Origin of the sequence: Acinetobacter terrestris (genome assembly GCF_004331155.1) — a bacterium.
Taxonomy (GTDB): Bacteria; Pseudomonadota; Gammaproteobacteria; order Pseudomonadales; family Moraxellaceae; genus Acinetobacter; species Acinetobacter terrestris.
Genome location: NZ_SJNZ01000004.1, coordinates 57,672 through 155,889, shown reverse-complemented (window position 1 = coordinate 155,889; position 98,218 = coordinate 57,672). Strand labels below are relative to the sequence as shown.

General features: G+C 42.7%; 88 protein-coding genes, 4 tRNA genes, 2 pseudogenes and 1 riboswitch (1 of these 95 running past the window's edge). Of the genes and pseudogenes, 48 read left to right on the top strand and 46 right to left on the bottom strand.

All coding sequences use genetic code 11. The annotated features are described in order from the left end of the window. Window positions 1-133, top strand: a pseudogene (locus E0H81_RS16385) (IS4 family transposase); the annotation flags it as partial. Between the two features lie 65 nt (window positions 134-198). Here E0H81_RS16385 and E0H81_RS04085 read toward each other — a convergent pair. Further along, window positions 199-819, bottom strand: a complete 621-nt coding sequence (locus E0H81_RS04085) for an LOG family protein (protein ID WP_131316740.1) — start codon at window positions 817-819, stop codon at window positions 199-201. A 336-nt stretch (window positions 820-1,155) separates the two neighbouring features. Here E0H81_RS04085 and E0H81_RS04080 point away from each other — a divergent pair, with 336 nt between their 5' ends. The 4 genes from E0H81_RS04080 to niaP all read left to right on the top strand — a co-directional run bounded on the left by E0H81_RS04080 (window position 1,156) and on the right by niaP (window position 5,446). Continuing rightward, a complete protein-coding gene (locus tag E0H81_RS04080) occupies window positions 1,156-2,733 on the top strand; it encodes a TerC family protein (protein WP_131316734.1) in 1,578 nt (525 codons plus the stop codon). Window positions 2,734-2,818: 85 nt separating this feature from the next. Then, on the top strand, window positions 2,819-3,286 hold the full coding sequence (locus E0H81_RS04075; protein ID WP_131316731.1) for a YchJ family protein: 468 nt from the start codon (window positions 2,819-2,821) through the stop codon (window positions 3,284-3,286). Between the two features lie 60 nt (window positions 3,287-3,346). Continuing rightward, on the top strand, window positions 3,347-3,991 hold the full coding sequence (locus tag E0H81_RS04070) for a trimeric intracellular cation channel family protein (RefSeq protein WP_131316729.1): 645 nt from the start codon (window positions 3,347-3,349) through the stop codon (window positions 3,989-3,991). 135 nt (window positions 3,992-4,126) lie between these two features. Continuing rightward, complete coding sequence (niaP, locus tag E0H81_RS04065) at window positions 4,127-5,446, top strand: niacin transporter NiaP (protein ID WP_131316727.1); 1,320 nt, start codon at window positions 4,127-4,129, stop codon at window positions 5,444-5,446. 44 nt (window positions 5,447-5,490) lie between these two features. Here niaP and E0H81_RS04060 read toward each other — a convergent pair whose 3' ends face one another. Continuing rightward, entirely contained in the window at window positions 5,491-7,242 is a 1,752-nt protein-coding gene (locus E0H81_RS04060; protein WP_244926494.1) for a hypothetical protein, read from the bottom strand. A gap of 290 nt (window positions 7,243-7,532) precedes the next feature. On the opposite strand from E0H81_RS04060, the gene parC reads away from it, so the two are divergent. Next, complete coding sequence (gene parC / locus E0H81_RS04055) at window positions 7,533-9,752, top strand: DNA topoisomerase IV subunit A (protein ID WP_131316726.1); 2,220 nt, start codon at window positions 7,533-7,535, stop codon at window positions 9,750-9,752. A gap of 146 nt (window positions 9,753-9,898) precedes the next feature. Next, window positions 9,899-11,575 (top strand): AMP-binding protein, encoded by a 1,677-nt coding sequence (locus E0H81_RS04050; RefSeq protein WP_131316724.1) that lies wholly within the window; start codon window positions 9,899-9,901, stop codon window positions 11,573-11,575. Between the two features lie 52 nt (window positions 11,576-11,627). On the opposite strand, the gene E0H81_RS04045 is transcribed toward E0H81_RS04050, so the two are convergent. After that, window positions 11,628-12,008: a hypothetical protein gene (locus E0H81_RS04045; protein WP_131316722.1), complete on the bottom strand. Its 381-nt coding sequence runs from the start codon at window positions 12,006-12,008 to the stop codon at window positions 11,628-11,630. Window positions 12,009-12,114: 106 nt separating this feature from the next. On the opposite strand from E0H81_RS04045, the gene E0H81_RS04040 reads away from it, so the two are divergent. Both E0H81_RS04040 and ppa read left to right on the top strand, forming a co-directional pair. Further along, entirely contained in the window at window positions 12,115-12,513 is a 399-nt protein-coding gene (locus tag E0H81_RS04040; protein ID WP_131316720.1) for an MAPEG family protein, read from the top strand. 128 nt (window positions 12,514-12,641) lie between these two features. After that, the gene (gene ppa, locus E0H81_RS04035) at window positions 12,642-13,172 is read left to right on the top strand and encodes an inorganic diphosphatase (RefSeq protein WP_131267988.1); all 531 of its coding nucleotides are present in this window, start codon (window positions 12,642-12,644) and stop codon (window positions 13,170-13,172) included. A gap of 95 nt (window positions 13,173-13,267) precedes the next feature. On the opposite strand, the gene E0H81_RS04030 is transcribed toward ppa, so the two are convergent. After that, window positions 13,268-14,566 carry an OprD family outer membrane porin gene (locus tag E0H81_RS04030; protein ID WP_131316718.1) on the bottom strand — a complete coding sequence of 433 codons (1,299 nt, stop codon included), beginning with the start codon at window positions 14,564-14,566 and terminating at the stop codon, window positions 13,268-13,270. 593 nt (window positions 14,567-15,159) lie between these two features. On the opposite strand from E0H81_RS04030, the gene E0H81_RS04025 reads away from it, so the two are divergent. Continuing rightward, window positions 15,160-15,930, top strand: a complete 771-nt coding sequence (locus E0H81_RS04025; protein ID WP_131316716.1) for a TorF family putative porin — start codon at window positions 15,160-15,162, stop codon at window positions 15,928-15,930. A gap of 380 nt (window positions 15,931-16,310) precedes the next feature. Continuing rightward, on the top strand, window positions 16,311-17,060 hold the full coding sequence (locus E0H81_RS04020) for a TorF family putative porin (protein ID WP_131316714.1): 750 nt from the start codon (window positions 16,311-16,313) through the stop codon (window positions 17,058-17,060). 60 nt (window positions 17,061-17,120) lie between these two features. Here the strand turns inward: E0H81_RS04020 and E0H81_RS04015 are convergent. The 3 genes and pseudogenes from E0H81_RS04015 to E0H81_RS04005 all read right to left on the bottom strand — a co-directional run bounded on the left by E0H81_RS04015 (window position 17,121) and on the right by E0H81_RS04005 (window position 19,420). After that, window positions 17,121-17,631, bottom strand: a pseudogene (locus tag E0H81_RS04015) (GNAT family N-acetyltransferase). Between the two features lie 6 nt (window positions 17,632-17,637). Beyond that, window positions 17,638-19,125 carry a YifB family Mg chelatase-like AAA ATPase gene (locus E0H81_RS04010; protein ID WP_131316712.1) on the bottom strand — a complete coding sequence of 496 codons (1,488 nt, stop codon included), beginning with the start codon at window positions 19,123-19,125 and terminating at the stop codon, window positions 17,638-17,640. Window positions 19,126-19,192: 67 nt separating this feature from the next. Continuing rightward, on the bottom strand, window positions 19,193-19,420 hold the full coding sequence (locus E0H81_RS04005; protein WP_131267982.1) for an accessory factor UbiK family protein: 228 nt from the start codon (window positions 19,418-19,420) through the stop codon (window positions 19,193-19,195). A gap of 278 nt (window positions 19,421-19,698) precedes the next feature. Here E0H81_RS04005 and glnK point away from each other — a divergent pair, with 278 nt between their 5' ends. The 7 genes from glnK (at window position 19,699) to E0H81_RS03970 (ending at window position 25,847) form a co-directional block, all read left to right on the top strand. Continuing rightward, complete coding sequence (gene glnK / locus E0H81_RS04000) at window positions 19,699-20,037, top strand: P-II family nitrogen regulator (RefSeq protein ID WP_067722465.1); 339 nt, start codon at window positions 19,699-19,701, stop codon at window positions 20,035-20,037. Between the two features lie 60 nt (window positions 20,038-20,097). Further along, the gene (locus tag E0H81_RS03995) at window positions 20,098-21,501 is read left to right on the top strand and encodes an ammonium transporter (protein ID WP_131316710.1); all 1,404 of its coding nucleotides are present in this window, start codon (window positions 20,098-20,100) and stop codon (window positions 21,499-21,501) included. A 138-nt stretch (window positions 21,502-21,639) separates the two neighbouring features. Then, window positions 21,640-22,098 carry a transcriptional regulator NrdR gene (gene nrdR, locus E0H81_RS03990; RefSeq protein ID WP_067722460.1) on the top strand — a complete coding sequence of 153 codons (459 nt, stop codon included), beginning with the start codon at window positions 21,640-21,642 and terminating at the stop codon, window positions 22,096-22,098. A 12-nt stretch (window positions 22,099-22,110) separates the two neighbouring features. Next, complete coding sequence (gene ribD / locus E0H81_RS03985) at window positions 22,111-23,214, top strand: bifunctional diaminohydroxyphosphoribosylaminopyrimidine deaminase/5-amino-6-(5-phosphoribosylamino)uracil reductase RibD (protein ID WP_131316708.1); 1,104 nt, start codon at window positions 22,111-22,113, stop codon at window positions 23,212-23,214. Then, window positions 23,211-24,503: a DNA adenine methylase gene (locus E0H81_RS03980; protein ID WP_131267978.1), complete on the top strand. Its 1,293-nt coding sequence runs from the start codon at window positions 23,211-23,213 to the stop codon at window positions 24,501-24,503. Before ribD ends, E0H81_RS03980 begins: the two co-directional genes overlap by 4 nt. Window positions 24,504-24,530: 27 nt before the next feature. Then, entirely contained in the window at window positions 24,531-25,190 is a 660-nt protein-coding gene (locus E0H81_RS03975) for a riboflavin synthase (RefSeq protein ID WP_131316706.1), read from the top strand. Between the two features lie 111 nt (window positions 25,191-25,301). Further along, window positions 25,302-25,847: a VTT domain-containing protein gene (locus E0H81_RS03970; RefSeq protein WP_131316704.1), complete on the top strand. Its 546-nt coding sequence runs from the start codon at window positions 25,302-25,304 to the stop codon at window positions 25,845-25,847. 111 nt (window positions 25,848-25,958) lie between these two features. On the opposite strand, the gene E0H81_RS03965 is transcribed toward E0H81_RS03970, so the two are convergent. The 4 genes from E0H81_RS03965 to E0H81_RS03950 form a co-directional block, all read right to left on the bottom strand. Continuing rightward, complete coding sequence (locus tag E0H81_RS03965; protein WP_378235532.1) at window positions 25,959-26,210, bottom strand: hypothetical protein; 252 nt, start codon at window positions 26,208-26,210, stop codon at window positions 25,959-25,961. Window positions 26,211-26,318: 108 nt separating this feature from the next. After that, on the bottom strand, window positions 26,319-26,951 hold the full coding sequence (blhA, locus tag E0H81_RS03960) for a cell division protein BlhA (RefSeq protein ID WP_131267974.1): 633 nt from the start codon (window positions 26,949-26,951) through the stop codon (window positions 26,319-26,321). A gap of 28 nt (window positions 26,952-26,979) precedes the next feature. After that, window positions 26,980-27,387, bottom strand: a complete 408-nt coding sequence (locus E0H81_RS03955; RefSeq protein ID WP_131267973.1) for a DNA polymerase III subunit chi — start codon at window positions 27,385-27,387, stop codon at window positions 26,980-26,982. Beyond that, window positions 27,380-28,828, bottom strand: coding sequence for a leucyl aminopeptidase (locus E0H81_RS03950; RefSeq protein WP_131316702.1), 1,449 nt, complete (start codon window positions 28,826-28,828; stop codon window positions 27,380-27,382). The genes E0H81_RS03955 and E0H81_RS03950 overlap by 8 nt, the downstream gene beginning before the upstream one ends. A gap of 159 nt (window positions 28,829-28,987) precedes the next feature. Between E0H81_RS03950 and lptF the strand changes: the two genes are divergently transcribed. The 4 genes from lptF to E0H81_RS03930 all read left to right on the top strand — a co-directional run bounded on the left by lptF (window position 28,988) and on the right by E0H81_RS03930 (window position 34,034). Continuing rightward, on the top strand, window positions 28,988-30,088 hold the full coding sequence (gene lptF, locus E0H81_RS03945) for an LPS export ABC transporter permease LptF (RefSeq protein WP_131316700.1): 1,101 nt from the start codon (window positions 28,988-28,990) through the stop codon (window positions 30,086-30,088). A 1-nt stretch (window position 30,089) separates the two neighbouring features. Beyond that, window positions 30,090-31,160, top strand: a complete 1,071-nt coding sequence (gene lptG / locus E0H81_RS03940; RefSeq protein WP_131316698.1) for an LPS export ABC transporter permease LptG — start codon at window positions 30,090-30,092, stop codon at window positions 31,158-31,160. Window positions 31,161-31,284: 124 nt separating this feature from the next. Continuing rightward, window positions 31,285-32,832, top strand: a complete 1,548-nt coding sequence (gene gpmI, locus E0H81_RS03935; RefSeq protein ID WP_131316696.1) for a 2,3-bisphosphoglycerate-independent phosphoglycerate mutase — start codon at window positions 31,285-31,287, stop codon at window positions 32,830-32,832. Between the two features lie 26 nt (window positions 32,833-32,858). Continuing rightward, on the top strand, window positions 32,859-34,034 hold the full coding sequence (locus E0H81_RS03930) for a S41 family peptidase (RefSeq protein WP_131316694.1): 1,176 nt from the start codon (window positions 32,859-32,861) through the stop codon (window positions 34,032-34,034). Window positions 34,035-34,038: 4 nt separating this feature from the next. On the opposite strand, the gene E0H81_RS03925 is transcribed toward E0H81_RS03930, so the two are convergent. Genes E0H81_RS03925 through gacA form a run of 3 tightly spaced genes read right to left on the bottom strand, consistent with a single transcriptional unit; the run spans window position 34,039 to window position 37,718 of the window. Continuing rightward, on the bottom strand, window positions 34,039-35,454 hold the full coding sequence (locus E0H81_RS03925; protein WP_378235535.1) for a sigma-54-dependent transcriptional regulator: 1,416 nt from the start codon (window positions 35,452-35,454) through the stop codon (window positions 34,039-34,041). A 21-nt stretch (window positions 35,455-35,475) separates the two neighbouring features. Then, entirely contained in the window at window positions 35,476-37,038 is a 1,563-nt protein-coding gene (locus tag E0H81_RS03920; protein WP_131316690.1) for a sensor histidine kinase, read from the bottom strand. A 44-nt stretch (window positions 37,039-37,082) separates the two neighbouring features. Beyond that, entirely contained in the window at window positions 37,083-37,718 is a 636-nt protein-coding gene (gene gacA / locus E0H81_RS03915; RefSeq protein ID WP_131267965.1) for a response regulator transcription factor GacA, read from the bottom strand. 220 nt (window positions 37,719-37,938) lie between these two features. Between gacA and E0H81_RS03910 the strand changes: the two genes are divergently transcribed. Then, window positions 37,939-38,991, top strand: coding sequence for a serine hydrolase (locus E0H81_RS03910; protein WP_131316688.1), 1,053 nt, complete (start codon window positions 37,939-37,941; stop codon window positions 38,989-38,991). Window positions 38,992-39,079: 88 nt separating this feature from the next. Here the strand turns inward: E0H81_RS03910 and thrC are convergent, their stop codons facing one another. The 4 genes from thrC to xerD form a co-directional block, all read right to left on the bottom strand. Next, window positions 39,080-40,219, bottom strand: a complete 1,140-nt coding sequence (gene thrC, locus E0H81_RS03905; protein WP_131316686.1) for a threonine synthase — start codon at window positions 40,217-40,219, stop codon at window positions 39,080-39,082. Window positions 40,220-40,275: 56 nt separating this feature from the next. Beyond that, a complete protein-coding gene (locus E0H81_RS03900) occupies window positions 40,276-41,580 on the bottom strand; it encodes a homoserine dehydrogenase (protein ID WP_131316684.1) in 1,305 nt (434 codons plus the stop codon). A gap of 123 nt (window positions 41,581-41,703) precedes the next feature. Beyond that, on the bottom strand, window positions 41,704-42,519 hold the full coding sequence (locus E0H81_RS03895; RefSeq protein ID WP_131316683.1) for a DsbC family protein: 816 nt from the start codon (window positions 42,517-42,519) through the stop codon (window positions 41,704-41,706). A 108-nt stretch (window positions 42,520-42,627) separates the two neighbouring features. After that, window positions 42,628-43,545 (bottom strand): site-specific tyrosine recombinase XerD, encoded by a 918-nt coding sequence (gene xerD / locus E0H81_RS03890; RefSeq protein ID WP_131316682.1) that lies wholly within the window; start codon window positions 43,543-43,545, stop codon window positions 42,628-42,630. 171 nt (window positions 43,546-43,716) lie between these two features. Here xerD and E0H81_RS03885 point away from each other — a divergent pair, with 171 nt between their 5' ends. The 5 genes from E0H81_RS03885 to ftsW all read left to right on the top strand — a co-directional run bounded on the left by E0H81_RS03885 (window position 43,717) and on the right by ftsW (window position 48,861). Next, window positions 43,717-43,980: a FeoA family protein gene (locus E0H81_RS03885; RefSeq protein WP_205677715.1), complete on the top strand. Its 264-nt coding sequence runs from the start codon at window positions 43,717-43,719 to the stop codon at window positions 43,978-43,980. Next, window positions 43,977-45,833 carry a ferrous iron transporter B gene (gene feoB, locus E0H81_RS03880; RefSeq protein ID WP_131316678.1) on the top strand — a complete coding sequence of 619 codons (1,857 nt, stop codon included), beginning with the start codon at window positions 43,977-43,979 and terminating at the stop codon, window positions 45,831-45,833. Before E0H81_RS03885 ends, feoB begins: the two co-directional genes overlap by 4 nt. Window positions 45,834-45,881: 48 nt before the next feature. Next, the gene (locus E0H81_RS03875) at window positions 45,882-46,133 is read left to right on the top strand and encodes a DUF6587 family protein (protein ID WP_131316676.1); all 252 of its coding nucleotides are present in this window, start codon (window positions 45,882-45,884) and stop codon (window positions 46,131-46,133) included. Between the two features lie 163 nt (window positions 46,134-46,296). Continuing rightward, the gene (gene murD / locus E0H81_RS03870; RefSeq protein ID WP_131316674.1) at window positions 46,297-47,643 is read left to right on the top strand and encodes a UDP-N-acetylmuramoyl-L-alanine--D-glutamate ligase; all 1,347 of its coding nucleotides are present in this window, start codon (window positions 46,297-46,299) and stop codon (window positions 47,641-47,643) included. A 21-nt stretch (window positions 47,644-47,664) separates the two neighbouring features. Beyond that, complete coding sequence (gene ftsW, locus E0H81_RS03865; protein WP_131316672.1) at window positions 47,665-48,861, top strand: putative lipid II flippase FtsW; 1,197 nt, start codon at window positions 47,665-47,667, stop codon at window positions 48,859-48,861. Window positions 48,862-48,876: 15 nt separating this feature from the next. On the opposite strand, the gene E0H81_RS03860 is transcribed toward ftsW, so the two are convergent. From E0H81_RS03860 to E0H81_RS03830, 7 genes are all read right to left on the bottom strand, one after another. Then, the gene (locus E0H81_RS03860; RefSeq protein WP_131316670.1) at window positions 48,877-49,110 is read right to left on the bottom strand and encodes a zinc-ribbon domain-containing protein; all 234 of its coding nucleotides are present in this window, start codon (window positions 49,108-49,110) and stop codon (window positions 48,877-48,879) included. A gap of 53 nt (window positions 49,111-49,163) precedes the next feature. Further along, window positions 49,164-50,081 (bottom strand): tRNA glutamyl-Q(34) synthetase GluQRS, encoded by a 918-nt coding sequence (gene gluQRS / locus E0H81_RS03855; protein ID WP_171458567.1) that lies wholly within the window; start codon window positions 50,079-50,081, stop codon window positions 49,164-49,166. Window positions 50,082-50,090: 9 nt separating this feature from the next. Further along, a complete protein-coding gene (gene dksA, locus E0H81_RS03850; RefSeq protein WP_067866069.1) occupies window positions 50,091-50,618 on the bottom strand; it encodes an RNA polymerase-binding protein DksA in 528 nt (175 codons plus the stop codon). A gap of 209 nt (window positions 50,619-50,827) precedes the next feature. Beyond that, window positions 50,828-51,637, bottom strand: a complete 810-nt coding sequence (cpdA, locus tag E0H81_RS03845) for a 3',5'-cyclic-AMP phosphodiesterase (RefSeq protein WP_131316666.1) — start codon at window positions 51,635-51,637, stop codon at window positions 50,828-50,830. Window positions 51,638-51,647: 10 nt separating this feature from the next. Further along, complete coding sequence (locus E0H81_RS03840; RefSeq protein WP_131316664.1) at window positions 51,648-52,268, bottom strand: NUDIX domain-containing protein; 621 nt, start codon at window positions 52,266-52,268, stop codon at window positions 51,648-51,650. Window positions 52,269-52,344: 76 nt separating this feature from the next. Then, window positions 52,345-54,240: a phosphomethylpyrimidine synthase ThiC gene (thiC, locus tag E0H81_RS03835; RefSeq protein ID WP_131316662.1), complete on the bottom strand. Its 1,896-nt coding sequence runs from the start codon at window positions 54,238-54,240 to the stop codon at window positions 52,345-52,347. Window positions 54,241-54,351: 111 nt separating this feature from the next. Continuing rightward, window positions 54,352-54,480, bottom strand: a riboswitch (TPP riboswitch). 90 nt (window positions 54,481-54,570) lie between these two features. After that, window positions 54,571-55,638, bottom strand: coding sequence for a hypothetical protein (locus E0H81_RS03830; protein ID WP_378235529.1), 1,068 nt, complete (start codon window positions 55,636-55,638; stop codon window positions 54,571-54,573). A 275-nt stretch (window positions 55,639-55,913) separates the two neighbouring features. Between E0H81_RS03830 and abuO the strand changes: the two genes are divergently transcribed. Continuing rightward, window positions 55,914-57,266, top strand: coding sequence for a multidrug efflux outer membrane protein AbuO (gene abuO, locus E0H81_RS03825; protein WP_131316657.1), 1,353 nt, complete (start codon window positions 55,914-55,916; stop codon window positions 57,264-57,266). A 95-nt stretch (window positions 57,267-57,361) separates the two neighbouring features. Then, on the top strand, window positions 57,362-58,078 hold the full coding sequence (gene phoU, locus E0H81_RS03820) for a phosphate signaling complex protein PhoU (RefSeq protein WP_131316655.1): 717 nt from the start codon (window positions 57,362-57,364) through the stop codon (window positions 58,076-58,078). A gap of 91 nt (window positions 58,079-58,169) precedes the next feature. Here phoU and E0H81_RS03815 read toward each other — a convergent pair whose 3' ends face one another. Beyond that, window positions 58,170-59,972: an ABC transporter ATP-binding protein gene (locus tag E0H81_RS03815; RefSeq protein ID WP_131316653.1), complete on the bottom strand. Its 1,803-nt coding sequence runs from the start codon at window positions 59,970-59,972 to the stop codon at window positions 58,170-58,172. A 149-nt stretch (window positions 59,973-60,121) separates the two neighbouring features. Here E0H81_RS03815 and E0H81_RS03810 point away from each other — a divergent pair, with 149 nt between their 5' ends. Then, complete coding sequence (locus E0H81_RS03810; RefSeq protein ID WP_131316651.1) at window positions 60,122-60,739, top strand: alpha-ketoglutarate-dependent dioxygenase AlkB family protein; 618 nt, start codon at window positions 60,122-60,124, stop codon at window positions 60,737-60,739. 210 nt (window positions 60,740-60,949) lie between these two features. Here the strand turns inward: E0H81_RS03810 and E0H81_RS03805 are convergent, their stop codons facing one another. Continuing rightward, the gene (locus E0H81_RS03805) at window positions 60,950-61,723 is read right to left on the bottom strand and encodes an IclR family transcriptional regulator (RefSeq protein WP_131316649.1); all 774 of its coding nucleotides are present in this window, start codon (window positions 61,721-61,723) and stop codon (window positions 60,950-60,952) included. Between the two features lie 482 nt (window positions 61,724-62,205). Here E0H81_RS03805 and E0H81_RS03800 point away from each other — a divergent pair, with 482 nt between their 5' ends. From E0H81_RS03800 to E0H81_RS03790, 3 genes are read left to right on the top strand one after another with little or no spacing between them, the layout of a single operon-like run. Then, complete coding sequence (locus tag E0H81_RS03800; RefSeq protein ID WP_131316647.1) at window positions 62,206-64,293, top strand: FUSC family protein; 2,088 nt, start codon at window positions 62,206-62,208, stop codon at window positions 64,291-64,293. 2 nt (window positions 64,294-64,295) lie between these two features. Next, window positions 64,296-64,502 (top strand): DUF1656 domain-containing protein, encoded by a 207-nt coding sequence (locus E0H81_RS03795; protein WP_131316644.1) that lies wholly within the window; start codon window positions 64,296-64,298, stop codon window positions 64,500-64,502. 46 nt (window positions 64,503-64,548) lie between these two features. Then, on the top strand, window positions 64,549-65,556 hold the full coding sequence (locus tag E0H81_RS03790; RefSeq protein ID WP_131316642.1) for an HlyD family secretion protein: 1,008 nt from the start codon (window positions 64,549-64,551) through the stop codon (window positions 65,554-65,556). A gap of 96 nt (window positions 65,557-65,652) precedes the next feature. Here the strand turns inward: E0H81_RS03790 and ruvX are convergent, their stop codons facing one another. From ruvX to recN, 3 genes are all read right to left on the bottom strand, one after another. Beyond that, window positions 65,653-66,096: a Holliday junction resolvase RuvX gene (gene ruvX, locus E0H81_RS03785; protein ID WP_131316640.1), complete on the bottom strand. Its 444-nt coding sequence runs from the start codon at window positions 66,094-66,096 to the stop codon at window positions 65,653-65,655. Then, window positions 66,089-66,643 carry a YqgE/AlgH family protein gene (locus E0H81_RS03780; protein ID WP_131316638.1) on the bottom strand — a complete coding sequence of 185 codons (555 nt, stop codon included), beginning with the start codon at window positions 66,641-66,643 and terminating at the stop codon, window positions 66,089-66,091. Before E0H81_RS03780 ends, ruvX begins: the two co-directional genes overlap by 8 nt. A gap of 119 nt (window positions 66,644-66,762) precedes the next feature. Continuing rightward, window positions 66,763-68,424 (bottom strand): DNA repair protein RecN, encoded by a 1,662-nt coding sequence (gene recN, locus E0H81_RS03775; RefSeq protein WP_131316636.1) that lies wholly within the window; start codon window positions 68,422-68,424, stop codon window positions 66,763-66,765. A gap of 758 nt (window positions 68,425-69,182) precedes the next feature. Here recN and ppnP point away from each other — a divergent pair. The 3 genes from ppnP to E0H81_RS03760 all read left to right on the top strand — a co-directional run bounded on the left by ppnP (window position 69,183) and on the right by E0H81_RS03760 (window position 71,336). Continuing rightward, complete coding sequence (gene ppnP / locus E0H81_RS03770) at window positions 69,183-69,506, top strand: pyrimidine/purine nucleoside phosphorylase (RefSeq protein ID WP_067866108.1); 324 nt, start codon at window positions 69,183-69,185, stop codon at window positions 69,504-69,506. A gap of 131 nt (window positions 69,507-69,637) precedes the next feature. Then, window positions 69,638-70,387 carry a 23S rRNA (guanosine(2251)-2'-O)-methyltransferase RlmB gene (gene rlmB / locus E0H81_RS03765; protein ID WP_131316634.1) on the top strand — a complete coding sequence of 250 codons (750 nt, stop codon included), beginning with the start codon at window positions 69,638-69,640 and terminating at the stop codon, window positions 70,385-70,387. Window positions 70,388-70,418: 31 nt separating this feature from the next. Next, the gene (locus E0H81_RS03760; RefSeq protein WP_131316632.1) at window positions 70,419-71,336 is read left to right on the top strand and encodes a DMT family transporter; all 918 of its coding nucleotides are present in this window, start codon (window positions 70,419-70,421) and stop codon (window positions 71,334-71,336) included. Here E0H81_RS03760 and coaE read toward each other — a convergent pair. The 4 genes from coaE to pilB are packed head-to-tail and all read right to left on the bottom strand — an operon-like array spanning window position 71,333 to window position 75,791. Next, window positions 71,333-71,947, bottom strand: coding sequence for a dephospho-CoA kinase (coaE, locus tag E0H81_RS03755; RefSeq protein WP_131316630.1), 615 nt, complete (start codon window positions 71,945-71,947; stop codon window positions 71,333-71,335). The two genes, E0H81_RS03760 and coaE, sit on opposite strands and share 4 nt — an antisense overlap. A 15-nt stretch (window positions 71,948-71,962) precedes the next feature. After that, window positions 71,963-72,823: a prepilin peptidase gene (locus E0H81_RS16310; protein ID WP_131316628.1), complete on the bottom strand. Its 861-nt coding sequence runs from the start codon at window positions 72,821-72,823 to the stop codon at window positions 71,963-71,965. Continuing rightward, entirely contained in the window at window positions 72,823-74,049 is a 1,227-nt protein-coding gene (locus E0H81_RS03745; RefSeq protein ID WP_131316626.1) for a type II secretion system F family protein, read from the bottom strand. The genes E0H81_RS16310 and E0H81_RS03745 overlap by 1 nt, the downstream gene beginning before the upstream one ends. Before the next feature lie 29 nt (window positions 74,050-74,078). Beyond that, window positions 74,079-75,791: a type IV-A pilus assembly ATPase PilB gene (pilB, locus tag E0H81_RS03740; protein WP_131316624.1), complete on the bottom strand. Its 1,713-nt coding sequence runs from the start codon at window positions 75,789-75,791 to the stop codon at window positions 74,079-74,081. Window positions 75,792-76,072: 281 nt separating this feature from the next. On the opposite strand from pilB, the gene tpiA reads away from it, so the two are divergent. The 11 genes from tpiA to E0H81_RS03685 all read left to right on the top strand — a co-directional run bounded on the left by tpiA (window position 76,073) and on the right by E0H81_RS03685 (window position 83,815). Beyond that, on the top strand, window positions 76,073-76,864 hold the full coding sequence (tpiA, locus tag E0H81_RS03735; protein WP_131316622.1) for a triose-phosphate isomerase: 792 nt from the start codon (window positions 76,073-76,075) through the stop codon (window positions 76,862-76,864). A gap of 13 nt (window positions 76,865-76,877) precedes the next feature. Beyond that, entirely contained in the window at window positions 76,878-77,207 is a 330-nt protein-coding gene (gene secG, locus E0H81_RS03730; protein ID WP_131316620.1) for a preprotein translocase subunit SecG, read from the top strand. Window positions 77,208-77,260: 53 nt separating this feature from the next. Next, window positions 77,261-77,345: transfer RNA gene (locus E0H81_RS03725), tRNA-Leu, on the top strand. A 46-nt stretch (window positions 77,346-77,391) separates the two neighbouring features. Then, a tRNA-Met gene (locus E0H81_RS03720) sits at window positions 77,392-77,468 on the top strand. A 71-nt stretch (window positions 77,469-77,539) separates the two neighbouring features. Further along, window positions 77,540-77,616: transfer RNA gene (locus E0H81_RS03715), tRNA-Met, on the top strand. Window positions 77,617-77,708: 92 nt separating this feature from the next. Beyond that, window positions 77,709-77,785, top strand: a tRNA-Met gene (locus E0H81_RS03710). Window positions 77,786-77,996: 211 nt separating this feature from the next. Next, on the top strand, window positions 77,997-78,521 hold the full coding sequence (gene rimP / locus E0H81_RS03705; RefSeq protein ID WP_131316618.1) for a ribosome maturation factor RimP: 525 nt from the start codon (window positions 77,997-77,999) through the stop codon (window positions 78,519-78,521). A 39-nt stretch (window positions 78,522-78,560) separates the two neighbouring features. After that, window positions 78,561-80,045 carry a transcription termination factor NusA gene (gene nusA, locus E0H81_RS03700; protein ID WP_131316616.1) on the top strand — a complete coding sequence of 495 codons (1,485 nt, stop codon included), beginning with the start codon at window positions 78,561-78,563 and terminating at the stop codon, window positions 80,043-80,045. 10 nt (window positions 80,046-80,055) lie between these two features. Then, window positions 80,056-82,755, top strand: a complete 2,700-nt coding sequence (gene infB, locus E0H81_RS03695; RefSeq protein ID WP_131316614.1) for a translation initiation factor IF-2 — start codon at window positions 80,056-80,058, stop codon at window positions 82,753-82,755. Beyond that, window positions 82,755-83,159, top strand: a complete 405-nt coding sequence (locus E0H81_RS03690; protein ID WP_131267933.1) for a ribosome-binding factor A — start codon at window positions 82,755-82,757, stop codon at window positions 83,157-83,159. Before infB ends, E0H81_RS03690 begins: the two co-directional genes overlap by 1 nt. A gap of 164 nt (window positions 83,160-83,323) precedes the next feature. Next, a complete protein-coding gene (locus tag E0H81_RS03685) occupies window positions 83,324-83,815 on the top strand; it encodes a hypothetical protein (protein WP_131316612.1) in 492 nt (163 codons plus the stop codon). Window positions 83,816-83,895: 80 nt separating this feature from the next. On the opposite strand, the gene E0H81_RS03680 is transcribed toward E0H81_RS03685, so the two are convergent. The 12 genes from E0H81_RS03680 to E0H81_RS03625 all read right to left on the bottom strand — a co-directional run. Next, a complete protein-coding gene (locus tag E0H81_RS03680; protein WP_131267931.1) occupies window positions 83,896-84,297 on the bottom strand; it encodes a Na+/H+ antiporter subunit G in 402 nt (133 codons plus the stop codon). 11 nt (window positions 84,298-84,308) lie between these two features. Next, entirely contained in the window at window positions 84,309-84,584 is a 276-nt protein-coding gene (locus tag E0H81_RS03675; protein ID WP_131267930.1) for a monovalent cation/H+ antiporter subunit F, read from the bottom strand. Further along, window positions 84,581-85,102: a Na+/H+ antiporter subunit E gene (locus E0H81_RS03670; protein ID WP_131316610.1), complete on the bottom strand. Its 522-nt coding sequence runs from the start codon at window positions 85,100-85,102 to the stop codon at window positions 84,581-84,583. The genes E0H81_RS03675 and E0H81_RS03670 overlap by 4 nt, the downstream gene beginning before the upstream one ends. A 2-nt stretch (window positions 85,103-85,104) precedes the next feature. Beyond that, the gene (locus E0H81_RS03665) at window positions 85,105-86,913 is read right to left on the bottom strand and encodes a monovalent cation/H+ antiporter subunit D (RefSeq protein WP_131316609.1); all 1,809 of its coding nucleotides are present in this window, start codon (window positions 86,911-86,913) and stop codon (window positions 85,105-85,107) included. After that, window positions 86,913-87,278 (bottom strand): Na+/H+ antiporter subunit C, encoded by a 366-nt coding sequence (locus E0H81_RS03660; protein WP_131316607.1) that lies wholly within the window; start codon window positions 87,276-87,278, stop codon window positions 86,913-86,915. The genes E0H81_RS03665 and E0H81_RS03660 overlap by 1 nt, the downstream gene beginning before the upstream one ends. Before the next feature lies 1 nt (window position 87,279). Continuing rightward, entirely contained in the window at window positions 87,280-90,120 is a 2,841-nt protein-coding gene (locus tag E0H81_RS03655; RefSeq protein ID WP_131316605.1) for a monovalent cation/H+ antiporter subunit A, read from the bottom strand. A gap of 365 nt (window positions 90,121-90,485) precedes the next feature. Next, window positions 90,486-91,853, bottom strand: coding sequence for an ATP-binding protein (locus E0H81_RS03650; RefSeq protein ID WP_131316603.1), 1,368 nt, complete (start codon window positions 91,851-91,853; stop codon window positions 90,486-90,488). 30 nt (window positions 91,854-91,883) lie between these two features. Further along, window positions 91,884-93,389 carry an AAA family ATPase gene (locus tag E0H81_RS03645; protein WP_131316736.1) on the bottom strand — a complete coding sequence of 502 codons (1,506 nt, stop codon included), beginning with the start codon at window positions 93,387-93,389 and terminating at the stop codon, window positions 91,884-91,886. Between the two features lie 10 nt (window positions 93,390-93,399). After that, window positions 93,400-94,191: a bifunctional phosphoribosyl-AMP cyclohydrolase/phosphoribosyl-ATP diphosphatase HisIE gene (gene hisIE, locus E0H81_RS03640; RefSeq protein WP_131316601.1), complete on the bottom strand. Its 792-nt coding sequence runs from the start codon at window positions 94,189-94,191 to the stop codon at window positions 93,400-93,402. Between the two features lie 256 nt (window positions 94,192-94,447). Continuing rightward, window positions 94,448-95,527 (bottom strand): patatin-like phospholipase family protein, encoded by a 1,080-nt coding sequence (locus tag E0H81_RS03635; protein ID WP_131316599.1) that lies wholly within the window; start codon window positions 95,525-95,527, stop codon window positions 94,448-94,450. A 318-nt stretch (window positions 95,528-95,845) separates the two neighbouring features. After that, window positions 95,846-97,333 carry a hypothetical protein gene (locus E0H81_RS03630; RefSeq protein ID WP_131316597.1) on the bottom strand — a complete coding sequence of 496 codons (1,488 nt, stop codon included), beginning with the start codon at window positions 97,331-97,333 and terminating at the stop codon, window positions 95,846-95,848. Window positions 97,334-97,657: 324 nt separating this feature from the next. Beyond that, on the bottom strand, window positions 97,658-98,218 hold the 3' portion of the coding sequence (locus tag E0H81_RS03625) for an IS982 family transposase (RefSeq protein WP_131316595.1). The gene runs 309 nt beyond the window's last position; only the last 561 of its 870 coding nucleotides appear in the window; the start codon falls outside the window, past its right edge; the stop codon is at window positions 97,658-97,660.

Here is a 98,218-nt window from a genome sequence, read left to right as displayed (position 1 = left end):
AAGGCTGGACAGTTCAGCGCTTACTCAGAATAATTCAAGTGAATTTATTTGAAATAAAAACCTTAAAAGCGTTATTTTCACCCGATAAAGTCCCCATCAAACAAGAGAAGCTTAAATGAGCTTCCTCTTGTAAAAATTGTGGGACAGCAGTGGCCATGAGCTCGCTTTTTTATGGTTTTTTAATGTGATGACATCAATTTAAATGGCAAAATGCTTTGGAGCGCCAAGATTTTTAACTGCATTCACAATCTGATCTGCATGATTGCAAATAATCAGTTTTGCCCGATGCTGGGGCGGTAGAAAGCCTTCACTGACCGCATGATCAAGCTGGGCAATTAAGGCATCATAAAAGCCATTGACGTTATACAGCATCATCGGTTTTTGGTGCTGATTCAGCTGGCCCCAAGTGGCAATTTCCAGAATTTCTTCAAAAGTACCCAAGCCACCAGGCAGTGCAACAAAAGCACTGGCACGCTCCGCCATCATGGCTTTGCGTTCATGCATGCTCTCTACAATATGCAATTCGGTGAGCTGGTTATGCGCAATTTCATAATCCAGCATAAATTCTGGAATCACCCCGACCGTTTGACCGCCACGCTGTCTGAACGCATCAGCGACTTGGCCCATCAAGCCAATACTTGCACCGCCATAGACCAGTCCAAAACCCAAGTCCGAAAGACTCTGAGCCAGAGCAATGGCTTTTTCCTGGTAAATGGGCTTGTTGCCTGAACGCGAGCCGCAATACAGGGCAATTAAAGGCTGATTGGTTTTGGGAGTTGGATTTTTATGTTTTGCAGTCATTTTTAATACACTGTCCATCATTATATTTTTACCATAGCACTTTATTTTTTCATGCTCTAGCTTAGTCTGAAAATATGATACGGCATGTGATGTCATGCACAGCCTTTGCAAAGATTTGTTAAAACCGGGGAAGAGAAAAGGTTGAGGACTGAAAAAAAGATGAATTTCCAGTTCATCTTGCTATACTAAAAATCTGTTTTCCAATAAATGAATCAACATGGGTAGTGGTTGTCCTCGCTCTGAACATCTCAATTCTTCCGCAAAAATTATACAGAATGCTGTTCATAGAATATTCGCCGATTTTAATATGAACCCTCTAAAATCAGACCTCAATCCCCTGCAGGAGAACATCCAATGATCTTTGAATGGATGTCAGATCCATCTGCATGGATTGGGCTGGCCACTTTGGTGGTTTTAGAAATTGTTCTCGGGATCGACAATCTGGTCTTTATTGCCATTTTGGCGGAAAAACTTCCACCACACCAGCGCAACACAGGGCGTATTGTCGGGTTGCTCCTGGCTTTGGCTATGCGCCTGGTTCTGCTGGCTTCCATTGCCTGGGTCGTGACCTTAACCGAACCCCTGTTCCATATTCTGGAGCATCCTTTCTCCGGTCGAGACCTGATTCTGTTGTTTGGTGGTGTGTTCCTTTTATTTAAAGGCACCATGGAACTGCATGAACGCATTGAAGGAACGCAACCGCAGAAAGAAGAAAATCCGGTGCATGCTGCTTTCTGGATGGTGATTGTTCAAATTGTGGTGCTGGATGCAGTTTTCTCTCTAGACAGTGTGATTACTGCAGTCGGAATGGTGAAAGACCTTTCTGTGATGATGATTGCAGTGATTATTGCAGTCGGCATTATGCTTTGGGCCTCGAAACCGCTGATGGATTTCGTCAACAAGCATCCAACCGTAGTGATTCTATGTTTAGGCTTCTTGATGATGATTGGTTTCTCACTCATTGTTGAAGGTTTTGGTTTCCATATTCCAAAAGGCTATTTATATGCTGCAATTGGTTTCTCTGTGGTGGTTGAGTTTATTAACCAGACCATGCGCCGTAATCAGGAGAAAATGGTGACCACCACAGACTTACGTTACCGTACAGCTTCTGCAGTAATGCGTATGCTCGGTGGCAAGTCAGAATCACAAAATAATGATAACGAGGATGTACTTGCAACCCGTGCATTTGCCGATGAAGTCTTTAATGAACAAAATGGCGCTTATCATAGTGTGATGGTGCAAGGGGTGCTTGGACTGTCTGAACGGCCGGTGAAATCGGTGATGACCCCGCGTCCTGAACTGGAATGGATTGATTTAGACGAAGACGATGCTGCCATTAAGGAACAGTTGTTGAGCATGACCCATTCGCGTTTAATTGTTGCGCATGGTGAGCTGGACAATATTGCCGGTGTAGTCCTGACCCATAAAGTGATGAATGAATACATTGAAACCGGTGTACTCAATTTTGAACGTCACTTACGTGAACCGGTGATTGTGCATGAAAATGCCCAAGTGTTGATGGTGATGGAGCAGTTACGCCAAGCACCGTTACAATTGGCGATTGTCCTGAATGAATATGGTTCGATTGAAGGGATTGCAACCCCGATTGATGTGCTTGAAGCGATTGCAGGTGAATTCCCCGATGAAGACGAATTTGAAACTGCAGCAGAAAGTTTGGAAGACGGTACTTTAATTCTAGAAGGTTCCACCGATATTCGTCACGTCTCCTTACTTTTAGGATGTGACTTGGTGGATGAGTCTGAACAGTATTCAACCTTGTCGGGATATATCTTGCATCACCTAGGTCATTTACCGGAAAGTGGCGCAAAACTCGAAGCCGACGGTTATATTTTTGAAGTGGTGACGATGGACGGTCATAAGATTGATAAAGTCCATATCATTCCGCAAATTGAAAACGATGCCGATGATTAACTAAATTACGGTAAATGATTTTTAAACCCAGATAATTGATTAAAATAGCTCGCATCGTCGGGCTATTTTTTATTGGGAAAATTTGATGTCAGAAAGCAATTGTCCATGTGGTCTAGGAATGTATGCCAGCTGTTGCCAACCGCTACATTTGGGGCAGATGAAAGCACAAAGCGCAGAACAGCTGATGCGTTCACGTTATAGTGCATTTTCCAAGCATGAGATTGATTATATTGTTAAAACCACCACCCTCGGACAGCAGCAGGCCTTGGATGTGGCTGCCATTGCTGACTGGAGTAAATCCAACCAATGGCTCAAGCTGGAAATTGTGCAAGTTAAAGAAAAAATAGATAAAAATCATGCACAAGTTGAATTTAAGGCACATTACCATGATGGTAAACAGGCACAGGTTCATCATGAATTTTCACATTTTGTATTGCATGATGGAGCGTGGTATTTCCTTGATCCGACCACTGATATGCAAATCACCATGAAGCAACCCTGCATTTGTGGATCAGGGAAAAAATTTAAACAATGTTGTGCACAATATCTGTAAATTTCATCTGAATTTGCCTTAGAATAACGCGCATCGATTACCCTCAGTGGAAGAAGGGCAATGTTGCTATTAGTGATTTATATTATTGCGATTACGGCCGAAGCCATGACCGGGGCTCTGTCGGCTGGTCGGCGTAGTATGGATTGGTTTGGGGTGACGCTGATTGCTTGTGTGACTGCACTTGGTGGCGGTTCAGTTCGAGATGTCTTGCTCGGACATTATCCACTGACTTGGGTCAAACATCCTGAATATCTTGTGCTGACCTGCGCGGCTGCCTTTGTCACTATCCTGATTGCCAAATGGATGCGTCATTTGCGCTCCATCTTCCTGATTCTGGATGCCATGGGCCTGATTGGCTTTACCGTGATTGGTTGCCAGATTGCACTTCAGATGGGGCATGGTTTTGTGGTTTCTGCCGTGGCTGGTGTTCTTACTGGTGTTTCTGGCGGTATTCTGCGTGATATCCTGTGTAATGATGTACCCTTGGTGTTCCGCCGTGAACTGTATGCCAGTATTTCCTTTGTTTCAGTCATCTGTTACTGGGTTTGCCAGGAGATTGGCTTCTCGTTAGAAGTGACCGTGATTTCGACCCTGATTTTCGGTTTCTCTTTACGCTGTATCGCCATCTACTTTGGGCTGGAAATGCCGAAATTTATCTATAAAGATGATGATGATCAATCGGCATCGTCCAAAGATGCTTCATAATAATTTGTATAAAACACCTGAGATGAACGGTGAAAAAGCCGTCATCATTTTTAAATTAAGCTATAAAAATCAGCAAAATTATAAATCCTGTTGGGAAAGCAGTATGCATCCTTTCAACAAATCAGAGATCTTGTTATGGATTTAGTCTCACGTGTACAACGCTTACCCATCGGTAAGTTTCACTATACCTTGCTATGGGTGATCGGACTGGGCTGGATGTTCGATGCGATGGATACCGGTCTGATTGCTTTTATTTTGACCACCATGGCCGAAGAATGGAACATGACTCCGACTGAAAAAGGCTGGGTGGTGTCGATCGGCTTTGTCGGGATGGCTATTGGGGCGGTTTTCTCTGGCGGATTAGCTGACCGAATTGGGCGTCGTACCGTATTTGCGATTACTTTGGTGACCTATAGTATTGCCACCGCTTTATGTGCCTTTGCACCCAATTTAACCTGGTTGTTGGTGTTTCGTTTTATTGTGGGTTTAGGTCTAGGCGGACAGCTTCCTGTTGCGGTAACTTTGGTCAGTGAATATATTCCTGCCCAAGTGCGTGGACGTTTTATTGTTTTACTGGAAAGTTTTTGGGGCTTGGGCTGGCTGGTTGCAGCCTTGGTGTCTTATTTCGTGATTCCGAGTTATGGCTGGCATATCGCATTTTTAATTGGCGGTTTACCTGCCATTTATGTGTTTATGATTCTGAAAAAAGTGCCAGAATCAGTGCCGTATTTGATTAATCGTGGACGGATTGAAGAAGCGCATGCGTTGGTTCAGAAACTGGAACGTCAATGTGGCGTGGAGGTGATTCAGCACATTGAAGTCAAACCGGTTGCGGAAAAACAGAATACCTCTTTCCGCCAACTCTGGTCAGGTGCATTTGCCCGTCGTACCCTAATGCTCTGGCTGATCTGGTTCGGTATCGTTTATTCGTATTATGGGATTTTTACCTGGTTGCCAAGTTTGCTGGTCAAACAGGGTTATACCATCGTGCAGTCTTTTGAATATGTGCTAATTATGATTTTGGCGCAGCTTCCGGGTTATGTCGCGGCCGCATGGCTGGTGGAAAAACTCGGGCGTAAAGCGACATTGGCGGGCTTTATTGGCATGTGCGCCGTTTCGGCTTATTTCTTTGGTCAAGCCAATAGCGTGAACATGATTATGTTCTGGGGTTGCCTGATGTCGTTCTTTAACTTGGGTGCATGGGGCGTGCTTTATACCTATACGCCGGAACAGTATCCAACCAATATCCGTGCCTTTGGTTCGGGCTGGGCATCTGCAGTTGGGCGTATGGGCGGTATTGTGGCACCGATGGTGGTCACGCATATGATGGTGATGAACAATGGTTTCAGTCACGTCTTTACAATGTTTACCGCGGTATTGCTGGCTGTGGCTTTGGTAATTTTAGTCTTGGGCGAAGAAACCAAAGGCAAGACTTTAGAATCGATGGGGTTATAAGCCGTTATAAGTTAATCAAAGTGCAGAATACCAAATATGGGGAATCAGTCGATAACCCAATGTTTGGCCGAATGCACCACATCCTGATTTAAAATCAACGCGATACTTTGCAAGTTAAAGCTGTCTCGGTTCTCAGGCAATTGCAGTAAAAGCGGCAAGCGCGTTACGCCATTTTCCCCATCTGCAAAGGCATAATGGCGTACTTTGGGATCAACCGCAGAGATCAGGTTTTTCGACTCTAAATAAAGGCTGTGCTGAGAGTATTGTTTTTGAATACGAATGATCTCTAAATAACAGCGATGCTGGATCTCCTTAAGTGATGTTTTTAATTCATTTATTTGATTATAGTCATTTTCCGATTTACTGATTAGCCGTTTGAAAAAACTGGTTTTGGGCGATTGTTTGGTATCGCGTTCCAATTGACGCAGCTGCTGTTGCACGAGACGACTTTGTTCAATGGCACCATTTACCTGATCTTGCAGTTGCTCCAAGGGAGTCGTCACTAAATTGAGATGCTGTCGATAGTGAGCTTGGTCTTCAAACTGAACAAAAATATAAGCACGACGCTGTTTTAATAAATTTAGATAAGCAATCAGTCGGTACTTGAATTGACGTGCATGCGGATTAAATTGAATAGCGGGTTCCTGAGAGAACATTTCAAAACTGTGCAACAATTCGGTCATTAAACGTCGAATATTTAAAAAGCAAAATTCCAACTCATCGGGTTGCTGAATACTGTTTTTGAGACCGTTTTGAAAGGGTTCAAGAATGTTGACACATAAGTCTTTTTCAATTTCAGTTAAATGCTCATTGATCAGGTGATCAATTGAAAAACCTTTAATTTCAATAACTTGAGTTATTTTTTCCCGAAGTTGATGTTGATTGTAATGATGTAATGACTCCATCAGCTCGACAATGTGAGGGTTCATTTGGCATTGTAAGCCAATCATTTTTCCCATCTGTTGTTTAAAGTTTTCAAGGTAGTCTGCAACATCAAGCTGTTTAGGATCAAGAATCAAGCCACTGATATAAAACTTATTCGCCACGCCAAAATTTTCTTCGGTTAAAAAGCGTCGAATAGAATAAGAAGATACTCGGCTGTCGCCAGAACTGCCAATAATAAAGTAATAATCTGAGGTTGGAATAATTTCAAAGTCACGTACACGTTGTTCATGACTAAAATAATCTTGAAAAATAGGCAGTTCCTGCTGCGCATATTCACTGGGCAAAATATGGGCAAACCAGCTTCCCAAAATTTCACTTTTCATGAAAACTTCAAAGATAAAACAGCGTACTTGATGCTGGGTTAAGCCACGAGAATTCTGGGTGACTGAAAAATTGATCTGCTGAATACTCAGCGCAGCATCATATAAAAATGCACTTTTTAATAGCTGTTGGGCCTGAATATCTTTTTGGTCCTGTAGCTCTAGACTATTAATTTCATAAGTAATGGTTTCTAAATAATCAGCAATCTGGACATCAGTTTGATATTTTTCTAAATACTGAAAGGTAGCACGAATTTTTTGCGCAAGCTGTAACAGTCCTGAATGCTGGATATAACTATGAAGTTCATGTAGACCAATATGGCCTTTAAATTCAAAAATTTGTGATAAGTAATTCCAATGAATATTTTTGGGCTTTAAATAATCATCTTCTATCTTGCAATGCAGATGTTCAGCTGTGGACGCCAGCAGGAGATTAAGACGCTGTTGCCATTGCTGATCTAAAATAGGATCAATCTGTTTTAATTTTACCCGAAGCTGATAGGGAATATACATTTGCACAGGATGATTCATACGCTTCCAAAGAATGTTCTATGGTTAATTAAAATGCATATTAATGTGATTTATATCACGGTGTGAGCCATTATAGCCAATTAAGGTCTTATTTATACTTAAAATTTATAGAATTTTACTTTTATGCGGTTAATGCTTTTTAGTTGCTTTGTAAACATAAAATGAATATTTTTACTTCATAAGACACAATTTGTCGTGCAGTATCATTGACTGCTCTTGTGTAGTCGGCACTCGCGACTTAGCATAGCCACATAGATACAAAAACGAATTATTTAGGATTTCACGCTTTTATGACCAGCCTTGTGCATCAAGCCACAGAAAATCGTTCCGTAGCAGAATTTACTGAGCAAGCTTATCTTAATTATGCCATGTACGTGATTATGGACCGGGCATTGCCGCATATCAGTGACGGCTTAAAACCCGTGCAGCGCCGAATTGTATATGCAATGAGTGAGCTGGGTTTAAAGCATAGTGGCAAGCCAAAAAAATCTGCCCGTACGGTAGGTGATGTACTTGGTAAGTACCATCCACATGGTGACTCTGCCTGTTATGAAGCGATGGTGCTGATGGCACAGCCGTTTAGTTATCGCTATCCGTTTATTGAAGGTCAGGGCAACTGGGGTTCGCCAGATGATCCGAAATCCTTCGCGGCAATGCGTTATACCGAAGCCAAACTTTCACTTTATAGTGAAGTGCTGTTGTCTGAACTTGGTCAAGGCACATGTGATTGGCAGGACAACTTTGATGGCTCCATGAAAGAACCTGTCAATTTACCTGCCCGTGTTCCGAATATTTTGTTGAATGGTACAACCGGTATTGCCGTAGGTATGGCAACTGATATTCCGCCACACAACCTGCGTGAAGTGATCAAAGGCACCATCGCCCTGATTCGTAATCCGAACCTAACGGATGAAAAAGTTGCAGAATATATTCCGGCACCAGACCTACCGACCAGAGCGGAAATTATTACCTCAGCTGAGGATTTGTTAAAAATTCAAACTACAGGTCGTGGCAGTTATCGCATGCGTGCGGTGTACACGATAGAAAAAAATGAAATCGTGATTACAGAGCTGCCGTATCAGGTTTCAGGCTCAAAACTGATCAGTCAAATTGCCGACCAGATGCAGGCGAAAAAGCTGCCTTTGGTGAGTGATGTTCGAGATGAATCGGATCATAAAAATCCAACCCGTTTGGTGATTGTGCTGCGTTCAAATCGTATTGATGCCGAAGCGGTGATGAGTCACTTGTTCGCAACGACCGATTTAGAGTCGAGCTATCGTGTCAATATGAACATGATTGGTGCCGATGGCCGTCCACAAGTGAAATCGATTCGTCGTATTTTGCTGGAATGGATTGAGATTCGTAAGAGTACGGTCACCCGTCGTCTGCAATACCATTTAAATAAAATTGAAAAACGCCTGCATATCTTGGCCGGTCTTTTGATTGCATATCTGGATCTGGATACCGTCATTCGCATTATTCGTGAGGAAGATCATCCCAAAGCCGAACTGATTGCGCATTTTGGTATTGATGAAATTCAGGCCGAAGCCATTCTGGAACTCAAGTTACGTCATTTGGCAAAACTTGAAGAAATGGAAATTCGCCGTGAACAGGAAGAGCTAGAAGCTAAAGCTAAGATTATTCGTGAACAATTGGCAAATCCGGAATCATTAAAGAATCTGATCATTACTGAACTCAAAGACGATGCCAAGAAATTTGGTGATGACCGTCGTTCGCCAATCGTGCAACGCGCAGAAGCCGCTGCAATTAGTGAACAAGACCTGATGCCCGCTGACCCTGTCACCGTGGTGTTGTCAGAAGCGGGCTGGATTCGCTGTGCCAAAGGGCATGAGGTGGATGCAGAAAACCTGAATTTCCGGGCAGGCGACCAGTACTTAAGTCATGCAACCGGTAAGTCGAATCAACGTGCCTATGTGCTGGATGAAACCGGACGCAGTTATGCACTTGCGATTAACAGTTTGCCATCGGCACGTGGTTTGGGTGAGCCCTTAAGCTCCAAACTTACTCCTGCAAATGGGATTGGCTTTATTCAGGTCATGATTGCAGAAGATGAGCAGGAAGTTATTGCGGTAAGCTCTCAAGGCTACGGCTTTAAATCAAATGCAAAACAGCTGGATACCAATGCCAAAGCCGGTAAATCCTTCTTGACCGTATCAGACGCTGCCAAAGCATTGCCATTGCAAATGGTGGATGCCAATACGCATTTAGCGATTTTGAGTACCGCTGGTCGTTTATTGGTGGTTGATTTGTCAGAATTACCAGTCCTGAATAAAGGTAAAGGAAACAAGTTGATACAACTTGAAGCCAAAGAACAAATTTTGTCCATGACATTGCTTTGTTTAAATGAAATAATTCAAGTGGTTGCAGGACAGCAACAATTAAAACTAAAAGGTGATGATCTTCAGAAATATATAGGTAAAAGAGCGACTAAAGGTCAACTCTTACCACGAGGATATCAAAAAGCAAATAGACTGTTCATTCAAAGATAAAACTAGCATCCATTGATCAAAATACGTTATATATAATTCGTATGCGCGTAAATGGATGCGATGTTATGCATAAATAAGTTCAATAATGACGCATAACATTGAAAACAGTTGAAAACTAAAGATTACAGATTGGAGATAAAGGCATTATGGAAAAGATTTGGTTTGCTGAATACCAAAAAACGGGGATTCCTGAAACTGTAGAATTACCACCAGAAAATACTTCACTCAATGATATTTTTGAACGTAATTTTCAAAAATTTGGTTCACGTGATGCCTTTATCTTTATGGATAAAGTCTTAACATTTAATGAACTAGAAGAAGCAAGCCGTAAATTTGCCACCTATTTACAAAGCTTAGGTTTAGCAAAAGGTTCTCGCGTCGCAGTCATGATGCCAAACGTGCTGCAATATCCAGTGGTTGCATTGGGTGTATTCCGTGCAGGCTTGGTTCTGGTCAACGTGAATCCACTTTATACCTCGCGTGAACTTGAACACCAATTAAACGATTCGGGTGCGGAAGCATTGGTAATCGTTGAAAACTTTGCCAGTGTTTATCAAGCCATTATTGGTAAAACCCCGGTGAAACATGTGGTTGTGGCTTCTGTTGGCGATATGTTAGGTGCATTAAAAGGCACATTAGTGAACTTTGTGTTGCGTTCAGTGCGTAAGCAAATTCCCGCTTGGGACATTCCAGGTCATATCAAGTTCAATGCTGCAATGTCGAAAGTCAGTGCCAGCAATTATAAACGTCCTAACCTGACCTTAAGTGATACTGCTGTACTGCAATACACAGGCGGTACTACAGGCGTTTCTAAAGGTGCAGAGCTGACTCATCGCAATCTTGTTGCGAACATGTTGCAGTGTGATGGCATATTCCAAAGTAAATTTGGTGCACAAGACGGTGCCAAAGATGACCGTATTTTCTGTGCATTGCCGCTTTATCACATTTTTGCGTTCATGGTATGTGCCATGTACGGCATGTATAAAGGCCAAGCCAATATTTTGATTCCAAACCCGCGTGACTTACCAGCGGTTATCAAAGAATTGCACAAATACCGTCCGTCATTCTTCCCGGCAGTAAACACCTTGTTTAATGCATTGGTGAACAATGAAGAGTTTAAGCAACTCGACCATAGCAACCTTAAAATGGCGATGGGTGGTGGTATGGCAGTTCTGGCTTCTACAGCTGAAGCATGGAAGAAAGTTACCGGTACGAACATTATTGAAGGTTATGGCTTATCAGAAACCTCACCTGTTGCGACTGCGAACCCACCTTCATCTATGGAATTCAGCGGCACAATTGGTATTCCGTTGCCACTGACTGAAGTGGCGATTCTGGATGATGATGGCAATGAAGTTGCCTTAGGCGAGCAGGGCGAAATCTCGATTCGTGGTCCACAAGTCATGAAAGGCTATTGGAACCGTCCGGATGAAACAGAAAAAGTCATGACCAATGGTTTCTTCCGTACTGGCGATATTGGTGTGATGGATTCTCGTGGTTATATCAAGATTGTTGACCGTAAGAAAGACATGATCCTGGTTTCTGGCTTCAACGTTTATCCTTCTGAAATTGAAGATGTAGTTTCTAAACATCCAAAAGTATTGGAAGTTGCAGTGATTGGTGTACCGGATGAAAAATCAGGTGAAGTGCCTAAATTATTCGTGGTGAAAAAAGATCAGTCTTTAACCACTGAAGAAGTACTGGCTTTTGCTAAAGAAAACTTAACCGGTTATAAACGCCCGCGTTATGTTGAATTTATGGATGAATTGCCAAAATCAAACGTAGGTAAAATCTTGCGTAAAGATTTACGTAAAACAGCATAAACCCTGCAATTTAAAAAGCGCCGTTTTCGGCGCTTTTTTTATATCTGAACTTTTAATCTTTCATCAGCCAGCGATCAATATAAGGGCGGCCTATACCCATAATCCATATAAAGGTCGTGATGCTACCGACCTGATAAAGGTATCGCTTTAAATCAAATGAACCAAAGCTATAGAAATTATCAAGCACACAATAGAGTGCAACGACTGTCGTCCAGATCCACAGGGCTTGACGTTTAATTCCGACCATCCAAAGTGCGGTAATTGAAATCACAATGGTAAAAATCAGAGAGAGTCTATTTAAATTGGCACACATGACCGAAAGTAAAAATCCCACAATCGGCAACACGATTTTGAGTACACGATCTACTCTAAGTTGATGCAGGCGCTGTTTCTCAAGGACATCCAACATTTTTTGCTGATCTGGGCTGACCATACGGGATCCTTATTGCTCATTAATAAAAACATTATAATTTAACAAAAATTATTATTGAACCGTCATGCTATGATATCGGGCAGAAAATCTTAATGAGAAAAATGAGATGCAAAACATAAGCGGAATAATCTATCTCATCTTAATTGCATGTTTATTGCCTTACGTTTTTACAATGATTGCAAAAAAAACCTCTGGCTTTAAAGGACGAGATAACCAAAATCCGCGCGATTTTTTGGCCAAAACCACTGGCTTGGCCGCACGTGCCAATGCAGCACAGCAAAACAGTTTTGAAAGTTTACCCTTGTTTATTGCTGCCATTTTAATGGCGGAATATATGGTGGTTCCTCAAGCCGTGATCATGACCTTCGGTATTGCCTATATCGTGCTCCGTATTGTTTACGGCATTTGCTATTTGGCCAATTGGGCAACTTTACGTAGTATTGTTTGGACCTTGTCTTTGCTTTGTCCAATTTGCCTATTACTTCTGGTGATTAAATTAACTTAAGAGTGCATCAATCTGTGGAAATACATATTTTGCTGTGGCGGATGTATAATCACAAAGTTATTTAATTCTCAAAAACCGTTATAATCGTGCCGGTTTAAATAAGATTTAACTTGTTAAAGAGTGATGCTATGAGCTACAGCAATATCCCAGCGGGTAAAGATGCACCAAACGACATCTATGTCATTATTGAAATTCCTGCAAATGCAGCACCAATCAAATACGAAATCGACAAAGATTCTGATGCGTTATTTGTAGACCGTTTCATGGGTACAGCAATGTTCTACCCAGCAAACTACGGTTATGTACCAAATACCTTGTCTTTAGATGGCGACCCATTAGACGTATTGGTTGTAACACCACACCCAGTTGAACCAGGTTCAGTGATTCGTTGCCGTCCTGTCGGTAAATTGAACATGGAAGATGACGGTGGGATCGATGCTAAGTTGGTCGCAGTTCCACATGATAAATTGACTCCAATTTACAAAGACGTGAAAGAATATACAGATCTTCCTCCGTTATTGATCAGCCAAATTGAACATTTCTTCCAGCACTACAAAGACTTAGAGCCAGGAAAATGGGTTAAGTTAAGTGGTTGGGAAGGTGCTGATGTTGCGAAACAAGAAGTGCTTAGCTCAATTGAAGCTTACAAAAATGCATAATTGATTTTTGATATTCAGCATTTATTGTTAAATATTAAAAACAAAAAAAACCTGCACATGGTGCAGGTTTTTTTATGACTTGAACTTACTGTGAATTAAAATAATTTCACAGGAATATCCAAGAATAAACGCCATTCGTTGGTATCGCCAATGTACGCATTTTCGTATGCATCATTAGCACGGTAAATTGAGTTACGAACGCGTAGGCTGGCATCTTTGGCAAAACCGCTTTGAACCGTGTATTTCACTTGGTTAAAGAACTCATTTTCTTTGCCTTCTTGAGCAGGATCTGCAACCTTAATGTCCCAACCGTATACATAAGCAGTGGTCCAGTTCAAGCCTGGAATGCCGTAGTCAGCAAAGTTCAAGTTGTATTGAACTTGTGCCGATTTTTCATGGTTGCCGACGAAGTCAGACAGGTATGAGTTCGCGACATAAATTGACTGTGCACCATCAGCATTTTCGCCGTAGTCATAGCCTGTGTTGCCAGTATTTTGCTGGTAAGCAAGCATGACAGAATGAGCGCCCTGATTCAAAGTACCGGATAAAGACCAAATGTTGTTGCTGCGGCCTTCAACATCTGAATCACCTAATGGTGAAGAATAAGTCCCTGCTTCTTTATCCCATTCTGTGTGATAACCGTTAAAGTCTAAAGTTAAAGAGCGTTTTTCTGCTAACGGAAGGGTGTAGTTCGCATTTACATAATGACGTTCTAAAGCATTCTTGCTATCTAGGCCATAGTAAGATGCATTTAAAGCATCATTAAATTTATATTTTGCACCCCAAACCACAGCACGGTCTAATTCGTTGCCATCTGAATTGATTTGATCAGAGTATTGATTTTTAGTAAATTTACCTGCGATTACTTCCAAATTTTCAATTTCATGGCTTGTTGCAAGTACGCCAGTGAAATATTCAGGAACCATACGGGCAGTGTTGCTTGCAAGAACAGGGATATCTAATACTTGAGTACCATATTCAACCGTCGTATTTGAAACACGCGCTTTAACACTTGCACCACCACGAGCCCAATGGTCATAAGCATCACCATTTGGGTTTTCTGCAGTCGGTGCATGCTTAGGAATCATGCCATTATTCGCATTTTTGTTTTCGCCCAATTTAAACGAAGCATCACCTACAGCGTTTACACCAAAACCTACTACACCTTGGGTAAAACCAGACTCAAGTTTAACAATCGCAGATTGTGCAGCAGAACTTTGGTCTTTCTTGCCAGGTGCTTTTTTATCACGATTGATAAAACCGGTACGGAATAAAACAGATCCTTCAGCATCTTCAACAAAGCCTTTCGCTTCACTTTGTTCACTGGCATATGCTGTTGAGATTAAGGCAGCTTGAATTAAAACTGCTAAAGTTAATTTTTGTGTTTTTTGCATTGGGAATAAGCCTTATACAAAATAGGAAGAAGAATTTGGAGGAATTGTATACGTAATGTAGAGTAAATAAATCTTTTTTTTATTCATTTTATTTCATTAAAGTTATACGTTTCTTATATAAGAATTCATAAATTAAATTTAACAAATGTTCAAAAAAGTCGATTTTTTTAAAATATTATTTAAAACAATAATATATTTAAACAAAAGATGATTATTTATGTAATTTTTTATTAAGACTAAATCAACAGCATTCGATTTTTTATTTCTGCTTTATCGAATTTCATCTCTTAATACTTTGGTCTAATAAGAATTATGAATAGCGTTAAGCGTATTGATAACGGATTTTTATCAAATATAGACAATTCTTTAAAATATTTAACTTATCCTTATATTTAATGTAAATGTCATATAATTTTAGACAGTAAAAAGTAGATATCACTACACTGTTAAAGGTTGCTACTGAGCCAAAACTCAATTAGAAGCAAAATATTTTTATCTCATAATTTTGAACAAATATTATAAAAAAGCTTTAGAATCCGCAGCTAAATTTGTCGTCGGCAAAGAATCTTGACCGGATTCTCTCAGAGGTAGGAATGCATCTAACTTCCCATAAAATTGCGTTATCTTTATTGTTTTTCATCAGCACAGTACCTGCATTTGCAGAAGAAAATACAACTTCAGCAAAAGGGGGAGAATTAACAGGTAATTTTGCCGTGGTGAATAAATATATTTACCGGGGTGGGGTGGAAAATGATGATGTTGCGCTACAGGCAGGTCTTGATTACGCATTTCAAAATGGTGTTAGCGTAGGATACTGGGGCTCAACACTCGGTTATGACCTGTCTGATGAGAATAAAGATCAGGGTTTTGAACATGATTTTTATCTGGCGTACGGTAACCAAATTAATCAAAACTGGCGCTATAAAGTTCAAGGAGCTGCCTATTATTACCAGAATGGAGGTACAGTTTATGCGGACAATGGCGATAAACGTAAAACCACAGCATTCGATGTATTAGGTGAGTTGGCTTATAAAGACTTAACTTTAGCTGCCTCCGTCATGCTTGCTGATGCTTCTTTTGCTAATGCGGGAGATATGTATTTAAGTGCAGCCTATAGTTATGCTTTGCCGCAAAACTTTATGCTGAATACATCAGTTGGCGCATCCATCTATAACAGTAGCCGTGATGACGACATTATTGAAACTAAAAATGATGTTGCTTTTAATGAAGCACGGATGGGTGTGAGTAAAGAAATTGCAAATACGCATGCTACAGCATCTTTAGATTATGTGGTGGGTGGAAAGGATCGCTTCGATACAGATTTTGATGATCAGGTTGTCTTCGGTTTGAATTTTAATTTCTAAGCTTTTAAATACGAAAATCATTTTAAAGTGCATAAATTGCTTTAAATTTGTGCACTTTTTTTGAGCATAAAGAAATAATATGATTAAAAAATAGCCTTAAAAAGAGGCATGATGTAAGTAAATATGAATCTTACTCTAAAGTTGAATTGAGTTTTAATACTGAACAAACTCGCAATAGCATTGAATAAACGATATTTCAGATAAAATTATTTTAAAGAATTAAAATACAATGAAAACAATATAATAGGAGATTTTAATTTTAAATATTGAGCGCTTCCGGATGTTTGATTTTTCTATTGGCATAGCAATTGCTTTTACCTCATTGAGTTTATCGAAATAACCAAAAAAACCGTCGTAGCACGATGTGGGGGAATTAAACAATGAAATTAACTTTAAAAGCATTATCTCTGGCTATATTAGGCGCAGCATCTACATTCACTTTTGCAGAAGAGGCACCCGCATCGGAACATACCGTTTCGGGTAACATTGGTGTGGTGTCTCAATATGTATTACGTGGTAATACAGCAAGTTTAGAAAATGACAACGCTGCAGTTCAAGGCGGTTTGGATTATAGCCATTCTTCAGGTTTTTATGCAGGATATTGGGGTTCAACTTTAGGTTATAACGCTGAACTTCCTACCGAAACTGATAAAAGTTTTGAGCATGATTTTTACGCAGGTTTTAATGGCGCGATCACTGAAGATTTAGGTTTTACTTTAGGTGGTACATATTATCTTTATTATCCAGCTGATGATGCAAATGTATTTGAAACATTGGTCGGTCTAAACTATAAGGATTTTGGTATTACTGCTCAAACGCTTACGGATGATGTGACTTGGGGAAATGCAGGAGATACTTATTTTCTAGCGAGTTATAGCTATGGCTTACCGAAGGACTTTACTTTAAATACTTCTTTAGGCGCATATTATTATTCTGATAGCGGTGATTATGAGGGCGTAACTTTAGATACTCAAGAAGATTTCAATTTCCGTCATTTTACCGTTGGCCTGAGCCATCCATTGGGTGATACGGGTGCAAGTGTAAACATGGACTATATTGTTGGTGGAAAATTACGTGACGAAACGGATTTAAAAAATAAAGTTGTATTGGGCTTAAAATATGAATTTTAATTTAAATTAATTATATAAAAAGGCGACTCATTAGAGTCGCTTTTTTATTTGAGCATCATGCTACGAAGTCGCATTAAAAGCACCATGATAAGTCACGCTTCCCTGTGGAAATTTTCCATCAAAAGATAAAGCTTGAAAATATTCAGCAGGCACATTTTCTAAAATGAGTTCAGGCACTGCTTTAAAACCAAATTCAGCATAAAAATTCGGATCACCTAGAACGATACAGCCTTTTGCACCCATCGTTTTTAATTGACTTAATGCGGGATTGGATCAGTGCTGAACCGATTCCTTGCAGTTGCCATTCAGGTAAAACTGCAACCGGTTCCAAACCATACCAACCTTGTACACCTGAAGAAATTTGGATAGGCGAAATAGCAATATGTCCCACAATGTGCTGATTTAAAACAGCCACCAAAGAAAGAGTCAGTGCATCCGCCTCTCTCAAGGCAGCTACAATGTATTGTTCAGTATGACTTGAATATTGCTGATTTTTAAATGCCTGTTCGATGACATCTGAAATCGCCGCATGATCAGCAAGGTTGTCGCTACGGATAACTAAGTTATGCATCTTAAATTAGCCCTGTTGTGCCCGATAGGACAATGCTTCGGTTAAATGCTGGCTTTGGATTTCCGAATGTTGCGATAAATCTGCAATACTTCGCGCCACACGTAATACCCGATGATAGGCACGGGCAGACAAATTTAAGCGCTGCTGTGCCATTTCCATGATTTTCTGTGCCTGCAAATCTAGTGGGGCAAATTGCTCAAGCTGTTTGGGGCTTAAAGCGTGATTCAGACATTGCTGTCGATGGATTTGAAAGTTGTAGGCTTGAATCACGCGCTCACGCACAGTCTGTGAGTTTTCAACCGGCGTTGTATCTTGCAATTCATGTACTTGTAATGGCGGTACATCCAGATGCAGATCAATACGATCGAGCAGTGGACCTGAAATACGGTTCTGATAACGCTTAATCGCATCCGCAGAACATTGGCAACGAATATCCTGATTAAAAGCATAACCGCACGGGCAGGGATTCATTGCGGCAATCAGCTGAAAGTTTGCAGGGAAAGTGATTTGTCGTGAAGCACGAGAAATCACAATTTCTTTAGATTCCAAGGGTTGCCGTAAGACTTCTAATACTTTGCGATCGAATTCAGGCAGTTCATCTAAAAATAAAACCCCTAAATGGGCCAAAGTGATTTCACCGGGTTTAGGATGAGAACCGCCGCCAACTAAAGCGACCGCTGAAGCAGTATGATGCGGTGCGCGAAAAGGGCGCTGTCCAAAGGGATGCGAGGTATTTGAAACCGAATAAATACTGGCAACTTGCAGATTTTCCTGTGCATCTAAAGGCGGCAAAATACTGGCAAGTCGTGATGCGAGTAGTGTTTTTCCTGTACCCGGCGGACCTTTAAACAATAAAGAATGCCCGCCTGCTGCGGCAATTTCCAAAGCACGGCGTGGACGGAGTTGACCTTTGACATCAGCCAAATCGAATTTGTACTGATTGGGTGCAGCAGAGTGACTGGCTTGATATTGCTGAATCGGCTGCTGATGAGAAAGATGATCACAGACATCTTTTAAATGCTTGGCTGCAAAAACTTCAAAATGAGGCAGTTGTGAAGCTTGCTCGGCATTTTGTTCTGGTAAAATCAGTTGATGTCCTAACTGCTGGCAAGCAATCGCAATACTCAAAATACCGGTGATGGGACGAAGTTGCCCATCCAAAGCCAGTTCACCTATAAACTCCAGATTATCTGTAACATTTTCAGGTATTTGTCCGGAGGCAATAAGAATCCCTAAAGCAATTGGTAAATCGAGACGTGAGCCATCTTTGGGCAAGTCTGCCGGCGCTAAATTGATGGTGAGACGTTTAGTCGGGAATTGAAAACCACTATTGATAATGGCCGAGCGAACACGGTCTTTACTTTCGCGAACTGCCGCTTCAGGCAGCCCGACAATGGTTAAAGAGGGCAGACCCTGACTGACATGAACTTCCACCTCAATTAAAGGCGCATGAAGTCCAAGCAGACCTCGAGTGTAAATTTTAGCAAAAGACATTATTGTTGTTCCGTTATAGTGCGTTATTTTTATTCGTTTTGTGTCTTTTAGTGCACCAAAAAAGTGCTTATTTATTGTTCTTAATTTTAATTTCTAATGCTTCAACTTGTTTAAGCAGTTCATTCAAGCGTAAATTGGCATTATTTAGCGCAGTACGCTGACGTTCAATTTCATCTTTTGAAACCAGATCCATCTTGGAAACAGCTTCATTGAGTAAGGCACGCAAATTATGTTCAATATCTTTTTTGGGCTGGTCTATTTGTTCCATGATTGCTTGTAATAAAGTTTCGATCATTGTGGATTCCCTAAGGGTGCAGAAGTAGCAGCAGTGTAGCATTGCTCAAACCTGCACCATAGCCCCCATCGATCAGATATAGTTTTGTTCGATGAGTAAAATCGTAAATTTTATAGTAAAAATGTCTCTTTTTTAAAGAATGGACTACGTTTAAAAGTATAAAATAGGTTATAAAGAAAACTCGTGTCGAAACTCTCTATTTCCCCCAACCTTAGAAATTTTGGCACGAAATTTGAACATAAAACCTTACTGGTGAAAGAAGCCGAAGGAAAACAAACATGAAGCTCGTAACTGCAATTGTAAAACCCTTTAAATTAGATGACGTGCGTGAAGCACTCTCTGACATTGGTGTTCAAGGGATCACCGTAACTGAAGTCAAAGGCTTTGGTCGTCAAAAAGGTCATACTGAACTTTATCGTGGCGCTGAATATGTCGTTGATTTCTTGCCTAAAGTAAAAATTGAAATCGCAATTAGCGATGACATGGTGGATTCAGTCATTGAATCGATTACCCGTGTTGCAAGCACAGGAAAAATTGGTGACGGTAAAATTTTCGTGACTAATTTAGAACAAGTCATCCGTATTCGTACCGGTGAAACAGGTGCAGACGCTGTCTAATTTGGCACGAAGTTTGCTGAGTACCTAATAACTCAAAAAATACTAGGTTGGGGGATACGAATGAAAAAAATGCTCATTGCGCTGAGTTTGTCTGGCGCACTTTTAGGTGGTTCTGTTGCATGGGCTGAAGAAGCCGTAACAACATCCACTGCTTCTGAAGATGTCACAGTGGTTGAAACTGCTGATGCATCGTTAACAAATTCTGAATTAGCTGTAGCGCCTGCTCCAGCTGAAGCAACAGCCGCACCTGTCGAAGAAGAAGTAAAATTAGATACAGGTGATACTGCATGGATTTTAGTGTCTACAGCACTGGTTTTGCTAATGACCATTCCAGGTCTGGCACTATTCTACGGTGGTATGGTTCGCAAGAAAAATGTCCTCGGCACAATGGCGCATAGCTTTGTTGCAGCGGCAATCGTTAGTATTACCTGGGTGGTGATCGGTTATACCCTTGCTTTTGGTGAAGGAAATGCCTTCATTGGTGGCTTGGATAAAGTCATGTTGTCCGGCATTACCACAGATGCCTTAACCGGAACAATTCCTGAAATTCTGTTTGTTATTTTCCAAATGACTTTCGCCATCATTACCGTAGCCATCATTACCGGTTCGATTGCAGAACGTATGAAATTCAGCGCTTTCGTTGCATTCATTACCATTTGGAGCATTGTGGTTTACGCGCCAATTACCCACTGGGTATGGGGTGGCGGCTGGTTAGGTAACGACGGTGCGCTGGATTTTGCCGGTGGTACGGTCGTTCACATTAACTCGGGTGTCGCAGGTCTGGTTGCTGCATACATGCTTGGCAAACGTATGGGTTTGGGCCGTGAATCAATGGCGCCACATAACCTGGCTTTAACCGTGATTGGTGCTAGCCTGATCTGGGTGGGTTGGTTCGGTTTCAACGGTGGTTCTGCACTCGGTGCCAATGGTTCTGCGGGCTATGCATTGGTGGTTACTCAAGTTGCAGCGGCGGCCGCAGCAATTGCATGGTTAATTACTGAAAAAGTGGTTCGTGGTAAAGCTTCTGTATTGGGCGGCGCATCTGGTGCGGTTGCTGGTCTAGTCGTGATTACCCCTGCAGCTGGTTTCGTGACTGTAGGCGGTGCAATGGCGATGGGCTTAATTGGCGGTGTCGTGTGCTTCTGGGGTATTACTGCGCTTAAACGTGCACTGAAAGCCGATGACTCTTTAGATGCTTTTGGTCTGCATGGCGTTGGTGGTATTGTCGGTGCAATCTTAACCGCAGTGTTCGCAAGTGAATTCATCATGGGCGATAAAGTTCCTGCAAATATGATGCATCAATTATGGGTGCAAATTGAAGGTGTACTTGCAACCATCGCTTACTCTGGTGTAGTGACTTTCATTATTCTTAAAGTGATTGACCTGGTGATTGGTATTCGTGTTGAAGCGGATGATGAACGTATGGGTCTGGACTTAAGTCAACATGGCGAACGTGTAGAATAATATAAAAACCAATAATCAATATATTGTGTAAAACAGCCCGGAAGGGCTGTTTTTTTTCCATATCTTGCGTAAGCCTCTACAAAGAGCAGAATTTTTGCTACACTCTAAATCCGATTTGATTTGTTCAATTAAACCGCTATGCATTGTCCATTTTGCAACGCCGCAGATAGTAAAGTTATCGATTCGCGTTTGGCTGCTGAAGGCTGTCAAATTCGTCGACGTCGTGAATGTATCAGCTGCGGAGAACGATTTACCACCTTTGAAACCTATGAAGTGGTGATGCCACGGGTGATTAAATCTGACGGCAAGAGCGAACCTTTTGATGAAGCGAAAATGCGCCGTTCACTGATGCATGCTTTACAAAAAAGACCGGTCACACAAGAGCAGATTGAAACTGTCCTGAGCGATATCCAATTACAAATTCGTCGCCTGGGTGAACGTGATGTGAAATCACGCATGATTGGTGAAATTGTCATGCAATCCTTGTTTGCCCTTGATCATGTGGCTTATGTGCGTTTTGCCTCGGTATATCAAGACTTTCAGGATGTAGAAGCTTTTCGACGTCAAATTGAACAAATGCAACACCGTGAACACTAAAAGAGTTTGAAGATGTCTAAGTTAAGCCAAGATCCCATTCAGCAAGATCAGCTGTGGATGCAACGTGCGATTGAATTAGCGCAACTTGGACAATACTCCACCAAACCCAATCCCAATGTCGGCTGTGTCATCATTAAAGATGGTCAGCTGGTCGGCGAAGGCTTTCATCCTCAAGCAGGACAACCGCATGCGGAAGTCTTTGCCATGCGTCAGGCGGCAGATCAAGCCAAAGGCGCAACCGCTTATGTGACTTTAGAACCTTGTGCGCATTATGGTCGTACACCGCCTTGTGCCAAAGGTTTAGTCGAAGCAGGGGTGGCTAAAGTCATTGTCGCTTGTCCTGATCCAAACCCGTTGGTGGCAGGCAAGGGTGTACAAATTCTAAAAGATGCCGGTATTGAAGTTGAAGTCGGCATTTGCCAACCAGACGCTGAAAAACTTAATCTTGGCTTTCTTAAAGCCATGGCAACCGGCATGCCCTATGTACGTTTAAAAATTGCCTCAAGCCTGGATGGCCGTACAGCCATGGCATCTGGGGAATCGAAATGGATTACCGGACCTGAAGCCCGTCAGGATGTGCAGCATTGGCGCGCCATTTCTGGTGTGGTGATTACCGGGATTGAAACGGTACTTGCAGACGACTGTCAGCTTAATGTACGTCAGCTCAATGGCATTGACGATATCACGACTATTGTTCAGCCGAAACGTCTGGTGCTCGATCGTCAGGGACGTTTACCACTTCATGCAAAAATACTCCAGCAACCCGATACGGTCATGGTCATGGGACCGTTTCGTCAGGAACTTGCTGATTTAGGCGTGCTACAATTTGTAGTACAACCTTTAAAAGACTTGCTACACACCCTGTCTACACAGCATCAAATTTACGATGTGCTGGTGGAAGCGGGGGCAATATTATCGACTGCCTTTTTACAACAACAGTTAGTCGATGAATTGATCAGCTATGTTGCACCGACATTTTTAGGTCAAGCAGCACGTGCAATGTTTAGTGCGGAATTTAGCCGTATGGCAGAGCAACTTCGATTTAAGCTCATGCAGGTCACCCAATTGGGGGATGATGTGCGCTTAAGGTTAATCCCTTCTCAAGAGACAGTATGAATTCAGAGTCTTCGGTTTATCATAAACGTCGTCATTCAGCACGTACCACAGACGAATATCTTTTCAATCAGCTTGTTCCGTATTTAGGCAACAAGCGTCGTTTACTGCATCTGATTTTGGAAGCACTTGAGAGCACGGGAACATTAAATAGCAAAAATGGTCGTGCCCCAATTTTCGCTGACTTTTTTGCAGGCTCCGGTGTAGTTTCACGTCTGGCGCGGCAAAATGGTTATCGCGTGATTGCCAATGACTGGGAACCCTATAGCCATGCTTTAAATAGTGCAATTTTATCCTGCACAGAAGCACCGGCATTTAAAGAATTGGGTGGTTATCAAAAAGCTATTGATTACCTGAATCGTTTGCCGGAAGTCAAAGGTTGGGTCACGCATAATTTGTGTCCGCGTAATGATGAAATTTATGATCCGGCTCGTGATCGTTTATTCTTTAAACGCCGTAATGGCATGCGTATCGACGCGATTCGTCAGCAAATCGCCACTTGGCAGGCTCAAGGCGCAATTGATGATGTCGAGATGTCGGCATTGCTCGCACCTCTACTTTATTCCGCAAGTTTTGTCAGCAATACCAGTGGGGTATTCAAAAGTTTCCATCATGGTTGGGGTGGTAAAACCCAAACCGCTTTGGAACGAATTGAATCATTACTCTGGCTGACACCGAGTCGTTTCTGTGCCATTGGCGAACCAAAAAAACCGGCAGCAGAAATGTGGTGTGTCGATGCTCAGCATCTTGCCAATCAAATGAGCAGTTTTGAAGTAGATGTAGCTTATCTTGATCCACCGTATAACCAGCATGCCTATGGTAGTAACTATCATGTACTGAATGCTTTAACCTTGTGGGATCAGGCTGATTTACCAACTCCAGATACCAAAGGCTACAAGAGCGGGATTGACCGTGCATGGCGTAAAGAGCGTCCAAGTCAGTACAACTCTTCCAAGCATGCCAAAGAAGCCTATGAGAAATTGGTTGCGACAATTAATGCGCGTTATATTCTGACCAGTTATTCTACCGATGGTAATATTGAAGCCGGTGATTTGCTGCAAGCGAATTTAAAACGTGGTCGTGTGACTCTGTTAACACAAGATGTGCCACGTTACCGGGTCAGCAAGCAACGCCAGTCAGAACGCGCACGTGTATTAGAGTTTATTGTGATTACCGATACCCATGCCAAATCTGGTCCACCGCTGCGCCAACTCTTGGGTCAGTTGTATCATTTTGCTGAACTGGGTGGTGTCGATACCACCGGTGTGAGTACGCAACTGGCATTGTGGTAAAACAAAGCTATAAATAGAGAACACGTTATGTTTACAGGCATTATTGAAAGTCTAGGCAAAGTGGAAAGTTTACAAAGCGTGGGCGGTGATGTCCGTTTGCGTATTGGTACCCATCTCGACATGTCAGATGTTCATTTAGGCGATTCAATTGCCACCAACGGAATTTGCCTCACTGTGATTGAATGGGGCGAAAACTGGTATGCGGCCGATGTGTCGCGTGAAAGTTTAAACCGCACCACCTTGGGCAGCTGGAAAGTGGGTCAGCGCGTGAACGTGGAAAAAGCCATGCTGCCAACCACACGTTTTGGCGGTCATATTGTCAGTGGTCATGTCGATGCTGTGGGTGAAATTACCGTTGTGCGTGAAGATGCCCGCTCCATCTATTATGAAGTGACTGCACCTGCTGAGATTGCAAAATATTTGGCTGAAAAAGGTTCGGTGACTGTTGATGGGATTAGCCTGACCATTAACCACCTGCGCGGTAATGTGATTAGCCTGAATTTGATTCCCCATACGGCTGAAAGAACCAATATTGGCACATGGAAAACCGGTGCCAAAGTGAATCTGGAAGTCGACGTTTTAGCACGTTATATCGAGCGTTTAATGCTGGGTGATAAGGCGGCTGAAACCAAAGAACAATCCAAATTAAGTATGGCATTTCTGGCAGAAAATGGCTTCTTGAAGTAAAAGTCCATAGAATAGAAAACAGTCTGGTTGAAAAATTAGGCTGTTTTTTTATTTTTATTTATGGTTTTTAGTAATTTATGCAAATAATAAAGTGCAAGTGGGTAGGTGCAAATGCTTGATTTTTTAATGCATATTGAACAATGGTTACCTGCATTGCTAGACAATTATGGCTTGTGGATTTACGCTATTTTATTTCTGATCATTTTTGCAGAAACTGGTTCTGTGTTCATGTTCTTCTTGCCAGGGGACAGTCTGTTAATTGCCATTGGCGCACTATGTTCAACCACCGATGTGATCCATTTACACTATATGGGGCTATTACTTTTTAGTGCTTCTGTATTGGGCTATATCGTCAATTATTATACTGGTCAGGTGTTGGGATTTAAATTTTTTCATGAACATTCACGGTTTTTGAAACCTGCATATATTGTTAAAACCAATCATTATTTTACCAAACATGGTGGAAAAACCATTCTGGTTGCACGCTTTGTGCCGTTTGTTCGTTCATTTGCACCTTTTGCTGCAGGGGCGGGGCACATGAATATTTTCAGTTTTATGCTTTATAACATCGTCGGCGGGCTGATCTGGATTAGCTTGTTATTAGCTATGGGCTATGGTGTCGGTAATATGCTGGGACTTGCCGTAGATTTAATTTAGTTTTTAATGATTTAGGCCGGATTTGAATTCGTTTGAATTGAATAAAAAAATTCAAAGTATGTATTAAAATAACAATAGCCCACCGAAGTGGACTGTTTTGATTGATCTATTTCAGTGTTTGGTAATCGTGACAGATGTGCTGGCAACCCAAGAGTTTAATGCCACTGGAGTAGAAACAGAAAATAGTCCTTTTTCAGCTTCTCGGGAAATATAAATTGAAACTGAGTGGAAGTCGGCATGGCTAATCCATAAATCTTGAGCAGATACACTCCATTTTTCACCCGAATCCAGTGCCGCAATTTGAGTGGAAATTTGGTTCAAGATATCCATTTTTTCTTCCTGAATAAGATGATGTTTAAGCATTTCAATAGTCATGTTTTTAAATAGATTTAAAAACATGACTATCTTGTGACATAAACATGTCATTTATATGACAGTAGAAAAATAGCCTAGATCAATAGCGATAAGAAATTAGTGCTTTGGTTTCTCTGTTGATAAATCAGAGTTTTTCAAAATATAGTCAATTTCTTCTTGGCTGGCTTGATGTAACTTGGCACGAAATACCGTCACTGCCTGTTCAATGAGGGTCTCAGCTTCTAACTCCAGACGTAAACGCACGCTTTCCAGTTCCGAGAGCATTGCAGTGTCAGGAATCGACAGCATGCCTTTGGAAAAATTCAATGCTGAGCCTTCAGGATTTTTATGATAACGCGCTGTATAAACATGGGTTTCATGATCTAAAGTTTGACGGATAAAGGCCAGGGTTTGGGTCTGTTCGGCAAATTGTCGGGCTTCATCTAATTGCAAGGCTTGAGCATAGGCGGCCTGTTCAGCACGTTTCTTATCCAGTGACTGCTCTAAAGCACGTTGCTTGCGAAGACGGGCTTCTTCAATCAATTGTGCCTTACGTTCGATATAAGCGCGTTCAATTTTTTCATAAGAGAGCTGTTGTGCTTCTTTATCCTTTTCCAACCACTTTTGAATATTGGTTTCAGGTTTCAGCACATTGCAGACGCGGTGTAGGTCATCAATAAATGCCTGACGAACAGCCTCAGGCACATTTAACCAGCGCTGTTTAAAATCTTGACCGACATTTAATGCCACCCCGTATCTCCTTAATGCAATTGACCGGCTAAAGCTTGAAAGTTCGCGGTTCAATACCTAAACGTCGATATTGTTTAAATTTTTCGCGACCCAGTTGTTTTGCCGATTCGTTATTTTCGATGATTTCTATAATGTGACTAAATTTATCAATCTGTTCAAGGGCTTGATTGTTAAAATTAAACACAATCCAGTCAGATTGTTCTGGCAGCCTGGCTGAAATACAAATTGTGGCATGTTCCTGATCAATCCCATGCGGAATAAAACTGCTGGGATCAAAACTCCACAATCGTTCATCGAGCTGCTGTTGCAATTCCGGGTCTGAACAATATAACCAGATATGTTCAGGCTGTTTCAGAATCTTGCGGCATAAACGGCAAGTGCTTTCCACTTGCCGTTCAGGACTTTTTTCAAACAGATAAAAGCTAACTTTAGCCATTCGACTGCACGCGGTTCGCCAAGAATTGAACCAGTAATGGAACAGGGCGACCGGTTGCACCTTTCGCTGTGCCTGAGTTCCATGCGGTGCCAGCAATGTCTAAATGTGCCCAGCGGTATTCACGGGTGAAGCGTTGCAAGAAACAAGCTGCAGTCACCGAGCCGGCTTTAGGGCCGCCAATATTGGCAATGTCGGCAAATGGAGAATCCAACTGTTCTTGATAATCTTCAAGTACTGGCATGCGCCATACACGGTCAAATGAAGTTTGACCCGCAGCATTGATTTCTGCAGCCAGTTCATCATCCGGTGTGAACATACCCGTTAGAACCGAACCTAAAGCCACCACACATGCACCGGTCAAGGTTGCAATATCAATCACCAAGGCAGGGTTAAAACGTTTAATATAAGTCAGGGTATCGCATAACACCAAGCGGCCTTCCGCATCGGTATTTAAAATTTCAACCGTTTGACCGCTCATGGTGGTGACGATATCACCCGGACGGGTTGCATGACCTGAAGGCATATTTTCAGCCGCAGCAATGGCACCGACGACATGAATGGACAGTTTCGATTCACACAGCGCGCGCATGGTACCGAGTACAGACGCTGCACCACACATGTCAAATTTCATTTCATCCATACCTGCACCCGGTTTGAGTGAAATGCCGCCGGTATCAAAAGTCACGCCTTTACCCACAAGTACCACAGGTGCCTGTTCGGTATTGGCCTGGTATTCCATGGTAATGATGCGTCCCGGACGATCCGAACCTTTGCTGACTGCCAGAAAAGCACCCATGCCAAGGTCAGCCATTTGCTGTTCATCCAGAACGGTCACTTTTAATAGATCCGGATATTCAGCCGCCAATGCTTGTGCCTGCTCCGCCAGATATTCCGGGAAACAGATGTTGCCCGGGCGGTTGCCTAAATCACGTGCCAAGCTTTGACCCGATTGCACGGCGTGAATCAGGCTGAGCTGCTGTGGATTTAAACTGCTATCGCTGGCAATCAGATGTATTTGTTCAAGGATGAATTGATTTTTCTTCGATTTGTATTCATCAAAAGCATAACTGGCCTGAGTTAAAGCCAAAGCAAATAAATAATGATGTTCAGCTGCTAAGGCAGAAATATCAATGCTGATCTGTTTGAATTTTTTTTGTGACGCTTTGATAATGGTTTGTGCGATTTTTGCTAATTTAGCCGGTTGAATTTCAGCTGCCTTATCGATCCCAATGAGGGCACTATTGCTACATGCTGCCACTTTTCCGATAAGAGGCAAAGATTCGCTTAGACCCGCTTTGAATTGTGCGGCTTCTACTAAACTATTTAAATCATTGATTTCATAAGCAGTCGCTGCCTTTTGAAGCTGCTCAGAATCAACTAATATCAACAAATAGGGGCTAGATGCATTCTCTTGGAATGACGTATTAATTGTCAGTTTCATGTTCTGTATTCATGCCTTTGAAAGTTTGCAAACCATTAAACCATTGAAACATTTCTATGAATAGAGTTTCAATGCGCAACAACAGTATAGGTTTTATATTTTCACCATTCGGGTAAACTAGCGCTAGTTTTTATTAGCCTCTTTTTTGGAAGATTTAATTTGATTATTCGGCGTTATCTGGTCAAGCAAGTGGTGTCTACATCCTTGGTTGTGATTGCCTTGCTTACCTTGATCATGATGGGTGGTCGACTGATCAAGTACTTTGGCGTAGCGGCACAAGGCCGTTTAGATGTCAGTATTTTGTTCAGTATTATTGGTTACCGACTGCCAGAATTTTTGACCCTGATTCTTCCACTCGGCTTTTTTATCGGTTTGATGCTGGTGTTTGGCCGTCTCTATGTCGACCACGAAATGGCCGTCATGAACGGCAGCGGTGTTAGTCGGCATCAGCTGGGCCGCTTACTGATTCCGCTGACCGTGGTTTTTCTGGCGGTGCAAACCGTGCTTATGGTGTGGATGTCGCCGTGGGGGATTCGCCAGTTTGAACAGCTGACCACCAATCAGGCAGTTCGAACCGGTTTCGATTTGGTCCGTCCCAAAGAGTTTATTTCTTCCGGTCCCTATACCATTTATGCCGGAGACCTGTCAGAAGACCGCCGTAACCTGAAAGATGTATTTTTTTATCAGCGTGCGGAAAAACCGGGTAAACCGGATGTGATGATTCTGGCCAAGGAAGCAACGCGTGTAGAAGTTGCCAATGAAACCGCCAGTATTGTCGATTTAACTGAAGGGCGCCGTTATGAAATTTTCCCCGGCAATCCAAAATATACCCAAGCAGAGTTTCAATCCTATCGTTTACGTCTAGAAAGTGATGCCGAAGCCAAATTTGAAAGTGCCGAAGTCGAAGCATTGCCGATTGGCAAGCTATGGAGCAATCGTGATGATCCGGTGGTGGCGAGTGAACTGGGCTGGCGGATCTTCGTGCCATTTTCAGTGGTGGCAGCTTTAATCTTGGCGATTGCACTTTCAGAAGTAAGCCCTCGACAAGGGCGCTATTTGAAACTATTCCCGGCTTTGCTGATTTTCGCCAGTTTGATTGTGGCCATGATGGCAGTAAAAACCCGTGTTAGTAAAGATGAGCTAGGAATTTGGGCATATCCTTTGGTCTTGCTCGTGTATGGCATTGCTGGAGCCTTGTTCTCCCGAAAACAAAAGCTTGCGCCCAAAATCAAGAAACGAATTCAGCAGGTGAGGTCTTAAAATGTTAGCACGTCGAATCATTGCCAAACATGTGACCAAAACCACGGCCTTAGCCATGCTGGGTGCAACGGTTATCTTATCGGTTCTGCAAGTTTTATTTACCTATCTGGGCGAACTGGGTTCGTTGAATGAAACCTATAATGCATGGCGGGCATTGCAATATGTGTTATGGAGTGCACCCAACTATCTCTATGAAATTTTACCGATTGCTGCCCTGATTGGCGCGGTTCTCGGTTTAGGGACCTTAGCATCCAATAGTGAATTGGTGGTGATGCGTTCAATCGGTATTAGCTTATGGCGGATTGTCGGCTGGGTGGTTCGCTCGGCGCTGATTTTGGTGGTGTTATCCTTTGTGCTTAGCGAATGGGTGATTCCATATACCAATGAGCAGGCCAAGAGCGTAAAAGATCATCGCAGTGTCAGCTCCTTGGGTGAAGTCAATGGCTACTGGACCCGTGAAGGGCAGCGCTTTATCTACATCGATTATGCCAATGCCAAAGGGCAACTGAAACATGTCCAGGTGGTCGACTTCGATGACAGTTATCACTTGAAAGGTGTTTTAAATGCCGAGCAAGGCCAGTTCGTTAAAGATGGGGATTGGAACCTAAAAAGTGCTGCGCAAATGGATATTTTGCCGCAAGGGAATTCAACCTTGGTAAAAACTGATCAGCTGCCTCTGGCTTTAGCCTTGCAACCGAAATATGTGCATATGGTTACGATTGACCCTGAAGATTTATCGCCAAGTCAATTGGTGAGCTTTATGAGTTATATGCATGAATACAGCCAAGTGCCAAAAACCTATAAGCTGGCCTTTTGGCAAAAAGTCGGTTCGCCATTTGCACTCATTGCCTTGGTGCTGATTGCGTGTTCCTTTATTTTTGGTCCCTTGCGTCAACAGTCGATGGGTTTCCGTTTGGTCATCGCCTTATTTATTGGCTTGGGATTCTTCTATCTGCAAGATTTCTTGGGCTATGCAAGCTTGGTGTATTCACCTTCACCGGCATGGTTCGTATTTGTACCGATTATTTTCATGATTATGGTAGGCGGTTATCTGTTGCGACGCGCACGTTAACTGTTGAATAGATAGTGATAAAAACAATGTGCATGATCAGCTTTAGTCATGATCTGCACATAGAGTCTTGACCGAAAATTCGGTAAGATATGACGATGAAATTGTAAACAAAAGAGTGTTCATTATGACGGATGCAACTGCAGGCAAAATCCCTCACGTATTGGTAATTATGGATGGTGTGGGTCATCGCGAAGCGGTCGAAGACAATGCTTTCCTGGCAGCAAAACGACCAAATTTAACTGCTATGCAACAAAAGCATCCCCATGGTTTGATTTCAGGTTCGGGCGAAGATGTTGGACTGCCTGATGGTCAAATGGGCAACTCTGAAGTGGGTCACATGAACCTTGGTGCAGGCCGCGTGCTGTATCAAGATTTCACCCGTATTACCAAAGACATTCGTACAGGTGCTTTTTTTGAGCATGAAGTGCTGGTCGATGCGGTCGAAAAAGCCAAAGCGGCAAATGGTGCAGTACATATTTTGGGCTTGTTGTCACAAGGTGGCGTACATGCACATGAAGACCACATTGTTGCCATGGTGGAACTGGCACTGAAACGTGGGGCAAAAGTTTATCTGCATGCGTTCCTTGATGGCCGGGATACTCCGCCAAAAAGCGCTCAACCCTCACTTGAAAAACTGGATGCAGTCTTTGCACAATATCCAGGTCAGGGTCGTATTGCGAGCATGATCGGCCGTTATTTTGCTATGGATCGTGACAATCGTTGGGATCGTGTTGAACAAGCCTATCGTCTGTTGACTGAAGGTGAAGCGGCACGTAGCGCAACAACAGCAGTTGAAGGTCTGGAACAGGCTTATGCGGCAAATGAGTCGGATGAATTTGTGAAAGCCACCCGTATTGGCGAGCTGGCTAAAATTCAGGATGGCGACAGCGTTGTATTCATGAATTTCCGTGCCGACCGTGCGCGTGAAATCACCAAAGCTCTTGTCGAAAAGGAATTTGCCGGTTTTGAACGTAAAGTGGTTCCCCACCTGTCTAAATTTGTGATGTTGACGCGTTACCAAGCGACGATTGATGCAGCTGTTGCCTATATGCCGGAAGCGTTAAAAAACTCGATTGGCGAATACTTGTCGAATTTGGGTAAAACCCAACTGCGTATTGCTGAAACAGAAAAATATGCCCACGTGACTTTCTTCTTTAGTGGCGGACGTGAAGATGAATATCCGGGTGAAAAACGTATCCTGATTCCTTCTCCAAACGTGGCAACTTATGATCTTAAGCCTGAAATGAGTGCTTATGAAGTTACCGATGAACTGGTTGCTGCAATTAACTCGGGTGAATATGACCTGTTGGTGGTGAACTTTGCCAATGGTGATATGGTCGGACATACCGGTGTATTTGATGCTGCAGTCAAAGCTGTTGAAGCGGTCGATACCTGCCTGGGCCGTGTATATGAAGCAGTGATGGCACAAAAAGGCCATATGCTGATTACCGCTGACCATGGTAATGTTGAGCAGATGCAGGACTACAAGAGTGGTCAGGTACATACTCAGCACACGACGGAACTGGTTCCTTTTATTTATGTAGGGCCAACATCCGCAACGATTGCTGAAGGTGGTGTACTGGCAGACGTGGCGCCAACATTGCTCAGCTTAATGCAAATTCCTGTACCTGAAGAAATGAAAGGTCGTAATTTGATTACTTTAAAATCATAAAATTAACACGATAAACAGGTGAAAGGATGGCTTTACAACGCTGGAAGATGGTTGTCGCTTTAACAACGTTATTCATCTGTGTGAGCCATTCTGCACTTGCTGCTGTCAAAGATCAGCCTGTTTTAGATTTTGATGATGAAGTCGAACAGAATTATGCCGAAGTTCCGGTGGAATCGATTCAGCAATTTGTTCAGATTTATAGCATTGTCAAAGAAAATTATGTTGATGCCAAAAATGATGATGCCTTATTTCAACAAGCGATTAAAGGTCTGGTCAGTGGTCTGGACCGTTATTCTCGCTACTTAAGTCCCGAAGATTACAAACAGCTGATGCAATATACCGAAGGTGATATTGCTTCTGTCGATTTTGAACTGGTTTATGACCAGCAGTTACATCAGTGGGTCATTCATGGTTTAAAGGACAATGCCGATTCGGCCAAGCAAGGTCTGCGTAATGGCGTGACGGTATTTAAGATTGATGATCAAGAGCTGAAAAAACTCAATCCTGATCAGGTCAATAGTTTGCTCAATGGCTCAATTGGTTCGACCTTAACTTTGCAACTGGCACAAAATAGCAGCCCGATTATTTTGGTTCGCAATAAAAAAATAGAAACCGATATTCAGGCCACGCTCTTACATAACCAAGTTTTAGTCATCAAAGTCAAAGTTTTCCAGCAAAATACTGCCAATGAAATTAAGCGTTTAATTGAAGATCAGCCATCTGCACGTCTTAAAGCGGTGTTGCTTGATTTAAGAAATAATCCCGGCGGATTATTGTCTGCTGCGGTTGAAACGGCCGATTTATTTTTAAATCAGGGCGTGATTGTCTCCACCAAAAGCCGTTCTGAAGGCGATCAACAATTTCAGGCTTTACCGAGTTTTGAATTTCAAAATTTAAAGCTGGGTATTTTAATCAATAACCGTTCTGCTTCAGCCGCTGAAGTCTTTACTGCGGCAATGAAAGACCACGGCCGTGCATGGGTCATCGGTGAGAAGAGCTATGGAAAAGGGGTGGTACAAAAACTATTCCCGCTTTCCAACGGTGCCGCTTTACAGATGACGGTGTCGCATTATTACACCCCGAAAGGGCAGATGATTGAAGGTGTGGGGATTCAGCCGAATCAGCAATACCTGCTGCAACATGAGATGAAAGAAGAAAACTATCTTGAGCATGTTGCAGAGGTCATTCTAAACCGCAAATAACCGTTTATTCATCATCCGTATCCAAGCCAAATTTCTTTAAGCGGTAACGTAAAGAGCGAAAAGACATGCCCAGTTTTTTCGCGGCCAGCGTTCTGTTCCAGTGGGTCAAGTTTAGCGCATTGAGCAAAATATCTTTTTCAATATTTTCCAGATAAAGCTCTAAACCTTCATCGGGTAACTTTTTGGCAGAAACCAGAATGTCGCTACGAAAAGCAGGAGGCGCTTCTTGCTGATGCTCTAAAGCTGTCGCTGTTGGATAACGCAGCGGTGCGCTTTGTAAATGCGGCAAGTCAATTTTATCTTCATCACTGAGGGTGATGGCACGTTCGATAATATTGCGCAGCTCACGGACATTGCCCGGATAATATTGGTTTAGCAGAAAGTTTCGTGCGCGTTCAGTCAGTTGTTTTTGAGGAATGCCCCATTCCTGACTAATTTTTTGAATAAAGTGATGCGCCAGTAAAATAATATCATCGCCACGTTCACGCAGGGGCGGAAGCACCAGATCCATCACATGAATACGGAAGAATAAATCTTGTCGAAATCTGCCTTGTTGTACCAATGCTTCCAGGTCTTGATGACTGGCGCTGATCACGCGGAAATCGACATCAATTTCAGCATCTGAACCGACCGGGCGAATCCGTTTTTCCTGTACCGCACGCAGCAGTTTGACCTGCATGGTTAAAGGCAGTTCAGCTATTTCATCCAGAAACAGACTGCCGCCGTGTGCAGATTGAATCAGGCCTTGTTTGTCTTGCGTTGCACCGGTAAAACTGCCTTTCCTATGCCCAAACAGCTCACTTTCCATCAGTTCCGTTGGAATGGCGCCACAGTTAATCGCAATAAAAGGGCCTTCGTTACGATTACTTAAACGGTGCACCAGATTTGCAATGACTTCTTTTCCGGTGCCGGATTCACCGGTAATAAATACAGGCGCCTGAGATCGGGCAATTTTATTTAAGGTAATGCGTAATTGCTGAATCGGCAGAGACTGCCCAATCAATAATTTTTGTTCCAGACTATCTTCTTTGCTTTGGAAATTTTCGACTGGTTTGTTCAAAGCTTTTTGTAACAGCTGTTCCAGATGTTTCTGATTAATAGGTTTACTGACAAAATCAAAAGCCCCGGCTTTTAATGCTGCAATCGCAATTTCCATATTGCCATATGCGGTCAGCACAGCCACAGGCAGGGCAGGAAGATGTTGCCCGATCCATTCTACCAATTGCAGCCCATTACCATCCGGTAAATTCAAATCCGTCAAACAGGCATCATATTGATGATCGGATAAGCATTTTTTTGCCTGTTCAAGACGATAGGCGATATGCGTTTTGATGCCCATGCGTGATAAAGACATTTGCATCAGCGTACACAAATCTTCTTCATCATCCACCAATAAAACAAGTGGTTGTCGTTCCACAATTACACCCCAGCAATATTAATTTTAAGCAACACGTTGGCATTCTATTCGAAAGCATGCCCCTTGTTCTTGTTCTACATAGTCCAGTTTTGCTTGGTTGGCTTCACAAAAACTATGGGATAAGTACAATCCTAAACCAGTTCCCGTGATTTCGGTACTAAAAAAAGGTTGAAATAAAGAGCTTATATTTTTAGATGCCACGCCTGTGCCAAAATCGCGGACTTCAATTCGGACATTTGATTCATGTGAGTAAATGTTTAACTCAATGTGTGAATGCTCAGGTGAATTATGACGAATTGCATTGCGAATCAGGTTAATCAGAATTTGGCGAAATTGTGCTTCATCGAAAGTAATCGAAATTTTATTGGGTATGCTGCACCGAATCTGGTTGATGATATCAGCTAAATCTTCTCGAATCATTTGGGGGATAAATTGATTCAGCTGGATCTGCGCAGGATGTGTTTCTCTATTTCGCACCATATTTAAGGTATCTTGAATGATACGATCAATCCGCTGTGCTTGTTTTGCAATCATCTGACTTAATAAATTTTGCTGAGCTGGATCACTGTCTAGCAGCAGTTCGTTGGCCTGAACAATAGCCGCCAAGGGATTGCGGATTTCATGTGCGATACTGGCAGACAACTGTCCTAAAGCCGCCAGCTTTAACTGCTGTACCCGTTGATTGAGTCTGGCTGCATCTTGCAGCACCAGCAGGGTCAGGGTCTGATGCGGAACCATTAATTTCTGCACTTCGATATGCATATGATAACGGCTCAGCTGTGACTCGAACTGGAACCGTTCACCATCTTGCAGCTGCTCAAATTTAATCAGTTCAAATAAATCCGCCTGGATTTTGTATAAAGGATATTTGTCATAGGCATAGAGTGGGGGAATCCCGAGCAGCAGACACGCTGCAGGATTACTCAGCACGATATGACAGTTTTCATCTAAAACCAGATAGCCGAGTTCAATCTGTTCCAGAATATAACGGTTCAGATTTTGCAGTCGATTGAGTTCCAAGGATTGAGAAAAATTCAAATTTTCCAGCAATTGGAAACGCCGTACCACAATTTGCGCACTGCCATAAACCACAAAAAACAGAAATGCCAATAAGGCACTATTACCGATATTGTTCAGCGAAGAAAAATCAAAAATGCTGCCTAAAAATATTTGATAAATCACGCTAATAACAGCGATGAGGGTAATGATTAAGGCTTTTTTTGCATCTAATAATAAAGAAGCGGCAAAAATGGTAATCACGAATAGCAGACTTACATGCAGATTCGGACCATCCAATGCGAAAGTCAGTAAGCTTAAAGCAATGACATCGACAGTAAATAACAGCGTCAGTTGTTGTGGAATGTTGGCTCGTATTTTTTTAAGACTCAGCAGTTGTATGCAGCCTATCGCTACAAAGCAAATGAGTACGTAAAGATAGAGCTGTGGATAGCGGTAATCTGTATTTAAGTGTGAATAAGTGAGTGAAAAAATCAGCAGAAGACATGTCGCAATAATCAGTCTGTAGGCACCATACCAGATGCCTAAATGATACTGATTAAACTCAAATTTTTTGGTTTTTTGCGTCATGCATGTCTTCTAGAAAGCTCAAGGGAAGTTCCCCAGGAAAGTCATTAAGGTTTAATCAGCCCATAACGAATGGCTAAATGGGTCAGTTTCACATCACTATCTAAATTTAACTTTTCAAAGATCCGATAACGATAGGTATTGACGGTTTTGACACTGACAAAAAGTTTATCGGCAATTTCTTGCGCGCTAATACAATTCACCACCATCATCGCAACCTGCATTTCACGTTCAGAGAGTGCATCAAATGGTGATTGCTGGGTATCTGAAAGATATGAGCTGGCCAATTGCTCGGCAATGTCTGCACTGAAATATTTGCCGCCTTGCATGACTTTATTGATGGCACGAACCATTTCAGTTACAGGTGCGCCTTTGGTGATATACCCTTTAGCACCTGCTTTAAGCAACAATGACGGATAAGGCTCTTCAGCCAGGCCACTCACCGCGACAACTTTGGTTTCAGGTGCACTTTGCAACAGACGACGCGTGGTTTCTACCCCACCAATGCCCGGCATATTCACATCAAGTAACACCACATTCGGATGATGGTGACGGACTAAGGTAATCGCTTCTTCCCCAGATTCAGCCTGACCAATCACTTGAACATCCGCATGGTCTTCGAGCATTCGGCAAATCCCGGTACGTACTAATTCATGATCATCTACTACTAAAACTGTGATCACCTATTTCTCCCCTCATATAAAAAAAACAATTTTTTTGTTACATAAAGCAAAATAAGCTTGCAATGAAATGACAAAATTAGCAATCCTATTATTAATCTTTAAATGAAATGTTAAGCATAAAGGTTTATGCATAAAAAATGTTCACCTTTGTGTTTAAATGTAAGGCATATTTGAGGTAATACACAAATGTATCTTGCCTCCATGAGTTGAGTAAACCACCGTGAAAAATTCGAACAAGTCTTTAATGCATGTGCTAGGTATGTCGATCTTACTTAGTATGAGTTCCAGCAGTTTTGCAGAACTCATCATGGATGCTTCTGGAGGCAAAGGTCAAGCAGCTTTAAACTGGTCTTCTGAAGAGGCCAAACAGTTACTCAATGGCGATGTTTCCGCATTGAACGAAGAACCAACGCCACAAGGTTCAACTAAAATTACCACTTCGGTGCGTAGTTCTAATGGTGTGGTGACTCATTCTGCACCTAAAACCGTACAGATTTTAGATAATTCCAATTATAGCAATCAGCCTTCGGTCAATGCCCGTGCTGCATTGGTGATGGATGGTCAAACTGGCGAAGTACTCTATAGTAAAAATAGTAATACTGCTTTTCCGATTGCATCGATTACCAAGCTGATGACTGCTGTGGTAATTGCCGATGCCAGTTTAAATATGTCGGAAAAAATTACCTTAACTCAAGCCGATTTTTCCTGTTCAGGCTGCAAAAGCTCAAGTTCAACTTTACGCGCTGGCGATAGCATGAATCGTGCGGAAGCCTTACTTTTTGCTTTGATGAAATCGGAAAATCCAGCTGCTGCTGCTTTGGCCCGAACTTTCCCTGGCGGTCGCGCAGCGTTTATTTCTGCAATGAATGCAAAAGCAAAATCCTTGGGTATGAATTCAACTCATTATTTAGAATCAACGGGTTTACATCCGGGTAATGTATCTTCTGCACGTGATTTGGGTATTTTGGTCAATACAGCATCGCAATACGGTTTGATCCGCCAGTTCTCTACCACACCAAGCTACGATTTTAATTTGGGCTACCGTGTATTGAAATCAAACAATACCAATGCCCTAGTGCGTAATGGCGGCTGGAATATCAATATTTCTAAAACCGGTTATATCAATGAGGCAGGGCGTTGTGTGGTCATGCATACCACCTTAAATAATCGTCCAGCAGTAGTGGTACTCTTAGGTGCAGATACTTCTGCTGCGCGAACCAATGATGCAACCCGTTTAATGAATTGGGCCAGCCAACTTCCAAAACGTATCTAATTGCGTTGATCTAATATTGCTATATTAGTAGCGTAAAAAAGCCCTGCAATTGCAGGGCTTTTTCTATTTCTAATGATGCTAAAAAGAATTACATATTAGAAAGGATAGATTCTTTAACCTGATTCATGGTCGCATCAATCGACAACATCACTGCATCAGAACATTGCTTGATGGCAGTATCTGGGTCTTTCAAACCGTTACCTGTTACGGTACAAACGATCACTGAGCCTTCTTTGATTTTGCCGGCTTTAATGTCACGAATCGCACCGCCCACAGACGCTGCAGAAGCAGGTTCTACGAACACGCCTTCGTACATAGAAAGTAGACGCTGTGCTTCAAGAATCTCAGCATCAGTCAGTTCATCAAACCAGCCATTCGAGTCACGAACAACGGCTTTGGCGTGATTCCAGCTTTGTGGATTACCAATACGAATCGCAGTCGCAACAGTTTCAGGGTTTGTAACCGGGCCACCACGTAGGAACGGTGCGGCACCAGATGCTTGATAACCCGCCATAACTGGAAGGCCAGCAGGTTTAGGACCAGTGAAAGCATCTGTTTCAGCGTCGTAAATCACTTGCTCAAACTGTTCTTTCGGCTGATTTGCAATTGCTTCGGTATAACCCATCCAGTGTGCAGTGATGTTACCCGCGTTACCGACTGGCAAGCAGTGGTAATCAGGCGCACGACCTAAAGCTTCAACGATTTCGTAAGCAATGGTTTTTTGACCTTGCAAACGGTACGGGTTGATTGAGTTTACAATGGTTACAGGTGCTTGATCAGCCACTTCTTTAACCAGGCGCATGCCGTCATCGAAGTTACCGCGAATTTGCATGGTGATTGCACCGTACATCATCGCCTGTGCCATTTTACCCATGGCAATTTTGCCTTCAGGAATGAGCACGAATGCTTTGATGCCTGCACGTGCAGCATAAGCAGCAGCGGCAGCTGAGGTATTACCGGTAGAGGCACAAATAATGGCTTTAGAGCCTTCTTCAACCGCTTTGGTTACGGCCATGGTCATGCCACGGTCTTTAAATGAACCAGTCGGGTTTAAGCCTTCGTACTTCACATAGATTTCAACGTCTTTACCAATAATGCGTGGAATGTTCTCAAGCTTGATCAGTGGGGTATTACCTTCACCTAAAGAAATAGCACGAGTGGTTGCAGATACGGGTAAACGGTCGCGATAACGGTCAACTAAACCAGTATAACGATTGGCATTAGACATGATGATGTTCCAATTTTGTGTAGAGCTTGGCAAGGGGAATACTCCCCTCAACCCGATTAATTATCAAGCGATTCTAAACGAATTCGTACAATTTCGCCATGAATGAAAGGCAATGCTTGAATTTGTTGCATCGCTTCATCCATTTTTGATTCCACGATAGGATCAGTTAAAATCACGATCGGAATCAGGTCTTTTAAGCGTGGTTGCTGCATGATGGCGTCAATACTGATTCCGGCACGACTTAAAATCGTGGTGACATCTGCAAGGACGCCCATTTGATCTTCGGCATTGATACGGATGTAATAACCGGTGGTCATTTGTTCGCGCGTTAAAATTGGCAAATCCGTCAAGGCTTCAAAAGCCAACTGCGGAATGGTTCCGGCGCCATCTTCGGTATAAATGATATCACGGACAATGTCGACGACATCGGCCACCACAGCAGAAGCTGTTGGACCTGCACCCGCGCCTGCACCGTAATACAGTGTTGGACCGACTGCATTGGCTTGTACCAAGATCGCATTTTTCACGCCGTTGACATTGGCAATGAGCTGGTCATCCGGAATGAGGGTTGGATGCACGCGTAATTCAATACCTGCATCGGTACGACGTGCAATACCCAAGTGTTTAATACGAAAACCTAAGTCTTCTGCATATTTCACATCTTGGGCGGTAACTTTGCCAATCCCTTCAGTAAATACTTTATCAAACTGTAGCGGAATACCAAATGCACATGAAGCCAGAATTGTCAGTTTATGTGCCGCATCAATGCCTTCTACGTCAAAGGTAGGATCAGCTTCGGCATAACCGAGTTCTTGCGCTTCTTTCAGAACATCAGGAAAAGCACGACCTTTTTCACGCATTTCACTTAAGATAAAATTGCCAGTGCCATTAATAATGCCTGCCAACCAGTCAATTTTATTGGCAGCCAAGCCTTCACGAATCACTTTAATAATTGGAATGCCGCCGGCAACTGCTGCTTCATAGGCAATCTGCACGGCATTGTCTTCAGCCGCTTTAAATAGCTCATTGCCATGTTCAGCCAGCAAGGCTTTATTGGCAGTGACAATATGCTTGCCATGTTTCATGGCTTCCATAATCACTTCATAGGCAGGGTGAATTCCGCCCATCACCTCAACCACAACGTCAACATCAGGCTGACGTACAATTTCTAAAAGATCAGCACTTTGTTTGATTGATTCTGGAAGATCCAAATCAGGACGCGGACGACGTGTACCCACATGGGTAATTTCAATTTCTCGACCGGTGCGACGTCTAATCTCAGCAGCGTTTTCTTTTAAAAGTTTAAGGGCACCACCACCTACAGTACCAAGACCGAGGATTGCCAGACGAACTGGTTTCACGTCACACTCCAATATCAAATCAATTTTAAGCGAACCTAGATCATAGCTAAAAAAAGCATGAGACTCTAGGAAAGAAATCACTTTCTCTGCAACTATAAAAAACAGTAATTTAACGAATAAAAATTAGTTATTTAAACGTTCTGCCAATTCTTCAGGAGACAGGTATCCACCCAGGTAAACACCATCTTCATTGTAAATGGCAGGGGTACCGTTCACGCCCATATTTAGACCGAGTTGATATTGATCTTTAACAGGATTCTTGCAGGTCGCTGGAGTAAGTGGCGCACCGGCAATAGCCTGGTTAAAGGCAGCCTGGCGATCTTCACTACACCAGACACTTTCCATGGCTGGCATGAACTGTTCGCCACGTGGCCAGGCGATATAACGCACTTCAATGCCTTTGGCATTAATCTCGCTCATATGTTCATGCAGTTTATGGCAATACGGGCAGCTGGCATCGGTAAACACATACACAATATGTTTGGTCTTGCCTTGCGCTTTATAAACTAAAAGGTCTTCGGTTTTTAAGCCCGCCAGTAACTTTTTGTTGGTTGCGGATTGCAGGTTTTCACTGACATTATGAATTTTGCTGTCGCCTAAACGAAGCACATCGCCCTGAATAATGTATTTACCATCTGCGGTTGCATAAACAGACGACATGCCTTCAAGGTTGACCCAATACAGATTCGGTACTTCAGTGGCTTTAATATCCAGTACTTTGGCGTTGATATTGGCTTTTTTAAAATGCTGTTGCAGGGTCTTAATCAGACGCTGCTGTGCATTGCGCTCGGACAGATTAGATGCTTGTCCGGTTGCCGGTGCGCTTGCGGTTAAAGTGCCTTGCTTTTTTTCATCGTTATTTGAGTTGGAACAGGCAGTAATGATCAAGCTGCTTGCCAAAGTGCATGCAATAAAAATTTTTGAGCGGGTAAATGACATAAATAACCCTTTCTTTTAGCTATAGATAAAAATTGATCGCCTAGCATAACAAAAAAAAAGCCAGGCTCGTTAACACTTCTTGGTCTTAGATGATGAATGAAGATCGGACTAAGCGCGAGGGTGATGCGTGGCATGCAGTTGCTGCATACGCACTTGGGCCACGTGGGTGTAAATTTGGGTGGTTGATAAGTCACTGTGACCCAATAACATCTGAACGACACGCAAGTCTGCGCCATGATTGAGCAAATGGGTGGCAAAGGCATGACGTAAAGTATGCGGTGATAATTCAGCCTGTACACCTGCTTGTAGTGCATAGCGTTTAATTGCATACCAAAAATTTTGCCGGCTCATAATGCCGCCGTGCTGGGTCAAAAACACATAGTCGGTGGCAGATTTATACAAGCTGGAACGTGCTTCATTCAGATATTTTTCAATCCATTCACAGGCCACTTGTCCTAAAGGTACCAAGCGTTCTTTATTGCCTTTACCGACTATACGTAAATAGCCCTGTTTTAAATTAATCAGTTCAAGGCGCAAATTGAGCAATTCAGTCACCCGTAGCCCACAGGCATATAGCACTTCGAGCATGGCGCGATCACGCAAACCCAAAGCCGTTTCAATATCGGGGGCATGAATTAAGGCTTCAACTTCTTGTTCGGAAATATCTTTGGGCAGCGAACGGCCAATTTTAGGGGTTTTATGGGTCGCAACCGGGTTATCCGAGCGAAGTTTTTGTTCACGTAAAAATTTATAAAAAGAACGTAATGCAGAAAGTGATCGGGCAATCGAGCGCGGGCTTTTGCCCTGTTTGGTTAATGCCAGTAGAACATCAGCCACATCATCGCTGGACCAAGCCGGCATTGAATTGGAGTTGCATTGACTACATTGAACCAAATCAGACAGATAGGCATTACGTGTATGCGGACTTACGGTTTGTGCAATTAAATAATCTCGGAAACCCTGTAAAAAACTTAAATGTTCAGGAATGCTCACCGGAGCAGGAATACGAGGTTTTTTATTAAGCATGTCACTTCTACATTGAATGAAAAATCCAAGTTTTTCTTGGCTTGGGCCAATTTAGAACAATTCCTTAGCAATGTCGATGTGAGAGAGCAGATGAGAATTGGAATCAAACCTTACTTGGTAATTATTCTCATTTGTTTGTATACTGTTCAAAATATTTTAGGATTAGATGCGGTGCGTTTATCTGATTTAAAAGTGAAACAAACGGCCATCATCAGCAAAGTCAACAGAACTTTAGATGGCAATAATTCTTTAAACGATTTGGTCGCAAGCCGTTTAGAGACTCTAGGTTTTGTTCCGGGCACAAAAGTACAGGTCATTACCAAAGGTATTTTTGGTGGCGACCCGATTTTGATTCAAGTTGGATTTACCCGATTCGCACTGCGTAAAGTTGAAGCTGAAAAAATTGAAATTAATCTTGAGGGAGCACCTGCATGAGTGATGCGCTGCGTATTGCCCTGGTAGGTAACCCAAACTGCGGTAAAACATCATTATTTAACCATCTGACCGGTACCCGTCAGAAAGTCGCGAACTATGCCGGTGTCACGGTTGAGCGTAAGGTGGGGCAGTTTACCTTGCCATCCGGTAAACCGGTTCGTGTTCTGGATTTACCCGGAACTTATAGTTTAGATGCAACCAGTCCGGATGAAGCGATTACCCGTGATGTGGTGCAAGGCAAAATTGCCGGCGAAGAGCAGCAAGATGCATTTTTGTGTGTGGTTGATGCCACTAACCTGAAACTGCATTTAGGTTTGGTTCTAGAGATGATCGAGCTGGGACGACCAATTCTGCTTGTGCTGAACATGATGGATGAAGCGCGTCGCCGTGGCATGCAAATCAATACGCAAAAGTTGGCGGAACGTTTGGGTATTCCTGTGGTGGAAACCGTAGCCGTGCGTAATTCAGGCATTGAAAACCTGATGAATGCGCTGGATCAAGGTAAATATTCAACTCCACATACCGAACTTAGCGGCTTAACTGGTGATAACCATCATAAGATCACCACGATCTTGCATGATGTAGTGCATTCAGTCGATCAGGAAGATAAACGCTCCGATTTGCTCGATAAAATATTTTTACATCCGGTTTTAGGTCTGGTTAGCCTCGCCTTAATGATGTTTGTGGTGTTTCAGGCGGTATTTGCTTGGGCTGCACCTTTTATGGACGGGATTGAAACCTTCTTCGGCTGGTTCGGTGAATATGTTGGACAGCACATAGCGCATCCATTACTGAACAGCTTGGTGGTGGACGGGATTATTGCCGGAGCAGGCGGGGTAGTGGTGTTCCTGCCACAAATCTTGATTCTGTTCTTCTTCATTCTAGTCCTGGAAGAATCGGGTTATTTACCGCGTGCTGCGTTCTTGCTGGATAAACTGATGTTTAAAGCTGGCTTAAGTGGCCGTGCGTTTATTCCATTGCTGTCGAGTTTTGCATGTGCGGTACCTGGGATTATGGCAACCCGCAGTATTAGCGACCCACGAGATCGTTTAACCACGATTTTTGTTGCGCCGTTAATGACCTGTTCTGCCCGTTTACCGGTATATGCCTTATTGATTGCCGCCTTTATTCCGGAATATATGGTGTGGGGTGTGTTTAATCTGCAGGGTCTGGTGCTGTTTGCTTTATATATGGCCGGAATTGTCAGTGCGCTGATGGTATCTTTCATCTTAAAGTTTTTCCAGAAAGACAAATCCCAACATATGTTGCTGATGGAATTGCCAAGTTACCGCTTTCCTGACGTGAAAAGTATTTGGATTGGTTTGCTGGACCGCGCCAAAATTTTCTTGAAACGTGTCGGTGGCATCATCTTCGCGTTATCTATTCTGCTTTGGTTCTTGTGTACCTTCCCGCAACCGCCAGTAGGTGCAACTTTACCTGACATTGATTATTCCCTTGCAGGTATGCTCGGTCACGTGATGCAACCAATTTTTGCACCGCTTGGCTTTAACTGGCAGATCTGTATTGCCCTAATTCCTGCAATGGCGGCACGTGAAGTGGTGGTGGCTGCACTGGGTACGGTTTACGCCTTGTCTGCAACCAATGATGATGCAATATCGCAAGGCTTGGCCTCTATTATTAGCAGTGATGGTCGCCTTGGCTGGTCGCTGGCGACCGGTTTATCCCTGTTGGTCTGGTTTATTTATGCACCGCATTGTCTGGCTACATTGGCAACGGTGAAACGTGAAACCGGGTCCTGGAAAACTGTGAGCTTTATGACCGCTTATTTATTTGGTTTGGCTTATTTGATGTCGTTCCTGACCTATCAAATTGCGGCCCACTATTTGGGTTAATTGAATTGGATTAAGTTGACTGAAAAATAATCTGCATGGGAGATTGAAATGATTGAAGTAGTAATTGTTGCGGCATTGGTAATTTGGAGTGCAGTGGTTGTCTTCAAGAAAGTGTTTCCTCAGACGGCAAACTCGGTCTTCATGCAATTGTCCAATGTTTGTGCCAAACAGGGCTGGCTCAGTTTAGCCAAATGGTTAAAACCTGCAATGGTTTCTGGATGTGGTGGAAGTTGTGGCTGTTCGGCAACTGAGGACAGCACACAGAAAAAACCGCAAGTCCAAGCGGTAAAATGGAAGTAATTTTCTAATTTTTGCCGAATTTAAAAAAACCGTCTTTTTTATGACGGTTTTTTTACGCGCGGACACAAAAAAAGACGCATAAAGTCAAAACAGAAAAAGCATTCAAAAGAGCAAAGTGCTAACATTTTGTCAGTTTTAAAACATACCAAAATATGGGGTAAAAATGTTAATTCAACGTGGTGGATTAAAAGTCGTTGCAGGACTCGGAATTTCAGGTGTTGCAGCAGTAAATTTCTTACATGAAAATGGCTACCGCGTTGCAGTAACAGATTCTCGAAAGACACCACCGGGACACGACCAGATTCCAGCCGAAGTTCAAACCAGTTTTGGTCAGCTCGATCAAGAGCTGTTATTGCAAGCTGAGGAAATCGTGATTAGCCCGGGACTTGATCCTAAAATTCCTGCAATTCAGGCAGCAGTTGCCAAAGGCATTGCTGTGGTCAGTGAAATCCAGATTTTACGCCGTGCTACCGATAAGCCAATTATGGCGATCACCGGTTCAAACGCTAAAAGTACCGTGACTACCTTAATTGGCTTGATGGCGAAAGATGCCGGAATTAAAGTAGCCGTTGGCGGCAATCTCGGTCGTCCGGCACTGGATTTAACCAAAGATGATCCAGAGCTGTATATCTTGGAACTTTCCAGCTTTCAGTTGGAAACCACATCTAATCTAGATGCAGAAGTGGCAGTCGTCCTTAATTTAAGTGAAGATCACTTAGACCGCCATGGTGACATGATGGGTTATCACACTGCAAAACACCGTATTTTCCAAGGTGTTAAAAAGGTTGTGTTTAACCGTGATGACTCACTGACCCGTCCATTGGTTCCTGATGCTACACCGATGCAAAGCTTTGGCTTGAATGCACCCGATATCAATCAATATGGTGTATTGAGAGATACCGATGGCACCCTCTGGTTGGCACGTGGTCGCGTACGTTTGCTGAAAAGCTCGGACATGTACATTCAAGGTACCCATAACGTTGCCAATGCTTTGGCATGCCTGGCTTTGGGTGAGGCGATTGGTTTGCCACTTGAGTCAATGCTTGAAACTTTAAAAACCTTTAAAGGCCTGGAGCATCGCTGTGAGTTCGTGAAAGAAGTGAATGGGGTGCGTTATTACAATGACTCTAAAGGCACCAATATTGGGGCAACCTTAGCCGCAATTGATGGTTTGGGTGCTGCGATTGAGCCGCAACAGGGCAAAGTGGCGATTATTTTAGGCGGTCAAGGTAAAGGACAGGATTTTACGGCCTTAGCTGATGCTTTAACGAAATATGCAAAAGTCGCGGTATTGATTGGTGAAGACCGCCCAGTGATTGAACAAGCCATTGCCGGAACCACCACTTTGATTCACGCGGAATCTTTAAAAGAAGCCGTGGAATTATGCCAACAACATACCCAAGCCAATGATGTGGTGCTATTGTCACCTGCATGTGCAAGTTTTGATATGTTTAAAGGTTATAGTGAACGTGGACACCAGTTTGTTGAATGTGTGAACACACTTGCTTAGAAGAATGATAAGGAACGTTGTATGGCTGGGTTAGCTCAGACGACCATAAGTAAAATTAATCAGGTCTATAATGAGTGGGGAGCAAAAATCCCTGCTGAAGTTACACCACGTAATGTGCTGATTTTTTGTGTGATTGCCTTGCTGTGTATTGGTTCAATCATGGTGGCATCGGCATCGATGCCCTATGCTGACCGTTTACATGAAAATGCATTTCACTACGTGATCCGGCATGGGATTTCAATTTTTGTGGCTGCTGTAGCCGCATTTTTAACTTATAAAATCTCGTTAAATATCTGGTTCAATAATACCTTTCCCTTGTGGATCATGACCATTTTATTACTGGCGGTGGTGTTAGTCGTCGGCAGCGAGGTTAATGGTTCTACCCGCTGGATTCGTATTGCTGGCTTTACCTTGCAGGCATCCGAAGTCGCCAAAGTGATGATGGCCATCTTTACCGCTGATTATGTGGTGCGAAGGGCAGAAGAGGTTCGAAATAACCTTTCCGGGCTGTTCCGCTTAGGCGGGGTGATGATTATTACCGTCGGTTTAATCCTGGCTGAACCGGACTTGGGGGCAACTGCGGTTATTGTCTTGATGATTTTGGGGGTGTTCTTCCTTGCAGGCGCACCGGCCATTCAATTTATTGCCTTTTTGGCCTTTATTATTCTAGGCTTGGCTGCCGCGATTATCCTTGAGCCCTACCGATTACAACGTGCCTTGTCTTTTACCGATCCTTGGGCGGACCCCTTAGGTACCGGTTACCAGCTTTCCAACGCACTGATGGCCTTTGGCCGGGGTGAATGGGCCGGGGTGGGGCTGGGACACAGTATTCAGAAAATGTCTTATCTTCCTGAAGCACATACTGACTTTATGCTGGCCATTTTAGGTGAAGAGTTTGGCTTCTTTGGCATCAGCACCGTGTTGATCTTGTCCTTCGTGATGCTGGTCTGTTGTATCAAAATCGGACACCGTGCTTTGCAGCATCAATATTTACGCGCAGGCTATTTGGCTTATGGCATCAGTATCATTTTCCTGCTGCAAATTCTGGTCAATGCCGGAATGAATATGGGCATGTTGCCAACCAAAGGTTTGACTCTGCCGTTTATTAGTTATGGCGGTTCATCGCTAATTATGTGTGCCGTGATGATCAGTCTGGTTTTGAAGATTGATGCAACCACGCAAAAAGCCAACCCGAGTAAGGAAGAATCAAGCTTCTAGCCTTGATTCTTTCTATCAATCCTGCTGGGCATGCTTTAATACGATGCTCGACATTTCAGTGCCACAATTCAGACATTTCACAAACTCTCCTTTCGCTTTTGAAAGGGGAATCAGTGGGATAAAAAATAAAGAAAAATAATTGCGCTGCTGTTTTAGTTCATAGGCACTTCTGCTTCTGCATACTGGACAAACAAACTGACTTTTCTCAACCACTTTGGTTTTAGGACCAATTCCAAAAATAAAAAACATAGACCAACCTCTATTTTTTGAAATTTAGCTTTTAGCTTAGCCCAGTTTTTAATTTATAAATAACTGCCTTCTAGTTCCTTTGTGTGGGGAATATGTTGTATATCCCATTGGGCAATGGCTTGCTTGAGCATGTGTGCTGGGGTGTCCAAATCAACTTCAGGCTGATGCAAAGCACGAATCGCTTGTTGTAAGAGTTCTGGTGCACGATTGAGATCAAGTGCTTGCGCCATGTTTTGTTTAGAGAGCTTTTGTCCCTGATCATTCATGGCAAGCGGCAGGTGCATATATTCAAGTTTGGGATAGCCCAGTATCGAACCGAGCCAGATTTGCCGTTCGGTGTTATCCAGCAGGTCGGCCCCGCGAACCACATGGGTCATGCCTTGTAGATAATCATCCACTACTACAGCCAGTTGATAGTTAATAATGCCATCGCGACGCTTGAGGACAAAATCTCCAAGGTCCTGCTGTAGATTGGAACAGTGTCTGCTTTGCAGACGGTCACTAAAGCAAATTTTCTGATCCGATACTTTGACACGAATGGCGTGATGCTCAAAAGGCAGATTTAAATCACGGCAAGTTCCGGCATAGATATGATTTGAACCCAACATTTTACGGGTACATTGACAGGCATAGACCAGATGGTTTTTATGGAGTTGATCGATTACTGCATCGTAGAGGTCTAAGCGGTCTTTTTGAAAGATGATGGCATCATCAGCTTCGAACTGAAATGCATCTATGCAGCGCAGAATATGATCTTCACTGCCGGGGTAAATACGCGGAATGTCGGTATCTTCAATCCGTACCAGCCATTTGCCCTGATGCGCATGTGCATCGCAATAACTGGCCACTGCGGTAATGAGTGAGCCAAAATGCAAAGGGCCGGTTGGCGATGGCGCAAACCGACCCACATAAGCCATCCTGTTATCCCCCTCCTGTATTAAAGGAGGGGGCGGGGAAGGATTATTAAGCATTAACTGTAATTAACCGTTATTTTGCTTCTCTTTGATTTCTGCTAAAGTTTTGCAGTCAATACAAAGGGTTGCAGTTGGACGTGCTTCAAGACGACGCAGGCCAATTTCAATACCACACGTTTCACAGAAACCGTAGTCATCGTTTTTAATCGCTTCAACTGATTGCTCAATCTTACGGATTAATTTACGTTCACGGTCACGGGTACGGAGTTCAATTGCAAACTCTTCTTCTTGTGTCGCACGGTCATTCACGTCAGGCAATGCAGTATTTTCATCCTGCATGGTATTTAAGGTACGGTCCACTTCAGACATCAGCTCTTCTTTCCATGCCAACAGAATTTGGCGGAAATGTTCAAGCTGTCCTTCGGACATGTATTCTTCATTTTTTTTCGGCTGATAAGGTGCAATACCAAATAAGCTAGCAGTAGAACCACTTTCTGACGCTTTTGGCTTTGTTTTACGCACGCGTTTTGTAGACTTTTCGTCTACAACATCAGTTTGTTCGTCCAAGACTTGATTTTGGTTGTCATTCGCCATATAGGGCATTCCTCATCATATACGCATTATCTATACGCAAAAAATATGGTGATATGCAAGTGTTTTTATCCAACCCTTAGGAGATTCTCCTTAGAGGGGCGTCATCATATAGACTTTTTGTGCTTTTTGATAGTCTTTGATGCTTGGATTCAATCTATCACGCTTCCTTTTGAAGCCATAAAGTAATAGAAAAAAAGCCAAATGAAAAGTTAATAACCTGAAATTTCGGTATTAATTTTTTTTTGCACCTTTTCAGTACGATAAATTTCAGTTTGTAACTCTCCATTTGCTTTCAAATGTAGTACACGAAACCCGGGTGCTTGCTCATCTAGCGCAAAATCATCACTTAAAGGTTTGAACTGGACACAGGTTGACGGGGTTGAAAAAAACTGAATATTTTTCCATTCATTCCAGGCATCCTGATGCACATGACCACTTATGACTGCTTTCACATTGGTGTGCTTGGCTAAAATATCGGTTAAATTTTCAGTGTTTTTCAGTTTGTGTTGATCGATCCATTTTGACTGCATATCGAAAGGATGATGATGACATGCAACAATCACATATTGCTGTTGGAATTTAGATAAGATTTGATCGAGTTGTTGTAGTTGTGCTTGCTCGATCCAGCCATCTGTTTTGCCAGCTACAGCGCTATTTAATAACACGATGCTCCATTTTCCAAAATGAATGGCATGCGCCTGATTTTGATTATGGTAAAAAGGAAAGATCTCAATATTGTCATGATTGCCGGGTATTTGATAAAACGGGATACCTAAACGCTGCATAAAGGCCAAATACCGGGTATAGGTTTCTTTTACCGGCACTTGTGCTAAGTCGCCAGTATGAATGATGGCATCCACATTCGGATATTGCTGCTGAATCTGCTTGATCACGGTATGAAAGCTATGTTCAGGATTCATATGCACAAATTCTAAATCTTCCTGATTCATCAAATGTGTATCTGAAATTTGAATAATGGTCCAGTCTTGCTGGGTTTCATGGCAATTGGATAAAGTCATGTCTGACTCCTTAGACATTCCTTGTCGTTTTAGTATGTTGTTGCAACCATTGCAATGCCATAATGACCGGTGCATTTCTTAATCGACCATTGCTGAGTAAATGGGTAACTTCACTGTAGTCAATCAGATGCAATTGAATATTTTCGCCTTCGTCCGGCATGCCAAAAACACCGCCTTGTTCAGGAAGATGAGCCTGTGCGCTGTATAAATGGAACAATTCCGAGCAGGCACCAGCAGAGGGATAAAAGCTAAATAAATGCTCCAACTCATCAATCTCACAACCCGATTCTTCTAGACTCTCACGGCGAATACAGCTTTCAGGGGATTCATCACCATCCAGCACACCGGCGATAATTTCCAGTTGCCAGGCTGAATCTGAATCATCCATTGCACCCACACGAAATTGTTCAATCAGGGCAAATTTTTGTTGGGCATCATCATAAATGAGTACCCCGGCAGCTTCAGGCCGATGAATCAGTTCACGCTGAAGGATAGGCGTGTATTCAGTTTGATTAAATAAACGATGCTGGAGACTGACTTTTTCAACCTGAATGAAGCCACGGAAAAGATATTCACGTGACTGGATTTTGACTTCTTCGCTGTTATATGTGGCTTGTCTAATAATATTCATATAGCTCAGTCAGGATGAAAAACAATCATTCATCCTAACTGAGAATTTTATGAAAATAAAAGATTTTTTTGTCAAATTACAGCTTGTGGTACAATTTTTGACCATGTTTCTGGTAGGTGGTTTTCATGCTTTCGAATCCCGCTGCGATCTCTGCATTCTGTTCTTGCGCAGGCTCCGCATTGCTTTGATTTTTAGCATAATCTCTCACATTTTGGGTGATTTTCATCGAACAGAACTTCGGTCCGCACATCGAACAGAAGTGCGCTGATTTATGCGCTTCCTTGGGCATGGTTTCATCATGCATGCTGCGTGCGGTATCCGGGTCAAGACTCAAGTTAAACTGGTCTTCCCAGCGGAATTCAAAACGCGCTTTGGATAAAGCATTGTCACGCACCTGTGAACCTGGATGACCTTTGGCCAGGTCGGCGGCATGCGCGGCAATTTTATAAGTGATGATGCCATCTTTAACATCTTTCTTGTTTGGCAAACCCAAATGCTCTTTCGGTGTGACATAACACAGCATGGCTGTGCCGTACCAGCCAATCATCGCTGCACCGATCGCCGAGGTAATATGGTCATAACCCGGAGCAATATCTGTCGTTAAAGGGCCGAGGGTATAGAACGGCGCTTCCTGACAGACTTCGAGTTGCAGATCCATATTTTCTTTAATCATATGCATGGGCACATGACCCGGACCTTCAATCATTACTTGCACATCATGTTGCCATGCGCGGTGGGTCAGTTCACCTAAAGTACGCAGTTCACTAAATTGCGCTTCGTCATTGGCGTCCTGAATACAGCCCGGACGTAAGCCATCACCCAGACTGAACGATACGTCATAGGCTTTCATGATTTCACAGATGTCATCGAAATGGGTATAGAGGAAGTTTTCTTGATGATGGGCAAGGCACCACTGCGCCATGATCGATCCACCACGCGAGACAATACCGGTCAAACGATTTGCGGTAAGCGGAACATAGCGAAGCAATACACCGGCATGAATGGTGAAGTAATCCACGCCTTGTTCAGCTTGTTCAATCAAGGTGTCTTTAAAGATTTCCCAGGTTAAATCTTCGGCCACACCATCAACTTTTTCCAGGGCTTGATAGATCGGAACCGTACCAATCGGAACAGGGGAGTTACGGATAATCCATTCCCGGGTTTCATGAATGTTTTTACCGGTTGATAAATCCATGATGGTGTCAGCGCCCCAACGGGTGGCCCAGGTCATTTTGGCCACTTCTTCATCAATGCTTGAACCGAGCGCCGAGTTACCAATATTGGCATTAATCTTGACCAAAAAGTTACGGCCAATAATCATCGGTTCTATTTCAGGATGGTTAATATTGGCTGGAATAATCGCACGGCCTTCAGCCACTTCCCGACGCACAAATTCAGGCGTAATTTCGTTTAGATTTTTTGCCCCGAAGTTTTGACCGACATGTTGACGTGCATCGACACCTTCAAGCTGGCGCTGATTTTCACGGATGGCGATATATTCCATTTCCGGGGTAATAATGCCCTGACGTGCATAATGCATTTGAGTGACATTTTTGCCTGCTTTGGCACGACGCGGCTTTTGAATATGCGCAAAACGAATTTCAGCCGTGCGAATATCTTTTAGGCGTTCCTGCCCGAATTTCGAGGTTAAAGTCTCTAGGCGTTCGGTATCTTGACGTTCTTCAATCCAGACTTCACGTACATTGGGCAAGCCTTTGTTCAGGTCAATGGCAAGGTTCGGGTCGGTATATACACCTGAAGTGTCATAAACCAGAATATCCGGATTCTGTTCGCCACCTAAACCGGTCGGGGTATCGGTCAGTTCAATGGCACGCATCGGAACTTGAATATCGGCCCGGGAACCTTGGATATAGACTTTTTTCGAAGCGGGTAAAATGCGGGTGAGATCTTTAGCATCTTGCTCGTGTTGAGCAGAAATATCTGTTGCAGATAGATTCGTTAACTGGTTCATTGCAATGATCCTTATGAATGACATCAACGAATCAAGCACGACCAAAAACGTGGCGAATTTATCTGGTTTAATTCATGAAAGAAATCAACAAACAGATAAATTGGGGGCTTAGGTTTCTAGATGCTTGATTCCTACGCAGGTCTTAACCTGATCAGGTTCAACGGTACTCGTGCTTAAGTTCTTTACAGAAAGAACTGACACAATCTCAGCGAGCAATTACTCGCGCTCCGTCAAGCGATGGACAAATATTAACACGCCCAAGCACTAAAAATCATTCACATTAAATATCGCTTTTATAGGTTTCTATGAACGTTTAATTTAAGGCAAGGATTAAAGACATACCGCGTCACTAAAACAATCACGTGTTTTGGACAGGCTTAAAGTCTGCAAACCTAAATACTGCTCTAACTGTTTTATGGTGCGCTGATTTTCAGACAGCGACTGTTGTTCTTTAGGGCTTAACTGAAGTGGAATTTCTTTTGAGCGCTGCTGTTCGGATAATTGTATAAATTGCAGAAATTTTGTCGCCTGAAGCGCTAAATATGAATTTTTGACCTGCGCCAATTTTTCAATTTCATCTATCGAACTGCTTTGGATAGCATATTGATCGATATAAGTGTCAGAGACAGGCGAGTCGTTCAAGCCTTTAAATAAAAACAGGGTATACATCTGCAATAGATACTCTGCATCTTTACGATAGCTGCTTTTAGGATGCTGATTTAAATATTCTTCCCAAAATAGGGCACGGGTTGCAATCTCGTGCGGCTCAATCATTAAAGTATCTTCAACAAAGACCGGCATCATATTCTGTGTGGCCAGATTTTCGATAAACACCTGTTCTGCTCGCGGCATATAGGGTGCAAAAATTTTGGCTAAATATTCTGGGCTACGGCGATAATTGACCCGGCCTTTGCCTGCATCAAACAGCTCGATATAGGCTTGTCCCTTATGTTTTAATAAATATTGATCGCGTAAAGTCAGTTGTTCAAAATGGCTTTGCTGAATGGTTGGATGCTGTGATAAATCAAAAGCATAGGCTTCAAAAGCCACTTGTTGTGGCGGTGTTCTGTCTACGGTTAAGAAGTTGTTATACATTTGAGTAGACAGTGCTAACAAATGTTGCTGTTCAGCAAATGTAGACAGCGGTAGGCATAATTTTAAATCTTGATTGATCTGTTCTAATGCAAAAGTGGTACGTTCGGCATTAATTTCCGCCATATTCTTTTCAATATTTTTACATAATAACGATAAATCCACCGTTTCATCTTGCTGTGATTGTTTTTGTACCTGTTCTGGCATAGGCTGAGGTTCAGGTTTTTGACACCCGAGCAAAAGCATAAAAATGGCCAAAGGAAGGCATTGCTTTACAGCGAAATTTTTTTTGAAAGGCACAGTCATTCGATATCTGGATACATGCGGCAATGATTTCAGGGGAGTGCGGCTATTTTATCGCTGAAACGGATTTTGTCTGTGTAGTATTGTGAAGGAGTTTAGTTACGCGGTGTGATCATTGACTAGCAATTTATAGATGAATCGATATAGCATGGGTGGATTGTAAAAATTAATAAAAATCATACGGAAAATTAAGGAGATCATTCTAATATTGCATAGTTTCTTTTGAAATATGCGTGTTTGCAGATGGTCTGGTACGGTGCAGGGATTTAGCATAAAAAATGAATATAAAAATAGTCATCAGTGCATGTGTTTTACTTGTAAGTCCATGCAGCTATGCTTTGGATTTGGTTGAGGCTTATCAACGTGCAAAAACGACAGATCCAAACTGGCAAGCCAATCTTTTACAGTATGAGGCGGATCAATTAAACCTGGGGATTGCGAAAGGAAATTTGCTTCCCACCATAACTGTTTCTGGAAATGTCACGCGTAAAAGCCAAGAAGCGAATCAGGCCAGTGTTCCAAATTTTCCTGCAGACGCATTTAGTGCATCTTCCTCCACCACTCAACAAATTGCCATGACTGCACGGCAACCGATTTTCCGTTGGGATGCCTGGGAAGGTTTAAAGCAGGTCAAAACTTCAGTCAGTTTGAGTGAAGTCAATTTACAATTACAACGCCAGGAACATATTTTAAATGTCTCTGAAGCTTATTTTAATGTGTTGCGTCAACAGAGTTTAACCACGGCAAATTTACAAGAAGAAAAGGCCTTGCTGGAACAGCTGAATTTGATGAATGCAAAACTGCGCGAAGGTCTGGTTGCAAAAAGTGATGTCAGTGAAGCCAATGCACAATATGAAAGTGCACGGGCCAATCGTATTGCAACTCACGTACAGTTGATTTTAGCACAAGAGCAACTGGCACAAATTATTGGACCCTATCGTGAAAATCTGGCGGTACTCAGAGACGACTTTCAATTTCAGAAACCGTATCCTGCCGACTTGGAGGCATGGACCGCTTTAGCGATGAGCCAGAATCTTTCCATTCAGCAAGCGCGTATACAACAGCATTATGCAGAAGACCAGAAACGTGTTGAACAAGCCGCTTTATATCCCCAAATTGAGGCGGTGGGTACGTATGGTTATGCCAAGCAATCTCCACAAAATGTCATCTCGAGTGATGGTCAGTTTGATCAGATTGGTGTGGAGATGAACTGGAATGTGTATAACGGTGGACGCACGCAAAAATCGATTCAGAAAGCTGCGGTGAATGTGAAAAAAAGTGAAGCTCAGCTCGATGCAGCAATTCGTAAAGCCAATACCGATGTGAAAAAGTCCTATATGCAGGTAGAAACCGATCAAGCCAAATTGCAAGCGCGTAAAGCGGCAATGGATTCATCCAATGTCGTGTCGCAAGCCTCCAAAGCCCAGTATCAGGAAGGCTTGAAAACCATGGTGGATGTGTTGTTGGCGCAACGAAATGCTTTTGCTGCCAAGCAAGATTACTTGAATGCACAATATGATTATGTAATGAATGTACTACGCCTAAAAGCCTCGGTTGGAAAATTAACAGAACGGGATATTGAAGAAATGAATGCCTGGCTGATGGATAAAACCGCCGAACAGGCAAGCTAAACATTTGGATTTTTGTCATCAAAGTTTCATCTTAGATGTGATTTAATATTGAACAAGATTTTTCATCCTAAAATCGCTGTTGTGGAGTAAGCCCCTTGCCAAATAATCCGGTGTTGAATCACCATATTTCTTCGCAATTTAATGAAGAATTGCAGGATGTAAATACCAAGTTTATGACCATGGGCGGTTTAGTTGAACAACAAGTTGCCAATGGTATTCGTGCTTTACTGGACACCGATGCAAGCCTGGCGATTGATGTGCAATTCCAGGACAATATCGTCAACCGTTTAGAGACGGAAATTGATGAAGCCTTAACCCTGATTTTGGCGCGCCGTCACCCGGCTGCCATTGATTTGCGTATGGTGATTGCCATGTCTAAAGCCAATACCGATTTAGAGCGTATTGGTGATGAAGCGGCGAAAATTGCCCGTATTGCCCAGAATTTGTGTGAAGAAGGCAATTCACCACGCGGCTATATGGAAACCCGTCATATTGGCAATCAGGTACGGGTCATGATTCATGATGCCTTGGATGCCTTTGCACGTTTAGATGTCGACCAGGCTTTACGCGTGTTACTTGCCGATGCTGACATTGACCGTGAATATCAATCTGCAACACGCACCTTAATGACCTATATGATTGAAGATCCGCGTCATATTTCCCGGGTGATTAATGTGTTATGGGTACTGCGCTCTTTAGAACGGATTGGTGATCATGCGCGCAATATTTCTGAACAAGTGATTTATATGGTTAAGGGTTTGGATGTGCGTCATACCAGTGTTGAAGAAATTGAAGAAAAAGTTCAGCGTTAAGCACTGCAGGATTTAAATAAAAAACCTCCAAACTGGAGGTTTTTTATTAAGCGAGAAAAAGGACTAACTATTTATTAAGCGAGAAAAAGGACTAACTATGCGTTTCTTCCTCGGGATCTTCTTCAAAGGTTTTTGCAATCTTTTCAATGTTTAGGCTCTTGGCCATGGCATCAAAAATTTCTTTATACACGCCTTCTTGATGATAAAGCGCATCATGTTCGCCGTGTTCGGCAATGCAACCTTCTTTCATCACATAGGTATAATCGGCATCAATAATTTGCGACAAACTGTGTGAAATCATAATCACGGTTCGGCCTTGCTTGATTTGATCCAGACTTTGCTTGATTTGTTCCGAAGCAATCGCATCCAGACTGGCCGTCGGTTCATCCAGAAAAATAATCGGTGGATTTTTCAAGAACATTCGGGCAAGCGCAATCCGTTGTTGTTGACCGCCTGAAAGCATCAGGGCATCTGCATCATACGCATGTGGAAGCTGTAAAATCTGTTCATGAATCGAGGCTTTTTGGGCCGCAGTTATGACATCTTCGATAGTGGCATCGGTTTTACCATAGCGAATATTTTCAAAAATAGAACCTTGGAAAATATGATTTTTTTGCAACACCAGCCCAATATGATCACGTAGATATTGCGTGTCGATGTCTTCCAGATTGATGCCATCAAGTTGAATCTGTCCCGATGCAGGCTGATAGAATTTATCCAGCAAACTGATCAATGTCGATTTTCCGGCACCGGATAAACCGACCAAAGCCGTGATTTTGTTCGGCTGAATCACCATATTGATGTTCTTTAAAGCATGATGGCCATTGGGATAATAAAATTCGACATTTTTAAGTTCAAACTTGCCGGTGACTGCCGGTTTTTGTGCACCACTCGGCTCAATTTCATGATCGGCTTCCAGAATTTTAAAGAAGCTTTCCGAGTAAATCATCGCATCATTGACTTCATCATAAATACGATGCAGCGAGCGAATCGGGGCTGAAACGTTATTGAACAACAGCACATGGTACATAATCATGCCGATACTCATTTGCCCATCGAGTACGAAATACGCCGTTAAAATGATGATCAACACAATACCAATCTGTTCGATAAAGGTTTTTAAGCCATCAAATAAAAAACTGGTTTGACGGGTCTGCATCTGATTGTCGGTCAGTTCTTTTTGTAGCTTGAGCTGTTTGTCGGATTCAATCGATTCGCGATTAAAGGATTTAATCACGGTAATTGAGTTGATAATGCTTAAGATGCCTTGGCTCTTTTTTTCACGGCCATCACGCAGGTTACGTCGCCATCCACCCAGTTTTTGCGCTTGTTTAAAGGTCAGCCAGAAATAAATCGGCACAATACTTAAGGCCACCAGTCCGACATAAAAATTGGCATAGAACATCAGGCCAAGCGCTACAATTGCACTAGTAAATAACGGTAAAATATCAATAAAGAAGATTTGCACCAGACGCGTTAGCGAACCAATCCCACGGTCGATCCGGGTTTGTAATTTACCGGCCTGGTTGTTGTCTTCATTAAAAAAAGCCAGTCGATAGGTCAGAAATTTTTCAATGATGCCCTGGGCCAAATCCTGCGAGACAAAAATTCGCAGCTTTTCGCCATAAAATTTTTGTCCAAATTGCACAAAGGCATTGATGACTTCCTTACCCAGTAAAATGGCAGAGATGGTGATCAGGATATGCCAGCCTTCAGAGAGTCCTAGACCGGCTTCAATCAGGCGATTAATGTTATCAACCGCATATTGCAAAGTCAGTGCATTAACCTGTGCAGTGAAGGAACCAATCAAGGTTAAAATCAGCGTTGCGATGACCAATAAGCGATAGGGACGCACAAAAGGTCGAAGTTTTTGAAATAAGTGCCATAAATTCATATGCAATTTTTTTATTGTTCAGCTTGATTTGAGTCTAAGCCTGATTTTCTGATGTCACAAGCGCATACAATGTTTTGAATTGTGAGCGGAAATAATCCGCTAAAATAAAAGTGAATTTTACATTTATTTTAGACTCTGTATTTTTGACCATGAACCTTGAATTGTTTGCACCGGAAGCTCAAGCCAATCTGTTGCCTTGCGACGGGATTGTAGAAGATTATGGCCTGATCTTAAGGCCTGAGCAGAGTGAAAAATATTTGCAGTATTTTTTAGCCAATTTGGCCTGGCAACATGATCAGGTATTTTTATTTGGCCAGCATCATATTACCAAGCGCCAAGTGGCCTGGTACGGCGATGAAAATTACCAATATCACTATTCAGGCACCTTTAAGCAGGCACATGTGTGGAATCCGGCATTATTTCGTCTAAAACAGCATATCGAAAAACTGGTCGGGCATCGTTTTAATTCATGTTTGGCAAATCTGTATGAGGAGGGCACTCAGGGTCTGGGCTGGCATAGTGATGATGAGGCGACACTGATCTCCGATACCGGACAAGAAACGGTCATTGCTTCTTTGAGTTTGGGGGCAACACGTAAGTTTAGCTTCAAGCATAAAAACCAAGCTACAAAAGTCGATCTGCTTTTACACAGTGGACAGTTGATTGTGATGCGAGGCCAGACACAGCAGCACTGGAAGCACGCCTTAATGAAATCGACCAGAATATACGAGCCGCGAATTAATCTAACTTTCCGTTATTTTTTCTAAAGTGCTGTATTTGGCAGGCTAAAAATAAAGGCAAAAAAAAGCTCATGCATAGGCACAAGCTTTTCTCTGAGGATGTCGCTCAAATTGTCATGGAATACAATGGGCCACATGAAGAACAATAATCATATTATGAGAATAAGTTTGATATTACAATATTAAAACCGCTTTTATTTCGCATAAATTGATATTTGATTGAATCTGAGCGAAATTTTAAAGCTCATCATCTCTCGATAATTCAGCAAATTTTTTCTCAATAAGGGCTGCATTTTCTTGCAAAATTTCCACCAGTTTCTGAAAATTAATAAACTCAAAGCGATTTCTAGAGCCCAATAAGGTCAAAGCCAAAGGCGGTTCTTTGCTGGAAAATTTTACCGGGATAGAAAGACTGGCCAGATTCGGATCAACTTCTCCATTGGAAAAATAATAGCCCTGCTTTTTAATCTGTTTCATCTGCAACAAAAATTCTTCTTCGCTATGCGCAAATCCAACCTCAGCCAATTCAGGCACAAAACGCTGGTAATAATCTAAAATGCGCTGTTTGGGCAAATGCGCCAGAATGACTTTGGCAGAAGAACCTTTATAGATCGGGCGAGGGCAACCACGGCCATAAATCAGCGTGGTCATGTCTTTATACAGTTCATGATGAATATCAATACATGAATCATAATTCAGATGGGTGAGCAGACAGCCGAATTCGGTACGTTCCACAATTTGCTGCATGAATGGAATACTAATTTGCACCAAAGGATCGGTGGTACGGGAAATATAGTCCAGTACTGCAATTTTAGAACCCAGGGTATAGTCACCTGACGTGCCACTTAAGCGCTGCAATAATTCTGAGGATACCAGTTCCTTCAAATACCGGTAACTGGTGGGTTTAGACAGTCCTAATTCCTCACTAATGATATCGACATTAATGATAGGGCGAGACACCGAAAACAGATCCAAAACGGTGAGAATCTTACCAAAACTAGAAATTGCCATAAGTACCCGCTTGGTCAAAGCATATAAAAAGAAAAAGTAACTCGCATTACTTTATAACAAAAAATTAGCCAGAGCAGAGCTTTTGTTGCAGGCAATGCGGTATTTGTCAGCATTTAAAAATATTTTATATCCAGCATGAGAAATCTAATGACAAAGGCTTAATTATCTTTTATTAATTTTGGTCATATTATCATAATGAGATATTATTATTGACTTACGATGGTTTTTTTGAAAAAATACCCAAAATAAATATCTAATGATGAATTTTTAGCCCGGATGGGTTGACTGTTTTTCCTATTTTATTTCGCATAAAGAACCTGATGCGAAAATTTCTCCATTCATTTTGAATGACGATCATTTCTGATGGCATGTTTAGTCATGTCTATTTTTTACACGATGTGTCTTTAAGATATTTCGTGCACTTGAGTGGTCGTCAAAAAATCTGTGGAGTGAAGCGTTAAACCAGAATCTGAGATCAATCCATGCTGCTCACCAAACAATTGCTCGCATTTCGTCCAAACAGAATGGACTGGATTTTTGCGACTAAAACTTTTGTGGCAGGCATGTTGGCACTTTATATCGCATTTTCTTTGAATCTGGCTTATCCGATTTGGGCGATTGGTACAGTGTTCGTGATTGCCAACCCCTACTCGGGCATGACCTCTTCAAAAAGTCTTTATCGGGTTTTGGGAACTTTATTGGGTGCAATCGTCTCAATTGCAGTGACCCCGCTTTTGATCAATACACCGTGGTTATTTACTTTTTTCCTGGCGGCTTGGGTGGGATTCTGCCTGTATATTTCACTGCTGGACCGAACCCCACGCAGTTATGTCTCTATGCTGGCGGGTTATACCACGGTCATTATTTGCTACAACATTATTTATTATGCCGATACGGTGTCCATCTTTGATATGGCAATTGGCCGTTTTCTGGAAATCACTGTTGGGGTGGTCTGCAGTGCGATTATCAGCACGACCATTTTTCCGATGCATATCGGGCCGGCTGTGCAAATCCGGGTTGCAAAGACTATTCAGGATACCAATGCATTATTTGACCAGATCTTGCTGGACCAGAAACAACTGCATCATTACAACCAGTTGTTGGGGGATATTACCCGAGATACCTCAGATATCCATGCGATGGCAGTGTATTTATCGTATGAGAAATCCAGCCTTCAGGGCATGACCAAACCGCTGCAGGAAATGCTGCATCAATTAACCGTATTGGTGGCAAACCTGGTGGCGATGTCGGAGCGCATGAAACAGCTCGATCAAATGGATCTGAGCTATCGTGCCCATCTAAAAGAGGTACATGGCCATATTGCCGAATTTCTAAAAGATGAGCATGAGATCAAACCACATGAACTCAATCTTTTACCGTCTCAGTTTGACTCTGATTTTGATGCTTTAGTGACATTGGCACGACCTGAACAAGCAGTCATTTTAAATGGCTTGAAAATGGATATTCGGCATTTTATTCAGAATGTCCGTGCGGTGAAACTGATTTGGCAGCGCATTCAGCAAGGCGATGATTCCCTGCCCGAAAGTATTGCCCCGTTAACCACCCGCTATCCGAGTTTGCATCGGGATCATGGTGTGGCGGTACGTGGAGGAGTTTCAGCATTTATAATTATCATGATTGCGACCGCATTCTGGATTTTAAGTGGCTGGAAAGCAGGATTCATGCTGGCAGAAATGGCCGCAATCACTGCTTGTATTTTGACTGCCATGGATAATCCGGTACCGGCATTGAAAATGTTTATCCGTGCCAACATATATGCGGCGGTGGTGGTGTTTATTTATGCCTACGGGATTTTTCCGCATGTCACCAGCTTTTGGGAACTGGGCTTGGTTCTTGCACCCTTCATCATCTTCTGCCTGATGTTATTTCCCCATCCGCCCTTAACCGGACTAGGTCTGCCTTTGTTGATGGGAACGGTGATGGGACTGAATTTTCAGAATACTTATGCGCTGGATCAGATTACATTTTTTGATGCCTCTATTGGGTCGCTTATTGGCCCGATAATTTCAGTTTATGTGATTCACCTGGTTCGGGCAATGTCTCCTGATATTACCGTGCAACGCATTTTGGCCATGCATTATAAAGCGCTCAGAAAAGCCTTGTATCTGTCTTATGGTGCAGAGTTTAAACGGCATTTGCGTAGCATGCTGGATCGGATTGGGGTGCTCAACAGTAAGGTCGCTGTTCAGTCGCAAAGTTTAAAACAAGAAATTCATTTGGCGCTAATTGAAACCAGTGCCGTGATTGACCTGACGCGACTGCAGGAGTTGATCAACAAACTGCCCGAGCAGGCAGCTATTGTATCTTCGATTGAAGATTTGCAGCAGTCGCTAGATGACTATTTCCGTGCCAAAGAAATGCAGCGAGCACATGCCGATATTTTACAGCATTTATTGCATAGCCTTGCCGTGGTTCAGGCTGCAACCGATGAGGTGGAAAATCCCGATGTCGCACAGCGCCTGAAGATTTCACTCAACAATATTCGCAGCAGTCTGTGTCATCAAGAGATAGAAAATCGGGCTGAACAGAACATTTTGGCAGGGAGCTAAGCATGGGCGAACTTAATCTTTATGGGGTCTATGTCCCGATCCTTTTAATTCAGAGCATTCTTGCGTATGTGCTGCTTAAAATCGTCATGATGGGAACTGATCGGCTGGTTGATCAGGGCTGGATCGCATGGCCGGGCATATTCAATTTGTGCCTGTATATTGTGCTGCTTTTTCTGGTGCATTGGCTGTTTATTCTGTATGCCATCTAATCAACATCGCTATTTCCCAAATTGAAATGAATGAGGTAAACCTGAAATGACATCCTTTGATCTACGCAAAATAATCCGACCGATTGTTTTGCTGGTGGTGGCGCTCCTCGCGATTTTCGCCATTATTCATATCTGGAACTATTACAATTCCGAACCATGGACGCGTGATGGGCGGGTACGCGGTGATGTGATTCAGGTGTCTTCGGATGTTTCGGGTCTGGTAACTGAGGTCTTGGTACAAGATAACCAGAGCGTTAAAAAAGGGCAGGTGCTGTTTAAAATTGATGTCGCCCGTCAAGCTATTGATGTCGAGCATGCCAGATCTGATTTAGCCAAAGCCAAAGCCGGTTTAGCTGCAGCCGAAGCAGAGTTGGCGCAAGCTCAAGCCAATGTGGTGAAGTCTGAAGCAAATATTAACTGGGCAGATAAAAATGCCAATCGTTATTCCAACCTGATGGATGGCGCGATTTCCAAACAAGAACAGGAGCAGATGTTTGCAACTCGTGATCAGTCGCATGCAGAACATGAACAAATGCTTGCAGCTATTGCACAGGCCAAGGCCAACATCGTGCAGCAGAAAGCGCTCATTGAAGTGGCGACCAGTAATCTGCATCTGACCCAACTGAATCTGAATCGCTCTGAAGTGGTTGCACCTGCCGATGGCACCTTATCCAATTTTGAACTGCAGCAAGGCAATTATGTCAAAGTGGGGCAAGCGGTTGCAGCACTGGTCAACCGTCAGCAGCTATATATTGTGGGGTATTTTGAAGAAACCAAGTTGAATAAAATTTATGTGGGTGCGCCTGCAAGCATTCAAATGATGGGTGATTCCGAAAAGTTAAAAGGTCATGTACAGGGGATTGCTTCAGGGATTGAAGACCGTGAACGCACCTCGACCTCTGGACTGCTGGCCAATGTAAATCCAACTTTTAGCTGGGTGCGTTTGGCACAGCGCGTGCCGGTGAAAATTGTACTGGATGAAATGCCGAAAAATGAATTGGCTTTTGTGGCAGGGCGTACTGCAACCATTCATATTGAAAAATCCGCCCAGTAATGGCGTTTATCTTTATTGAACTCGTCTTAGAATCTAAGCCATTAAAAAAGCCATTCAGTTTTGAATGGCTTTTTTGAATTAATGCAGTTTACAACATTAAGGCGTAAGCCCTTCAGGATTGCGATACCAGCTTTCAATAAAAAGCGCAGCCGCAACACTATCTGCAGACAGTTTTTTTGCACGGCCTTGGGCTTGATAATGACCCAGTTCATCCCGTGCTTCACGGGTGGTTAAACGCTCATCCACCATCAAGGTTTCAATATTGGTCTGATGACGCAAACGGCGGGCAAACTTGCGTGAACGTGCCGAAAGTTCAGATTCGCTATCATCCATATTCAGCGGCAGACCGACTAAAAATAAGCTCGGTTGATACTGTTTCACAATTTTCAGTAACTCATCCCAGTTGGGAATCCCATCTTTCATCGGAAACAGGGCCAGGGGATTGGCACTTTCAATCAGTGATTGACCGACCGCCATGCCCATTTTCTGTGTACCAAAATCGAATGCCATAATCAGTTGAGGTTGTGATAAATCAGGCATGTCCAATCTCTGATGAAAGCCAATTGCGGTCTACGCCCATTTTTTTATAGGCAGCATCCCAGCGGTCGTCATAAGGTAAGTTAAAAATTAAATCCATATCTGAATCACAGATGAGCCAGTCGCCACGTGCCAGTTCTTTTTCAAGCTGGTTTTTGCCCCAACTCGCATAACCCAAGGCAATTTGATAACGTCCAACACCTTCGTTATGTGCAATGGCATCTAAAATATCTTTAGATGTAGTGATGCAGACATTTTCACCCACCGCAATGGATGAATGCCAGGTCGGCTGACCGGTATGCAGCACAAAGCCTGCTTCCGGACGTAACGGCCCACCCTGTAATACCTCGTGGGGATTGACATTATCCGCTTCAATTTCCAAGTCATTCAATAACTCTTTGATTGAAAGACCAGAAGGGCGGTTAATGATAATGCCTTGAGCGCCATCTTCATCATGTCGTGCCAAATAAATAACCGTATTGGCAAAAAAATCATCGGCTGAATCAGGAGGTGCAATCAGACAGCGATGTGTCAGATACTGTTTAGTCATCTAAGCCATTCCCCCCTTAAAGTCAAAAAATCTGATTAAATTAATAATAATGCTTTTATAAGCAACTTACTCAACTAATTGAGTTTCACCCATCATTTTTTGTGATCTACCTTACAACCTTATACCTGATGAAACTTAAGCTGGCGTAATTGCTTGGCATGTTGCAGGGTCGTATCATTAATTTCGACACCGCCGGTCATGCGCGCCAGCTCATCAATCCGTTGTTCTTCGCTCAGGTCAATAATGGTACTACTTGCAGGATCCGTTTGGCGTTTCTTCACCAGCAAGTGTTGATCGGATTGTGCCGCCACTTGGGCCTGATGGGTAATACATAAAATTTGTACATGCTGGGCTAAATCTGCCAGCAAGCGTCCGACCATTTCTGCGGTACCGCCACTGATCCCGACATCAATTTCATCGAACACCAAAACTTCAGATTCAGTTTTTTCTGCATTCATCACCTGCATGACCAGCGCAATACGTGACAGTTCTCCACCGGATGCAACACGTGCCAAGGGTTGTGCTGGAATGCCTTTGTTTGCAGTAAACATCAGTTGAATAAAGCTAAGTCCTTCCGATGACGCCTGTTCCAAAGGTTCAAACCTGAATTCAAAATAGGCTTCAGGTAATGCCAGTTGTTTTACCTGTTCTGTCAATTTTTTAGCCAAAGGACTTGCTGCTTCACGGCGAATCTGATCGAGGTGTTGGGCCTTGGCTAAAAAGTCTTGATGCGACAATTCTACCTGTTCAGCTAAAGTCTCAGGATCTTCCAGCTGATGCAGCTGTTCAAGTTCAGCCTGCCAGACCTCATATTCTTCCTTCAATGTTTCAGGTTGGCTACGGTATTTACGTGCTAAACGGTGAAAGATTTCCAGTTGCGAATTGAGCTCTTCCATACGTTCAGGATCAAAACTTTGACGGTCAATAAATAGATGTAAATTTGCCGTCGCATCAGCAAGCTCACTTTGCGCATTTACTAATGAATTGTAAATTTCTGCGAGTTGCTCACTTCGACCGGCATGCGTTTCAAGGCGGCGAATGATTGAAGAGACTTCCTGGGTGATATTGGGTTCTGCTTCATCCAGCGCATTTAAACTATAGCTACAATCCAGCATAATATGTTCATGATGGCTTAAACGGTCGAACTCTTGCTCAATCTCTTTATAGTCAATGTGAGTAATTTCTTCGAGTTCTTCAAGCTGTAATTCCAAGGTTTCGATCCGTTGTTTACGGGTCGCTTGCGCATCCAAGGCAGCCTGATGCTGGCGAATATCTTTTTGCCAGCTGCTATAGGCATCACGGACATCTTGTGCAGGCTGATAAAAGTTGTTGTAACGGTCTAGCCAGTGCTTGGGATAAGGATGTTCCAGTAATTGTTGCTGACTGTGCTGACTATACAGTTGCACCAGTAAACGACCAAGTTCTTTCAGTTCAGCCAAGCTGCTTGGGCGACCGTTAATCCAGGCTTTACTGCGGCCCGTGGCAAAAATCACCCGTCTCAAATGAATCTCGCCAGATTCATCATCCAACTCGTGTGCTTTCAGCCATTCAGCTTCGGGACTTTGTTCTTTATAACTAAAAACGGCGGTAACATCGGCTTTATCGGAGCCAAAACGGACGTAATTGGTATCGGTGCGCTCACCCAAACAGGCAGACAGGGCATCCAGTAATAAAGATTTACCCGCACCTGTCTCGCCGGTCAGGACATTGAAACCGGGTTCAATATCAATGGCTAAATGATCGGCTAAAGCAAAGTTGATCAGAGTTAAGTGTGTCAGCATAAACGCATCCGAGCTGCGAAAAGTTTTAATCTAAGATAGTGAAATTTTGTTTTGGTCACAAGCCAGCTTTTATTTTAAGATGACGTAAAACATCACTATTTTACCTGATATTCAAGATGAAAATACCTTTTACCCAAGATACGCTATAAAAACAACATCTGCTGCAATTGAATTCACTATTACTACGCTATCGGTTACAGCTAGCCGAACATGCCAGAAGGTAGTCTAACGCAGATCAACCTATGTCCGTCATATTCAAATAATCTACGTGTTTTTATCTGTATAGGTGGTTAATTTCAGAAATATTTTTATGCTGCGCTATTTTTCATTCTATTGAAACCATGCTTCAGGATGATAGGAAAATGACTAAATATCTGTCGAGGCACATCATTGATCGGTATTTATCAGAAAGTCTTTAGGGCTGAGGTTTAAATACTGAACTCAGCCAGCCAACCCAGCTTTGGATGAATAGAAAATTGTTGGGTTGATAGTCATTGTTTTGGTACAAGATTTGCTACTTGGAAAAGTAGATAGACCTTTAGTCGATGAAGTACAAAAACTTATTTGTGCTTCTGCTAAGGTTGATTTAGACTCTCGCAAACTCGTGTTAAATCTTGCTTTTATTGATGCAGGAAAATAACTGCAACAATTTGTAAAATATTGATTTAGCCGTATGAAACACCGATTGATTAGTTGAATGCAGCTCTTTAAACTACATCAATCAAAAATTATAAATGCGCATTATCTGGAGAATACGCATGTCAAATCAGTTTGATCATGTTTCTGTTATCAAAAAATCGAATGTTTATTTCGGCGGTTCATGTATTAGTCATACCGTGCAATTCGAAGATGGCACAAAAAAGACTTTAGGGGTGATTTTACCAACTGAACAGGCACTGACTTTCGAAACGCATGTCCCTGAACGTATGGAAATTATTTCAGGCGAATGTCGTGTGCAAATCGCGGATAAAATCGAGAGTGAATTGTTCCGTGCAGGACAGTCTTTTTATGTCCCAGGCAATAGCCGTTTTAAAATCGAGACTGATGAAGTCCTGGATTATGTTTGCCATTTAGAAGGCTAGGCATAAGTCGGATTAAGGCAAAGAAATTTTAGCCTGAATCAGTTAAACTAGATTTAAGCATCAATCCTGTAAAGTCAGCTTTGCAGGATTTTTCTTTTTTGCATTGTATACACACATTTTAGAGGCCGTTCATGGCAAAAACCGAATATTTTTATGGCGTTCACTCAGTGGAGTCATTACTTGAGCTTGAGCCAGAGCGTGTACTTACTTTATTTACACTAAAAGGTCGTGACGATCAGCGTTTAAAAAACGTCTTGGCTTTGGCAGATCCTTTTGGCATCAGTGTGCAACAGGCTAGTCGTGAAAAACTGGAAAAATTGGCAGGTCAGCCTTTTCATCAGGGTGTGGTTGCCGCTGTTCGTCCTCATCCAACCCTGAATGAACAGGATCTGGATGATTTACTGAAACAAAATCCTCAAGTGCTGTTGTTGGCTTTAGACCAGGTTACTGATCCACATAATCTGGGGGCGTGTATCCGTACCGCAGCCGCAATGGGTGTTGAAGCGGTAATTGTGTCGCGTGACCGTTCTGCAAGCTTAACCCCGACAGCACGTAAAATTGCTGCAGGCGGCGCAGAGAAAGTGAAGTTTATTCAAGTGACCAATCTTGCACGTACCTTGAGTAACATCAAAGATGAATTCAATGTACGGGTTGTCGGCACCATGCTGGATGAGAAAGCTTTACCGGTGCAACAGTTTGATTTTACCGGAACAGGTGTGTGTGTAGTAATGGGCGCTGAAGATACAGGCTTACGTCCAATTACTCAGTCACAGTGCGATCAAACGGTTTACATTCCTATGGCAGGCAACTTGCAAAGTTTAAATGTCAGTGTGGCAACCGGTATGGCTTTATATGAAGCTTGCCGTCAACGTAATGTGTAGTTTTATTATCTAAATTTAAAAGTTGTTGTTTATGTCTCCCCGGTCCCAAGGTTATCTCTATGTCGCCATTACCATGTGTATCTGGGGGGGATTTACCATTACGTCCCGCTTAAATGCACAGTGGGGAATTAGCGCTTGGGATATCACGGCTTTACGTTTCGCTCTGGCATTCTGTATTTTAATGCCGATCCTGATCTATAAAAAAGACCTGGCCTTTTTATGGAAAAAAGAGCCCTTTCTTTTGGCGATGATTGGTGGGGTCGGATACTGTTTGACTTCATACAGCGCATTTCACTATGTGCCTGCAGCCCATGCAGCCATCTTTCTAAATGGCTGTCTTCCTCTATGTACAGCGCTTGCCGCATTTTTTCTGTTTAAACAGTCTTTTGATAAACATACCTGGATCAGCCTGATCATTATGCTTGCTGCAATCAGTGCAATGAGCTTCTTAATGTATCAGGAAACAGGTATCGCCTTTAGTTTTGGCGACCTGCTGTTTTTGTTGAGCGCAATCTGGTGGGGGGTATTTACCGTATTACTCCGTCAATGGAAGCTTTCTGCATGGCATTCCATGGCCGGTGTCGCAATCTGGTCTGCAATCGTTTATGTGCCGATTTATTTAATATTTTTACCAAAAAATTTAACTGAACCTGAGCCGGTGCATTTACTGATGCAGGTGATTTTTCACGGCATTTTTGTGGTGATTGTGGCGACACTGACTTATGTGGAAGCCATTAAGCGTTTAGGTGCATTTAAGACTGGCAGTATTGTGACTTTGGCGCCTTTTATGGCAGCAGTTCTCGCTGTACCGCTATTAGGTGAACCCTTAAGTCTGGCGATTATTTGTGGCTTGATCGGTATGGCGATTGGCGCTTTGCAACCATGGCGCTGGATCATGCATAAAGACAGTTTGCAGCAGCGACTGGATCAACAAAAAAAGCAGTCTTAATCGACTGCTTTTTTTTGCTTGCTGCGTTGTAAATAAGTATTATGCAGCGGCTTTAAATGACTGTATAAATGGTCAAGATGTCCATCATTCAGCACGATATCATTGGCTAGGCTGCGTTTCTTTTGACGTGGCATTTGTGCCTGAATAATCTTCTGAATTTGTTCAATCGATTGTCCATCACGTTGGCTGGCGCGCTGAATTTGTAACTCTTCAGTCGCATCAATGAGCAAGCTATGATCAGTCAATTCATGTTGATTGGTTTCAAATAGCAGTGGAGAAACCAGAATGACATAAGGGCTGGTTGCAGCTTTAAGTTGTTGAATAATCGACTGGCGAATCGCTGGATGGGTGATGCTTTCCAGTACTTTGCGTGCGTTCGGATCTTTAAAAATATGTTCACGTAAAGCACGGCGATTCAGTTCTCCATTGTCTAAAAGCACCCAACCCCCAAAAGCTGCGTGAATTTGCTTCAACGCCGGCTGTCCTTTTTCTACAATCTCGCGTGCCACAATATCGGCATCCACAACGGTGATTCCTTGGGCTTCAAACCATGTACTCGCTGCAGATTTTCCGCTACCAATACCACCTGTTAAACCCAAGATAAAAGTCATGTACTCACCTAAAAATTATTGCCCTAAATAGACTTTCATAATCTGCTCACCCCAAATAAACGCAATCCAGCCCGCAATGGCAATATAAGGACCAAAAGCAAAAGGCTGGTTTTCTTTACGTATTTTCAGCAGAATAATGCCAATAATTGCGCCTACCATGGATGAAAGTAGCACAATCAAAGGCAGCATTAAAGGACCCATCCAGGCACCTAAAGCAGCGAGAAGTTTGAAATCTCCATAGCCCATACCTTCCTTACCGGTGATGATTTTAAACAGGTAATACACAATCCAGAGACACAAGAAGCCAATAATATAGCCCCAGATTGCAGAGGTAGGAGAGATATAGATGGCGTAGCTATTAATACCCAGACCCAGTGCTGCTAAGGTGAGGGTATAACGATCCGGTAGAAGCTGGGTATCAAAGTCAATAAAGGTCAGTGTAATAAGGATCCAAGTCAACAGCAAACCAAAGAGCATTTGTAGGGTTGGACCAAATACTGCAACGATCACCAATGAACATACGGCAGTGAGCAGTTCAATCAGTGGATAACGCATGCTGATTGGATTTTGGCATGAACCGCATTTACCGCGTAAAGCAAGCCAACTGATGACAGGAATATTTTGATACCAGCGAATTTCAGTTTGGCATTGAGGGCACGTAGATGCAGGATTACTTAGGGTAAGTTTAGACTCATCAATGATCGGCTGTTCAGGATGCAAAAACAGTTGGCAATCGCTACGCCATTCTTGCTCCATCATCTTGGGTGTGCGGTAGATGACGACATTCAGAAAACTGCCAATACAGAGACTAAAAAGCCCAACTGCAAGATAAAGTGCAGTTGGGTTATTAATAAAATAAGAGATAAATTCTTGCATTAAACGACAGAACCCATTTGGAAGATTGGGAGGTACATGGCGATCACTAGACCACCGACAAGGACGCCAAGTACAGCCATAATTAACGGCTCCATCATTGAAGTTAGGCCGTCGACGGCATTATCGACTTCATTTTCAAAATGGGTGGCTACTTTATCCAGCATGCTGTCTAGCGCACCTGATTCTTCACCAATTGCGACCATTTGTACGGCCATGGATGGGAATCTGTTGGTTACACGCATGGCAAATTGCAGTTGTTGACCTGTGGCAACATCATCGCGAATTTTCATGACCGCTTCTTCATAGACGCAGTTGTTGGTTGCACCAGCGGTAGACTCTAATGCATCAATCAGGGGTACACCGGCAGCAAAGGTGGTCGCTAAAGTTCGACTATAACGCGCGATAATGGCTTTATAAACCAAGTCACCAAAAATAGGCGCTTTGAGTGCTGCTTTATCGAGGAAATCACGGAATTTTTTACTGCGTTTTTTTGCTTCCAGAAAACCTGCAATCATGGCGCCAATGGCAATAATCAGAACGAACCAGTATTTCTGCATCCATTCAGACATATTCACCACCATTTTTGTGAATGCGGGTAAGTCTGCACCAAATGAACTAAACAAATCTTGGAATACGGGAACCACTTTCACCATCAAGATAATTGTGACCACTAGGGCAACCACAATCACAGCCATAGGATATTTCATGGCTTTTTTAATTTTTTGTTTTAAAAGTTCACTTTTTTCTTTATAGATTGCGACCCGGTCAAGCATGGTTTCCAATGCACCGGACTGTTCACCGGACTCAACCAGTGAACAAAAAAGATTGTCAAAATGTTGAGGGTATTTTTTAAGGGCGCCTGCAAAGGTATTACCGCCTTCAACTTCACCTTTAATGCCGAGCACCACTTCACGCATAGATGGATTTTCAAGTCCTTCAGCAACAATTTCAAAGCTTTGCACCAAAGGTACACCAGCTTTCATCATGGTAGCGAGTTGGCGGGTGAAAATGGTGATATCGAGTGTAGATACCTTTTTTTTCATTAAGCCTTCGAGAATATTTTTTCTCTTTTCCCGAATCGTCTTAATGGTAATTCCTTGCTTGCGTAAGGTCACTTTGGCAAGTGCCATATTACGTGCAGGTAATTCTCCTTTAAGTTTTTCCCCTTTACGATCAACCCCTTCATAACTGAAGGTTGGCATCATCTGTGCTTTTTTGACAGCCATGAATTTATCCTTATTTTTAAATGCTTGATCTATTCGCTAGTCACACGATTGACTTCTTGAAGAGAAGTCACCCCCTGCATGACCTTGATTAATCCTGAACGACGTAAATTATTAAACCCCGATCTTAAAGATGCTGCAGCAATTTCAAGTGCATTGCCATCTTCCATAATAATTTTTGAAATTTCAGGTGTCACTTTCATTACTTCATAAATACCGACACGACCCTTATAACCTTCACGGCATTCTGAACAGCCGACTGGCTGATAAACCTGAAAATCTGAATGTTTAAGATCTTCTTCTTTAAATCCCATTTCCAGTAAGCTTGGTTCGGGAACATCAGCAGGAATTTTACATTGTGGACATAGACGTCGAGCTAAACGTTGTGCAATCACCAGGTTTACAGAGGTGGCAATATTAAAGGAAGGTACACCCATATTCCTTAAGCGCGTCAATGTTTCAGGAGCGCTGTTGGTGTGGAGTGTGGACATTACCATATGACCTGTCTGAGCGGCTTTAATGGCAATTTCCGCTGTTTCTAAATCTCGAATCTCACCGACCATCACAATATCAGGATCCTGACGCAGGAATGACTTGAGGGCTGCAGAGAAGGTTAAGCCCACTTTAGCATTAACGTTGACCTGATTAATTCCTTCCAGGTTAATTTCCACCGGATCTTCGGCGGTAGAAATATTGGTATCTTCACGATTAAGAATATTCAAACCAGTATATAAAGAAACGGTTTTACCGGAACCTGTCGGACCTGTAATGAGGAGCATACCTTGCGGTTTGTCCAGCGCTTGCATAAATAATTCTTTTTGCTCGGGTTCATAGCCCAATGCATCAATACCCAGCATCGCACTGGATGGATCAAGAATACGCAGTACCAATTTTTCACCAAACAAGGTGGGTAATGAGTTGACACGGAAGTCGATGGCTTTGCTTTTGGAAAGCTTTAGTTTAATCCGTCCATCTTGCGGTAAGCGCTTTTCAGAAATATCCATCTGCGACATTACTTTTAAACGTGAAGCTAAACGTGTTGCCAGTTGCAAGGGTGGGTTGGCAATTTGGCGTAGAACACCATCGACGCGATAACGAACCCGATAACTTTTTTCATAAGGTTCAAAATGTAAGTCAGACGCGCCCATGCGAATCGCATCAATCAGTAATTTATTAATGTATTTAACAATCGGTGCTTCGTCAGCCTGTTGATCATTGTCATCATCTTCTTTTTGACTGAGATCCTCTTGTTCTAGATTTAAATCAATATCATCATCTGAGAATTCAAATGTATCTGCTTCAGTAAAGTTTTGTTCAATCAGTTTTGTTAATTTTTGATGTTCAACAATTACCGCTTCAATATTCATTTTACTACTGAAGCGGATCGCATCCATAGCATCCATATTGGTTGGATTGCTGGTGGCAACATACAATAAATTGCCGCGTTTAAAAATAGGCAGCACACGATGTTTGCTAATCAGTTTTTCATCGATGCCTTCACGGATAATTTGTGCGGAATCATAAACACTAAGGTCGAATAGTGGTTCCCCAAACTCTTGAGAAATTTTTTCTGCAATATCCAAGGAGGGAATTTTTAATTGATCAATAAGAAAAGGAACAATATCTTGATTGGCTTTTTTTGCACTTAATACTGCATTCTGCATGTTTTCAGCAGAAACTAAGCCATCTTCAACCAAACGGCGAATAAAACCAGTGAATCTTGGTGAACCTTGTAATGCTGCCATGCTTTAATATGCCTGCTCAATCAATTTGTTTATAATTGGTATCTTTAAATTATACTTTTGTTATATAAAAATACCATATCTGAAAACGTTGTCATCTACTTAATATCAGATAAAACTTTGAACCAGTCGTAATTACATGCAGAAGTTTTTCTCAAGAATAGGCTGATGAGTTGCAAAAATTAAGCATGGTGTAAAAAAAGCCATATGAAAATTTTCTAAAAAATACTGAATTCCGTGTAGAATGTGCGCGGTTAAATGAATTGTTTTTAATAGGTTACTGTATGTCGGGTTCGGCTATTACTCCTTGGGTTGTTGGCAATTGGAAAATGAACCCAATGCAGGCAGACGCCAAAGCGCTGGTAAATGGTTTTAAAGAATTATTGCAAAATAATGAAATTAAAGAAGAAAATTGTCATTTAGGGGTTGCGCCTAGCATGCTTGCCTTGGCCGGTGTTCAGCAGGAATTGGCCAGTGCAGTGCGACCTGTTTATAGCGTTGCGCAGGATGTTTCGCGTATTGCCGGTACGGGGGCATATACCGGTGAAGTGAGCGCTGAACTTCTCAAAGATCATCAGATTGATTTTGTACTGATTGGTCATTCGGAGCGTCGTGAAATTTTTGGCGAAACTGCGTCTATATTGAATGAAAAAGTTAAAAATGCCTTAAATGCAGGATTAACCATCATTTACTGTGTAGGTGAAAGCCTGGAACAACGTGAAAATGGTCAGGCAGAGCAGGTGGTCTTACAACAAATTTGTGATATTGCCGCAGTGGTTCAAGCTGAACAGTGGCAAAAAATTGTGATTGCCTATGAACCGATTTGGGCAATTGGCACCGGTAGAACAGCTTCACCCGAAGATGCACAGGCTATGCATGCCAAAATTCGTGAAGGCTTAACTCAAATTACATCGTTCGGTTCAAGCATCGCCATTTTGTATGGCGGTAGTGTTAAGGCTGAAAATGCAGTAGAGTTGGCCGCCTGTCCGGATATTAATGGTGCGCTGGTTGGCGGTGCATCTTTAAATGCAGAGTCTTTCTATAAAATAGCTCAGGCTTTTGCAAATACAAAATAATTAGGAGTTCAGCATGCAAACTTTTGTGCTGGTAGTACATATTATCTTAGCCATTTTAATGATTGTATTGATTCTGGTACAACATGGTAAAGGTGCAGATGCAGGCGCATCATTTGGCGGCGGCGGTGCTGCAACTGTATTTGGTGCTTCAGGTTCAGCGAATTTCATGACTCGCTTAACTGGCGTTTTGACGGCTTTATTCTTTGTCACCAGCTTAACTTTAGCCGTGTTTGCCAAAAAACAAACTACAGATGCTTATAGCTTGAAATCAGTGCAAACCACCACGACTGCGCCGGTAAATTCGAGTGAAACTTCGCCAGTCGCACCGAAAACTGGCGAATAAGCTGATTTAGTCCTTTCTTTTTGGGTTTGATGCTACTAGAATGCGACACAGCTGCGGTGGTGGTGGAATTGGTAGACACGCTACCTTGAGGTGGTAGTGCCTTCGGGCGTGGGGGTTCAAGTCCCCCCTTCCGCACCAACTTGTAATCCAGAACATAAGTTGGTGTGTGCAGCAAATCTGTTGATGCGGGATGGAGCAGTCTGGTAGCTCGTCGGGCTCATAACCCGAAGGTCGTTGGTTCAAATCCAGCTCCCGCTACCAATACTATTTAGAAGCAAACTAAATAGGCGATTTAAATAATATTTAAATGGTGATTGATTTTTGCATGTTGTTGCGGGATGGAGCAGTCTGGTAGCTCGTCGGGCTCATAACCCGAAGGTCGTTGGTTCAAATCCAGCTCCCGCTACCACTTTTTGATTAGGGTGCAACTTAATCAAGCAACCATTGAACATTTTTTGATTGAAAATGCTCAGTGAATTGTATATAATTTTTGCACGTTGTTGCGGGATGGAGCAGTCTGGTAGCTCGTCGGGCTCATAACCCGAAGGTCGTTGGTTCAAATCCAGCTCCCGCTACCAAGTTTCTAAAAGGCTCACAAACATGGTGGGCCTTTTTGCACAGTGGACTTTGGTTTTTCTGTGTACACAGGGGCGATTACGCCCTTTTTTATTGGCTATCGTGTAGTGTCGACATCCATTGGTCAAATTGTCATGTTTCACTACTAATATAGTTGAGTTAGTCTGAACTGGTCATATTGACCATTGAATCGCACAACAATGACGAGAGTAAATGAAGCTATCAAATAAAACTCAAGCACTCCAAGACCTTATAACTCCTGCAGTGCAAGCTTGTAATGTAGATCTTTGGGGAATTGAATTTGTTCCTCAGGGTAAGCGTTCTTTATTGCGTATCTATATTGATAAAACCAACGAAAATAACACGCAACCTGTTATGAATGAAGATGGTGAGTCTGAACAAGGTCAGGGCATTGGCGTACAAGACTGTGTTCGCGTAACCCAGCAAGTAGGTGCAATGCTTGACGTGCATGATCCAATTTCTGGCGAATACTCACTTGAAGTGTCTTCTCCAGGTTGGGATCGTCCTTTCTTTCAACTTGCGCAAATGCCTGCCTATATTGGGCAGCAAATTGCTTTACGTCTGATCAGTGCTGTAGAGAACCGTCGTAAATTCCAAGCGAAACTGATTGCTGTTGATCTTGAGAATGAAATTATTCAAGTCGAAGTGGAAAATCAACAGGTACTTGAAATCGACAGTCACAATATCGACAAATCAAATTTGATCTTTCAAGATTAATTCATTCAATCAATAAGAATCTGAACGAATAGGTGACTTATGGCTCGTGAAATTCTTACCGTAGTAGAAACGGTTAGTAACGAAAAAGGTGTAAGTCGTGATGCAATTTTTGAAGCGCTTGAACAAGCTTTAGTTGCTGCGACTAAAAAGAAATTTTACGAAGGCACCCATGCAGAAGAAGCACGTTTACGTGTGGAAATCGATCGTAAAACCGGTGATTACCGTACTTTCCGTCAATGGGAAGTGGTAGCTGACGAAGATCACGAAATGCCTGCTTGTCAGGATGCGATTTCGGATCTGGACCCGGAACAATGGTCAATTGGCGACATTCGTGAGCTTGAAGTTGAATCGATTGATTTCGGTCGAATTGCTGCACAAATTGCAAAACAAGTAATTGTGCAAAAAATTCGTGAAGCTGAACGTGCTTTAATTGCTGATGCTTACGAATCTAAAGTCGGTGAACTCATCTACGGTGAAGTGAAAAAACAAACCAAAGATGGCTTTATTATTGACTTGGGTGAAAATGCTGAAGCATATCTTGCTCGTGAAGAAATGATTCCTAAAGAAATTCTTCGCCCTAAGCAACGTATGAGCGCCATTTTATATAGCGTGAACCGTGAAGGTCGTGGTGCACAATTATTATTGTCACGTGCGCGTCCTGAAATGCTGATTGCTTTGATGAAGAAAGAAATTCCTGAAATTTCTGAAGAAATCATCGAAATTAAAGCAGCTGCACGCCAGCCAGGTGTTCGTGCTAAAATCGCTGTGAAAACGAACGATCATCGTATTGATCCTGTTGGTGCTTGTATTGGTATGCGTGGTACACGTATCCAGGCAGTGCAATCAGAATTGAACGGTGAACGTATTGATGTGGTGGTATGGTCTGATGATCCAGCACAGTACATTGCAAGTGCTTTAGAGCCTGCAGATGTATCCAGTATTGTGATTGATGAAGATGCTCATAGCGCCGATATCATTTTCGCTGCAACGGATCAGTTGGCACGTGCCATTGGTTCACAAGGTCAAAATGTTCGTTTAGCATCTGAATTGACTGGCTACAAATTGGATATGATGCTCGAAGAAGAATTCTACGCGCGTCAACAAAATGAAGCTCAGCAATACCTCGACATGTTTGTAACACGTCTTGATATTGAAGAAGATTTGGCAATGGCTTTGGTTGAAATGGGCTTTACTTCGCTTGAAGAGATTGCTTATGTTCCAGCTGAAACATTCGATGAAATTGAACTCGATGCTGAAACTGTTGAATTATTGCAAAGCCGTGCGAAAGAAATTACATTGGCAGATGCATTAAAACAACAAGAAAACATCCAAGAACCAAGTGCAGAACTCGTTGCAATGGTTGGGATGACACAGGAAATCGCGTATGCACTTGCAGCTCGCGGTGTGGTAACAGTAGATGATTTGGCTGACCAGGCGACTGACGATATTGAAGATATTGAAGGTTTGGGTGCTGAAAAAGCAGGTCAACTTATTATGAAAGCGCGCGAATCATGGTTTAACTAGGAGGAAATATATGACGGACAAGTCGATTAAAGAGTTAGCTCTCAGCGTAGAACGTCCAGTTGAGAAGCTCCTAGAGCAGGTTCGTGACGCAGGCTTACCGCAACGTAAAGCTGAAGATATTATTTCCACTGAACAACAAAATACCCTCGTTAGCCATTTGAAGAAACTTCATGGTCAAGACGATGGGCATGCAGGAAAAATCACGTTGAAACGTAAAACAACCAGTACTGCTAAAGTAGCCAGTACATCAGGTAAGGCGAAAACAATTAATGTAGAAGTTCGTAAGAAGCATACATTTGTTAAGCCCGATCCTGAACAGATCAAAGCAGAAGCATTGGCTAAAGCCGAGCAAGCTAAAGCTGCACCTGAGCAAACTACAGTAGCGAAAACTGCTGATGCTCCAAAAATTGGTGTAAATAACGCGAGTAAAGCCTTAGAAGCTATGCGCGCCGCTGCGAAGCAAACCAGCGACAAGCAAGAAGTATCTAAAGCTGCTGTTGTCGTGACACGCAAGTCAAACAACAAGCCGATTGTAAAACAAACGGTTAAGCAAGTTGAAACAGCTGAACAGAAAAAAGTACGTGAAGCTCAATCAGCGCAATTAAAAGCAGTTGAAGAAGCAGCACGTCGTAAGTCGGCTGAAGAAGCGCAACAGCGTACGCTTGAACAAATGCGTCAAATGGCGACTAAGTACTCAGCAGAAGACACTACAGCAACCATCCGTGTTGTTGATGATGCACCTTTGGCAGCTGGTCTTGTTGGTCAGGCTTATGAAGATTCATTTGCGAAAGAAGACCGCGAAATCAAACGTGGTACCAATACGCCAACTGCACGTGCACCGAAAAAAGGTGGACGTCGTGGTCAAGAAGAGCAAAGCTTCAGTAAACAGCCTAAACGTGGTTTGAAAACCAGCCAAGGCAACAAGCATGGCTTTGAAAAACCAGTTAAGAAACAAATTTATGATGTTGAAATTGGTGAAACCATTGTTGTCGCTGACTTAGCTGCAAAAATGGCGATCAAGGTTCGTGAAGTAATCAAATCACTCATGAAAATGGGTGAGCTTGTGACTCAGAACCAAGCGATTGAGCAAGAAGTTGCTGCACTTGTGGTTGAAGAAATGGGTCATAACCCTGTTCTAGTTTCTGATACTCAAGCTGAAGATAACTTACTTGAAGCAGCTGAAGAAGCGCGTGGCGTTCAAACCACTCGTGCACCAGTTGTAACCATCATGGGTCACGTTGACCATGGTAAAACATCGCTTCTTGACCGTATTCGCCGTACCAAAGTGGCTGCGGGCGAAGCGGGCGGTATCACCCAGCATATCGGTGCATATCACGTTAAAACCGATAAAGGCATTATCACTTTCTTGGACACACCGGGACACGCAGCGTTTACTTCAATGCGTTCACGTGGTGCCAAAGCGACTGATATCGTGGTTCTGGTTGTTGCTGCTGATGATGGTGTAATGCCACAAACTGCAGAAGCAATTGATCATGCTCGTGCTGCAGGTACGCCAATCATTGTTGCAATTAACAAGATGGATAAAGAATCTGCCGATCCAGATCGCGTATTGAATGAATTGACTGCTAAACAGATCGTACCTGAACAATGGGGCGGTGACGTACCAGTGGCAATGGTTTCTGCACATTCTGGTCAAGGTATCGATGAGCTGCTTGACCTTATTTCAATTCAATCAGAAATGCTTGAATTGAAAGCATCTGAAGAAGGTGCTGCGCAAGGTGTTGTGATTGAAGCCCGTGTAGACAAAGATCGTGGTGCTGTTGCTTCTATTCTTGTACAAAACGGTACATTGAATGTAGGTGATTTAGTCCTTGCCGGTGCATCTTACGGTCGTGTTCGTGCGATGGTAGATGAAAACGGTAAACGTATTAAATCTGCAGGTCCTTCGATTCCAGTAGAAATCCTGGGTCTTCCTGAAGCGCCAATGGCGGGTGACGAAGTCCTTGTTGTAAACGATGAGAAAAAAGCACGCGAAGTGGCTGATGCACGTATGGCTCGTGAACGTGAAAAACGTCTTGAGCGTCAATCTGCAATGCGTCTTGAAAACATCATGGCGTCTATGGGCAAAAAAGATGTTCCTTATGTGAACGTTGTACTTAAAACTGATGTACGCGGTACCTTGGAAGCATTGACTGTAGCCTTGCAAGCATTGGCAACAGATGAAGTTCGTGTACGTGTAATCGGTTCGGGCGTTGGTGCAATCACTGAATCAGACGTTACGCTTGCTGAATCTTCTGAAGCAGTTCTGCTTGGCTTTAACGTACGTGCTGATACGACTGCACGTCAAAAAGCGGATGCAGACGGCATTGATATTCGTTACTACAGCATCATCTATGAATTGATTGATGACGTGAAAGCAGCGATGAGCGGTAAGTTGGCTCCTGAGCATCGTGAAACGATTCTGGGTGTGGCTCAAGTACGTGAAGTGTTCCACTCAAGCAAATTCGGTGCAGCTGCGGGCTGTATGGTTCTTGAAGGTATGTTGCATCGTAATAAACCGATTCGCGTATTACGTGATGACGTGGTTGTGTTCCAGGGTGAGCTTGAATCTCTTCGTCGCTTTAAAGAAGTGGTTGAAGAAGTTCGTGCCGGTATGGAATGTGGTCTTGCGGTGAAAGGCTATAAAGACATCAAAGCACTCGATAAGATCGAAGTGTACGATGTTCAATTGATTAAACGGAGTCTTTAATGGCGGGTAGTCAGCGTCTTAAGCGTATGGGTGATACAGTTCAGCGCGAGTTGTCTGAACTGATTCGTCAAGAGCTTAAAGATCCACGCTTAGGTGGTCTGGTGACCATCTCTGCGGTGAAAGTTAGCGCAGACTTAGGATATGCCGAAGTTTATGTGACTGTAATGGGTCGTGAACTTGGTGATGACCAAAGCGAAGCCGCAAATAAAGAAACGCTAGATGTTTTAAATAAAGCATCTGGGTTCTTGCGTCACGAATTGAGTCGTCGGATCAAGACACGTATTACGCCACGTTTGCGTTTCCATTATGACAAAACCAATGCTTACGGCAATTATATGTTTGGTCTGATTGCAGAAGCAGTGAAGGATTTACCGCCTGCTGAAGCAAAGCAAGATGATGAATAATTGATGTAATAAAAAAGCCACCTTCGGGTGGCTTTTTTATTTAGATAATTTTTAATGAGTTAATACTTTTATTATTGTTTTTAAATAAATTAATTATATAAATAATTTACAGGTCATTTAAAAGGTTTGATGACATTCCATTCAATTGCTTGAAATATAATATTATGAATAAGCTGTTTTTTATCGTTTCTGTGCTTCTTGTTTCCAGTTGCGCAACTGTACCGCCTATTCAATCGGCTTCAAAAAGTAAGTCCCCATTTGAAAATGCAGTTTTCGGTGGAACAACTGTGATATTGGATCGGCCAATAAAAAATAGTGAAGAGTCATATCGTATTTTCCGGAAAGCAGCTACAGGTTTTGTATCACTCCAGACTGTGCGAGAAAATGCGGAACACGCATCCATTACTTTTTGTGAACGTAAAAATAAAGCCATGCACGGTCTTACTGAAACTGCTGCAAAGCCTCCCTGTATCTTAGGAAATTTTCCACGAATAGAACTGGTGTTTGAGTGTATTGAAAAAGCTGAAAATGGAAATAATAATCTCATAGTAGATAAATATGAGAAACTTAAAGCCTTAAAAAAATTATTAGATGATGATGTTCTTACTAAACAGGAATTTGAAAAAGAAAAGACTAAAATTTTGGCTGAAAATTAATTAAATCTACTCAGTCTACTGTAATTTCAACTGAGTGATAATTTGAAGTAAAAAATTCTTTATTCAAGCTCAGTCCGATTTCAGCTTAGATCATCATGGGAGTCGTTATTGTCTTTATTAGGTGGGCGACGACGGGTTCGTTGCCAAGGTAAGGGACGTTCTAACGCTTCTGGGACTTCACCACTGGTTGAACGTAAACGCAGGTGCAGAGCAGCTTGAGCCATTAAATTTGCAGATACGGGTGCGGTAATGAATGCCAATAGTGTCAATAAAATTTCAGCAAAGCCAAAACGTCCGTGAAATGCTGAAAAAATCATCGCAGCGATTAAAAAGCTGCCTAGTCCTAAGGTGCTGGATTTTGTCGGAGCATGCAGACGCATAAATAAATCGGGCAGGCGAACCATACCAATGCCACCGACCAACATAAAAAATGAGCCAATCATTAAAAAAATTGAGACCAGGATTTCCATCACAAGTTGCATTACTGTTTCTCCTAATCTACGACATGACCAGTAGTAAAGTAGCGGGCCAGGGCTGCAGTAGACACGAAGCCCAGCATGGCAACCAGTAAAGCCCCTTCAAATAAGGAGCTACTTGCCCAATAAATGCCCAGAATCACCACCAGGCAGGTGGCATTCAGAAACAGTGTATCTAGGGCTAAAAGACGATCCACAATGGATGGACCCACGACTAAACGGACCAGGCAAAGAAACATCGAGATGGTGATGGCTACCATACATATGCCGAGTGCATAAGGCAAAATGGTCATGAATCTTCTCCTAATTCCACAGCAAAAATAGCCATGAGTACTTTTTCATAACGATTTTTAATTTCGAGAATGTCAGTGTCGGAATCATCTGTGCTTAAAGCATGCACCAGAATATCACCACGAGCATCGTCAATTCCTGCAGTTACTGTACCCGGCGTGGTCGTAATAATCAGTGCGAGCAATACATTGACCTGTTCATGCTGGGTCTCTAAAGGCACGCGAAACCATTTGGGATGCAGGTTGCGTGTCGGTCCAAGGACCAGCTTAGCCACTTTGATATTACAAATAATAATATCCCACAACACCACAAAGAACAGCTTTAAAGCCAATATCCAGTTGATATCGGGAGTACGGCTAATAAAGGGTTGTACCAGACGCGGAATCAGAATCCCGAGCAGCAATGCCATAAGCAGTGTTGCAGCATCCAGGCTATGTGTCAGCATGATCCAGCTTAAAGCCACTATCACAGATACAAATGGATGAGGTAGCCAGTTTTCCCAGAACGATATTTTTTTCATGTTTAAGGCTCCCTAGGTTTAAGCTTGGCATCATCCGGATGAACCGCCTTCTGCATGTTCTGCTCTTCAATTTGACGCTGCTTATACTCTGAAATGTGTTCACCTTCTAGAGTCTCTGTGGGAATCAAATAAGGAATGAGATGTGCATTTGGATCTACGCTTTCACCCCCATATTTGGTTTCAGGCAGGTTTTCAGGGTTATAAGGCTGAACGCTAATCACCTGATTAAGGGCATCTTTATGCAGAATGATCCCTTCATACAAGGCATTATTTTGGATTTGTTCAGCCGTATTAAACATATAGCGCTGAATCGGACTGGCACAAACCATATATACGATTAAGCCTGAAAGCAGTAAATAGATGGTTTTGTCATTTCGTGCAGGCGATTGCTCAGGCAAAGCCTGATAGATTTTAAACTCATCAGTGGTGGCATTGTCTTCGGGTGTAGTAGCACGCCAAAACAGCACAAAGCCAATTCGGGTAAAGGCAATAATGCTCAGTAAGCTGACCATCAGTACCACAGCAATAATCACCAGTTGATAAGGTGAGTGTGAAGTGGCTTGCAAGATAAAGACCTTGCCCAAAAAGCCACTAAATGGAGGTAAGCCTGCCATCATCAAAGCAATTAAAAAGAACACCAATGACACCACTTTGTGTTGTTTCATTTGTGGTGCAATATTGAAATGGTCCTTGAATACGCCACGTTGTGAAGTAATCCAGCCCGAGAGCAAATAAAATGCAGCCCCAATCAGGGTGCTATGGACTAAATAATAAAGTGCTGCCGCCCATGCCAAGGTATTAAACAGCGAAATCGCGATCAAGATGGTTCCGATCGAGGACAGAATCATAAAACCGACAAAACGACGCAAGCGTTCTGCCCCAATCGCGCCGATTGCACCGTAGAGAGAGGTGATTAAACCAATCGGAAGCAACCAGTTTGCCAGAATGCTGTGGCTTAAATCATCTTCAAAGATGGTGCCATTAACACGCAGGATGGCATAGATGCCCATTTTGGTCATAATGGTAAAAATGGCTGCGACAGGTGTCGTTGCCACCGCATAGGTTTTCGGTAACCAGAAACCGACCGGCAACATGGCGGCTTTAATCCCAAAGACCACAAATAACAACAAGCCGCCCGCGACGGCAAGTTTATGCTGATCTGGTTCTAATAGGGGAATTAAGCGTGCGACATCTGCCATGTTTAAACTGCCGACACTGCCGTAAATAATGCCAAGTCCAATCAGGAACAGGGCAGAGGCCAGCAAGTTAATGGTGACGTAATGAATGCCGAGTTGAAAGCGTGCCTTACCTTGTCCGTGTACCAACAGGACATAGGAGGCCATCAACAAAATTTCAAAGAACACAAATAAGTTAAATAAGTCACCTGTCAGGAATGCACCGCACAAACCCATCAGCAAGAAATGGAACATGGCATGGAAATAACGGCCGCGTATATCCCATTCATGACTGGCAAACCATAAAATCGGGGTCGCCAAGGCATACGTCAGCACGATCATTAATGCAGAGAGTTGATCCAGAACCAGAACAATCCCGAAAGGTGCAGACCATTCACCTAAATTATAAGTGCTGATTTGACCGCTGCTGGCCGAAATCAGATAAACAATCGCAGTAGCTAAACCTAGAATTGAGGAAACGTAACTAATTCCACGACGCCAAGGTTGACGCCAATCGCCAGACAATGCGCCTGCGCCCGGATTCCCCAGAATAACCAATAAAAAAGCAGTAAAAGCTGGAATTAAAATACTAAAAATAGGGCTATGTTCAGTCCAAAACTGGATGACAGCATTCATTAAGGCTGATCCTCACGCGGGTCAATCGGCACAATATCTTCTTTAGCATCAACATGATCTGTACCTGTTTCATAACGACTGCGCAAAGCCAGTTGCACAATAAAAGCCGTGGTCGCAAAACCAATCACAATGGCGGTTAACACCAGGGCTTGGGGCAGGGGATCGGTGGCTTTAGTGGTTTCAGTCAGAACCGCCGGAGCATTGACCTGAATCCGTCCCATCGCGAACAGGAATAAATTGACCGCATACCCAATCATGGCCAGACCTAAAACCACCGGAAAAGTACGGGCACGTAAAATCAGATAAATTCCCGTTGCAGCCAGTAACCCAATAGCCGAGGCGAGCAAAAATTCTATACTGATCATTTTATTCTCCCTGGAGTACTGGGCCAGCCATGCTGGAGTGACGTGAGTCGCCTAAGACCGAAATCATCAGCATGGTTGCACCGACAACGGTGACATAGACGCCAACATCAAATAAGGCAGCAGAAGCCAAGTGCATTTCACCCAAAATTGGCGGTGAGATGTAAATGTGTGCGCTGGTGAGGAATGGACGTCCCCAGAACCAGGCGCCTAATCCGGTCAGTCCGGCAATGACCAAACCTGAACCAATCCAGATTTCATATAAACGTCCGGATTGGGCTTTCAGCATTTGCTCTGCCTGATCTTGACCTAGGGCAATATATTGGATGATTAAAGCTAAAGCAGTAATCAGGCCGGCAATAAATCCACCGCCCGGCAAGTTATGACCGCGAAGGAAAATATATAAACTCACCACCAGCGCCAAAGGTAAAACCCAGGATGCAGTAATCCGGAACATCAACGGAGATGGATTAAAGCGATAGGTCAAGCCTTGTGTAATGGTTGTACCATGTGTACGCATGCCATCCATCAAGCATAAGGCACCAATGGCTGCAATACCGAGGACGGTAATTTCACCAAAGGTATCGAAACCACGGAAGTCGACCAGAATCACATTGACCACATTGGTACCACCGCCGAGTGGAATCGATTGCTGCATGAAGAACCATGAAATCGAGTTATGGTCACGCGTCAAGACTAACCAGCTAATCCAGCCAATCCCGAGACCGCCACCAATGGCAATCATCGCATCACGCCAACGACGCGAGACACTGGATTCATAAGGGGTCAGTTGTGGCAGCAGCGATAAACTCATCAGCAAGAGTACGGTAGTGACCACATCTACAGTAATTTGGGTTAAAGCCAGATCTGGGGCAGACAAGGTTACAAAAACCATGGTCACCACTAAACCGACAGCACCGCTAATCAATACTGCTTTAATCCGTTCATGGTGAAACCACAACATCATCCAGCAGGCAGAGAACAATAACAGCCACAGGACAATGGCCAGTGCAGGCGCATGGGTTAATTCACGGGTACCCGTGGTAAGGCCCTGATTGATCAGCGGCATGGCAAGCAAGGCCGCACTAAATAATACAATCCAGGTTAAATAGCTTTGCAGCGAACCATTTTCAGTTTTACGTTTTAATTTGCGTGAATTGAGTAACAGATGCTTTAAGAATAAATCAAACAGGATTCTGCCTTGGAATCTACCCAGTACGGGATCAAGGTCAATTTCGCGGATTCTACCGCTTTTGGCAAAAGCGAAATAGAAAATGATTCCTCCCAACAGTGCAATGATACTCATCACTAAAGGCAGATTAAAGCCATGCCAAATAGCTAGATGTGTACCGGCAAAGTCAGGCAGTTGGGTGCTGGCACGCGCAGTTGAATTGACAATGTTTTCAACCAAAAGGGCAGGGGCCAGACCGACCAGAATACATAAAACTGCAAGCAAAAGCGCAGGTGCACGCATGCCAAAAGGCGGTTCATGCACATCTTGATTGGGGACTTTGGGTCCCAGCGGGCCATCGAAAAACACCCCATGAACCAGACGTACCGAATAAGCCACTGCAAAGATTCCCGCCAGGGTAGCCATCACCGCCGAGAAAATCATCACTGGACCAGAAAGATTGGCCAGCAGTTCAGTAAAGAACATCTCTTTGGACAAGAATCCGTTGGTTAATGGCACACCCGCCATTGAAGCCGCCGTAATCATGGTCAGGGTCCCAGTAAACGGCAGAAGTTGCCAGATACCATTTAACTTGCGTAAATCACGGGTTCCGGTTTCATGATCAATGATTCCGGCAATCATGAACAATGCGGCTTTAAAGGTCGCATGGTTAATAATATGGAAAATTGCAGCAGCAATCGCAAGTGGTGAGCCAATCCCCAACAGGCAGACTATCAAGCCTAAATGACTGATGGTGGAATAGGCGAGTAAGCCTTTTAAATCTTCTTTAAAAATGGCAAAAAAGGCTGCCATGCACAGGGTAAATAATCCCACAAAAGTCACAATATTATGATAAAGCGCGGCACCGACAAAAATTGGGGTAAAACGTGCCAGCAGGAAAATCCCCGCTTTGACCATGGTCGCAGAATGCAGATATGCCGATACAGGCGTGGGTGCTGCCATGGCATTGGGTAGCCAGAAATGAAACGGGAACTGGGCACTTTTGGTAAAAGCACCGACTAAAATCAGTAGCAAGGTCGGAACAAACAATGAATGGCTTTGAATTTGATCCTTCATTGTTAAAATCTGGTCAATCTGATAAGTTCCGGTTATTTGACCGAGCAGGATAAAACCACCCAGCATGGCCAGACCACCCATCCCGGTGATGGTGAGTGCCATACGTGAACCGCGTTGCGCAGCTTCGTAATTATTCCAGTAACCGACCAAAAGGAACGAGGAAATACTGGTGAGTTCCCAAAAAATAATCAATAAAATTAAATTATTGGAAAGTGATATTCCCAGCATTGCCGCCATGAACAGCATCAGCAATATATACAATTTGCTTAGGGAACTTTTAGGGCTTAAATAATAATAGGCATAAATATAAATGAGGGTACCGATACCGCTAATCAGCAAAGAAAACAGTAGGCCTAAAGCATCCATACGGAAACTTAAATCGATACCTAACTGGGGTAACCAGGCCCAGGTTTGGGTGATTGTTCCGCCATTAAACACATGTTTTGCTTGAGTCAGTAACAAGATCAGACTACTTAAGCTGACTCCAATAGCCGCTAGAGCCGTTGCCCCGCGTGAAAATTGCTTCAGCCACGAGACAAGGGTAGTGCCCAATACTAACGGTAACAATATAATAATCGGTAGCACACTCATATCCATTGTCGTGAATCAGGTTTGTAAAAAACCCAAGGGTGAATTTTATCTTTCAAGGATTACAGGACAGCAAAGAACCATCCAAACTTCTCAATCTTGAAAGCCAAATTAAAAATACGAAAGAACAAGCTGTGTTGCGCAACTTGTAAAAAGTAATAGTAAAATCGGATTTTACTATAAAACTTTAAATATACTCGATATTATTACATGAGTAAAACAACATCAATTATTTTTGCGCACACGCAACTATTATACGCTTATCCATTCTTTCTGGGCGTCGAGTGCTTAAAAGATGAACACTTAACAATGATTCCTGAAAATGGCGCTTTAAAAATATTGAATCTGTTTTGAATGACATTCAATCTTTTGGCTTATGACAGGGGATGAGATGATGAAGTATCATCTGACTGATCCATTAACCGGCGCAATTCGGTTTGTTGTTCCACGCTTAAATGCTGTTGGATCTGTTGCAATAGAGTTTGTGGGGTAACGCTTTCTACTTCCGGTTCAAGCAATGAGTCTGTTTCAATCACTTCTTCATTAAACACCAGATTTTCATAAATGGTATCAAACTTGTCTTGCAAGGGTTGCAGTTGCATGTCAAAGAGCTGTTTATTTTCCAGTTTTAAGCATTGATATTCAGATGCATGTTCCAGTAATTCCGTCCGGTTTCCGGTCGCAATAATTTGTAAACGCGGAAAAGCCTGATGCAAGCGCTGTAAAATGACTTGAGAGGTATTTTGATCAAGCTGGTGATCAATCGCATCAATCAATAAAATCCCATCTCCTTCAAGGCAGGGATACAGACTGTTCGGGTTGAGCAACGATAAGCGGCGCACAATATCACCGACCAGGGCAATCCAGTTTTTAACGCTATTGGAGAGTTGTTGATAGAGCATGATTTTATCTTGGTAGCTCACCATTAACTGCAATTTAGGCTGGTACTGCATGTAAATGTCGTCTAAAGCAGGAATGACGGTGTTCAAAGCCTGTTTTAAAGCATCTAGGCTCGGTGCATTCATTTGTTTTTGGGCATTGACCAGTTGTTGCAGAAAATCATTGTCTCTATTTTTCTGGACAGATGGATTGGACACCAATTGTTGAAATAACTGTGCAATCTGGGCATTTTCAATATCACTAATTTCACGAAACCACTCAAAAAAACGGTTAAAAGTGGTGTAAGGAATAGTGGAAATTTCATAGGCATGTGAAGTCTGGAAAACGGCCGGATTATTCTTGCTCTGAATATTCATTTCATTGACAAAGCGTTCTGCCGGGTAATAGGCAATTAAAGGCAAGCCTTGCAGCTGGTCATGTTTGATCGCATTTTGATAAAGTTCGACCAAGTTTTCCAATTGCTGGGTCTCGGCTTTGCTGGTGCCTATGCCATGACTATTTAAAGTTTTATACAGCTGCCAGTCGCAGTAAGAAAGTGCTTTGTCTTGTGGTTCACTGGCTTCGGTTAAAGTGCCAATATCATTGGGAATACGAATCCGAATATCAATTTTGGATTGTAGCCGCGTGAACATGATGTCCTGATCATGCATTACCACGCCCGCAGCACGAAAGTCTTTGTAGCGTGCAGCAAACCAGGTCAGTGCCTGATAAGTGAATTTTAAAATTGCGGTTTTGCCCGAGCCTTGATCACCCAGAATCAGGGTGATGGGTTTGTCATTAAATTTCAGCTTGAGGTCAGCAAAATGAAGGGCATGTTTGAGTTGAACGGATTCGATTTTCATAAAACACCTGCATTGCGAAATGAGCTGAAATTATTCTCCCACAGCTTTACGCAGCGATAATGGCATCTGCTTTTTCAGTTGTTGCATCAAATCGTAAATGTGGTGAATATTCAAACTTACTTTAGCACGTGTGCAGGCAACGTAAAGTAATCTTAACTCTTCGTCACTAATTTTATGATCTTTTTCATTGATCTTAAATTGATAGTCATCTTCGATATGCACGCGATCCCACTCCAGACCTTTGGCTTTATGCGCAGTCGAAATAATATAGTCGGCATGCTCAATCGGGGTGATTTGGGCTAAAGCTCTTTTGAGTGGATCTGTACCGTGATCATCGACCAGTTTCACCAACGGTTTAATGTCACTGCCATCATTGGTTTCACAGTATTCATGCACATCATGCCATGAATTAAACCAGGCCAGTTCAGGCACATCGGTGACACGGCGACCTTGTTTCAGCATGCTGGCAGCATCGACGAAACGATTCAATTTAACATGGTCGGCTTGCAGACTCACTTTTTCACCATGCAGCAAACCGGACAGTAGCAATTCCATCGCACGGGCATTGGTCCGGCATAAAATCGCATCGCGCTGTTTGGTATGCGGTTTATTGACTACTTTGGAATGCAGATGTGGATTGCCAAGTAAAGGTACGGTTTCGTTTAAAGCACCCAAAATCGCATTGGCATTCAAGGCAATTTCTTCACCGAAACGAAATGAGGTGGTTAAACGCGATTCAGGCAGGGGCAGCTGCTTCATGGCATTGACTGCACCGCGCCATGCATAAATTTGTTGATGGGCATCGCCGACATAAATGACCTGGGTATTCCTTTGACGCAGTAAAATCCCCAGCATCAATGGATCAGCATCTTGTGCTTCATCAAACAGTACATAATCTGTGGGGATATTCGGTTCAGATAAAGCCCAAAGTTTCAGGTAAATATCGTGACCAATTCCGGCTTGATGGTTCTGGTCAATCGACTCTAACCAGCGCCGTTCAACTGCGGGATAAAGATGCTTTTGCAATTCATCAATATCATCTGGGTGTAACCAGCTTGGCGCCTGTAGATGACGTGGCGCAGGATATTGTGAACTGGTCGAACAGAAATAACTGACTGCATTGGCAACCAGACTGGCCAGACGGCTCGGCATCATCACGTATTTTTCATAACGTCCACCCATCATCCGGCGCAGGGTGATCGGTTGCAGGCGATATTCCTTGGCGATAAAACTTGGACTTAAACGCGGTAAACGCAGTTTGTCGGTCACGCCACGCGGAACACTGCGAAAAGCCAGCGAGTGAAAAGTACGGCAGTCGACCCCACGATGAAATTTACTTTGCGCCTCACTAGCAATGGCTTTGTTAAAGGCCAGATACATGCCACGCCGTTCGGGCATGGCATCACTGATCATTTGTAAAGTGGTGGTTTTACCTGTGCCTGCATAAGCAATTACTTTAAAGGATTTGCCCAAACGCGCATTGTCTATGGCAATGGCTTGCTCATAGGTTGCGCTCGGTTTTTGCGAATTAGACACAGTCATCGGCTTAGTGCTGACGGTTGGCTTTTTCAACCAATCCCGATAAACCTTGGCGACGCGCAAGTTCATTTAAAACCAGTTGCGGTTCAAGATCGAAATAGCCGAGCATGACAATGGTATGGAACCATAAATCGGCCACTTCATAAATCAGGTCGTTCTTATTGTCTTCATTCGCTTCAGCTTTAAAGTCTTTGGCTGCAATGATGGTTTCAATGCTTTCTTCACCGACTTTTTCTAAAATTTTATTTAAGCCTTTGTGATACAGCTTCGCCACATAAGAGGAATCTGGATCTGCCGCTTTGCGCTCGGTCATCATCTGACCCAAATAATCCAGCACTTCGACCTGTTCAGATTGAGCAGTCGAGGCATTCATAACTAAGGTATGTGGATTGTGTGAATGGGCAGATTTTTCCGCATAAATCTGGCTTGGATCTTTCAATTGTGCATCGACAATTTCCCAGCCATTTTTGGTTAATTTACGGTAGAAACATGATTCACGACCGGTATGGCAGGCAATGCCGCCATGCTGTTCAATTTGCAACACAATCACGTCCGCATCACAGTCTAGACGGATTTCATGCACGGTCTGGAAATGACCGGATTCTTCACCTTTATGCCACAATTTTTGGCGTGAACGCGAGAAGTAAACCGCCTGGTTTTTTTCTGCAGTTAAGGCCAAAGCTTCACGGTTCATCCATGCGACCATGAGCACACGGCCGGTTTGATGATGCTGTGCAATGGCAGGGATTAGACCTTGTTCGTTAAATTTTACTTCATCGAGCCATTGCACGTTGTTCATGAGAATTTCACCAAAAATATATTCAAAATGGAAAAGAGCGAATTAAAATCGCAGCTATATAGTGTACGTGATTCAGGACTGTTTGAGAAAAAAATATGGCCTTGATCATTTGCTTTGCTCATCACAAAGTTGCATATTTTTTTCGTGTAAATATATTCCTTTATTTTTATCCGCAAAAACCAATTAAAAACCAAATGATTGAAACAGGCCAGTGAACCTTAAGCCCATCCAGGGATCGGCTGAGCTCAAAGCGGTTTTATAAATCCTGGATAAATTGCGGTAAGTTCTGTTTTTCCACCATTTCCAAAAATTCATCGCCCAAGCGCTGGCTTTCCGCCACGCACTGGTTCCACATTTGAATACGCTGTTTCTGATCTAAACCTTTTAAGGTGAAATCTTTACGGTCGGGCAGACGTCCAAGCGGCAGCGATTGCAAATACGCTTGTGAAGGCGAAAGCAATAAAGTGCGTGCCTGATTTTCAGGATTGGCTTGACGCTTTTTAAACATTTTATCGAACCAGCCCGGGGTAATGCGGTCGCTAAAGTGCGGATACAGCACAATGCCTTGACTCTCAAAAGGTAGGTCGATGTGATAGTCAATTAAACCGCCATCACGGTAGCTGCCTTGGGGCGCATCGGGAATATCACGAATCGCCGCCATGACACCTGGAATAGACGCGGAAGCCATCAACCAAGGCGTGACATTGGCGCTATTTAAAGTTTGATAATGGGTAACAAAGTCATCCTCTACTTTAAACTGTGTACCAATTTCAGGCTGACTGATCACGCGCTGCATAAACAGGCGGTTATGCTTACGGCCAAGCGCATTACTGCCGATAATGCCAGCCACAGAGGCCAGTAATGGCAGGGAATGATCGCTCTGAAAAATATGTTGGGCTTTAATTGAAATCACTGCAAGATGATAGTCCGGATGATCAACCAGTTGTTGTTCTTTGCCTTGGATCATATCAATCAACATGGCTCTGCAAATATTGCCGACGTCGTGACGGGACATTTTTTTATGGAAATACAGGTTGGTATAAAGTTCTGAAAGACGTTCAGTTCCTTCTTTCGCGCCCCAGGCTAAAATACTGGCAAATCGCCAGCTACCAATTGATGAACCAATCAGTGTTCTACGTTGCGATGCTTGCGTCAAGAAATCGCCAAAAATGGCCTGATCCAAACCCTGAATCCCAATGCCTTTTGGACCACCTGCAGCGCCGGGAATAATGTCGACAAAGCTTGCCTGCAAACCTTCTTTTTCAATTAGTTGGCGTGCGAGATGACCAGCACGTAAGTTTAATGCAGGCGCACGTTTTTGCAAAATCTGGGTCATGGCAGAATCAATACAAGACAAGTGTGCGCTTATTTTAAGCGATGTGTCTCAAGACCCAATGGCGAGACTCATCAGTTGTTGACTGATCAGTCATTGTATACTTAAAACCATAAAAAGAAGCCCGCATTGATTCAACTCTTTAATGGCTTAGAAGCCCTTAAATTGCACAGCTAGGGATATAAGGCCATAGCGTTTATCGAGTCTTGAGGCAGTTATGCCATTCTATAAAAACCAGATATAGCTATCAAATAGCCACATCACTAAAATAGTTTTTATTACAGAAGTAATAATCCAGCTTAAACGCTGGATTATAATCAATTAACTTAATTTAAAATAAGCAGTCAATGCCGACCCCTTGAGTGTTAAATTACCGATAGTGATTCTTTCTTGTGATAGATTGAGTTGGGGATTAATTGTATAAGCGCTGGGGATTATATAAACAGTTACCTGGACCAGACTGCCAACAGGTAATGTATTGATATAACTATTAATGGGGATTAAATCATTTAAAAAAATCTTGCCATTAGAGCTGATGATTGTATCTTCGGTCACACTGAATTGAAGCTGCTGAATCTTTCTTGAAGATGAAGAAACATTAATAACTGTATTCTTAAGTATTTTTGCTGAAACAATTGAGCCTTGATTATTAAATTTAACCTGAATATTGTTAAAAATTATATTTAAATTCTCGTGATATGCACCATTACCTCCATCTAATTTGAAGGCGAGAGTGACTATATCATTTAATTCTGATTTTGCATTGGCTAACTTAAATTGTACAGCTAGAGTATCACTCAGATTTTTAGAATTTATGTTTAATGGTTGAGTCTCACTGGAAGCTTTAATGGCAGCAATATCATAATTTGCTAAAAAGAAGTCGCTATATACGGGTGATTTTAAAGTTTCAGTAATGTTCTCAAGTAAGCCAGGATTTTTTTGCAATTCTGCTAATAAATTAGCCCCTGTTCCGCCATTCTGAGCAATGCTATCCATTGCAGTTGAAACTGCAATGATGTTGCTGCTCACTTGATCTGAAAAAGTTGGATCTATCGTGTTATTTGGATCATTCATTTGGGCTTTTGCAATATCAATCGCTTTATTAATAATGTTTTTCAATACATCAGAGTCAATTTTAGCCGAGCCTGCTGTAAATAAGGGTTGAGTTGACAGTTGACTAATCAATGCATCAAAAGTGATTTGAGCCGCTTGTTCCTGCGTAAACGCAGTTGAGCCATTATCGTTATTAATTGTTTGTAGGTGATCCTCAATTTGAGTTGCAAGCTGTTGGAAAATAAATACCACAGCCATCGTATGAGCATCACCATCTTTTGCCGGATCAAATTGTGAAATATTGTTAATATTATTCAAAGCTAAATTTTTTAAAATTGTATTTAATTGATTAGATTGGCCTGCTTTTTCTAAAAAATATTCTAATGATGTTAAAGGACTAACCACCAGTGTTCCATTTTTTAAATTTTTTAAATCCATTTTTTTAAATTTTAATGTGCCTGTAAAGGGGAGGTTCGTACCAATATCTATACCACCCGTAATGGTAAGAGCAGACTCAGAGCAAGCAGCGGTTGTGGTAAATGAAAAATGGCCATTTGCATCTGTTTTTATAGAGGTGTTTTCACAGTCATCGAATTTTATATCAGCATTTTTTAAATAAAAATCTACTGCGGTACCACTAATGGTTGTAGGGGTGAAATTGCTACTTTGTGTATTGTCACCTCCATCACCACAAGCAGTTAAAAAACTTGAAATAGTAATTGTAAACACATGAATTTTTGAAATTTTATTCAGCATTTTTTATTGTCCTACTATTATTGTTATTCTTTCTCTTATATCAAAAAAATAGATCAAAATAAGTGTTGATATATATATCTATTAATTTTTAAAGTTACATTTATTCTTATTTTAAAAATTAAATTATTATTAACCTTATGTTTTTTGAGCTGTATCTAATTGTTATTTTTATTATTTTACAGTAGATTTTTTATCTTAAATAAAAATAGTGGTTTAATTTTTAGTTAAATAAATTTTTTATTAACGATAAAATAAAAAATTATAAAACAAAGAAGTGGATCCATTGGTTTATTACCAATTTTAATACTGTAACCCGAATCCTGTTTAAGCCAACGATTCCATAATTTGAATTGTTGGCTTATTCTGATGACATAATTGATATGCACATAACGATGCATAAATACCACTAAGAAATCCATGCATACTACGTGCTCTACTCGTCACTAAATTGTATTGTCCTTTCAGTAAACTGAATAACGTTTCTATCTTATTACGCTGTTTTAAGTGATATCCATTTGATGCAGATAGTTGAATAGCCTGCATATTTTTCCGATGATAAGTAATCAGATCAATCCCTTGTTCTTTTAACCTGGTTTTTAATTCCTGGCTGATATAGCCACGATCTGCATAGAGCTTTGCTTCTAAGCCCTCAACCAATTGCTCAACCATTTTTATGTCAGCAATATGTCCATTGGATAAAGCAGAACAAGCGATTTCACCAAATTGATTCATCGCGATATGTAATTTACAGCCATAAAACCAGCCCATCGAGCTTTTACCACGAGATGCTATTGAGGCTAAAGATTTATGGCGTTGAATACGCTGATTTTTACAGACGGGTAAAGTGGTTGAATCAATCCATAAATATGAGCGATGTTGACCTTT

Excerpts from the sequence above, each read along its gene's own strand:
- E0H81_RS04085 (WP_131316740.1), bottom strand. The coding sequence starts at position 819 with ATGGACAGTGTATTAAAAATGACTGCAAAACATAAAAATCCAACTCCC.
- E0H81_RS04080 (WP_131316734.1), top strand. The coding sequence starts at position 1,156 with ATGATCTTTGAATGGATGTCAGATCCATCTGCATGGATTGGGCTGGCC.
- E0H81_RS04075 (WP_131316731.1), top strand. The coding sequence starts at position 2,819 with ATGTCAGAAAGCAATTGTCCATGTGGTCTAGGAATGTATGCCAGCTGT.
- E0H81_RS04070 (WP_131316729.1), top strand. The coding sequence starts at position 3,347 with ATGTTGCTATTAGTGATTTATATTATTGCGATTACGGCCGAAGCCATG.
- niaP (WP_131316727.1), top strand. The coding sequence starts at position 4,127 with ATGGATTTAGTCTCACGTGTACAACGCTTACCCATCGGTAAGTTTCAC.
- E0H81_RS04060 (WP_244926494.1), bottom strand. The coding sequence starts at position 7,242 with ATGAATCATCCTGTGCAAATGTATATTCCCTATCAGCTTCGGGTAAAA.
- parC (WP_131316726.1), top strand. The coding sequence starts at position 7,533 with ATGACCAGCCTTGTGCATCAAGCCACAGAAAATCGTTCCGTAGCAGAA.
- E0H81_RS04050 (WP_131316724.1), top strand. The coding sequence starts at position 9,899 with ATGGAAAAGATTTGGTTTGCTGAATACCAAAAAACGGGGATTCCTGAA.
- E0H81_RS04045 (WP_131316722.1), bottom strand. The coding sequence starts at position 12,008 with ATGGTCAGCCCAGATCAGCAAAAAATGTTGGATGTCCTTGAGAAACAG.
- E0H81_RS04040 (WP_131316720.1), top strand. The coding sequence starts at position 12,115 with ATGCAAAACATAAGCGGAATAATCTATCTCATCTTAATTGCATGTTTA.
- ppa (WP_131267988.1), top strand. The coding sequence starts at position 12,642 with ATGAGCTACAGCAATATCCCAGCGGGTAAAGATGCACCAAACGACATC.
- E0H81_RS04030 (WP_131316718.1), bottom strand. The coding sequence starts at position 14,566 with ATGCAAAAAACACAAAAATTAACTTTAGCAGTTTTAATTCAAGCTGCC.
- E0H81_RS04025 (WP_131316716.1), top strand. The coding sequence starts at position 15,160 with ATGCATCTAACTTCCCATAAAATTGCGTTATCTTTATTGTTTTTCATC.
- E0H81_RS04020 (WP_131316714.1), top strand. The coding sequence starts at position 16,311 with ATGAAATTAACTTTAAAAGCATTATCTCTGGCTATATTAGGCGCAGCA.
- E0H81_RS04010 (WP_131316712.1), bottom strand. The coding sequence starts at position 19,125 with ATGTCTTTTGCTAAAATTTACACTCGAGGTCTGCTTGGACTTCATGCG.
- E0H81_RS04005 (WP_131267982.1), bottom strand. The coding sequence starts at position 19,420 with ATGATCGAAACTTTATTACAAGCAATCATGGAACAAATAGACCAGCCC.
- glnK (WP_067722465.1), top strand. The coding sequence starts at position 19,699 with ATGAAGCTCGTAACTGCAATTGTAAAACCCTTTAAATTAGATGACGTG.
- E0H81_RS03995 (WP_131316710.1), top strand. The coding sequence starts at position 20,098 with ATGAAAAAAATGCTCATTGCGCTGAGTTTGTCTGGCGCACTTTTAGGT.
- nrdR (WP_067722460.1), top strand. The coding sequence starts at position 21,640 with ATGCATTGTCCATTTTGCAACGCCGCAGATAGTAAAGTTATCGATTCG.
- ribD (WP_131316708.1), top strand. The coding sequence starts at position 22,111 with ATGTCTAAGTTAAGCCAAGATCCCATTCAGCAAGATCAGCTGTGGATG.
- E0H81_RS03980 (WP_131267978.1), top strand. The coding sequence starts at position 23,211 with ATGAATTCAGAGTCTTCGGTTTATCATAAACGTCGTCATTCAGCACGT.
- E0H81_RS03975 (WP_131316706.1), top strand. The coding sequence starts at position 24,531 with ATGTTTACAGGCATTATTGAAAGTCTAGGCAAAGTGGAAAGTTTACAA.
- E0H81_RS03970 (WP_131316704.1), top strand. The coding sequence starts at position 25,302 with ATGCTTGATTTTTTAATGCATATTGAACAATGGTTACCTGCATTGCTA.
- E0H81_RS03965 (WP_378235532.1), bottom strand. The coding sequence starts at position 26,210 with ATGCTTAAACATCATCTTATTCAGGAAGAAAAAATGGATATCTTGAAC.
- E0H81_RS03955 (WP_131267973.1), bottom strand. The coding sequence starts at position 27,387 with ATGGCTAAAGTTAGCTTTTATCTGTTTGAAAAAAGTCCTGAACGGCAA.
- E0H81_RS03950 (WP_131316702.1), bottom strand. The coding sequence starts at position 28,828 with ATGAAACTGACAATTAATACGTCATTCCAAGAGAATGCATCTAGCCCC.
- lptG (WP_131316698.1), top strand. The coding sequence starts at position 30,090 with ATGTTAGCACGTCGAATCATTGCCAAACATGTGACCAAAACCACGGCC.
- gpmI (WP_131316696.1), top strand. The coding sequence starts at position 31,285 with ATGACGGATGCAACTGCAGGCAAAATCCCTCACGTATTGGTAATTATG.
- E0H81_RS03930 (WP_131316694.1), top strand. The coding sequence starts at position 32,859 with ATGGCTTTACAACGCTGGAAGATGGTTGTCGCTTTAACAACGTTATTC.
- E0H81_RS03920 (WP_131316690.1), bottom strand. The coding sequence starts at position 37,038 with ATGACGCAAAAAACCAAAAAATTTGAGTTTAATCAGTATCATTTAGGC.
- thrC (WP_131316686.1), bottom strand. The coding sequence starts at position 40,219 with ATGTCTAATGCCAATCGTTATACTGGTTTAGTTGACCGTTATCGCGAC.
- E0H81_RS03895 (WP_131316683.1), bottom strand. The coding sequence starts at position 42,519 with ATGTCATTTACCCGCTCAAAAATTTTTATTGCATGCACTTTGGCAAGC.
- xerD (WP_131316682.1), bottom strand. The coding sequence starts at position 43,545 with ATGCTTAATAAAAAACCTCGTATTCCTGCTCCGGTGAGCATTCCTGAA.
- feoB (WP_131316678.1), top strand. The coding sequence starts at position 43,977 with ATGAGTGATGCGCTGCGTATTGCCCTGGTAGGTAACCCAAACTGCGGT.
- E0H81_RS03875 (WP_131316676.1), top strand. The coding sequence starts at position 45,882 with ATGATTGAAGTAGTAATTGTTGCGGCATTGGTAATTTGGAGTGCAGTG.
- murD (WP_131316674.1), top strand. The coding sequence starts at position 46,297 with ATGTTAATTCAACGTGGTGGATTAAAAGTCGTTGCAGGACTCGGAATT.
- ftsW (WP_131316672.1), top strand. The coding sequence starts at position 47,665 with ATGGCTGGGTTAGCTCAGACGACCATAAGTAAAATTAATCAGGTCTAT.
- E0H81_RS03860 (WP_131316670.1), bottom strand. The coding sequence starts at position 49,110 with ATGTTTTTTATTTTTGGAATTGGTCCTAAAACCAAAGTGGTTGAGAAA.
- gluQRS (WP_171458567.1), bottom strand. The coding sequence starts at position 50,081 with ATGCTTAATAATCCTTCCCCGCCCCCTCCTTTAATACAGGAGGGGGAT.
- dksA (WP_067866069.1), bottom strand. The coding sequence starts at position 50,618 with ATGGCGAATGACAACCAAAATCAAGTCTTGGACGAACAAACTGATGTT.
- cpdA (WP_131316666.1), bottom strand. The coding sequence starts at position 51,637 with ATGACTTTATCCAATTGCCATGAAACCCAGCAAGACTGGACCATTATT.
- E0H81_RS03840 (WP_131316664.1), bottom strand. The coding sequence starts at position 52,268 with ATGAATATTATTAGACAAGCCACATATAACAGCGAAGAAGTCAAAATC.
- thiC (WP_131316662.1), bottom strand. The coding sequence starts at position 54,240 with ATGAACCAGTTAACGAATCTATCTGCAACAGATATTTCTGCTCAACAC.
- E0H81_RS03830 (WP_378235529.1), bottom strand. The coding sequence starts at position 55,638 with ATGACTGTGCCTTTCAAAAAAAATTTCGCTGTAAAGCAATGCCTTCCT.
- abuO (WP_131316657.1), top strand. The coding sequence starts at position 55,914 with ATGAATATAAAAATAGTCATCAGTGCATGTGTTTTACTTGTAAGTCCA.
- E0H81_RS03815 (WP_131316653.1), bottom strand. The coding sequence starts at position 59,972 with ATGAATTTATGGCACTTATTTCAAAAACTTCGACCTTTTGTGCGTCCC.
- E0H81_RS03810 (WP_131316651.1), top strand. The coding sequence starts at position 60,122 with ATGAACCTTGAATTGTTTGCACCGGAAGCTCAAGCCAATCTGTTGCCT.
- E0H81_RS03805 (WP_131316649.1), bottom strand. The coding sequence starts at position 61,723 with ATGGCAATTTCTAGTTTTGGTAAGATTCTCACCGTTTTGGATCTGTTT.
- E0H81_RS03800 (WP_131316647.1), top strand. The coding sequence starts at position 62,206 with ATGCTGCTCACCAAACAATTGCTCGCATTTCGTCCAAACAGAATGGAC.
- E0H81_RS03795 (WP_131316644.1), top strand. The coding sequence starts at position 64,296 with ATGGGCGAACTTAATCTTTATGGGGTCTATGTCCCGATCCTTTTAATT.
- E0H81_RS03790 (WP_131316642.1), top strand. The coding sequence starts at position 64,549 with ATGACATCCTTTGATCTACGCAAAATAATCCGACCGATTGTTTTGCTG.
- ruvX (WP_131316640.1), bottom strand. The coding sequence starts at position 66,096 with ATGCCTGATTTATCACAACCTCAACTGATTATGGCATTCGATTTTGGT.
- E0H81_RS03780 (WP_131316638.1), bottom strand. The coding sequence starts at position 66,643 with ATGACTAAACAGTATCTGACACATCGCTGTCTGATTGCACCTCCTGAT.
- recN (WP_131316636.1), bottom strand. The coding sequence starts at position 68,424 with ATGCTGACACACTTAACTCTGATCAACTTTGCTTTAGCCGATCATTTA.
- ppnP (WP_067866108.1), top strand. The coding sequence starts at position 69,183 with ATGTCAAATCAGTTTGATCATGTTTCTGTTATCAAAAAATCGAATGTT.
- rlmB (WP_131316634.1), top strand. The coding sequence starts at position 69,638 with ATGGCAAAAACCGAATATTTTTATGGCGTTCACTCAGTGGAGTCATTA.
- E0H81_RS03760 (WP_131316632.1), top strand. The coding sequence starts at position 70,419 with ATGTCTCCCCGGTCCCAAGGTTATCTCTATGTCGCCATTACCATGTGT.
- coaE (WP_131316630.1), bottom strand. The coding sequence starts at position 71,947 with ATGACTTTTATCTTGGGTTTAACAGGTGGTATTGGTAGCGGAAAATCT.
- E0H81_RS16310 (WP_131316628.1), bottom strand. The coding sequence starts at position 72,823 with ATGCAAGAATTTATCTCTTATTTTATTAATAACCCAACTGCACTTTAT.
- E0H81_RS03745 (WP_131316626.1), bottom strand. The coding sequence starts at position 74,049 with ATGGCTGTCAAAAAAGCACAGATGATGCCAACCTTCAGTTATGAAGGG.
- pilB (WP_131316624.1), bottom strand. The coding sequence starts at position 75,791 with ATGGCAGCATTACAAGGTTCACCAAGATTCACTGGTTTTATTCGCCGT.
- tpiA (WP_131316622.1), top strand. The coding sequence starts at position 76,073 with ATGTCGGGTTCGGCTATTACTCCTTGGGTTGTTGGCAATTGGAAAATG.
- secG (WP_131316620.1), top strand. The coding sequence starts at position 76,878 with ATGCAAACTTTTGTGCTGGTAGTACATATTATCTTAGCCATTTTAATG.
- rimP (WP_131316618.1), top strand. The coding sequence starts at position 77,997 with ATGAAGCTATCAAATAAAACTCAAGCACTCCAAGACCTTATAACTCCT.
- nusA (WP_131316616.1), top strand. The coding sequence starts at position 78,561 with ATGGCTCGTGAAATTCTTACCGTAGTAGAAACGGTTAGTAACGAAAAA.
- infB (WP_131316614.1), top strand. The coding sequence starts at position 80,056 with ATGACGGACAAGTCGATTAAAGAGTTAGCTCTCAGCGTAGAACGTCCA.
- E0H81_RS03690 (WP_131267933.1), top strand. The coding sequence starts at position 82,755 with ATGGCGGGTAGTCAGCGTCTTAAGCGTATGGGTGATACAGTTCAGCGC.
- E0H81_RS03685 (WP_131316612.1), top strand. The coding sequence starts at position 83,324 with ATGAATAAGCTGTTTTTTATCGTTTCTGTGCTTCTTGTTTCCAGTTGC.
- E0H81_RS03680 (WP_131267931.1), bottom strand. The coding sequence starts at position 84,297 with ATGCAACTTGTGATGGAAATCCTGGTCTCAATTTTTTTAATGATTGGC.
- E0H81_RS03675 (WP_131267930.1), bottom strand. The coding sequence starts at position 84,584 with ATGACCATTTTGCCTTATGCACTCGGCATATGTATGGTAGCCATCACC.
- E0H81_RS03670 (WP_131316610.1), bottom strand. The coding sequence starts at position 85,102 with ATGAAAAAAATATCGTTCTGGGAAAACTGGCTACCTCATCCATTTGTA.
- E0H81_RS03665 (WP_131316609.1), bottom strand. The coding sequence starts at position 86,913 with ATGAATGCTGTCATCCAGTTTTGGACTGAACATAGCCCTATTTTTAGT.
- E0H81_RS03660 (WP_131316607.1), bottom strand. The coding sequence starts at position 87,278 with ATGATCAGTATAGAATTTTTGCTCGCCTCGGCTATTGGGTTACTGGCT.
- E0H81_RS03655 (WP_131316605.1), bottom strand. The coding sequence starts at position 90,120 with ATGGATATGAGTGTGCTACCGATTATTATATTGTTACCGTTAGTATTG.
- E0H81_RS03650 (WP_131316603.1), bottom strand. The coding sequence starts at position 91,853 with ATGAAAATCGAATCCGTTCAACTCAAACATGCCCTTCATTTTGCTGAC.
- hisIE (WP_131316601.1), bottom strand. The coding sequence starts at position 94,191 with ATGAACAACGTGCAATGGCTCGATGAAGTAAAATTTAACGAACAAGGT.
- E0H81_RS03635 (WP_131316599.1), bottom strand. The coding sequence starts at position 95,527 with ATGACCCAGATTTTGCAAAAACGTGCGCCTGCATTAAACTTACGTGCT.
- E0H81_RS03630 (WP_131316597.1), bottom strand. The coding sequence starts at position 97,333 with ATGCTGAATAAAATTTCAAAAATTCATGTGTTTACAATTACTATTTCA.